The sequence below is a fragment of the Winogradskyella sp. PC-19 genome, assembly GCF_002163855.1.
Classification (GTDB): Bacteria; Bacteroidota; Bacteroidia; order Flavobacteriales; family Flavobacteriaceae; genus Winogradskyella.
In genome coordinates, this window is sequence record NZ_CP019332.1 from 2,741,648 (window position 1) to 2,856,990 (window position 115,343).

Genomic DNA, 115,343 nt, shown 5'->3' on the forward strand with positions numbered 1-115,343 from the left:
TTCAAGTCGATTTTAATTCTGCATCAGACCTAAAAATGGAAACTGAATATTCTTCGGATAATTATGAACTTAGTGATATTCTCGATTTTGAGGGAATTGATTATATGAAAGTAAATTTTACAGGAAAGCAGTTAAAAGGGAAAGCATATAAAATCACTGTTAAGGAAATATGGAATGGAAAAGTAAAGTCTGAATCTGTGGTTGTTGATAGTAAAAACTTAGGATTACCTCAATTTGCAACTCTTAAAACGGAGGAATTTAAAATGCGAGTACTATCAAAACATACTAAAGACAATAAGCTACAAATGAAATTTAAATTTCCACGCTTTAGTACTAATGTAGAATATAAGGCCATTAAGTCAAATGACTACAGTCTTAGAAACATAGCTGATGAAAGTGAGTTAGAATTAAAATATAATGAAGCTTTCTATCTACTAGCATACATTTTACCATACGAACGAGAAGACGGTTCAAAGTCTTGGTGCGAAGTCGGCACCTCAGGAAAGAATTTAGAAAATTGGGGTAAAAAATTTGGTATTAAACACTACCTACTTTTTGAAATGAAGTTTGAGTAATTATACTTAAATGTTTTATTAATAAAAGAAGCATTGAATTAATACCAACGCTTCTTTTTCTTTTTAGCGCCAGCGCCTTTTCGACCTTTTTTATACTTGCTGCCTTGTTTTTTGTGAACAATTGGTTTTGCTTTTGGGTCTAGAGGATATGGATGTTCTTCTTCGATAGGTATTTGAACATTTATTGATGACTGAATATTTTTAATATAGTTTTTTTCATCTGCAGAGCATAGTGAATATGCTGTTCCGATATTACCAGCACGACCCGTACGACCGATGCGATGTACATAGGTTTCTGGTACATTAGGTAAATCAAAATTTACAACAGCATCAAGTTCGTTAATATCAATGCCACGAGCGGCAACATCAGTAGCTATAAGGATATTTACATAACCGTTTTTAAATTTGTTAAGTGCATTTTGTCGGTCAGTTTGTGATTTGTCGCCATGAATACTATCTACTTTATAACCGTTTTTGAGTAATGTTTTTTCAAGCTTATCAACACCAAATTTAGTACGCCTAAAAATTAGAATACTTCCTTTGATAGTATTTCTCAATAAGTGCAAACACAACTCAATCTTGTTACGCTTAGGTACGTAGTATAAAATCTGACTAATATCACTTGCAATAGATTTATTTGGTGTGACGTCAATACGCTGAGGTTCATTTAAGATTGAGCTTGCTAACTGTTCAACTTTATAGGGTATTGTAGCAGAAAAAAGTAATACTTGTTTGGTCTCAGGACACAAACGTTCAATTTTTTTGACATCATCAATAAATCCCATGTCTAGCATTAAGTCGGCTTCGTCTAATACAAAAGTTTCTATATAGTCAAGATTAACGTAATCCTGTTTGTGTAAATCTAACAAACGTCCAGGTGTAGCTATCAAAATATCAATGCCCTTCTTTAAGATGTCAATTTGTGGTTCAATTGATGTACCTCCAAATAATACTGCTGTGCGTAAGTTGGTGTATTTGGCGTAAGTTTTAAAATTTTCGTTAATCTGTACAGCCAATTCTCTTGTTGGACTTACGATTAAAGCACGTATTTTTTTACCACGTTTTGGAGCATCTTGTTTATCAAATAGTAATTGTAAAATGGGTAAAGCAAAACCAGCTGTTTTTCCTGTACCAGTTTGCGCGGATGCTATGACATCTTTTCTTTCTAATATAGCAGGAATACAACGTTGCTGAATTAGCGTTGGCTCATCATAACCAGAATCTGCAACGGCTCTTAAAAGCGGCTTAATAATTTGTAAGTCTTTGAATGACATTTATAAATATTTGCCACAAAGGTAGTTTAAAAATATTGAGATGTTTTTTGTTTATTTTGAAGAAATGTCATCTTTAGTTTCGAATTTTCCATCCTTACCAGCAGAAAATAATTCAAAGCTAGTGTTAGTAGAGTCAATGGAATAAAAATAAGGTCTTTTCCATTCATCTGTTAACCATTTTTTGTGAAGAGGTTTTGACTTAATCATTATTTCTATTGTTCTAGGAAGTGAATTGTATTCAGATTTCCATTGTATTATGTATTCTGAAATTTCGATTATTTCTTTTTTTGTCTTTTTAGGTTTTGAGTAATTGTCTGAATACCAGAGATATCCAAAAAAGAGAATTATAAGAGTTATAAATACTTTGAAAATAGTTTTTATAGATGGGCTTAAAAAATATTTTCGGAAGGTGCGTGATTTTCCATCTGCTTTTTCTAGTTTTTCTATTTTTCTTTGATGTTTAAAGTCAGAAAAATCAAGACCAAACCAAACTAAAATTTCAAGAAAAAATTCAAGTATTTTCATTAATCCAAATAAACATTACTAATCAAACGTTCAACTGTCGGGTGGTCATTTCCTCCAGCAGGCTCGATAGTAATATTTAGAGATTCAGCATTATTAATATAGGTCATTGCAATAAGTTCCTTATTTTTTGGAATAACGCCCATATCAATCATTTCGCCATCGACATCTGCCCACATTTGGTAGTCATGGTCAGCATCTAGTTGAGGTAATTTTTTTGTGTTAATTACTACTGATTTATTTTCGTGATTAACAAAACTTACAATTTTTGCTTCAGGAGATAATTTATTTCCCGTTAAAATATATTGCTCTGCATCTGGATTGGATAAAGCTGCATACCATTTACTAGCTTCATCATAATTTTTAGAGATTCCATTTAAATCTTCCTTCAATGCTTTATTCTGCTCACTAACTATTTGTAAATCATCTTTAACACTATTTAGTTCAGAATATAACCAAATTGAACCCAGTAAAAAGAAAGCGGCAAAACTGGCAGCAATACCTAGCCAAAATTTATTACTATTCGTAGATTCAGAAATAGTTTTATTATTTGAAGTCTTGATTTTAGATAATAACTGAGTTTTTAAATGACTTGGCAGATTTATAGCATTTTCAATACCCAAATTTTCAAAATCAGATTCTATTTCATCTAATCTTACTTTGATTTCAGTATCTGATACCAGTAACTTCTCGATGGATCCAACCTGTGTTGCATCGAGTTCGCCGAGCACATATTGCTCTAATAATCCATTTTCTAATAGTTCTTTCTTTGTCATCATCACATTACATCTATCATTAGTAACAAAAACACTACAATTCTAACATATGTTTTTCGAAGCTGTTTTAGAGCTTGCTGAACATAAGATTTAAATGTACCTAATGGAACATCCATTTCGATATGAGCTTCTCGATGAGTTAACCCATTAAAATAAACTAGTTCTATTGCCTTTTGGTGATGAGCTTCTAGTTTAGTTATAGCACCATTCAATTCTAAAAAATTGCGATTTACTGTTTCTGATTCTTCTTTATTATCATATACACTTAAATCATCGGTTTGGATGAGTATATTGTTCTTTCTCAGATAATTTAACACTTTGTTTTTCGCAATTCTGTATGCCCAAGTGTAAAAACGCCCTTTTTTGTTGTTATACTGATGCGATTTATCCCAAATAGTTATAAAGGTTTCTTGTAATAAATCTTGTGATAGTGCTTCATCACGAGTCATTTTAATAATTACACTATATAATGCACCCGAGTATTTATCATATAGTAATGATAATGCACGTTCTTCCTTAGCTTGAAGTTGTTTAATAAGTAGTGCGTCGTCTTGCATTAGTGTTAAAGATTTGCCAAAAGTATAGACTTGCTCATCCAGAGCAAACAAGGCTGTGTAAATATAAATGAAAGCACATCAAAACAAAAACATGTGCTCTAACATTTAACCAAAAAAATTTAAAACAAAAAAATTATGAAAAAGTTAGTATTCATTTTTAGTATGGTAGCAGCATTAACATTTAACACTGCCGCAACAGCACAAAAAACAATTGTAGATGTAGCTGTCGGTAACAAAGATTTCTCAACATTAGTAACTGCTTTGAAAGCAGCAGATTTGGTATCTGCCTTACAAGGAGATGGACCATTTACAGTATTTGCTCCAACAAATGCGGCATTCGGTAAAATTGATAAAGCAACATTAGGTAGTTTATTAGAACCAAAAAACAAGAAGGCATTAGCAAACATCTTAACTTATCATGTAGTTCCAGCTAAATTAATGGCTAGTGATGTAGTAGCGGCATTAAAAAAAGGTAATGGCAAAGTTGAAGTAAAAGGACTTAATGGACAAGTATTAACTGTTATGTCAAAAGATGGAAAGATTTGGATTAAAGACCAAAAAGGTAATTACAGTGAGATTGTAGCGACAGATGTAAAGGCAGATAATGGAGTAATCCACGTAATTAACACAGTAGTTATGCCTAACTAATATTTAGGAAAAACTGCTATGAAAAAGGAGAAGCACTTGCTGAAAAGCAGGTGCTTTTTTTTATGCTAGATATTTTGGAGAAAAAATATCTGTGACATTTTGACATTTTCTGAATATTGGCAGTACTTTTGCCATCTGTAAATCGAAGATTTAAAATTTAGTCTAAAAGCAATGGGCAAAAAAGATAAAAACCAAGAGGTCGAAGAACCTCAAATTGAAGCAACTGAAACAGAAACTGCTGAAGAAGAAGTACTAACTGTTGAAGAGCAATTACAAGAAGATTTAGCAAAAGAAAAAGATAAGTTTATGCGTCTTTTTGCTGAGTTCGAAAACTATAAAAAACGAACTACAAAAGAGCGTATTGAATTGTTTAAAACAGCCAGTCAGGACGTTATGGTGTCTATGCTACCGGTATTGGATGATTTTGAGCGTGCATTAATGCATATCGAAGAAGATAAAGAAGCTGAAGAATTACGTAAAGGTGTATTGTTAATTTACAATAAGTTGATTTCAACGTTAGAGCAAAAAGGTCTATCAAAAATTGAAATTAATCAAGGCGATGTGTTTAATGCTGATAATCACGAGGCAGTAACGCAAATACCAGCGCCAACTGAAGACTTAAAAGGAAAGATTATTGATGTAGTAGAGCGTGGATACAAACTGGGCGATAAAGTTATTCGCTTCCCGAAGGTAGTTATTGGTCAATAATTAAAACAATTTTGTTTTACTGAAAATACATTATGAAAGAAGATTATTACGACATATTAGGCGTTAACAAAAGTGCCTCAGCTGCAGAAATTAAAAAAGCATATCGAAAGATGGCTTTAAAATATCATCCAGATAAAAACCCTGATAATAAAGAAGCAGAAGAAAAGTTTAAAAAAGCTGCTGAAGCATATGAAGTTTTAAGTGATGCTGACAAAAAATCACGTTATGACCAATTTGGACACCAAGCTTTCGAAGGTGGTGCCGGTGGTTTCGGTGGTGGCGGTATGAATATGGATGATATATTCAGTCAGTTTGGCGATATTTTTGGAGGCGGCTTTGGTGGTGGTTTCGGCGGCTTTGGTGGCGGCGGACGTCGTGTTGTAAAAGGAAGTAATCTTCGTATACGTGTTACACTTACTTTAGAAGACATAGCTAACGGTGTCGAAAAAAAGATAAAAGTTAAGCGAAAAGTCCAAGCAGATGGTGTAACCTATAAAACATGTAGTACATGTAACGGACAAGGTCAAGTGACTAGAGTTACAAATACAATCCTGGGAAGAATGCAAACAGCCTCAGCTTGTCCAACATGTGGTGGAGCTGGTCAAAGTATAGACAAAAAACCTTCTGAAGCAGACGCTCAAGGATTAGTAGCTAAAGAGGAAACTGTAAGTGTCAAAATACCTGCTGGTGTTGTAGATGGAATGCAGCTTAAAGTTACAGGGAAAGGAAATGCAGCTCCAGGTGATGGAATGGCGGGTGATTTATTAGTCGCTATACAAGAAGAAAATCATGAGACTTTAAAGCGAGAAGGCGATAATTTACATTACGATTTGTATGTAAGCTTACCTGACGCAGTTTTAGGTTCTTCAATGGAAATAGATACAGTAACAGGTAAGGTACGTATCAAAATAGAACCAGGAGTTCAGTCTGGAAAGATTTTACGACTAAGAGGTAAAGGTATACCGAGTATTAATGGTTATGGTAAAGGAGATTTACTAGTTCATGTTAACGTTTGGACGCCAAAAACATTAAACAAAAAACAAAAAGATTTTTTTGAAGGTATGAGAGAAGATGAGCATTTTCAGCCAAAACCTGAAAGTTCAGATAAGTCCTTTTTCGAAAAAGTGAAGGATATGTTTTCTTAAAATTTAATCCTATATCATAAAAAATAGTATATTTGAATTATCGCTTGTGCTAACAGGCGATAATTTTTCTTTTTCATAGCAATTTTTTCCCATCCTTATTTAGTTATAAGGGTGGGTTTTGTTTTTTTATGCCTTTCTGTAATAGTTTATATTACTTTTAGTATTCCGTCTTACATTTAATATATTTACGTTTCTAAGAAAAATTCAAATTTATATATGAGTGATTTGTTGGTAGCTGATTCAGTTTCTAAAAATTTTGGAGATTTTAAAGCACTTAATAACGTATCCATTTCCGTTCCGAAAGGAAGTATTTTTGGGCTTCTTGGTCCTAATGGTGCAGGTAAAACCACCTTAATACGCATTATTAACCAAATAACTATGCCAGATGAAGGTAAAGTATTGTTAGATGGACAAGCTTTAAAACCGGAGCATATTAAGGATATTGGCTATTTGCCAGAAGAGCGAGGTTTGTACAAATCAATGAAAGTAGGTGAGCAAGCATTGTACCTAGCTCAGCTTAAAGGTATGTCTAAATCTGAAGCAAAAGCACAACTAAAATATTGGTTCGATAAGTTTGGGATTGGTGCTTGGTGGAACAAAAAAATTCAAGAATTAAGTAAAGGACAAGCACAAAAAATTCAATTTATAGTTACTGTTTTGCACCGTCCAAAATTGCTGATTTTTGATGAACCCTTTTCAGGATTTGACCCTATAAATGCAAATCTAATAAAAGATGAAATCCTAAAACTACGTGAAGATGGAGCTACTGTGATTTTTTCAACGCACCGTATGGAATCTGTAGAAGAGTTGTGTGACCACATTGCATTGATTCATAAATCTAATAAAGTATTAGATGGAAACCTTGTTGATATTAAACGACAATTTAAATCCAATACATTTGAGATTGGTTTACAATCAAATAATAAAGAAGCAGTTATCAAAGAAATCGAAAATATGTTTGAAGTTGCACCAGCGACCTTCAAGAATGTATATGATGATGTGAAGTTGAATGTAACAATTAAACCTGAAACTTCTCCTAACGAACTTTTGTCGTTCTTGACCTCAAAAGCAGAGGTCCATCATTTTGTAGAAGTCATTCCGTCTGCTAGTGATATTTTTATTCAAACTGTAAAAAACAATTAAGAGTATGAATCATCTTCCTCTTATCATAAAACGCGAGTATTTGACAAAGGTCAAGAATAAATCATTTATTATTATGACTTTTTTAAGTCCACTAATTATGATTGCTTTAATTAGCGTCGTGGCATATCTATCTCAATTAAATAAGGATAAAAAAAGAACGATTTCTATCCTTGATGAATCTGGACTTTTTTCCGAAATCTTTAAGGATACAGATAATACAACTTATAATTATATAATGGATTCTTCGGTTGAGGAAGCCAAAATAGTCGTTAAGGAAAAAGAACAATATGGTTTACTATATATATCTAATGGCGATTTAGAGACTGTTTCGAAGTCTGTCAAGTTTTATTCTGAAGACTCGCCTTCATTAACAATCATGTCTGGTTTGGAGAATAAGATAGAACGAAAACTACGAGAAGTAAAACTTATTTCTAATGGATTGGACATACAGCAAGTAGAAAACTCTAGAGCAAATATTAGTATTGCTCAAGAGAGTTTTGAAGGTTTGAAAAGTTCAAAAATTGATAATATTTTCAAATTAGCTTTTGGAGGAATTGCGGGTTATTTACTCTTTATGTTTATCATAATTTATGGTAATATGATAATGCGTAGTGTTATTGAGGAAAAAACAAGCCGAATAATTGAAGTTATCATATCTTCTGTAAAACCCATTCAATTAATGATGGGTAAAATTATTGGTACATCCTTAGCTGGTATTACTCAGTTTGCTATTTGGATAATTTTGTTGGGTGTTTTGACAACAATTTTGAGTGTTGTATTTAATATAGATTTAATGGCTGTGCAAACGCCACAGCAAGAAGTAATGCAACAAGCAATAGATAATCCTGCTTTGCAAAATGAAATAGCTTTAGCAGTACAATCTTTTCAGAATTTGCCTATTGCTAATTTAGTTATAGCATTTTTGTTATTTTTTATTGGTGGCTATTTGCTTTACAGTTCTTTGTATGCTGCGGTTGGAGCTGCTGTAGATAGTGAGACAGATACACAACAATTTATGCTTCCTATATTAATGCCACTAATTTTAGCGGTTTATGTTGGGGTCTTTACAGTCATTGATGATCCACACGGAACAGTATCAACGGTATTTTCTTTTGTACCTTTTACATCACCAGTAGTAATGCTTATGCGTATACCATTTGGGGTACCAATTTGGCAACAAATAGTTAGTTTATTAATCTTGATTGGTACATTTACATTCACCGTTTGGTTTGCAGCAAAAATATATCGTGTTGGTATATTGATGTACGGCAAGAAAGCGAGTTATAAAGAACTTTTTAAATGGTTAAGATATTAATGGTTGCTTTTAATCTTTTATTATCATTGACATCTATTTGGGATTCAATAAAATCTATATTAGATTTTGTTCTATATCATAATGATGAAAAAACAGTAACCATCACAGTCGGTTTTACTCTTTTTATTATCGGTCTGTTAGTATTGGCACGACTGGCTTTAATTTTCTTAAAACGTATAGTAACACGTAAGCTAAAAGCAGAGGATAAGCTTAAGTTTGTAAGTGTATTTTTATTTGCGCGATGGGTTATTTATGTTATAATTTTACTAATCGCATTTGATTCAATAGGCGTAAATGTTACTGCTATTTTTGCCGCTTCCGCAGCATTACTAGTAGGTGTTGGTTTGGCGCTTCAAACGTTTTTTCAAGATGTTATTTCTGGAATATTTATCCTCATAGATCAGTCTATTAATGTTGGTGATATTGTAGAGATAGATGGGAAAGTTGGTCGAGTTGAAGAAATTAAAATTCGTACGACAAGAGCAGTAACTATAGACAATAAAGTATTAGTTATTCCTAATCATAAATATTTGAGTTCTATTTTATATAATTGGACAGAAAATGGTTCTCTAACTAGAGAAAATATTGATATTGGTGTGGCGTATGGTAGTGATGTTAAATTAGTTAAGTCATTGCTTTTAGAAGTAGCGAAAAATCATGAGTCTATTTTAGATTATCCGGAACCTTTAGTGTTATTTACAGATTTTGGAGATAGTGCTTTGAAATTTAAATTAATTTTTACCCTAAATGATAGTTTTATAGCAGCAATACCTAAAAGTGATTTGCGATTCGAGATAGATAAAGTTTTTAGAGAAAACAATATTAGTATACCTTTTCCTCAACGAGACATTCATATTAAACAAAATAATAAATGAACTTAAAAAAGCTATCATTTAATTTTACAAAGTTCGTTTTAGTATGTTTCTTAGGATTTAGTTATTGTACTGTGAGTGCTCAACTTACAGATTTAGCAAGACTTGAGTATTCTTTTATACCAAGTAGTCAATCTGAAGATCAATATACTAGATTAAGAGCTTTATTAAATTATCCTATTAAAATTAAAGATGATAATTACCTTATAGTTGGTGCAGAGTACAATAGAATTTTACTAAACTTAGAGGAAGATTATCCATTTGATACATCGGCTTTAAATATTTTAAATATTATTGATTTTAACTTAGGTTATACGTTTAAGGTTAGTGAAAATTGGCGCTTTGGGCTAAAAATTAACCCTCGAATAGCTTCAACTTTAAATGGTAAAATTACAGGAGATGATTTATTTCTAAATGGTGGTGTTTTTGTTATAAATGATAGAACTGACGCCAAAGATATTAAGAGGCCATATAGACTTATTTTAGGGTTAACATATAACACCACAGTAGGTTTACCAATACCATTACCTTTTGTTAATTATTATAGACGTATTAATGATAATTGGTCTTTTGTAGCTGGTGTTCCAAAATCTAATCTAAAATACTATTTTACAGAAGACAGTATTTTACAAATATTTGCCTCATTAGATGGCTATTTTGCTAACTTACAGGAGCCTACAACCATTGCTGGCCAACAAGCAGACAATATATCACTATCGGTAGCTGTTGGAGGAATTGGTTACGAATATTGCTTTACAAAACATTTGGTAGGATATTTGTATTCTGGTTATACGTTTAGACTAGACAATAGATTTAGAAATGCAGATAGAGATGAAATTTTTCAATTGAATCAGCGTAATGCTTTTTATCTAAGAACAGGAATAAAATTTAAAATATAATATGCAACATATACTAATTATAGAAGATGAAGCGGCGATTCGCCGAGTTTTGGTAAAGATTCTCTCTGAAGAAAGTGATACCTATGCTGTCGAAGAAGCTGAAGACGGTTTGGTAGGTATAGAAAAAATAAAAAAGAAGGATTACGACCTAGTACTTTGTGATATCAAAATGCCAAAAATGGATGGTGTAGAGGTTTTAGAAGCTGCTAAAAAGATTAAACCTGAAACTCCGATGGTTATGATTTCAGGTCATGGTGATTTAGATACTGCTGTAAATACAATGCGTTTAGGTGCTTTTGATTATATATCAAAACCACCAGATTTAAATAGATTACTAAATACAGTACGTATTGCATTAGACAGAAAAGAATTGGTTGTAGAGAATAAACGCCTAAAAAAGAAAGTATATAAAAAATATGAAATGATAGGCGATAGCCCAGCTATTGAACGTATAAAAGATATGATTGATAAGGTTGCGCCAACCGATGCGCGTGTATTAATTACTGGTCCAAACGGAACAGGAAAAGAATTGGTTGCGCATTGGTTACATCAAAAAAGTGAGCGTAGTAAAGGTCCAATGATAGAGGTTAATTGTGCTGCAATACCTAGTGAGTTGATTGAGAGTGAATTATTTGGGCATGTAAAAGGTGCATTTACATCAGCAGCAAAAGACCGTGCTGGTAAATTTGAAGCTGCAAATGGTGGAACAATTTTCTTAGATGAAATCGGGGATATGAGTCTTTCGGCGCAAGCCAAAGTATTACGTGCTTTACAAGAAAGTCGTATACAACGTGTTGGTAGTGATAAGGATATAAAAGTAGACGTTCGCGTTGTAGCTGCAACGAATAAAGATTTAAAAAAGGAAATTGCTGACGGAAAATTCAGAGAAGATTTATACCATAGACTTGCTGTAATTCTTATTGAAGTGCCAGCGCTAAATGATAGACGAGAAGATATTCCATTATTGATTTCTCATTTTGCTAAAAAGATATCTGAAGAGCAAGGTAATGCTGGTAAAACATTCTCTGACAAAGCAGTAAAATTACTTCAGAATTACGATTGGACAGGGAATATTAGAGAGCTCCGTAATGTAGTTGAGCGACTTATAATTCTTGGAGAAAAAGAAGTTAGCGAATCAGATGTAAAATCGTTTGCTTCAAAATAAAAGTTTATTATCATGAGAGACATATCCATAGACGAATTTAAAGTTTCACCTCAGATTAAGATTAAAAATCTTCCAACTGCATATGATTTAGAGGCAGAAGAAAAAGAGATTGAGAAAAAGATGAATAAACTCAGCAAAAAGTTGGGTGACATTCAGAACACCATGTATGCTCATGGAAAATATTCAGTTTTGATGTGTATTCAAGGTATGGATACTGCAGGAAAAGACAGTCTTATACGAGAGGTTTTTAAAGAGTTTAATGTTAGGGGAATTGAGTCTCATAGCTTTAAAAAACCTACAGATATTGAACTTAAGCATGACTATTTATGGAGGCACTATATTGCTTTACCTGCTCGTGGTAAGTTTGGGATATTTAATAGAACGCATTATGAAAATGTACTGGTGACTCGAGTTCATCCTAATTACTTAATGTATGAGAATATGCCTGATATCCAGTCTGTAGATGATGTTACTGATGCCTTTTGGGAACGCCGTTTTCAAGAAATCAATAATTTCGAAAAACACATTGCAGATAATGGTACTATTATTTTCAAATTCTTTTTAAACTTGTCTAAAGATGAACAAAAAAACAGGTTGTTACGTCGTCTGAATAGGCCTGATAAAAACTGGAAATTTGAAGCAGGCGATTTAAAAGAGCGAAAGCTTTGGGATAAATATCAAGATTGTTATGAAGCTGTTTTAAACAACAGCTCAAAAGAACATGCGCCTTGGTTTAATATTCCTGCAGATGATAAACCAACAGCAAGATATATAGTAGCCAAAATATTATATGATACACTAAAGCAATACAATGATATTGTAGAGCCTGTAATGCCATCTGACGAAAAAGAAAATATAAATCTTTATAAATCTCAATTAGAAAATGAATAAAGTATTAGTGCTATTAATATCTGTGTTTTGTGTTTCAATTTACGCTCAAAACGACGAGGCCACAATCAAAAATATCTACAAGCAATCACTAACTAATGGACAAAGCTACACATGGCTCGATTATTTATCTAACAACATTGGAGGTCGTTTATCAGGTTCTCAAAATGCAGCGTTAGCGGTTGAGTATACTAAAAATGAACTTGAAAAATTAGGTTTAGATAAAGTCTGGTTACAACCTGTAATGGTGCCAAAATGGGTTAGAGGTAACAAAGAAATGGCATATTTCGAAACTGAATCAGGTATTAAGAAAGTAAATATTTGTGCTTTAGGAGGTTCTGTAGCTACACCAAATGGAGGTACAAAAGCAAAAGTAATTGAAGTAGCTACTTTTGAAGATTTAGCCGGTTTAGGAGAAGCACAGATAAAAGGTAAAATTGTATTTATAAATAGAGCACTTCAAGCAGATCTTATTAATACGTTTGAAGCTTACGGCGGTTGCTCTGCTGAGCGCTATCGTGGTGCTTCAGAAGCAGCAAAATATGGAGCTGTTGGTACTATTGTACGTTCACTAAGTTCAAAGCAAGATGATTACCCACATACAGGTAGTATGGGCTATGGAGATTTACCAGTTTCTCAACGTATTCCATCTGCTGCAATTAGTACTAATGATGCTGTAGCATTAAGCGAAGCCTTGAAAGAGAATCCTGATTTAGAGTTTTACTTTGAACAAAGTTGTCAGCAATTTGATGACGTTCTATCTCATAATGTTATAGGAGAAATTATTGGAAGTGAGTTCCCGGACGAGTATATGATTGTTGGCGGCCATCTAGATTCTTGGGATTTAGGTGATGGTTCTCACGATGATGGTGCTGGTGTAGTACAATCTATGGAAGTATTACGTTTGCTTAAAGAAAGCGGTATAAAACCAAAACGTAGTATAAGAGTTGTATTATTTATGAATGAAGAAAATGGCTTACGTGGTGGTAGAAAATATGCAGAGGTAGCTGCTGAGAAAGGTGAGAATCACATTTTTGCACTAGAAAGTGATTCCGGTGGATTTACACCAAGAGGTTTTAGTTTCGATTGTAGTGAAGGTAATTTAGCACAAATAGAGCAGTGGAGAAGTTTGTTTAAACCTTATTTAATTCACTTTTTTGAAAAAGGATATAGTGGTGCTGATATTAGACCTTTAAAAAATGATAATATTGTTTTGGCAGGTTTACGACCAGATTCTCAACGTTATTTTGACCACCATCATGCGGCAAATGATACTTTTGAACATGTCAATAAGCGAGAGCTCGAACTTGGTGCTGCAACCATGACATCACTTGTGTATTTTTTTGATAAGTACGGTGTTAATCAAATACAGAATGAGAAACAAATAAAAGATTAGTATGAAAAAATATTTCATTTTAATAGCTTTAGTATTCTGTTCTTTCGTCTATTCTCAAGAAGATCTAAAAGATAGTTTACCCTATTTTGAAGTTCCAGAATACGCTAAAGAATTTACAGCAGGTACAATGGCGGCACGTATGGTTGATGCTTTAGGTTTTCGTTTTTATTGGGCGTCTAAGGATTTGACCGAAAAGGATTTAGTCTATAAGCTTAATACTGATGGACGTTCCACCGAGGAAACTATCAATCATATTTACGATTTGTCTAAAATCATTGTTAATTCTACTTTAAAAAAAGCAAACTCAAGGGACGATGAATCTGAAATGACTTATAACGAAAAACGAGTTGCCACCTTAAAAAATCTAAAAAAAGCTGCAGATATTTTACGAATTAGTGACGATATTTCTGAATTCAAAATTATTTTTGGAGAACAAAAAATTCCGTTTTGGAATCAAGTAAATGGACCTATTGCTGATGCCATTTGGCATTGTGGGCAGATTGCAGTTTATAGAAGAGCAACAGAAAATCCAATTAACTCAAAAGTGAATCATTTTACAGGTAAGGTTGGAAATTAAAATTCAATTTCTACTTGATTATTTATAATGTCATTGAAAGTTTCACGCTTTCTAATCAAATTAGCTTTTCCTTTATGGATTAATACCTCAGCTGGTCTGTAGCGTGAATTATAATTACTGGCCATTGTAAAGCAATATGCACCTGCATTTTTAAAACATAGAATATCACCTTCATTTATTTCGGATATACGCCTGTTGTTTGCAAATGTATCCGTCTCGCAGATATAACCAACAATGGAGTAAAAGCGCTCACGGCCATCAGGGTTTGAAATATTAATTATTTCGTGTTGTGAGCCATATAACATAGGTCTAATCAGATGATTAAAACCAGAGTCGATTTGCGCAAATACAGTGGATGTTGTTTGTTTCACAACATTTACTTTTGCTAAAAAGACTCCAGCTTCACTCACTAAAAATTTCCCAGGCTCAAAAGCCAAGGTTAATTCTCTTCCATAGCTAGTGCAAAACTCATTAAAGCGTTTAGATAATTTTTCACCTAATTCTTCTATGTTTGTTTCTATATCTCCTTCTTTATAAGGTACTTTAAATCCAGATCCAAAATCTATAAATTCTAAGTTCCTAAAATTTTGTGAAGTTTCAAATAATATTTCACTTGCATAGAGAAATACGTCAATATCTAAAATATCACTACCGGTATGCATGTGAATACCATTAATATTCATTCCTGTATTTTCAACGATACGCAACAAAAGTGGTATTTGATGGATAGAAATACCAAATTTACTATCGATATGTCCTACAGATATATTTGTATTACCTCCAGCCATCACATGAGGATTGATTCGAATACAAACAGGAACATTTGGATGCTTTGTTCCAAACTGTTCTAGGATAGAGAGATTGTCAATATTGATTTGAACACCAAGTTCTGCAACGGTTTCTATTTCTTGTAAAGAAACTCCGTTTGGGGTAAATATTATAGATTCTGGCTTAAATCCAGCTTTTAATCCTAATTGTACCTCTTGTATCGAAACAGTATCTAAACCAGAGTTTAGAGAGTTAAACAATTTAAGTATCGAAATATTTGAAAGGGCTTTCGCTGCATAGTTTAATTTTAAATTATTTACGCTTGCAAATGCATTTTTAAGTCTATTGTATTGACTGATTATTTTTTCAGAATCATATACGTAGATTGGACTACCAAATTTCTCGACTATTTCTATTTGTTTTTTTTGCATTATAGATAAACTTCTTCTCCCAAAAATATTTTATCTTTTTAGTTTCTCTCATTTTTTTAATCAAAAAATCATATTTTAAACAATATGTAAATTATTTAACAAATGATTTTGGTGTGATTTTTGATGTGTATTATATGTATTTTCTTTCGAACAAACCATCATATGCAAAAAAAAATTGTTTTAACCGTACTGTATTTTTTAACCATATTCTTAAGCTTTTCGCAGCAAGAATTAAAAATTGAAATAGTAGATGCTGATACAAAAGAACCTATTTCCTTTGCGACTGCATTGTTTAAAGAGACCTCTAGAGGTGTTATTGCAGATTATGATGGCGGTATTAGAATTCCATTTATAAATATCGAAAACACACCTGATTTAATTATTACGGCATTAGGTTATACTGATTTAGAAGTGTCCTGTAAGACTCTAAATATTAATGAAATTAATAGAATAGAAATGATGCCTCAGGCTGAGTCGTTAGATGTTGTTATTTTGAATGTGACAAAAAAGGATAGGCAAAAAGCATTCAATGTCAATAGATTAATAAAGGATAATAAAAAAATATTGGGTAAAAAAATTGTTGAAAAAGCAATTAACAGAATAACCTATAACCTAGATGATAAACCTCATTCCATTATTGGTTATTACAGAGATTACCAAATAGTCAATGACGAATATTTTAACCTAATCGAGGGTATTGTCGAACAATATGATGCTGGTATAAAGACAAATAAAATTACTGATGTAAATAATAAAAATGCTATTTACTCGCTTAAAAAAAATCCTGAATTTAAATCAAGTAACAGGTATGCTAAGGCTTATGATGGCGAAAGTAAGTATGTGCAAAATGCAGATTTATTAGGTTTTGGTGGTAATGAATTAAGCATACTAAATGTACATAATCCGATACGTAATTTTAATCTGAATAGCTTTTCTTATGTATACAAATTCATAGAAAATTTTATTCCAAATCATGAGTTTGCAAAAGAAGGTTTTGTGTTTGACGAAGATAATCCGATTGTAAATATTTCTTTTACTACCCTAACTAATCAACGAAAAGGAGTCCAACAAAGAATACAAGGTACCACCAAAGCCGAAAAATTTAAAGTTTCTGGTATTATTTCAATTTCGCTTAGAGATTATGCTATTCATGGATTTAGTTACACCATGTTTGATTATAAGCAGAGAAATCCTTTGTTCACCGTTAAGATAGAATACAAGAAAATGCAGGATAAAATGTATTTAAATTACATATCGTTTAATAATAGATTTGTTGTCACAGATGAGTTTGTTTTTAAAGAAGAAAAAGTAACATATGATAAAGAAAATGAGTGCTTCGAAGTTTTATTTAATAATGACGTAAATAATCAAAAAATTAATAAACGAAATTTTAAAATAAGGTACAAAAACAAAAAAGTCATAATAAAATCGGTTGAACAAATGAGTTCCAAAAAAGTAAAGGTATTTATTAACGATTTTGATAAATCCCTATCAGAATTGTATGATGATGATATGAGTGAGATAACTTTTATAATAAAAAATATAGAAGATGTTGATGGGAGAGATATTTATAAATCAAGAGAGGTTGCTGCGTATCAGTTTCGAGAGTTTTTTTCACAAGAAATTTTTAAAGATAAAAAGATAGATGCTAATTTAAAATTCACTTCAAAAGTAGAGCCTTTGCTTTATGCACCCTCAAATACTTTAAAAAACACTAAACCCTACATTGTAAACACACCATTGAAAAACAAATAAAAATATGAGGTTATTTATTCTATTTTTTCTACTTATTTCTTCGGTAAATGCACAGTCCACTTTTCAGAATATAGAATATAATTTTGAAGATTTTGCTGAATTACCTAGGGAGCAGATTTATACGCATATTAATAAGTCAACTTTTATCACTGGCGAATATATTTGGTTTAAAACTTATGCAATATCAAGGGACACAAAGGAAACCTCAACACGCACATCTAATATTTATTGTGTCTTAACTGATAATGAAGATAAAGTGATTTCGCAAAAAATGATAATGGGTATAAATGGTGTATCTAATGGTCAAATAGCTACGGATAGTACTTTTAAATCTGGAGATTATACATTAAAAACATATACCAATTGGACTAATAATTTTAAAGATGAATATGTTCATTACCAAGCCAAAATAAAGATTATAAATCCGCTTGAAAAAAGCTTTGATAAATCCTTAAAATCTAATAAAACTATCGATCTGCAACTGTTACCTGAAAGTGGGCACTTTTTGGCAAATGTAAATAATAAGGTAGGCATAATAGCCAAAGATAGCTTGGGAAGAGCAGTATCAGATCTACGTGTTAGATTGTTCAAAAATGAAACGCAAATTTCAGAAATAACGCTAAACGACAAGGGAATTAATATATTTGAAGTTACACCTGATAAAAGCAGCAATTATAGTGCAAAATATAGCTATGGTGGTACTGATTTCATTGTTGGGTTTCCTGAAACTGATTTTCAAGGAGTTTTGCTACATTTTGATAATAAAGAAGAGTTGAAAGTAGAAATTAAAACAAATCCTAATACACTTTCAATTATAAAGAGACAACCTTTTAAACTTACTATTCATAATAGCGTAGATCTTATTAGCTATGAATTTAATTTTCAAGATAATTTGAATCAACAGTTTAAATTATCCAAAGCGGATTTATTTTCAGGAATTAATATCATTACACTTTTTGATTCACAAGGTAAGGCTATTGCTGAACGTATGATTTTTAATTATGATGGATTAGACATTTCAACGATTGAAAACAAAATTATTAACAAAAAGAATGATAGTATAGAAATAAAACTACCTTTTAAAAAATTGATAAATACAGACTTTAGTAGTCTAAGCGCTTCGGTTTTACCATCAGAAACTAAATCATATAATCATCATGAGAATTTATTATCCTCAATTCTATTAAGTCCTTATATAAGAGGCGCTATAGAAAATGCTAATTATTATTTCAATGATATAAGCAAAGAGAAAAAAATTGAGTTGGATAACTTATTATTAACTCAAGGTTGGAGTAGATATGACTGGCAAACTATTTTTAATAATCCACCCGAAATGACTGAAGAGTTCGAATACGGAATTAATTATAGATTATCATCGAATTCTGATAAGAATGAAACATTTTTAATCTATCCTAACTTCAATACAAAGTCAGAGATATTAGAGATTCCTCCAAATCAGTTTGTGGAAAAAGTTGGTTTCTTTCCAATAAATGACGAGAAACTAAGAATCGGTAAACGAGAAAAGAATAGTTTAATAGGTAAGTCTAATCTCGTTGTTGATTTTTATCCAAACAGAATTCCTGAATTAAACTCTACAGAAGAGTCAATATCTACCTTTAATTCAAATCAGCTCACAAATCAAATAGCTTACGAGCCTCTTACCAGCTTAGATAATCTACAGAAGTTAGATGAAGTCAAGATTGTAAAAACTAAAGAGTACACACGTATTGAGAAACTACAAAATAAGACGCTAGGAAAGATATTCGATTTTGACGAAGATATGAAACGCAGCTATAGAACTTTTGCTCAGTTTATAAGTTCACACGGTTATTATGTTGAGAATATTAAAGGCGTAAGAGGAGAAAATACACCGGGTATAACTACATTTATTATAGAAACAAGAAATCCAGTATCTATAAATGGCACCAAAGAGCCAAGGATTTTTTTAAATGGCGCTTACTTGGTTGACTATAACTTTTTAAATGAGTTTAGTATGCGAGATGTTGATTATGTAGAGGTCAATAAAGGAGGAATTGGTGAAGGTATAAGAGCAGGAGCAGGTGTTATTAGAATATATACAGATACAAACAAAAAGCCACCACTTACTCCAAAAATTTCTTTCTCTGAATATAATATTCCTTTAAGTTATAATCAGCCAAAACAATATTATGCTCCAAAATTTAAATCAAACCAAAGTCAGTTCTTTAAAGAATATGGAGTTATAGACTGGCAACCAAATCTAAAAGTCAAAAATGGCTTTATAACGTTCAAAATACCAACTCAAAATTATCCCATTAAGATTTTTATTGAAGGTGTAGTAAAGACAAAATCTTTAGTTTCTGAGATAATTGAGATTAATTAGTTATTTACTTTTTGATGATTAATAATCATAAATCTTAATTAAAAACAATTTGAGAAACGTATAACTATCCTTATTTTTGCGCAACGAATAAATTTCTGACAACAAATGAATTTACACGAATATCAAGGAAAAGAATTATTGAGTAGTTTCGGCGTACGTATCCAACGTGGTATAGTAGCACAAACTGCTGACGAAGCAGTTGATGCTGCAAAAAAATTAACTGAAGAAACTGGTACAGGATGGCACGTTATCAAGGCGCAAGTTCATGCTGGTGGACGTGGAAAAGGTGGTGGCGTAAAGCTGGCTAAAAATCTTGACGAAGTTAAAAGTATCGCTGGAGATATTATCGGTATGGATTTGGTAACACCTCAAACTTCGGCAGAAGGAAAGCGTGTACACCAAGTTCTCGTTGCAGAAGATGTGTATTACCCAGGTGATAACGAACCAGAAGAATATTACATGTCAGTACTTTTAAATAGAGGTACAGGTAAGAATATGATTATGTATTCTACTGAAGGTGGTATGGATATCGAAACTGTAGCAGAAGAAACACCTCATTTAATTTTTACAGAAGAAATAGACCCTGCATTAGGGTTATTAGGTTTTCAAGCTAGACGTGTAGCATTTAACTTAGGTTTATCAGGTACAGCTTTTAAGGAAATGACAAAGTTTGTTTCTGCACTGTATACAGCTTATGTAAAGTCAGATGCTGCTTTATTTGAAATTAATCCAGTTTTAAAAACTAGTGATGATAAAATAATGGCTGTAGATTCTAAAGTTACTTTAGATGGTAATGCTTTATTTAGACACAAGGATTTAGCTGCTTTAAGAGATAAACGAGAAGAAAACCCAGTAGAGGTTGAAGCTGGAGAACATGGTTTAAATTATGTTGATCTTGACGGAAACGTTGGTTGTATGGTTAACGGTGCTGGTTTAGCAATGGCAACCATGGATTTAATTAAGCAAGCAGGCGGAGAACCAGCTAACTTCTTAGATGTTGGTGGTACTGCAGATGCAGCTCGTGTAGAAATTGCTTTTGAACTTATTTTAAGAGATCCAGCTGTAAAAGCTATTTTAATCAATATTTTTGGTGGTATCGTACGTTGTGATCGTGTAGCACAAGGTGTAATTGATGCTTATAAAAATATGGGTAATATCAATGTGCCAATAATTGTACGCTTACAAGGTACAAATGCAGATATCGCTAAGAAACTAATTGATGACTCTGGCTTAGACGTTATGAGTGCAACTGAGTTCCAAGAAGCTGCAGATAAAGTACAGAAAGTTTTAGGTTAAGCTAAATATTATACATTTTAAAAAGAGCAACTTAATCGTTGCTCTTTTTATTTGGTTTATTTTGAGATTTCTTCTCTCCTTTCTTAGGCATTGGACCTCTTAGATGAATAATAAGTCCATTAAGAAAGTTTCTGAGAATTTGATCGCCGCATTCCATATACTTTGGATGGTCTTCATTTCTGAAAAAAGCGTTAAGCTCACTTTTAGAGATTCTAAAATCTACAAGAGCTAAAATTTTGACCATATCATCATCTCTTAATTTATGAGCAACTCTTATCTTTTTAAATATATCGTTATTAGTTAAAGCCATAGTTTAATTATTTATCCAAAGATAGGCATCTCCAAAATGAGAACCCCAAAATTCTTCATTATGTTTTCCACCTTCAATGATAATATTTTTAATCTGATTATCTTTGATTCCTTTGTTTTTAAGTAGCCTAACCATTCGTTTTTGATTAGGCACCATACTTTCTCCTTCTTCTGTACCTACAAGGAAATAAAACTTTTTAGTATCAGAAATCTCAGATGTTTCTACAAGACTATAAATCTCCTCGTTTATCCAAAAAGACGGAGAGAAAACACCTGCTTTACCAAAGGTATCTGGAAACTTAATGACACCATAAAAAGAGATTAATCCACCTAGTGAAGCTCCAAAAAGAGTGGTGTTTTCTGCGTTTTTGATAGTTCGGTAGGTAATATCGATATGAGGCTTTAAGGTATTTTTTATAAAAGTTAAATATTTATCACCTTGACCACCACCGTATTTTTCATGGGTGTAAGGTGTTAGTTCATCAATACGCTTTTCATTACCATGTTCGATACCAACTATAATACTTTGATTACTGATTAGTCCATCAAGAAACTCATCTACTTTCCATTCACCAACGTAAGAGGTTTCATTATCAAATAAATTTTGAGCATCATGCATATATATGACAGGATAGGATTTATTCGATTTTTGATAATCTTTAGGTAAATAAATCCATATTTTCCTTGACGTTTCAAGTTGAGGACATGCAATGGTGAAACTTTCAACTTGCTTTGAGGCAGTACTTTGAGCTTTAATATCTTTTGATAAAATAATCAGCAACACTACATAAATAAGCTTGTATTTCATACAATTTTAAAAGACCAAAGTTGATAAACGTGGAAAATTACCGATAAATTACGTATTTATTTTCGACAAGATACATCATATAGACGACAATAAAATAATGTGCCTTCTTAACTTTGTGATATTCAAAAAACCCTCGGAATATCCATTAATGATTAATCGCGTTGAAAAATTAAGCTTACTATCAGAAATGATAGCATTTGCGCAAAAAGACGAAAATATAAAGTCTATTGAGCACAAATTTTTATTAAGTATAGCTCGACAGTTAGAAATCTCTGACTCAGATTTTAATTATCTTTTTCAGCATCCAGTTACCTATGTGAATTTAAAGTCACACAGTGAGCGTATTGTTCAATTTCATAGATTAATTTTATTAATGAACCTTGACCACAAGATGTCTTCAAAGCAGCTTGTCAAAATTCATAATTTTGGATTAAGAATGGGTTTGAGTCAAGAGGCAATAAATCGAGTATTGGATTTAATGGATAGTTTTCCTAACAAGATAGTACCACCGGATTTTTTAATAGATATTTTTAAGGTACAGTATAACTAATTCTATTTTACTTTTAGTTTTTCAAGACGCTCTTGGTATGCAGTAATTTCATCTCTAAAACGCGCCGCTTCCATGAAGTCTAGAGCTTTTGCAGCTTGTTCCATTAATTTTCGAGTTTCTCTTACTTTCTTTTCTAATTCGCCTTTAGTCAAATATTTACTTTCTGGTTCAGCTGCTAGTTTAGCGTCTAATTCTGTTTTATATGTGCTCACTGAGTTTTTTGCAAGTGCACTATCCAAACTTTTATTTAAGGCTTTAGGAACTAAATTATGCTTTGTATTATAAGCAATTTGTTTTTCGCGACGATACTCGGTTTCATCAATAGTTTTTTGCATACTTTTTGTTATAACATCTGCATACATTATCGCTTTTCCATTGAGATTTCTTGCAGCTCTACCAACAGTTTGGGTTAATGAACGATTACTACGTAAAAAGCCTTCTTTATCAGCATCTAAAATTGCTACAAGAGATACTTCTGGTAAATCTAAACCTTCACGAAGTAGGTTAACACCAACTAAAACATCAAAAATACCTTTGCGTAAGTCTTGCATAATCTCAACACGCTCAAGCGTATCTACATCACTGTGGATGTAGCGACATCTAATAGCAATCCGGCTTAAATATTTCACTAATTCTTCAGCCATTCTTTTGGTTAGAGTAGTGACTAAAGTACGTTCATCTTTTTCTACCCGAGTTTGAATTTCTTCAATTAAGTCATCAATCTGATTTAAGCTTGGGCGAACCTCTATAATAGGATCTAATAGACCTGTTGGTCTTATAACTTGCTCGACATAAACGCCATCTGTTTTTTGCATTTCGTAATCTGCTGGTGTAGCAGAAACATAAATAACTTGGTTTTGAAGCGCTTCAAATTCCTCAAACTTTAACGGTCTATTATCCATAGCTGCAGGTAATCGAAAACCGTAATCCACCAAGTTTACTTTTCGACTTCTATCACCGCCATACATGGCATGTACTTGAGAAATGGTAACATGACTTTCATCAACAACCATCAAGTAGTCTTCTGGGAAATAATCTAACAAGCAGAAAGGTCTTGTACCTGGAGCACGCCCATCTAAGTATCGCGAATAGTTTTCTATCCCAGAACAATACCCTAATTCTCTAATCATCTCTAAATCAAACTCGGTACGCTCTTTAAGACGTTTTGCTTCAAGATGTTTACCTATATCCTTGAAATAGTCATGCTGCTTTACTAAGTCATCCTGAATGTTATGTATTGCATTTTGAAGCACGTCTGGCGATGTTACAAACATGTTTGCTGGATAGATATTTAGTCGATCGTACTTTTCAATGATGTCTTGTGAGTGTGGGTTAAAAGCTTCTATTTCTTCAATTTCATCTCCAAAAAAGTGAACGCGAAATGCATTATCAGAATAACCAGGAAAAATATCTACAGTATCACCTTTAATCCTGAAATTTCCGTTTTTAAAATCCGCTTCAGTTCTAGAATACAAACTTTGCACCAGTTGATGTAATAGTTTAGTTCTAGAAATAACTTGGTCACGCTCTAGCGTAATAACATTTTTCTGAAATTCTACAGGGTTTCCGATACCATATAAACACGATACAGAAGCAACTACTAAAACATCGCGTCGACCAGAAAGTAGAGAAGAGGTTGTGCTTAATCGCATCTTTTCAATCTCTTCATTTATAGATAAATCTTTTTCGATATAAACACCAGATACCGGAATGTAAGCCTCGGGCTGGTAATAATCGTAATAAGACACAAAATACTCTACGGCATTGTCAGGAAAAAACTGCTTGAATTCTGAATATAATTGAGCCGCTAGAGTTTTGTTATGCGCTAAAACCAAAGTTGGTCGTTGCACTTCTTCAATGACATTAGCCACTGTGAAAGTTTTACCAGAGCCAGTCACACCTAGTAGGGTCTGATAGCGTTCGTCATTTTCAATGCCTTGTGATAGTTGCTTTATAGCTTGTGGCTGGTCACCAGTAGGTTTAAATTCGGATTCAATCTTAAAACGCATAGAGCAAAGTTACGACAAAGAATAGCGTAATGAAAGTTAACAATTAGCGTTTAAGAGCAAAATGTCCTGTAAACGTTCTGCCATCTCCAAAATCTGCTGTGAACCAATAGTCAGTGCTAGGCATTTTATTGTTGTTGTAAGTGCCATCCCAACCCGAACTAGTAGCATTTTGTGTAGTCATTATTTTACCAAAACGATTATAGATTACAACTTGCAATGTTGGATAAAGTTGAAAATTAATGCCATCTAATTGCCAAAAATCATTTTGAGTATCTCCATTTGGTGTAAAGAATTTTGGAAACCCTAAAACCGAAAATAGTTCTGAAGTGATGCCACAACCATTTCTATCTCTTACGAAGACTGTGTGAAATCCTGGAAGGATATTATTAAAAATATTTTGGTCTTGATAAGGCCCATTTTCATCGTCTAGAGTAAACTCATAATCTCCAGTTCCAGAAACATCAATAGTAATGGAATTTAAAGTATCTGTTCCTACAACATCGATATCATTTATTTCTGCTATTTCTGATGGATTTACTGTGATATCTCTCGTGCCACTACAACCATTAGGGTCAGTAATGATTACGGTATAAACTCCAGTTTCATTAATATCTATTGAAATGGTGTTCTGAGCTAGTGTAACACCGTTAAGTTGCCATTCGTAAGAATAATTATTAGGTAAATCGTTAAGTACACCACCAGTTAGTCGTATAGTGTCAGGGAAAGTATTTGTACAATAGAATATAGTTTCATCTGCAGAAACTTCTGGTGTAAATTTGACCATAAGGTTAACTGGAGATGCGGCATAACAATTGTTATTGTTTTCAACTTTTACAAAAATAGTTTGTGCATCTGCAATTGTGTTATCATAGTTAATCGATAATGGATTATTTCCTGTAAATACATCCATCTCGTTTTCATAAAAAGTGACAACAGAACCCATTGGGATTTGATTGGCAATTGCCATATTAACTTCGTCTAAGTCAAAAGTTGTGAATCCATCAAGTTCATCTAGGTCACAAGCTTCTATTATAGGAATGTTTAAAATATTATTTGAAATCCGAAGTTCTAGTTCTGTAATATCAAAACAACCGAAGGGATTTAGTACGCGGGCATAAACGATTTGATTAGGTGTTGTATTCTGGAAACTTGTAGGATTATCTATAGCATTTATATTATCAATGGCATCCATTTCCGTTAAAAAGAAATTACTGACTGATAGGTTGGGGTCGTTATTGCGAATATCTGCGGCACGTTCTAATAAGTTATATGTTGTCAATCCATCTTGATTAATATCACATTCAGTTTGAATAATATCTACACCAACAGGATTTGTAGCGTATTCTATAATGATTTCGCCGTTGGCAATACATGTTCCATCGAGATTAACCTCTAATGTATATGTTCCGTCTTGTGTAACTTCATAAGTCCCACAATCATTACATCCAATAGGTTCTGACTGCACTAAAACACCATTTCTGAACCAGTCATAACCGTTATTGCCATCTATTGTGCCATCAAGTGTCAGAGTTTCTCCTTCACACAAAGGATTACCTGTGGCCAATAATCGGCTTTGTCCTAAGTCTCTTGAGGCTTGAAAACTCCCAGCTTCTAGAAATACCGCGGAATCGAATAGACCATTAAATTCATCTGCAATGACCAATTTTACATGATAAGTAGTATTTGGTTCAAGATTAATAGCTGTAGCAGTTAATGTGGCAGTTTGCCCCTCAAAATTTATAGGAGCAGTAATAGGATTAAAAGAGCCAAAATATGTTTCATTAATAGCGTCGCATCCTCCTGGAATATCTGGGTGTACTGTAGTTACTTTTATTGGAACAGGAGGTTCTGTCCCAGGAACGACAGCAATATTGGTATAAGCATAATTTGGACTAGTGCTTTCTTCTGCTATTAAGAAACCAAATAAATCTGAAAAACGACAACTACTATCTCCGGTTGGTTGATATTCTTCTGATGCAAAAATATAATTGAAGCTTATTTGACTTGTTATAGTTTCAAAGTTAAATTCTATTACAGTTGAATTGAATGTATCTTCTCCATTATCTAATAAGATAGTTTCCAAATCATTATCTCCAAACCATGGAGTAACAGTATCATTTGAATCATCGCTAAGTATTGAATTATTTGGACCAGGAACATTACTTAACCTTCCAGTACTTAAGACAATACCAGATTGAATAGGGAAGTTTGTTCCTGTAGCATCAAAAAAGCCATAACTTTGGTCACCATCCGCAAAATTACCACCACTTACATTAGTTACAACAACATTACTAATACAGTTACTGTCTATTAAAATATCTTCAATAAGTTGCTGTGCATTAAGAGATTGACTATCTACAGTTATATTTTGAGCAGTTGCACCTATGAAAAATAGTAGAAAAAAACCTAATAAAAAATACTTCATCATTGCATTTGAAAAGGTATGCAAATATAACAATAGCTAAAGCTAGGATTTTTTATAAGTTGTTAAAATTTATAATGCTAACGTCTTAATGAGAAATGACCAGTAGCTGTAAATTCCATGTCGCCTCTTTTGACATCTGCAGACCACCAATAATCACTTGATGGCATTAAGTTACCATTATAAGTACCATTCCAACCAGGTGAAGTATGACTAAGTTGTTTTAGCAATTTTCCATATCTATCAAAGATATTAACAACAGTTCCTGGTAATGTCTCTACACCAATTATATGCCAAGTATCAAAATCACCATCGTTATTAGGCGTCATAAATTTAGGTGCATCAATAACTAAAACTTCTTTAGTGACTGAAGAACACCCATTTTGGTCAATAATCGTTAATGTATGATAGCCAAGGTTAACATTTTCGAAAAGACCTGATGTTTGAGGTTCACCACCATCAAGTTGAAACAAATAATCTCCAATACCAGAAACAGTAATGGTTATATTATTTGGGTCTGAAAAATCAACAGTTTCTACAACTTCAATATTTGCAGGTTCAGATATAATAACATCAAATTCACTTGTAGCAGTACAACCACTTGGTGTCGTAACAGTTACGCTGTAGGTACCCGTGACAGTAATCTCAATCTCTGAGGTTGTTTCACCAGTTGACCATAAATACTCATCGTTTTCAAAACCTGTGTCAGCATCTGCTCGAAGCGGAAAGCTTTCAGGACAAATCGTTTGGTCTTCAAAATCAACGATAGGTAATGGATTGACAATAATATCGAATTGTGTAATACTGTAACATTCTGTATCTGTATTTGTAACTCGTGCGAAAATAGTTTCACCACTTGTGGCATTGTATAAATTTTGAATTGAATTAGTATTTTCAATAGCTTCACTCTCAGAGTTATGGTAAGTTATATCAATGAACGTATCATCTTGATTACCTAATATTGATGCAGTTTGACTTTCTAAATCAAAAAATAACATTTCGTCTGTGTCATCATCACAATCTTCTAGATTATCTGGCATATTTGCTATAGGACGGTCATTGACAATAAGCATGAAAGGATATATGTAAAAACAACCAGTAGAAATATTTTCTATCCGAGCATATATTATATCGCTATTGGTCTGATATGCGTAGTTTGTGTCTAAATCATTAATACCATCAATTGCATTCTGCTCATCGTCATAATAAGTGATTGATACATTACTTGGGTCATTAGAAACCAACTGGTCTATGTTACTTAAATCATAACTATTTTCATCGTTATCACAAATAACAGTAGAGCCAAAATCATTAAATGGAGGTGGAGGTGTAACTATTAATTCTATTGGTAAAATTAATGGGCAATCAAAAACCGTATTTACAATTTTTACATAAACTGTTTGCGGATTTGAAGTGTTTTCAAAATTTTCTGGATCCGGAATAGGATTAATCTCATCATCAGCATCATCTTCAGATAAATAATATGAGGTAACGATGTTATCTTGTCTGATATCTAAAATATTAATCTCAGCTTCAGTTAAATCCCATAATATACTTTCGTCATAGTCAACATCGCAGTCTTCGAATGGGTCTATTTCGTTGACAGATGGTACTGGAATTACATTTACTGTAAAAGATGTATTTGAAGCACAAATTGTACCGTTAGATATTACAACAAAAATTTCTTGTGGATTACTGATATTAGTATATGTGCTGCCAGAAATAGCATTAGTTTCTGCTTCATAATCTTCAAAAGATGGATAGTATGTAACATCTAAATTTTCTGAAATATTCTCGCTAATCTGAGCTGTTTTTTCGTCTAAATCTATAGTTACAAAAGTATCGTTAGAGCCATCATCACAAACAAACATATCGGATGGTTCATTGAAACTTGGATTTGTGCCAACATTTAATGTAAATGAATCTACACCATAACAGTTAACATCGGTAATATTCTGAACACGAACATGTATTACTTGCGGATTTATTGAATTTTGAAAGTCACTATTCTTATCAATTGGATTATTACCAGAATTGGCATCATCGGCATTTAAAAAATACAAAACTTCTTTACCAGTCTGTCCATTAAGAATTTCGTTGTCTTTAGTTCTTAAAAGAAATTCACCAATATCATCAGAGTTATTCTCACAAAAACTAAAATCGCTTATATCATCAAAAACAGGAAGCGTATTAACTATGATTGCAATGTTTTCTAAAGAAACGCAACCAGTCAGTGTATTTTCAACTCGTGCCGTAATTGTAGTTGTTTGAGTATTAAAATTTATTGGATCAGTAATTACATTGGTTTCATTGTTTGCATTTGCTACAGAATTGTAGAAATCAATATCTAAATTAGTGGTGTTCGATGTTATTTCAGGAATAGTGTCTTCTAAATTTACTATTGAAAAGCCATCTTGGTCATCATCACAAATAATAATCTGATTTGGACTTGTAGTTTCGGGTGCTGGATTTACTAATATCTCAAAGCTTGAAATATCTGCACAAGACGTAGATTGTGATGTAATTGTTGCGTAAACTGTAAACGGATTTTGTGTGTTTTGATATATTGTAGGAAGAGGATTTATGTTGTCTTCTGCATCTTCAAAAGACTCAAAATAAGTAACCTGAAAGCCTGATTGACTTTCATATATTTGGTCATCATACTGAGATAGATTTATATTAATAATGCCATCTTGATTATTGTCACATACTGTTTGCTGTGGTAAATCTGGAAATTCTATGATTGGTTCTAAATCTAAAATAACTTCCTCTTCTTCTGTACACGTCGGACTTGTAAGTGTCAAGTATAAGGTTTGAGGTACACTTGGTGGCGAATAGTCTACACTTGAATCAATTGGGTTTATAGCATTATTTCTGTCATCTTCAGTTTCATAAAACGTTATCGTAACATCAGGAAGACCTCCCAAAATAGTATTAGTAAGCGCGTCTAGGTCAAAAGGCTCAGTGCCATCGTTACCAGTATCACACAATACAGTATCAGAAAAATCTGGTTCGGAAAGTAAAAGATTTGGATGAATCTCTATAGGAGCAATCGAAGGACACCCTGTTGTGTTATCAATTACTCTTATGTATATAATTTGTTCTGTCTGTACAGTATTTATAAAGTTCGTAGGATCTGCAATAGGGTTGTCTCCACTAAGCGCATCTGCTTGTGAAACATGATATGTTACGGTCACGTTAGTTAGACCATTTAAAATTTCAGCTTCAACAGTAGTTAAATCAAAATTTGCAAAACCATCATAGTCTGGGTCACAAGCATCGATATAATAATTTTGTGCATTATTAATTTCTGGTGGTGCTAAAACAGAAATATCTAGTGTTGTTGTTGTATTACAACCCGATTGAGGGTCTGTAACACTAACAAAAACAGTATCCATCGGAGTATCATTAACATACGGCATTGGTATAGGGTTTGCGTTATTATCAGCTTCATTTTGAGTATAGTGATAGGTAACGACAAGATTTGATTGCCCATTGGTTATGATATCATTACTTTCATTGAGGTCTATAGTTGTAAAACCATCAATAACTTGATCGTCACAAACTTCGACTAATGGTGGTTGTATTACTTCGGGTCTTGGATTTACAATAAGCTGAAAATCGTTGATTGCTAAACAACCTGTATCTATATCCACTATGCGAACATATATTAATTGCGGACTTACGGCATTTTCATAATTACCTGTTATAGGATTTAGATTGTTTTGAGCATCTGGTAATGAAGTGTGATAAGTTACACTGTAATTACCAGGAACAACAGAGTTTATAGCTTGTCCGTTCTTAGAGTTCAGATTAAAAATTTCTACACCATCATTGGTTGGGTCATCGCAAACCTCAAAATCCGTCATTGGTGTAGTACTTTGCGTAGTGCTAAGGTCAACAGTAATTTCGTCTTCTATAGTACAAAAACCACTTCCTAAAGGTATATTTATAACGACAGTATAGCTACCGCTTTCTACAACTTCGTATTGTGGTTGATTTGCACCAGCAATCAGATTTCCGTCCAAATACCATTCGTATTGAGCTTCACTATTATTTAAATCGCCGTCTAGAGTAACACTTTCTGCACATGTCGAAAAATCATTACCTAAATCAATTGTTGGAGTGAAACTATTGGCTTCTATGAAGACAGCAGAGTCGTAATTTTCATCTGTTTGATCGGCAATAACTAGTTTGATGTTGTAGGGTACATTTGGTAAAATATTTGCAGTCGCCGTAAGAACTGTAGTGCGACCGTTGTAATTAGTATCACCTACATTATAACCTTCAAAATATTGACTGTTTTGTGCGCCACAAAAACCTTCTATATCTGGACGTATGGTAGTTGTGTTTACAGGAGTGTTTGTGCCTGGGATTATAGCGATGTTAGTGTAAGGGTTTGAAGTACCTGCTTCTCTTATTAAAAATGCAAATCCGTCAGAGTATTGACAAGGAAAATTAGCGAAATATTCTTCTGATGCTAATATATAGTTGAATTGTAGAAGATTTGAAGTAGATGTAAAGTCAAACTCTATGGTTGTTGCGTTTAAAGTTTCATTAATTCCAAGTGTACTTTCAAGGTCGTTATCTGTTCCCCATGCATTTTCACCTTCGTTAAGTACTTCTGTATTTTCCGTATTTCCAGCAGATAAGGCATTACCAGTGGTTAATATCATACCATTTGCAAAAGGAAAGTTTGATGTACCTCTTTGGAAGAATCCAAAACTTCCTAAACCAACAGAGCTACCGTTCACAGGCGAGCTTATATTTGTGATTTCGATACAGTCTTCAGCTAAAGCATTTTGTACAAGCTCTTCAGCAGATAACGAATTATCTACAGATATTTGCTGTGCAAAGCCGATGCTTACAGAGAACAATACGATTATAAGAAATATGTGCCTAATACTTTTAATCATCAAAAACTAATCGGGTTAGTACTTATATAACACGCTTGCAGCATATTACGGAGTCAAAAGTACTAAAAATTAGATGAAAAGCAAAAAAAATCGATGAAATACACAATTAATAATTAATATACACCCAACCCATCACTGGTTTATAGTTTATATCATTGAGATTTAAAACATAATAATAGGTACCAACAGGGACTAAATTTCCATTATTAATTCCTCTATTAGAATAGCCAGTCCAGGCTTTGTTATCATTACCTTCAAAGATTAAATTACCCAAGCGACTATATATTTTAAGTTCGTGATTGGTAAATATGTCATAAAGACCTTGAATATTAAACCAGTCATTTATGGTATCATTATTTGGTGAAAATCCTTGAGGAATTGTAGGAGGACAATTCTCTATATTAAGTTGAAATTGAAAAATTTCATAACAAATATCCTTTTCTAATCTAACATAAACAGTTTGAGGATTTGATGTATTCGTATAATTTTCTGCATCCAAAATTGGATTTGTATTAGTTTGTAAATCAGTTAAATTTTCAAAAAAATTAAAGTCTGCACTTGAGAATTCTTCCAAATCATCAATGGCTAATGATAAATCAAATTTCCCTTTTTCAAAGCCTAAATTACAAGATAATAGCGATGGTAAAGTCACAGTCTCCGGAATAATTAAAAGAGATATGTTTTCTGACGTAGCGTTATTATTTTCATTAGTTTCAGTAATTATACCGTTTGATGTGCCATCATCATCTACAATTATAGTAAGTATAAAGTCATCTGGTATTTCTTCAGGTATTGTTAAGCTAATAGAATCAGTTTCAGTTCCATTGATAGGAATATCAGTCGTAGTTTGCGATTGACCCACAAGTATATCATTTGCATAAAATGCTATAGGTGTGTTTTGTGGTAATACACCAGTACTATTAACGTTGCTGATTGTATAATCTATAGCAACCAATCGGCTATCACATTCTAAATTTATAGTATCAATTTCTATTGTGGCATCTGGTAATTGGCTATTTAACACAGTAATAATATTGTTAATCATTACAAAGTCTTGACCTGATGTTAGGCTAATAGTAGCTGAGGTATCTCCAATAGCAATATTGTCCTGAATATTATAGACATCAATATCCATATTAAATAGATTGGTAGCACCTGTAAAGCTATTAGTGCCATTAAAGGCATTATTTGTTGGGTTTAATGGTGGGTTACCAATGAGATTTCCATTAATAGTTAGCTGCTCATTAACTGCAAGAGCACGATCACCTTCCCAAGCGATAAAACCAATTTTGGCATTATCATTATCCAAAACATTAAGATTGTCCAAGGTTACTGTAAGAGATTCAGGAACACTTTGTAGTCCGTCATAAATATTAAGTTGATTTAGAGGTAGTGAAGCGTCTTCATAAATAACAGTTATGGCCCAACCCCCAAAATTTGTACCTGAAGGACAAAAAGGTCCTATAATTGAAGAAATATCAAATTCCGAAATGGTATATGTCGTACTTCCTTGTTCTGTAATAATATCGGTTACATCTGCAAATGCAGCAAAAAAGACTCTTGTTTCATCTAGAGAATCACTAAAGGTACGCTCTGCAGAAACTTCAATACCATTAAGTAAAATATTAGTATCTCCTGTTCCTGAACCTGCCCAATATAAGTAAGCGACAATAACAGTTTGATTAGTATCTAGTTGTAAGTCAGCCGAAGAACTTGCAAGTATATCACATAAACCTAGGCTTCCGTTTTCAGAAATATTAAGTGTATTTCCAATAGCTGTATAATCGTAGCGTCCATTTAGCTGATTAAATAAGCTGATGTCTTGCGCATAACCTATTGATGCGAAAAAAAATAGACATATATAGCTTATTATCTTATATCTCAAATTGAAAAATTATTTATCGCTTCAATGCAAAATGGCTAGAGAATCGTCTACCATCTTGTAAGGTTACAGAAAACCAGTAATCACTACTTGGCAAAGGATTGCCATTATAATTACCGTCCCAACCTGAGCCTAATGGATTGACTTCGCTAACTAATTTTCCGTATTTATCAAAAATGTAAATGATTGTATCTGGTTGAAATTGAGATGAAATACCTTTAACCTGCCAAAAATCATTTTGATTATCTCCGTTAGGCGTAAAAAACCTTGGAAAACCTACAACAGATACCATTTCTTCTGATATACCACAACCATTTTTATCTCTTACAAATACAGTATAAATTCCTGGTCTTACGTTTTCAAAAACATTGCTATCTTGATAAACACCATTAGGGTCATCTAATGAAAATTCATAATCTCCTTCACCAGAAGTTAAGACAGTAACAGTATTGTTTTCTACAGCATCAGTAACTTCGATATTATCGATAGTTGCAATATTAGATGCTAAAACGGTTACCGTTCTTTCTTTTGAACATCCAAAAACACTTGATACAGTAACGGTATAAGTTCCGGGTTCATTAACTTCAATTTCGATAGTCGTTTCTCCTGTAGACCAATCGTAGTAATAGTTATTTGGCACATCATTAATTACGCCACCATCAAGCGTAATTTTGGCAGGAAATGTATTTAAACAATAGAGTGTTTCAAACTCAGTAACCACATTTGGTAAGGTTAGTACTTCTAGTTCAACTTCATTAATACCATAACAGTTATTGTCGTTTTCGACTCTAACAAAAATAGTCTGGTTATTGACTATTGTATTTGTAAAATCATTTGGCAGAGGATTCTGCTCTAATAATGCATCTTCTGAACTTATATAATAAGCCAAATCTAATCCTGCTGGTAAACCATCTAAGACTTGCGCATCCGCCATTGATAAATCAAAACTTACAAAACCATCCTCGATATCGTCAGTATCGCAAACACCTAAATAAGCATCATTTGCTGCGGTTGCGCTTACTTCTAAAGTGACTTCACTAAAACTGAAACAGTCACTAGTTGTATCTGTAACTCTAGCAGTAATAATTTGAGGGTTAGATGTATTACCAAAATTACTAGCATCTATTGGGTCAGTTTCCGACATGGCATTTGCCATACTTGTATAATACATTACGCTAAAATTTGGGTTACCACCAGTAATATCCTCTTCTTTTTCTAAGATATTAAAAACAGTTCTTCCATCTGGTGTACCATCTTCATCACACTGAAATAATCCGATATCATTAACTTCTGGCGTTAGACTTACAGTTATTGAAAAACTGCCTGTGCTAAAACAATCGGTATTATCATTGTTTTCTACACGGATAAATACTTGATCGTTAAAAGGTGTGTTCTGATACATTGATGGCAATACATCAGTATTCATCATAGCGCCATTTGCTGAACTATGATAGGATACTGTAAAATCCATTGGGTCTTGTGTACCCAAAACGGTATTATCTAAAGCATCTAGATCTATTGTTATAACTCCATCTGTAGTATCACCCTCTAAATCACATTCATCGACACCTCCAGTATTGCTAATTGTTGGTGTGTTATATACCTCTACTTCAAAGCTTAAAATAGCATTAGTATTTTGGTCAGTTACGGTAAAGCAATTTTCATTATTCACATTTTCAACTCTAATAAAAATTTCTTGGGGATTAGACGTGTTTTGGAAAGGGCCAACAATTTCATCCCTATCCATAAGTGCATCCATTTCTGTTTCATAGTAATGAACAGTATATGTATTTGGGTCTTGACCTCCCAAAACGACAGTGTCTTGCTGATTTAGGTTAAAGGTAGATACGTCATCATTTGGTAAGGCATCACAAACATCGATTTTTGGTGGTGTAAAACCTTCTGGAAACGGAGAATATTCAACTTCTGCAACTCCTAAAAAGGTTTCACAATCGCCATTGTTTAACTCAATAAAGACTTCGTATAATCCATTCTGAAACACTTCAAACTCATAAGGCACAGCTGGTGTTGGTTGAGCAACGCCATCAAAAGACCAAGTATAAGTAGCACCAGGAATATTATCTGCGGATAAAGTATATAACTCGCCTTGGCAAAGCGGTAAGAATGTGGTAGTAATATTTGGGTCGTTTATAATATCAATAGTGTCTACAAAGAATGATGCTATAAAAGGTGGTAAACCTTGTCTAGAGTTGTTTGATAACGCAATAGCATTGTGAACATAATCAGATGCTGCTCCAATTTCATTAGGGTTATTAATAACAGATAAAAAAGGTAGGCCGTTATTGTAAGAAGCACTTGTAGTCCTATAAATTCTACCATCAGGTCCAGTTTGTAATGCAGCACGATAGAAGTTTCTTTGGTCAATTAGTATTTGACTTGCCTGAACATTAGCAGATGTTAAATCAAATTGTACTAAGGATGCAAAATGATTGGCAGGATTATCATTTGCTCCTGGGTTATTTTGAGCAAAAAAATTGTTGTAAGACGATACGTATAGGAGTTCGCTATTTGGTGAAAACTCTAAACCATAAGAAAATACTGCACCGTTACTTACAGTAGTTATGTTAAGAGGAGTTGGTCCGCCTGTTACCATACCAGTAGTGACATCAAAATCATATAGAAACAAACCTTGTTCTATATTAGCAGTAGCTAGTTTTTCGCCGCTAGGAGAAAATTTCAAATAACCTCTTTGCTCGGATAAAGTTATACCAGCTGGTGAGGTTACTGCAGTTGTGTTTACGCCTGCGGTACTTACTTCGTATGCATGAAACGTATCAAAAGCATTTGGTGTACCGTTTGGCGCTGGTGTGCCTGTACTATTTGATAGTGTAATTACCCAGATATTTTGAGTATTACAATCTTTTAATACTGCACTAATTTTTTCGGAACTATCAGCTAGTAATTGTGTTTCAGATCCTACAACGACGTTACCTAGACCTCCATTTAGCGTCATGTCTACTTCATAAAAATGAAAACCTTCATCAGGATTACCTTGAAAAAAAGTATCAACTGTAAATATGTAATAGATATTCGGGTCTTGAGGTTTTGGAACAATCAATGCCGATTGTGTACTTGATGGATTTCCTTTTAGACCAAAACCATTAGGCATGACATCGCCATTTCTGTCAAAAACAGTTATACCGTCGGTATAAAAAAGTAAATCTCCATTAGTATCAGATATGCTAGTACAACCTTCGTCAGTATTTAAGTTACCTGTTGTTGGGGTTATAGTTCCGTCTTGGTTAAATTGTATACCAGCACCGTCACCAAAAAACCAGTTTGAGGCTTCTTGTTGTGCATTAAGGCTTATACTAGTAATCGCAAAAGCAAGTAAAAAAAGTATCTTTTTCATATTCAATAGGGCTAGCTATCAAATATATTACAAATCTCTCTTTTTTAATAATCTGTAAGACAAAAAGATAAAAAGTGCTGTCCAACCTAAAACTATAGCGATTTCACTGAAGTGTACAGCGTAATCGTAACCCAATTCTGCTTTGTCAGGGAATTTGGTCATTACTACACGCTGAAAAGGTTGGTCAATGAGTTTGTACATTGACTCTAGTGGCATAAAGTTTTTAACTTGAAAAGCCTTGTCAGCACTATCAAATATTTCATACGCACCCCAGAAAACAAGCCATTCTACAATATACAAGATGAATAAAAAGGCTAAAGCAAATGCCGAACGCTTAAGTAGCATACCGAAGAATAAACATAAACTAAAGAAGCCAACAAGCTTTACAAAGTAGGCGAGTAAAAATTCAACTTCTCTGAATATTATAGTTGCTTCAGTATAGCTAGAGTAGTACATGCCTATACAAAACGTAGCTATACCAATCAAAAGCGTCGCTGCTAACGAGAAAAATACGATAGTGTAGAATTTTGAAAGAATAAATTCCTTCTTACTCAAACCATCAATAAGGTTTTGTTTTAGTGTTTTGTTACTGTATTCATTACCAATCATACTTACTACAACAATGGCGAAGAAGAATTTAAAATAAGAAGCACAAAATGTTGTTATATGCCATATGATTGGAAAATTGAAAATCCCCAATTCACCTAATTCTAAGGTAAAGAATCCGAAAAAATTTATCTTAATAGAGGATAAAACTAGGACTGTAAAAGGTAAAATAAAGCTAACAAATATTAGGATTTTACTTGTTCGGTTAAGCCAAAGTTTTTGTAATTCTAGTTGTACGAGTCGTATCATTGTTTGGATTGGTTATGCTAATTCTTATTTAGAATTATATAGTGATTGATTGATGTTAGTTTAGGTTGTCTGTTAGTTGAAGGAACTGCTCTTCAAGACTTTCTTTTCGTTTTACTAAATGTGAAAGCACAATACCTCTATCAAACATGAGTTTGTTAAAGTCTGAAGCTTCCATAGGTTCTTTTAAAAATGCGGTGATTAAATCGTCCTCAGTTTTAATTTTTTCAAACAGTTTGTGGTCTTCTAAAATTGAAATCAATTCAGATTGTTTATCAGTTTTTAGTTCAAAAAATCCATGACTGTTAATCATCTCGTCAACACGACCAGAATATAGTTTTTCACCTTTTCGAAGTACGACAACATGAGAACATACTTTCTCGACTTCGTCCAATAAATGCGAAGCCAAAAGAATAGTCGTTCCGTTTGAAGCAATATCTTTTATGATTTGACGTATTTGGTGTATGCCTTGTGGGTCTAAACCGTTTGTAGGTTCGTCTAAGATTAGAATTTCTGGGTCGTTAAGTAATGCAGACGCAATTGCTAAACGTTGTTTCATACCTAAGGAGTAGGTGCGAAATTTGCTATTTTTTCTGTCTAAAAGACCTACAACTTCTAATTTTTCTTGAATTTTATCAGTTGGTACACCTTTAATTTTGCAAACCAGTTTTAAATTCTGTTCTGCTGTCATGTAAGGATAAAAGTTTGGACGTTCGATAATAGCACCAACCTTTTTTAAGGCATCGTGTGTATCTACATCGCCATCAAACCACTGGAAATCTCCATGAGTTCTATTAACTACGTTTAATACAATTCCTAGTGTTGTTGATTTTCCGCTTCCGTTTGGTCCTAAGATTCCGTAAACATTACCCTTTTGAATGGTAAAGCTTAAGTCTTTAACTGCCGTGAGATAACCAAATTTTTTTGTCAGGTTATTAATAGTAAGGATATTCTCCAAAGTGATTGGTTTTTGATTGGTTTATGAGAGTAAGACGAGCCAATCATTTTTTTGTTACAGCATAGAAACAAAAAAAGCATTTCTGTATGAAATACTTTTTGTTAGTAGGTATATTTTTTACTGGGTTAATTCCAGTTTTCGTCAAAATCTAAATCACTGTAATCATCGACGTCTAAATCGTCATCAAATTCATCAAAAGCATCGTCATTACTTTCCGCTTCAAAAGTTTTTATTGGTGCTTCATCTGGTACTTGGCCTTGAACAAACATTAAATTTGGATAGTCTGTGGTTTCTGCTTCTTCAACAATTTCGGCAAGTTCTACGAAAAACGTCCACATATTCAAAAAATCATAGACATAAATCAATCGAGTAGAGGCTTCATGAACCAAATCGTTAATTTTGGTAGTACCCATCACCTTTACTTTGTTATTGCCTTCGCTGACATCAAACATAGCGATCTCTTCACCTTGATTCCACTCGTCATCGCTAACGTAAAATGACGCCATTTCCATACCGTCAAAACCGAAAGACTGTGTAATTATATTATGTAAATCCTCCATAGAGTCACCTTCGCGGATTTCTAAATCACGGAAAATATCTTCTTCGGTATCATTGTCGAGTATAACTCTAAATCTGTAAATCATGTTATTAATTTAGTTCGGCAAAGATACGATTTATGCTGAAGTTTCAACACCTTTTAGACGATGTGTATTATGACTTTCTAAAATGATATAAAACTGAATTCCAATCAATATCGCAGCTATAACAATATGAAGCGGTTGAGTTGAAAACGGAAAATTAAAGTAATACATCGCAATGCCAGTCAAAATTTCAAGTCCTATACAAATCATTACTAATTTGAATTTATTGAAGCCTAACTGCAGCTTACGGTTTCTGATAAATAACCAGCCATTTAATAGTAGCACTAAAATCGAAAGGGTACGATGTACATAGAAATTTAGTGGTGCTAATTCCTGAATATCCCAATTATGGTAGCCATTTAATTTATTCTGAACATCGACAAACTGACGTACTTGTGTGCCTAATACGATTTGAACAAGTGTTAAGATAGTTGCAATAATCAAAATATTTCTGAATTTTGAATCTAATTTTTGAGCCTTGTAGGTGGTCTTTGAAGCATATATCAGATACAAAATGACGGCAACAATAACTAGTGCCATGACCATGTGTATGGTAATTTTATATGGTGCTAAGTTAGAATCTACAACTGTTTTACCTAGCCATGCCTGAAACGCCATTCCGAAAACCGTTAAAACCGAAAGTATAAAAAAACGTTTCTTGTCTTTCCAGAGCCAAATGGACATAATTGTGAAAATTAAAATCGGTAATCCTGAAAGTGCGCCTATAAGTCGATTTATATATTCTACCCAAGTATGCAACGGATTAAATACCGCATAATCATGTGCTGTGTATGGTTCCCAATTATTGAGATTTAAATTATTTGAAGATTTAAAATCTTTGGTAGCAACCTGTAAAGCTTCGTCTACAATAATGACAATCCCTTTTTTGTAATCGTGATTAGGTTTAAATTCTAGTTCAGAAATTTCTGTTGGAGGAATATAGTAGCCAAAGCATTTTGGCCAATCAGGACATCCCATTCCTGAACCTGTCATGCGAACAACTGCACCAGCAATAATCACTAGATAAATTAGAACTAGAGCAACTTTTGCTGTTTTTCTAAATCTTTTTTTCATATCTAAATCAATTCTTTTTTAAAACAAACGCTATTTTCCATGTCCTTGTATTGTCCATATTTTGGAATAGACTTATAATCACATTTTTTATAAAATTTTACAGCTTCAATTTGCCTCATTCCAGTTTCTAAAACACATGATGTATAGCCTACTTCTTTTGCCCAATCCTCCAAGTCATTGAGGATTAGCTTTCCTAGACCTTTTTCTCTAGCATTTGGGTTAACATACATTCGCTTTATTTCTACAGCTTCTGTGTTATATTCTTTAAATGCACCGCAGCCAACTGCTTTATTATTAGCATATACGACAACGACATTATTTAAGCTTTCAATAGCGTTAAATTGATTATAAAACTCATGCTCATCACCATCAGTAACCTTCAAATAGGCATCTAAATCTTTCACTAAATTAATGAAGTCTTTATTATCTGAAGTTGTTCTGATGAGGTTTGGCATGCTAACTCATTTTTAATCCAAGGGCTTTCCCTTTTTCTAACATTAGTTCAAAAGCAGCGTCATGTTCATTCGGTATTTCACCTTCTAAAATGGCTTCTTTAATCGCTTCTTTAATAATTCCTATTTCTTTAGAAGGTTTTAAGTTAAAGGTTTTCATAATCTCTTCACCAGTTACTGGCGGTTGAAAATTACGTACATGGTCGCGTTCCTCAACTTCAACTATTTTATCTCTTACAATTTTAAAATTGTTGTGATACTTCTTAAATTTCTTTGGGTTTTTAGTCGTTATATCTGCTTCGCATAGTGTCATTAAATCATCAACATTATCTCCTGCATCAAAGACTAATCGACGTACTGCCGAGTCTGTAACTTCTGAGGCTAAAACTATTGGACGAGAGCTCATAAAGACCATTTTTTGAACAAACTTCATCTTTTCATTCAACGGCATTTTTAGTCTTTTAAATAATTTGTAAACCATTTTTGAGCCTACAAATTCGTGACCATGAAAGGTCCATCCAATTTTTTTATGAAAACGTTTTGTTGGTGCCTTACCAATATCATGAAGTAATGCTGCCCAACGCAACCAAAGATTATCAGTCGTTTTACAGATATTATCAACGACTTCTAAAGTGTGGTAAAAATTATCTTTATGGCGTTGACCTTCTTTTTCGTCAATGCCTTTTAGTGCAGTAATTTCTGGTATTATATAATCCAATAATCCAGCTCTTTCAAGAAGTATAAATCCTATTGAAGGTTTATCACTTTCTAGAATCTTATTTAACTCAGTGACAATACGTTCTTTTGTAATAATATTTATACGCTCTTTATTTTTTGAAATTGCATGTAAAGACGCTTCCTCAATTTTAAAATTAAGTTGTGTTGCAAAACGTATAGCTCGCATCATACGTAATGGGTCATCGGAGTAGGTGATGTCAGGATTTAAAGGTGTTCTAATGATACCTTTGTCTAAATCTGAAACACCATTAAATGGGTCTAAAAGCTGAGCAAAATTATTTTTATTGATTGCTAATGCTAGGGCATTTATTGTAAAATCACGACGATTTTGGTCGTCTTCAAGTGAGCCGTTTTCTACTATAGGATTTCGACTATCTTCAGTATAGCTTTCTTTACGCGCACCAACAAATTCAATCTCGATATCATTATGCTTAAGCATTGCTGTCCCATAAGTTTTAAAAACTTGCACTTTTGGATTGCTAGGTAAGTTATTAGCAACGTGTTGTGCCAACTCGATACCACTGCCGATAGCTACAATATCTATGTCTTTTGCATTACCACGCTCTAAGAAATAATCGCGTACAAAACCACCAATAACATAAGCATCAATACCTAATGCATCTGCAGATTGAGAAATAGTTTTAAAAACAGGATGTTGTAATGCGTTTTTGTAAGTCATTTATGCTGTAAAATATGCACTAATTTTAAGATGCAAATTTACAACATAGCCAACTTCTTTAATAATTATTTGGAGAACAAAATATCGTCAGCTTTGTTTTTTGACATCAATTCATCTAAGTATACCAATAATTCATTTGAATTAGTTCCATAATCTATTACTTTTTTAGAGCGTACAAAACTCGCTTTAGTAAAGTGTGGGGCTATTAAGGCTAAGAAATCTTTATTAGAGACATCAGATACATTTTTTAAATGATGAGGTACGTATTCTACATACAAAAACCTTAAATCTTTAACTGTGTTTTGCATGCCTTTAAGCGCAAAATATTCCGCACCCTCAATATCCATTAACATGGCAGTTGGTTTTGTAAGATTTTCTTCAGTTATATGGTCGTCTAAAGAAATCATTTGCACATCTACTTTGTTGGGATTATCATGATTATACATAATATTATCTGTCTTTGGTGCAATTTTACTGCCACCAGAGTTCACGGTGTTTTGATAAAAAGTAACTACCTTTTTTTCATCACCGACAGCTAAGTTAAAAAGGCTTACATTTTTTAGACGATTCAAACAAAGGTTCATTTCTATATACCAAAATGTACCTTCGTTAGCCTCGTATCCAATAACAGACTTTACTTGTTTTGCGATTGGTACTAAAAGTGTTCCAACATGTGTTCCTACAACATACACAACATCTTCTTTAGTTAGTAGGTCTGATAAGATATTTATCTCCTCTAAATCCCAATTACCTTCGAAACCTAAAGACCTTCCGACACAAATATCTTCGATAGGTACTGCGATAATTCCATTTTCAGAATTATAGATAACACCTTTAGTAAAAGGTCCTAATACTTTTTTACGCTTCTTTGATTTTAACTCTTTTTTGAAGTATTTAAATCTCTTTTTCATGTTATAAACTGTCTCTGTGTAATAAAAGGACTTGGTATTTATTAATAATAATTTCCCATCCTTTTGTAAGCATGTAAGCAATAACAGTTTTTCCTTTTCCACCACCAGGTAATCCACAATCGTCAATTAAAACTATGGTGTTTTTATGCAGTCTATCTTCGATTATTTTGAATTCCTTTAAGTGATGCTCTTGACTATCTTTCTGAATTTGCAAATCCGTTTTTGAATAGTCGTAGCTATCTAGATACAAGAAGTCTATTTCACCTTTAAAGTTTTTAAGATAGTTTAACGAATCATCTAAATGTACAGTAACAACTTTATTCAAACCTTGATTTTGCACTTCGCTTCGTGAGCCTTCAACAGAATCTTCACTAATATCTACAGAGTGCATTACAGCACCGTTTTCTTTAGCCCATTTACCAAATACTATAGTAGCAGCACCGTCGCTTTTAGCACCTTCTAATCCTTTACGAGAAGTACCAGTTTCAACTATGACTTTAGCATTTCTTTCCTTAAGTAATTTCAAAACTTTAGCGAATGTCACACGACGTCTTCTAAAGTTATATTCAAAAGGCATAAATGGATATAACGAACGATGTTTTATGAATTTTAAAACAAAGTGCGTCATTGCTAAGACAACAACTAAAGAAATTATTAAAGCTGTATTCATTTTATATGGATTGGTTAGATTTTGACAAAGTTAGATTTTAATTTGAATTATTGCTTACAGAAATCACATTAGCGACTTATAAACATCAGAATAAGCTTTTGCAGCATCATCCCAGTTAAATGATATAGCTCTTTTTGTAAGTGTATCTTTTAGTACTGTTTTGTTTTGGTTGAAATTATCTAATCCAGAAGATAAAATATTAGCCATATACTCAGCATCGTAATTATCCCAGTAATAGGCGTTTTTACCACCTATTTCTGGTAAAGACGTATTGTTTGATAAGAAGACAGGTTTACCAAAACGCATGGCTTCTATAGGCGGAATACCAAAACCTTCTCTTAATGACGGAAAAACAAAAGCCTCACAATTCTTAAGGTAAAATTGTTTATCTACATCACTTATTTTTCCGGTTATAACAACTCGGTCTTGCAGATTTAGTTTTTTGATAGTCGGTAATAAAACATCTTGAGTATATGACGTGTTATTATTTCCTGCTAATACCAAATCAAAATCTTTGATATGAACTAACATCTCTATTAGAGTATGAAAATTTTTACGCTCAGTAAACTCTCCAATACTGAATAAATAAGGTCTTTTTGATGTTGATTTTGGTAAGTAATTATCTGGGATTATAATTTTGGTTATCGGATTACCATTGTATATGACGTGTTCAGAAACTTTAGGAACATTAAAATAATCGTGAGTAGATTTTTTTGCAAATTCAGAGATGTAAGTAATTGCCGATGCACGATTTAGCTTTTCTTTGAATCTGATGTTTCGCTCATGACTCATATCGGAAGAAACTTCATCAATAAAATTCACATCATGTATGGTCAGAACATAAGGTATATTATGATATGGCTCAATCTTAACATTCTGATTCATGGAGTGCCAGACATCATATTTTTTTCTAATCCGAAAAAGTGGATATCGCCTAAATGATTTATATATTTTATAATCAAAATAATCACCAAACTCTTTTTTTAGAGAATCTGTATGCTTTGCATGTAGTGTCATTTTGTAATCTTCGATTTGGGCATTGTATAAGCCTTTAATCAAATGGTAATTAAACTGACCAAAACCAAAATGTAAGTTTTTAATATTGTGAGATTCTAAGAAAACAGACTTCATAATGCGATAGAATAATTAATCAATATTTCGATACATGGTCCAAAGTTGTATGTAGCGTTTGTAAACTGCAAAAGCACTTAAATAGGCTAATATAAAACCTTCTTTGCCGTCTAAGAACCCTAATTTGATAATATACTGATGAAAAAAACGATACCAAGGTCTCACCAAAAAATGATATAAATTTGGTCTAACATTCTTTTTGTAAAGCATTTCTGCTTGTAGCTTACTGTATCTTGTTAGTTTATCATTATAGTTGTCGTAACCTTTATAAGAATAGTGTTCACTACGATTTTTTAAAGTCTCGATTTTTCCATTGATTTCTAAAGTTTCGTGAACTAATTTATTATTGTATTTACAATGTTTTTTTTTAAAAACACGTGTCGCTAAATCATTCTGAAAACCACTGTATTTAATATGCTTGCCCATAAAATGAAAGTTTCGTTTCACATTATAAGCAACAGTGTTTGAGTTCGAAGCTATCTTTTTTTGTATTTCTTCAGCTAATTCATGAGAAATCGTTTCATCTAAATCAAAAAAAACAATCCAGTCGTAATTGGCTTGAGCAATTGCAAAGTTTTTCTGGTTCGAAAAATTATCGAATTCACGCTGTATAAAAGTGACATTATTTTGCTTTGCAATTTTAGCAGTCTCGTCTGTACTGTTGGAATCTACAATGATAATTTCGTCAGCAAAAGATAAACTCTTAATGTAGCTTTCTATATTGGATTCTTCATTGTAGGTTATAGCAAGAGCGCTTATCATATTAAGTAAAAGTCAGATTTTTGCCAAATATAACCATTGCGGTTTATATATTTGTTGAAGTTGATTAAACAGAATAGAAAATATATGACTTATAAATATTCTATTTGCCATCCCGATAAAGAAGATATTGAATATATAGATAATCCAATATCAGGAAGTGAAATTTTAGAAATAGCCAAAAACTATCCTTGGGTCGAAAAGTTGAAATTTTCAGATTCACTGCATCAAGGTGATGTATATTATAGTCCTTCTATAGATTTTACTTGTATTGAGGACGAAATAAGTTTTTGCATGACAGCTGATTATGATAGTAATGAAAAACTTGAGTTTTCTTTATGGTTTAATAGACCAAAAAAAGTTAAGGTTTTGTTCGGATTATTAGGAGAAAAAGAAAAAATAGTCGTTGATGATGTATGGCATATTAGCTTTGAAAAATCCTTGAAATATCTTCAGCATTTTGTGAATAGAAATTATTCCTTGATTGAAGAATTGTATAAAAAATAGTACTGTGCCAAAACTTCCTGTTTTAATGTATCACTCGGTAACAACCTCGTCAAATGAGAGCGTAGGTTTAACCATCGATGTCAAAAAGTTTGAGGACCATTTACAATATCTAAAATCTAAAAATTATAGAGCATTACACTTTAAGGATTTAGAACAAATTAAATCAGCCAAAGAGTTTCCTGAAAAATCAGTAATTATAACCTTTGATGATGTTTATGTCAATCAGTTAGAATTGGCAGTACCTTTACTCGAAAAGTATGGTTTTAAAGCGTCTTTTTATATTCCGTTTAAGTATGTTGGAAAGACAAATACGTGGGACGAAGGCAAAAAACCTATTATGTCTGTAGCTCAATTAAAATCTTTAAATCCTGAAGTTATTGAGCTTGGTTTGCATAGCTTTTCTCATGGTAATTATAAAGATATGCCCTTGGATAAAATCCGAACAGATTTTGAGCAGTCAAAAACTTTTATAAAAAACAATGACTTAAATGTGTCATCGGTTTTGGCTTATCCTTATGGGAAATATCCAAAAAAAGGAGATGCAAAAAACAGTTTTTTAGAGTGTCTTGATGAAAATAATATCACTTATGGATTAAGAATTGGCAATAGAGTCAATAAATTTCCTTTTAAAAATAACTATGAAGTTCAACGTATTGATATTAAGGGCGAAGATTCGCTATCTAAATTCAAACTAAAATTACGTTACGGAAAGCTAAAGTTATTTTAAGCCACGCTGTAATAGCATCAGTTTCACATATCTTGAAAACACACCATATGCATTAATAGTGGCTACTGTCAATCCAGGAATACCATCCAAAAATCCACGGCGAAGAATGTAACTGCTAAAAAATCGATAAAACGGTTTGAAGGCCAAATGAAAGTAGGTGGCTTTTTTTCCTTTCTTCAACATTTGCTCAGCTTGAAACCAAGCATAACTATCTTTTTTACTAATATAATGTGGTAAGCCTTTATAGGTGAAATGTAATACTGGATTTTTAAGTTGCCCAACAGTACCGTCAATAATCAGCTTTTCATGAACTAAACCTTCAAAGCGGCAATTTTCGCGTTTTACCAGTCGTAATACATTGTCCGAATGGTTATATAAAAAACGATTCATATAAAAATGCGGAAAATTAAGTTTGTATCCAGCATGTTTATTAGAGTTCATTGCGGCTTTAATTTCACTCTTTAGAGCATAAGGAATGCGCTCATCAGCATCTACAAATAAAACCCATTCGCCAGAAGCAAATTGTAATGCATGGTTTTTTTGGTTAGAGAAATTATCAAATTTTCGTTGCGTGATTTTACAGTTATATTTCTCGGCAATCTCGACAGTTTTGTCTGTACTAAAAGAATCGACTACAATAATTTCATCTGCAAAACGTACCGAACGTATTGCTTTTTCTACGTAGTTTTCTTCGTTATAAGTTGGTATAATTACCGATAATTTCATTTGCACTTGGCCTAAAGCACAAATTTAGTTGATTAATTGAGATAACACAATGCACTTTAGTAATCGCTTAAAATATGTTTATCTTTGCCAAGATTTTAAATTGAAAAACATGAGTGGTTTACCGATTACTGTTATCATAAGTACATATAATGCTGAAGCTTGGTTAGAAAAAGTTTTAGAAAGCTATAAATATCAGGATTATGATAATTATGAAGTTATTGTTGCAGATGACGGTTCTCGCGAAACGACTAAAGCACTCATTGATAAGTTCAAAGCAGATTATCCAGTTAATTTAAGACATATATGGCACGAAGATAAAGGCTATAGACGTCAAGAATTACTTAATAAATGTATTATGCAGACAGAGCACGATTACATTTTAATGACAGATGGCGATTGTATTGCACGTAAAGATTTTTTATCTACACATGCAAAATTTGCTGAAAAAGGCTATTTCTTATCTGGCGGTTATTTAAAACTAAATATGCCAACAAGTGAGGCTATCACTCTAGAAGATATTGAAAATGAAAATTGCTTTGATACAAAATGGTTAAAGGCAAACGGAAGTGTGAGTAGCAAACAAGCTTTAAAATTAAATTCTGGTGAAACATTATCTACGCTTTTAGATTTTATAACACCAACAGGAGCAACGTTTAATAATTGTAACTCTTCTGCTTGGAAAGACGATTTAATTGCTATTAATGGTTATGATGAGCGTATGCAATACGGTGGACCAGACCGTGAATTAGGAGAGCGTTTATTTAATTACGGTATTAAGTCTAAGCAAATTCGTCATAAAGCAATTGTATTACATTTAGACCATCCACGTGGTTATAAAACTAAAGAATCTTTGGATAGAAACCTTGCTATCCGTAAGAAAGTAAAAGACGATAATTTAAAGTGGACAGACCACGGTATCGTGAAGAAATAGTCTATGCCACAAGTGTCAATAATTATAAGTACTTACAATCAGCCACTATGGTTAGAAAAGGTACTTGTAGGATATGAACAGCAATCATTCAAAGATTTTGAAATTATCATTGCTGATGATGGTTCGACTGAAGAAACCAATCTTTTGATTAAAAGAGTTTGTCAAAATTCGGAATTAAATATCAAGCATATTTGGCAAGAAGATGAAGGTTTTCGAAAAACTCGAATTCTTAATAAGTCTATTTCCTTATCTCAAGCCGATTATCTTTTATTTACCGATGGTGATTGTATTCCTCGAAAGGATTTTATTCAAAAACATATAGACTTGAGACGCCCTAATTGCTTTCTTTCTGGCGGTTATTTTAAATTGCCAAAATCAATCTCTGATGTTATTACCCAAGTAGATATTGTCACTCAGAATTGTTTTGATAAAGTTTGGTTGTTGGGTAATGGTTTAAAATCTACTTTTAAAACAAATAAGCTAACTGCTAATGGTTTTAAAGAACGTTTTTTAAACAAGTTTACACCAACTAAAGCCACTTGGGATGGCATGAATGCTTCTGGATGGAAAAGAGATATTGTTGCAGTAAATGGTTTTGACGAACGTATGGCTTATGGTGGTGAAGATCGTGAGTTGGGTGAGCGACTTATGAATTATGGTGTAAAACCTTTACAAATAAGATATAGTGCTATCTGTGTACACTTGTATCACACAAGAGCTTATAAAAACGAAGTTGCTGAACAAAAGAATCTACAAATCAGAAAAGAGACAAAATCTCAAAACAAGACTTGGACTGATTTTGGATTGATTAGAGCTTAAGCCCTTTTATATGCGCCAACTTTCCAATACGTAGTTTCTCTATCGGTATTTACAGTTTCAAAATTTAATTGACTTAGCTTCTCTGAAGCATCTATAATGTCCCAACAGTTTTGTCCTTCTTTATAAATCGAAGTAATTAAAATACCTTTTGGTGTTAGTTTATCCGCGAAACGATTCAACACTTCGACTTTTAAGTGGTCGTGTACGTAATAAAAGGCCTCATTAAATACGATAACATCAAACTTTTCTTCAGGGTCATAAGTATGAATATCAGCCACAAGATTTTTTGAGTTTGCTAAAGACTTTGTTTCGGCTTTATCAATCGAAGCAGAGGAGTAGTCTACATTATAAAATGCAGAATAATCTTCAGGATTTAATTTTTTATTTAAAACAGCTTCACCTGCACCCAAATCTAAAATTATAGGCTTTGCTTTTGCGTAGCTCTTTATATATTCAGCAATTTTATCGTAACGGACAGCTTCACGCTCGTTGGCTAAGTAATCCCATTTACCTTTTTTGTACTGCTTGTTCCAGCGCATTTTTCTTCGCCAGTGATGAAATTTATCAATTAAACTCAATTTTGCCATAAAGTAATTTTAGAAATGTTGTTTTAGAAAAGCATCAAGTTGAGGAATAATTATTTCCGGTGTCAGTTGCTTGTATAAAAAGCTAGGGTCTTCTTCTATTTTTCTTCTTTGTTCTCTATCAGTCGAAAATAAATCTGGTTTTTCATCTAATAAATGAATAGAGGTATGCATCTTACCATCTTCAAAACTTGCCCAATGGTCTTTAAGAACATATGGAGAAAATATGGTAAATGTTGGTCTATTCAAGGCTTTAGATATATGTACTGTTCCGCCTTCATTTGCAATGAGAAGTTTACACTTGTTCATCAATAATACAAACCCACGGATACTCTCTTCGTATATATCAAAAATGATTTTATCCTTGTGTTTGCAAGCATCATAGATTTGTTGTGCGTCTTCCTTTTGATGTGGCGAATAATTAAATAATGCATACACATCGTAATTATCTGTTACAAAATCTATGAGACTAACAATATAATCATACGGCATAGATTTTTGAGGCGTACTTCCAAGTATACCAAACATTATGACCGGCTTATCGTATTTGTCAAGCTTATCGTATTCTTGTTCTTTATCTGTTAAGTAAATTTTTGGCTCATAAACTGGTGTTTTTATATCAAAAACCGAAGTCACTAAATGTACTCTATCTTCTAACGATTTGCCACAAGGATTTGATTTCTCCTTTAAAAAACTAACGTTGTGTGTATAGAATGGTAGTGGAGGATTCTTTTCTCGTTTTTTATAACCAACTCTAATTTTTGCACCAGATAATAATGAAATCACTCGGCTCTGAAATTTAGCGTACGGATCCATTATAATATCGTACTTCTTTTTACGTACTTGCCAAGCTGTTTTAATTAGATTAGGAATCTTTTTAAGCTCTTTTTCTTTAATTTCAATAATGTTATCTACAGATGGATTTTGTTCTATAACACCAGTAGTGTAATCGTAAACCATAAAGTCAATAACCGCATCTGGGAAAATAGTTTTAAGGTTATCGGAAATTAAAGTGGCTAAAAGCACATCTCCAATACGTTTATTTTGAATTACAAGGATTTTTTTCATCAAGAAAAGTCAGCTTCAGTTGCGTAAGTGCAAAATATAATTTTATCGGCTTTTATTAAAATTTACTTTGGTATATCTTTGAGCACTTAATTTACAGATATTATTATACACTGTCATCAAAAATACGCGCACTTAAAAGCAAAGTTAGAAACTGTTATAAATAGTTTTGAAACTTCAGGAAAGGCAGTGACTATTGGTGCAAGAAACAGCATAAAGTCGTTTGAGTTAGATGGTTTAAAACTGAATGTAAAATCATTTAAAACTCCAAATGCGTTTAATGCTTTTGTTTATAAATATATAAGACCAAGTAAAGCAAAGCGTTCATTCGAATATGCAAGTCGATTAATTGACTGTGGTGTTTCGACACCATTTCCTATAGCATATGTCGAAGAGTCTTCAACTTTTGGATTAGGACGGAGCTTTTATATTTGTGAGCATATCGATACAGATTTTGAGTTTAGAGAGCTTATCCATAAGCCTTGGTTTGAAAACAGGAACGAAATCCTTGAAAAGTTTACAGAGTTTACGTTCAAACTGCATGAAAATAATATTAATTTCTTAGACCATTCTCCAGGGAATACTCTAATAGTCAAGACTGAAAATGACTATCAGTTTTATCTTATTGACTTAAATCGTATGCGTTTTGAAACTATGAATTTTGATAAGCGTATGCATAACTTTAGGCGATTATGGCTTTCTAAAGTTATGATAAAAGTAATGTCTAATAAGTATGCAGAGTTATATAATAAATCATACGCTGAAACTCATGAGTTAATGCTTAAGCATAGTCGCGCTTTTCAGTTGAAAATTGATAAAAAGAAGCTAAGACGTTCTGGACGTAAAATGCGTTTCAAAACCGAATAAAAAAAGTTCCAATTTCTATTTATAAAATTGGAACTTTTTTATTTAAACTATAAGTAGGTTTAACTACACCGCAACATCATATTCACGAAGTGCATCGTTAAGTGATGTTTTCTTGTCTGTACTTTCTTTACGTTTTCCAATAATTAATGCGCAAGGCACTTGGAATTCTCCAGCAGCAAATTTCTTTGTATAACTTCCTGGAATAACAACAGAACGTGCCGGTACACGACCTTTCATTTCTACATGTTCGTCACCAGTAACATCTATAATTTTTGTGCTCATAGTTAGTACAACATTTGCACCCAAAACAGCTTCTTTTTCAACTCGGACACCTTCAACAACAATACATCTACTACCTATAAAAGCACCGTCTTCGATGATTACTGGAGCTGCTTGTAATGGTTCTAAAACACCACCAATTCCAACACCACCAGAAAGGTGAACATTTTTACCAATTTGTGCACAACTACCAACTGTTGCCCATGTATCTACCATAGTGCCTTCATCTACGTAAGCACCAATGTTTACATAACTAGGCATCATAATTACACCTTTAGAAATGTATGCACCATGACGAGCTACTGCATTAGGTACAACTCTGATTCCTTTTGCAGCATAATCTCTTTTTAGAGGCATCTTGTCATGGTATTCAAATATACCAGCTTCAAGAGTCTCCATTTTTTGAATAGGGAAGTAGAGCACTACCGCTTTTTTTACCCATTCGTTTACTTGCCAACCATCAGTTGTTGGTTCGGCTACTCGCAATGTACCTTCATCTATCAAAGTAATAACGCTTCTAATAGCGTCTTGAGTGACTTCATTTTTGAGCAAAGAACGGTCGTCCCATGCATTTTCTATAACAGATTGTAGTTGTTTCATGTCGTTTTTAATTATGGTTCAAAGATAAGTGGCTTTAAAAGCATTTTAAAACTATTTATAAAAATTTGTGAGTATTTATCAAACTGTGAAATATTCAACATTATAAATCTTTATATTCTAACTATCTTTGCGGCAAATATGGGAAGACTTTTAGCTATAGATTACGGTACAAAACGCACAGGAATTGCGGTTACAGATGAGTTGCAGATTATCGCATCTGGTTTGACAACTGTTAGTACACCAGAGTTAATTACATTTTTGAAAGATTACGTATCAAAAGAAGCTGTAGATAAAATTGTGGTTGGCCTGCCAAAACAGATGGACAATACAGATTCTGAAAGTGAAGTTTTTATCCAGAAGTTTTTAGTAAAACTCGAAAAACAAATCCCTAACATTCCTATTGTAAGAGTAGATGAGCGTTTTACTTCAAAAATGGCGTTTCAGACGATGATAGATAGCGGTTTGAGTAAAAAACAGCGTCGAAACAAAGCTTTAGTCGATGAGATAAGTGCGACACTTATTCTTCAGAGTTATATGTCTTCTATATAGTTACGTTACAATTATTATAAAACCACTTTAAAAATACATTAAGAATTGTATTTTTGCCTCCGTAAAAATTAAAATCATGATTTTACCAATAATAGCATATGGCGACCCAGTTTTGAAGAAAAAAGCTGTGGAAATCGATAAAGATTATCCTAAGTTAGATGAGCTTATTGCTAACATGTACGAAACTATGTATGGCGCATCTGGCGTAGGTCTAGCAGCACCACAGGTTGGATTAGCAATACGTATGTTTTTGGTAGATGCTTCACCTTTTGCTGAGGATGACGATTTTTCTGAAGAAGAAAAAGCACAATTAAAAGATTTTAAAAAGACCTTTATTAACCCAATAATTTTAGAAGAAGAAGGTGACGAATGGGCATTTAATGAAGGCTGTTTAAGTATCCCAGATGTAAGGGAAGATGTTTTTAGACAACCAAAGATTAAAATACAATACCAAGACGAAGATTTTAATACATATGTAGAAGAATATGACGGTTTAATTGCTAGAGTTATTCAGCACGAGTATGACCATATTGAAGGTGTTTTATTCACTGACAAACTATCTTCGTTTAAAAAACGTTTACTGAAAGGAAAGTTGCAAAACATTTCTAAAGGTAAAATTAGAGTTGATTACAGAATGCGTTTTCCTGCAATGAGCAAAAAACGCTAAAAATATACACATGAGTTTAGATAAAATATTATCAATTTCTGGTAAACCAGGATTATTTCAAATCGTAACGCAAACACGTACAGGTGCCGTTGTCGAATCTTTAATCGATAAAAAAAGAATCACTGTTGGTGCACATAGTAACATTAGTATTCTTAGTGAAATCGCTATCTATACATTAACAGAAGAAGTGCCACTACGCAAAGTTTTAAGCACAATTAAAACAAAGCATAACGGTGAGCCAACAACAATTAGTCATAAAGCTAGTAAGGATGAATTGGAAGAGTTTTTCTTTGATATTTTATCTGATTATGACGAAGACCGTGTTTATGCTTCAGACATCAAAAAAGTAGTGCAATGGTATAATATTCTTCAAAAGAATGATTTATTAAGCACTATTGAAGAAGAAGAAACTGCCGATATTTCTGAGGAAGAATAAATCTAATTCTACAGCATTTATTTATTGAAAATTGTGTTAATTTAGGCCGTAAATTATAAGAGATTTATGTCTGATAGAGCGACCCAATTAAAAGCCTTTGACCGTTTGTTAACCATTATGGACGAGTTGCGTGAGCAATGTCCTTGGGATAAAAAGCAAACAATGGAATCCTTACGTCATTTGACCATCGAAGAAGTTTATGAACTTGGAGATGCTATTTTGGACAATGATTTAGATGAGGTCAAAAAGGAATTGGGTGACGTACTTCTACACATCGTATTCTATTCTAAAATTGGTAGCGAAACCAAAGACTTTGATATAGCAGATGTATGCAATAGCATTTGTGATAAGCTGGTCGATAGACATCCACATATTTACGGAGATGTTGAGGTGAAGGACGAAGAAGATGTCAAACGCAATTGGGAACAACTAAAACTCAAAGAAGGTAAAAAAAGTGTGCTTGAAGGTGTGCCAAAAAGTTTGCCGTCAATGGTAAAAGCCAATCGCATACAAGACAAAGTCTCAGGCGTTGGTTTTGATTGGGAAAAGCCAGAACAAGTTTTTGAAAAAGTAGAAGAGGAGTTAGCCGAGCTTAAAGAAGAAATTGCAGCAGGAAACACCGACCGCATAGAAAGCGAGTTTGGAGACGTATTATTCTCTATGGTAAATTACGCACGCTTTCTGAAAGTAAACCCAGAAAACGCTCTAGAACGAACAAATAAGAAGTTTATTAAGCGTTTTCAATACCTAGAAGATAAATCTGCGGCATTACAAAAGCCTTTGAAAGACATGACCTTAGCCGAGATGGATGTCTTTTGGGAACAAGCTAAAAAGCTGTAATGTTGTTTCGAAAGAATAAAAACTGTTAAAGTCTAATTCCTAAAAATCCAAAAATATATCTAACACGTAACTATTATGAAACCTATACAAAGTAGGTTTCATTCTTTGTAGAATCTTAATTGCTATTTAGCGGTTGTAATTAAGGTTAATTTAGTTTAGTTAGGGCAAAACCCACTTGTGAGAGCAAGTGGGTTTTGAGGTTTTAAACGTCATTGTTTATTTCTATCCAATACCCATCAAAATCTTGAAAGTAAATTTGCCTAATACCATCTTTTCTGATGTAATCTTTTTTTGGTGTATCTCGCCAATCCGAATATTGTATCCCTAGTTTATCTAACCGGCTTATGACACCTTCGATGTCTTTAGTGGATAAAGCAAAATGACCAGCTTTGCTTGTCTTTATCACATCATTTGGTCTAGGAATTAAATGCAATTGAATGCCATCATCAAAGGAAAGCCATCTGGTTTTAGAGTCGGATGCCGTATTCTCAATTTCCTTAAAGTCGAAAACTGAGATGTAAAAGTCAATCGCTTTATTTACATCTTTAACTGAAAGAGCAATATGATTTAATGAAAAACTAAGCATTGGAATGAGTTATATACGTATGTTAGGATAGTTTTATTTACTTCGATAAATAGCTTTAATCTTACCTTTTTCTAAACACTTAATTAGATTCGTTACACTAATTTTTGTGGTATCTGAAGAATAATTGTTTTCAGAAGTTATTCTGCCTATTTGACTATATTTTTCAATTTCAAATTGATTTTCGTACAGCCACACTGAGTCAACAGACATTTTAATGGTTTTCATGGTGGTGTATTTTCCATTTTCTGTCTCGTATTCAATTATTTTGTTTTGATTTCCATTTTTTAATCTTTCTAAAAGTTCATTTTCATTATTTATTTGATTAAAGGTAAATAATCCTATTCCAATTAAGATAAAAATTGGACCAGAGAGCAACCAAAATGGAATTCCTTTTTTTGATTTATGTTCTGAGTAGTAACTTTTATTTTCTGGATTTAAATCTCTTAATTCAAACTCATTGTTACAGGATTTTCATAAGAAAGTGTTTTTAATCCTGAATGGAATAAATGGTATATAAAATACGTGAAAAATTCTTGATGATTTTTCCACAACCATTTGATTTTTAGAATTGCAATTACAACATTTAATTCCATTAGGTCTAAAAGAGTCTATTGTTGTTCTATAGAATCCATAAATGAATGCTAACATATTTTTGATGAAGTTGATTAATCTAAGTAGTTAATTACGTCTAACGTTTTTGTGTATGATTTAGTTGTGTGTTTAAGAAACTAATTTAGTAAATACAAAAGGTATAGAAAATCAGCGAGGATTTTCTTAAGTAGGTATAACTAGCAATCAATTATACACGGTATTGTGCATGATTTTATTTGTTGAATTCGTTAATAGATTCTGCAATTTTTTCTAATTCCCCAAATTCATGATGCCAGAAAAATATTTCATTTGACAGGATTCCGTCTCCATCGTGAGTCAGAACTAAATGATTACCTCCACCATCAGAACCGATTGCTATTCCATTTTTAGGGAAATTATTCCATCGATGAGCGTTTTTCGTTTCAAGTCCGATGTGGTTACAAGTTCGACTTATTCTTTTTTTGTTAGACTTATCAAAAAAAGGATAAAGTTGAAAATCAAATTCGTCGGCAACTAATTCTCCACCATTTACTTTAACCATACGGTTTTTAAATTCAGTTGGGAATTTTACTTTTAATTCAGATTCTGTTTCTTTTACATATTTTTCATCAACTGGGAATGGCATTATTTTTTAATTGTTTAGAAAGTCCTTTATATTATGATACCTAAATATTTTCATCAATAATCCTACAATTGATAAAAAAACTAATATGTTTATTCCACCACCAATAAATCCAAATGTTAATGGGTCAATTTCGGTATTAATAGCGATAATAGGCATAACTAAATTTAATCCAACTCTTAAAACTAAACCTATTATTACTAGATATACTAGATGTTTTGCTTTCATAAATTCGTTTTATAAATTAAGCACAACTTTTATGTATGTTTTATTTTAAATCTGAAATCAAGTAAAATTTTATATCTAAGAATACATCTCACGAACACGCTTCAATTTACTCTTCCAAGTGTCTAAGGAAGCCTTATGTTTTTCGATATTTTTGTGTACATCTTTGACTAATGGATTGTCTGATTTGACGTTAGAGAAAAACTGTAAATTATTTTCTAATTGGTTAATCTCTGATTTTACCTCGTCAATCTTTTTACGGATAAAGTTTTGCTCGTTGTCTAAATCGCGTGTATCTCCACCGCCAGAAAGATTTTCTAATCTGCCTTCAAAACGCATCATTTCTAATTTAGACTTGTCTATGTCTAACTTATCGAAAGTGGCATCTACAGCTTTGTAAAATTTACCATCAATAAAACGTTTGTTCTGTGGCACAAAGCCGACAGATTTAAACGTCTTAATGGTTTCCTGAAGTTTAGAAACATCAGCCTTGGCATCACCAGAAAACTCAAATGATTTTAAACCATCAAGTAATTCTTTCTTTTTGTCAAAGGCATCGTAAAGCTCTTGGTTTTCGGCTTTACGTTCGGCATGCATGCGGTCAAAATAGTGGTTACATGCATTTTTGAATTGTTTCCATATTTTATCAGAATCCTTTCGTGGTACGTGACCAATAGATTTCCATTGACTCTGTATGTTTTTCATTAAAGGCGTCACGGTTTTAAAATCGTCACTGTCTTTATTATCCTCGGCAGTTTTAATTAATTCTAATTTTTGCTGAAGATTGGCGTATTGGTCTTTCTTTAAATTCTTGTAGAATTTATTTTTACTACGGTTAAATTCTCTAACTGCATCTTTAAACTTTTTCCAAGTTGCTTCATTCTGCTTTAGTGGTACTTTACCTGCATTAAAGAAATCTTCACGCAAAGCTTCAATAGCTTTTATGCGCTTTTGTATAACGCCATGTGATGTAGATTCTTCAGCATTAAGTACTTTAATTTTTTCTATAATCTCTTCTTTACGTACTAAGTTTTTCTCGTAGGCTTTGTCTAAATCTGCATAATAGTCTTGGCGCTTATCATGTATGATTTTTGTAGCCTTACTAAAACGCTCCCAAATTTCTTCGCGATGTTCTTTGCCAACTGGACCTAACTCTTCTTTCCAGAGTTTGTGTAATACCTGTAGTTCTCTAAACGAATGCATGACGTTATCACTAGCTGCTAACTCTTCAGCATGCTGAATGATTTTTAGTTTTTGATCTAGGTTATGCTTAAAATCCATATCGCGTAAGTCGCGATTAAGATGTAAAAAGTCATAAAAATGCTCTACATGATGGTGGTAGGTATTCCAAGCATTGTTGTATTTGTCTCTTGGAATTGGACCTGCATTACGCCATTGGTCTTGCAATTCCTTAAACTGCTTGTATGTTTCACCCATATTTTCTTCGACACCAACGAGGCTTTTTATCTCTTCGATAATTGCCAATCTATTTTCTAGATTTTGCTTTAGTGATTGCTCACGGTCTTTGTAATACGCATTGACAGTTTGCTTGTATTCTTTTGCGGCAGCGTTAAAACGTTTTTTAGTATCGTTAGAATAGTAGAAATCTATAACATTTCCGCCATCGGCTATAAACTCTTCTTTCTTCTCTTCTAAAAGTGCAGAATATTTAGAGTTAAATTCGGATTTAATCTCTTTGACATGAGAAGAAATCGTCTGTATTTTATGGTTTTTTAGTAAAGTCTCGAACTCAGATACCAAAGCATTCATATCCATGGCATGGTAATCTTTTTCTTCTAATTTGTGACGCTCTGCGTTAGATTCGTCTTCAGCATCTTCGGCATTAGAATTATGGATTTCTTCAACATGAGCTTCTTCTTCAGAATTTGTTTCAGTTTTAGTTTCTTCAACAGTTTCTTCAACAGTTTCTTCAACAGTTTCCTCAACTGATTCTGTTACTTTTTCGGTTTCTGCTTTTACTTCAGCTTCAGTATCAGTTGTTTCTTCAGCAACTTCGATTTCAGTTTCTGTTTCAGTTTCTGTTTTCTCTGGAGCTGAATTTACGGCTGTAGTTTCAACTTCTTTTTTTCCATCTGCATCTTGCAGGTTATCTTTCTCTGACATTTGTCGTTATTTTAAATGTGGACGTTAAAGATAACAAATGACTAATGAATTCAAAGCTTTTTGAAAAACATTAGCATGAAAAATAGAGGCTATTTATTCCAGATTTCCCAAGATTTTTCCGCTTGAAGTTCTAGCATTTTAGAACCATTAATTGTAATGGCATTTTGTGATTCTCCCAATCTTAAGAACTTGGTTTGTGGTGGATTATAGATTAAATCGTAAAGAATGTGATGTTCCGAAATACCATCATATGGAATATCGGGACACGTATTGATGTCAGGAAAAGTCCCAACAGGAGAGCAATTAATTAAAATTTGATGTGCGTTAATAATTGCATCTGTTAAGTCTGCGTAGGTAAAAGTAACACCTTCTTTTTTTGTGCGAGATACAAAATGGAACTCTATTTTTAGCTGCTCTAAAGCATAAGCAATGGCTTTTGATGCACCGCCAGTTCCTAAAATGAGTGCTTTTTTATGATGCTTTTGTAAATGTGGTTTCAATGAATTTTTGAAGCCATAGAAATCGGTATTATGACCAATTAGTTTCCCTTTTTTTGAAATCTTAATTGTATTTACTGCGCCTATTTCTTTGGCACGTTTATTAAGCTTATCCAAAAAAGGGATAACAGTTTCTTTGTAAGGAATAGTAACATTTAGGCCTTTAATATTTTCTGAATTCTTAAAGATATCCTCGAATTCAGAAATATTTTGCAAATCAAAGTTTACATACTCGTGTGGTAGATTTTCTGCTTTAAATTTTTCGGCAAAATACCCTCGAGAGAATGAATAGTCAATATCCTTTCCTATAAGCCCGAATTTATATTTAGATTCTTTTTGTCCGTTGTCCATACCATTCTAGTGCTAAAACTATAAATATACCAAGTAATATATAAGCTATCGCGATGTAAGTCTCTGAATTTATTTCTGGTAAAAATCGTTTGTAATTTTCGATGATTGGTACGCCTTTGGAGTCTAGTATTTGACTGCCATTTTCTGAAGTTTGATAGATAGTTTTTTTCCAAGGCCAAACAACACCTAGCGAACCAATAATAAAGCCAATTATGGTTGCCATAGTTATGTTTTTGTAATGTTTTAGTATATAATTTAAAACATGAGAAAAGGTGACTAAACCTGTGACTGAACCTAATGTAAAGACAGATAAAACTTTTAGCATTCGGATACGTGCTTGGTCTTTTATAAAATCAAAATTACCTGAAAAAATATCGGCAATCGTATCGTATAGAGCATTAACTGAATCTACTAAAAGCAAAACGTAGTTTCCTAAAAGAATCAATATAAATGAACCAGAAAATCCAGGTAAGGTCATACCTGATACACTTATAATTCCGCATAAAAAGACAAAAAATAAATTGTCGTTTTCTTTTGCTGGGTCAAGAAAACTAATACTTAAACCAACGATAATTCCTATAATAATTGCGGCGATAGTTTTAGGATTCCAATCTTTAAAGTCTTTACTGATGTAATAAATAGAACCAATAATCATCCCAAAAAAGGTGCTCCATACATACAGTTCGTAATGTACAATTAGGTAATCCAGTAATTTAGAAACACTGAAATAACTGATAATCATTCCTAAGAATAAGAGGAATAAGAATTTGCCATTAATGTATCTGTAAAAACTTTTGAAGCGACCGCCCAAAAGAAGTCTTAAAGCTGTTTTGTTTACACGTTGTAACGAGTAGATAAACTCTTCATAAAAACCAGCAACAAATGCGACTACGCCACCAGAAACACCTGGCACTTTGTTCGCTGCACCCATGGCTAGGCCTTTGATAACTAAAAATACACGGTCTTTTAATGAGCGAGTACTTTCCATTTAATCAGTTATGTTTTCTTTGCCTTTTCCAAGACGTTCAAGTAACAGAATAGTAAAAAATCCAATCACTATAAATAGTGTAGCCATTAGTAACTGACTATCACCTTCAAAATTAGTCGGAAGAATACTTTTTTCTAATAGCGGAACTTCAATTCCTTCAGAATTAACACGTGTCGATAGTATTTCTTTCCAAGGCCAAATTTTATTTAAAGAACCAATCATAAAGCCAGTAAGTATCGCTAGTGTGAGATTCTTTTTGTGTTTGAACATCCAATTTAGAATTTTGCTAAAGACCTTAATTCCAACAATTGCTCCCAAGGCTAATAATAAGAAGTTGATAAATGCTTCTTTAAACAATTCCATATTGCCTGTAAATAGGCCATCTCTTAGATTGTTTATGGTGTCTATTGCAGTTTGGTAAGCACCTAGTATTAATAGAATAAAGGCTCCAGAAACACCAGGTAAAATCATCGCAATTATAGCTAAGAACCCACAGAATAATAAATAATACGGACTATCAGGCGACGCAAAAGGTTCTGCCAAAGTGATATAATAGGATAGGATAGAGGTTAATATTATGGCAATAAAAATTAATGACGACCAACCTTTTATTTGTTTAGCGATATATATAATACTCGCTAATACTAATCCAAAAAAGAAAGACCAAAGTAAAACTGGCTCGTTATGAAGTAACCATTTTATGAGTTTTGCTAGAGATAAAATACTAATAGCAATTCCAGAAAATAAGGCTAAAAGAAAAGTACCATTGATTGAGTGCCAAGCTGTTTTAAAACCATCACTTTTCCAGACTTTAAAAAAACCAAGATTTACTTTATCAATACTTTCAATAAGTTCTTCGTAAATACCAGAAATAAAGGCAATTGTTCCACCAGAAACTCCAGGTACAACATCAGCAGCGCCCATGGCGATACCTTTTAAAATAACAGTGAGATAGCTAAAAAAGCTGCGTTGCATAATTTATTTTAATGTGAAACGCTAAGGTATGGATTTTTAGTCCAAAGATTTTTTTGAAGACAAAATAATCTCTTTAATTATTGGTCTATTTTGAAGATTAGGAAATAACTCTTCAATAATAAAATCATAATCTTTATTAAGGCGAAGTGCATTTTTTAGATGATAACGACCTTTGTCTTGTTCCAAAAGTTTAAAATACAAACCACCTAAGCGATATTCGATTTCTTCAGATTCTGGATAAAACTCAATAGCTTGAAGTAGATTATAAACCGAAGCTTCGTATTCTCCAAGTTTAATCAATATATCTGTACGATTAATCCAAGTGTCTAATTCGTAATTACCTAATTCTAAAGTACGTTTAAAGCCTTGTTCTGCTTCCTCCAAATAGTTCAATCTTAGATTGATTTTGGCATAAAGCTTCCAGTATAGGACATTATCACTGTCAATATTCACAGCTTTTTTAATATAGTGTAACGCCTTTTGATAGTTTTTATGTTTGTTATAAAACTTGGTAATAGCTATCCAACCTTTATCTAAAAGTGGGTCTTCTTCAACTGTGCGATTAAAAAACTGTACAGCCAAATCATTTTCTCCTAACTTTTCGTAGCAATATCCTATTCTTAACAGTGCAAATGATGTTGGGTCTTCTAAAGCAAGTGTAATTTTATAATTCTCAATCGCTTCATTATATTTTTCTTGCTTTTCTAATACTTTTCCTTTTTCGAGATAAGCACCAACAAAAGTATCGTCAGAAATTATTGCAAAATCAAACGCAGTATTAGCACGCTTGTAGTCTTTTACAGAAAAATACTGTCTTCCTAATTGATGCCAAGCCACTTCGCAATATGGATTTGTATCTAAATATGTATTTAAAAATTCTATTGCTTCTTGATTTTTATCTAAAAAGTCAAAACAATACACCACATTATGTAATGCTGAATAGTCCGTTTTATCAATTTCTAAGCATTTTTGAAAATAGAGTAGGGCGTTTTCAAATTGATCTAAAAACAAATATTCCATGCCAATCAAGCCAAATAAATCACTTTCTCCTTCACTCGAGCTCGATAAATCTAATGCTATTAACAGTGCGCTTATAGCTTCTTCATGTAAATCTTGCTTAGATAAAACATTTGCTTTTTGGATGTAGATTTCTTCATTATTAGGTTCTAAATAATGAAGTTCTTCAAGTATATCATTAGCTACATCAAATTTATTTTCGATGACTAATATTTCAATTTTAAATAAACGAAGGTTGATTGAAGTTGGATGCTGTTGTAATCCAAGTTTTATAGCTTTTTTTGCTAAAGAGATTTTGCCATTTTCGAGATAATGATGAATAATATTTTCAAATTCATTGGAGTCAAAAAACAAAACATCATTTGTTTTTAGCATCGACTCAAACTTTGTGAGGGACATATTATTAGAATCTTCATTTTGACTATACTCCATAGGCAGATATATTGTTCAATAAAATAAATTTAGTGTTATAGATTGAAGTTTTAATTTTTACTTGTTAATGTTTTTAACAAAATAGTTAACATCTAAAATCTTTCAACGATAAAGTAATAGTCGTTTCGTAGTGTCTTTGCTTTCAATAGTTAAAGACTTAAAGCGTGTTGAGAATATCTTTAATAATCTTACAGCCTTTAATGATTTCTTCATCAGAAATAGTTAAAGGTGGCGTAATACGGATTGCTTTTGGTTCAAATAATAACCAGAATAATATTAAACCTTGGTCTTTTGCCTTAAGAATAACTTCGTTGGTTGTCTCTGCCGAAGTTGTAATTGCGGCTAACATTAAGCCACGACCTCTTATTTCCTTTACTTTTGGATGTTGAAGGTGTTGTCTAATTAGTTTTTCCTTATCTAATGATTTTTTTATTAAATCGGATGATGTAATTTCTATTAAAGTTGCTAAAGCCGAAGCTGCAATTACGGGATGTCCGCCAAACGTAGTTATATGACCTAATTTAGGATTGTCAGATAATGTTTCCATCATCTTACCAGAAGCTGTAAATGCACCTATCGGTAATCCACCGCCAAGACCTTTGCCAGTCACAAGAATATCTGGAACACAATCGTAATTTTCAAACCCAAAGAGTTTGCCTGTTCGACCAAAACCAGGTTGTATTTCGTCTAAGATTAATAACGCACCGACTTCTTCACAACGTGCTTTTACTTTTTTTAGATAGTCATTTATTGGCTCTATAAAGCCTGCGCCACCTTGTATGGTTTCTAAAATAACAGCTGCTGTCTTTTTAGTAATATCATTTAAGCAAAATTCGCAATTAAATGTAATATGCTTAATGTCTGGTATCAGTGGTAAGAATGGTCGTTTACGTTCTTGATAATCCATAAGACTTAGCGCACCCATTGTATTTCCGTGATAAGCATTTTTTGCTGCTATAATTTCAGTTCGACCTGTAAATCTTCTAGCTAGTTTAATGCTACCTTCAATAGCTTCTGTACCAGAATTGACTAGATAAGTTGTATTTAAAGATTTTGGTAAGTTATCTGCTAAAAGTTTAGATAACTCTACAGCAGGCTGCTGAACATATTCGCCATAAACCATGACATGTAAATATTTGTCAAGCTGTTTCTTTATAGCAGAAATAACTTTTGGGTGTCGATGACCTAAAGGCGTAGCAGAAACACCAGCTACAAAATCGAGATGTGCTTTTCCCGAAGTGTCATAAATATAACTTCCTTCGGCATGACTTATCTCTAACGCTAATGGATGCGGTGTTGTTTGTGCTTGGTATTTAAAGAAATCGTCTTGCATATTAGTTGCCAGATTTTTTCTCTTTTTCAGACTTAGTCTTTTTTGATTCTTTTACTGCTTTTGGAAGATTTCTAGCTGCTTTATTTGTTATTGTTTTATCTGTGGGTTTTGCAGCTTCGATACGTTGTCGTACATCTTCATCAAAAAAATCTTCTGGCGGAATATAATCATCAAGTCCTTTAATTACTGGTAAATTTAATGACGGGTCATCTTTAAATAAATCTTCGACACTAGTTGGTCGTTCTTTACCTCGCCAATCAAAACCACGTAACTTGTTAGCATTATTTGGGAATAAAGATTCGGGACTTAAATCTCCATCAACTTTATTAATTAATCGTATTTCTTCAATATCATTATCTGATATTTTGATATTAATACTTCCAGACTTAGATTTATTAATACCGATGAGTTCTCCTAGACCATTACGAGAATAATAGATGACTTCGGCATTCTTTATAATATCAACATTATAAAGCTCATTATCTTTAAATAACCCAATTAGCTGTTTGCCTTTGGTCTGATTATAGCCATCATCGCTAATAGTGTCTTTACTAACTAAAAAGGCATTATTAAAGACTTTTAGCGAGTCTAGTTGTTCTGTTTTTACATTTGAGATTAAGTGAATTGTATCACCGGACATTTGATTTCCTAAATTCCAGAGCACGGGTTTTCGCTTTGATGCAAAAGGGTCTTTAGAACTAAAGCGCGCTAAATTTATAAGTTCAGTTAAACCTGTTTTGTGGTCTGCATGAATAGAATCTGCTTTACCAGCTAAATCACTTTTATAAATCTTTGCATTGTAGTATGCTCTTGTAATTCTATGGTTTTCTGGCCCAGTGAGCATTAAGGTGTCACTGTGCATAAATATTGAGTCTTTTTCTTGAACTGTTATTGCTAAAGCGCGTCCAGTTATAAAAACAGAATCTTTTGCTTTCCAAACTTCGGCATAATCACCTTTTACAATACTGTTGTTTATGGTGTCGGTAACTTTTATATTGTTTGTAGCTGAAGCAAAGTTTAGAGTTCTGTCAAAATAGATACTATCGCCAATGACTTCCCTATCATCATAATTGATTTTTGCATTTCGTTGAAAGTGCCCAAAATTCTCTTGAGTGTCGTAAAAACCACGTTCACAATAGATATCGTTACCTTCTCCAGTAATAGTTGATGGTCCAAAAATATAGGCGTGACCAGAATCATTAAAAAAATCGAGACGTTTGGTTTTTAAAGTATATTCAGGATTAACTAATACCACACTATCGACAAACTGATACTTTTTTGTAGGCATGTAATATCGTCCAATTCGGCTAGTTATTGTTCCTGAAGAATCTCTCTCAACTTTTCCTGAGACATCGTAATAGGCCTGTTGTTTTATTCGGTCAAAATGAAGTTTCTCGGTAGTTAAGGTTGAAGATGGTTCAGTTAAAACCACATTGCCTCGTGCAAATGCTAACTCTGTTTTACCACTATACTCAAGGTATTTGGCCGTCATAGTGATTGTATCACCTTGCACCATACGGACATTGCTAAAAGCTTCAACAAAATTTTCTTTTTTATAAAGCACAGCTTTGTCACAGTACAGATTTACGCCGTTATGTACAAAGTGAACTTGTTGTTGGTTATCTCTAAGAAAAGTAGTCGTACCAGACTCACTTCCTTTTTCAGTAAAGCCTTTACCTGCAAAAACAACTTGAAGTTTATCTTTTTTTTGAGAAAAACTTAATGTAGCAAATGCACAACAAAAAAGTAATAGTATGTATTTAAGTGTTTTCAAAAACTTTGGTTTTATAGACTACTAACCAGTTTACTTTTGCTTTAGTATCAGTTAACAGTTTTTTTAACAACAATAAAGCCAAAGTAAAAGTTTTACTTTCTCTGAATCGTTTGCTTTCTATCTGGACCAACCGAAACAACTGTAATTGGTATGTTTAATTCTTTTTCTAAAAACTCTACATAGCCGTTTAGCGCATCTGGTAATTGTGAAGCTTCCGTCATACCTGTTAAATCTGCATCCCAACCTTTTACTTCGGTATAGATAGGAGTGACGTTTTCTTCTTCTATATTATATGGTAAATGTGTAATTTCTTCACCTTTGTATTTGTAAGCTCTACAAACTTTTAAGGTTTTAAAACCAGAAAGCACATCACCTTTCATCATAATCAGTTCTGTAACACCATTTACTTGGCAAGCATAGCGTAAAGCAACCAAATCTAACCAGCCGCAACGTCGTGGACGACCTGTAGTTGCGCCAAATTCGTGGCCTACACGTGCCATAGTTTCACCATCTTTATCAAACAATTCTGTTGGGAAAGGTCCAGAGCCAACACGTGTTGTGTAGGCCTTAAATATACCGTAAACCTTACCAATTTGATTAGGTGCAACACCCAAGCCTGTACATGCACCAGCTGCAGTTGTATTAGAAGATGTTACAAAAGGATATGTTCCAAAATCAATATCTAAAAGTGAGCCTTGAGCGCCTTCTGCCAAAATAGATTTTCCTGAGATTTGCGCTTGGTGTACGTATTCTTCAGAATCTATAAATTTTAAAGATTTTAAAGTTTCAATAGCACTGAAAAATTCAGCTTCAAGCTCATCTAAATCGTATTGAATATCTACGTTATAGAAATCAATCATCGCTTCGTGCTTGGTTGCTAAAGCACGATATCTATCTTTCCAATTGGCTAATTCTATATCTCCAACACGGATACCATTTCTTCCAGTTTTATCCATATATGTTGGTCCAATGCCCTTTAAGGTCGAACCGATTTTTGCTTTTCCTTTAGCAGTTTCACTTGCCGCATCTAATAAACGATGTGTTGGTAAAATAATATGTGCTTTACGAGAAATGATAAGTGACTTTTTATAATCTACATCTTGCTCGTCTAATTTGTCTAATTCTTTTTTAAAGATAACAGGGTCGATTACAACACCGTTTCCGACTAGATTTACTGTGTCATTATGGAAAATTCCAGAAGGAATGGTATGTAACACGTGCTTTCGTCCATTAAAAACTAAAGTATGTCCTGCATTTGGACCACCTTGAAATCGTGCAATAATATCATATTTAGAGGTTAAAACATCGACAATTTTTCCTTTGCCTTCGTCGCCCCATTGTAAACCTAGTAGTAAATCTACTGCCATTGTATGTTAGTTTGTGTTGTTATTTTTTCGGTTGCCATAAAAGTAAAGCGAGTGGTTATTGATTTCGATATCAAAAACTTCTTCTATGGTTTTTTTTATAGATTGAATGCGTGGATCGCAGAACTCAATGACTTCGCCAGTATCTGTTAAAATAACGTGGTCATGTTGTTTATCAAAATAAGACTTCTCATAATGTGCTTGATTTTGCCCGAATTGATGTTTGCGAACAAGTGCACAATCTAAGAGTAATTCAATAGTGTTGTAAAGTGTAGCTCGGCTAACACGATAGTTTTTATTTTTCATTTTGATGTATAAAGATTCAATATCAAAATGTTCTTCACTATCGTATATTTCCTGAAGTATGGCGTAACGCTCAGGCGTTTTTCTGTGGCCATTTTCTTCTAAGAAACTAGTAAAAACACGTTTTACAATTTCCTGATTACTTTCTTCTTTTTTTGCATTCATATTAAGGTGTAAATTTAAACAAATTTGTCCTATTAGAATACTAAAGTTAGACTAAAACAAAAAAGAAATGAACAAGTTTTCAAGGTCGCTAAAAATGTTGTTTTATATTGGTATTATACTCGAGTAACTTTATCTATTCCGTTTATTTTTTTGAGATTTTCCATGAGTTTCTTCAACATGGTTTTATTCTTTACAACTACTGTGATTTTACCTTTAAAAATCCCATCATCACTAGAAAAATTAAGACTTTTCATATTAACATGCATGTTTGAAGAAATAACTTTGGTTACATCATTAACTAATCCTAAATCGTCTAAACCTGAAAGTATAATCTGTGAGGTATACTCTTGTTGAGAAGAATCTATCCATCTAGCCTGCATAATACGATAGGCGTAGTTAGACTGAAGACTTACAGCATTCGGACAATTTTTCTTGTGAACTTTAATACCGTCATTTATAGTTAAAAATCCAAATACTTTATCTCCAGGGATTGGATTACAGCATTTGGCATGAGCATAGTCTAATTTCTCTTCTTCTTTACCAAAGACTAGCATATCGAATTTAGACGTTACTTCTTCTTTGTCAATATATTTAGGAGGCTCAGGTTTTCTTGTTATTTTATTTTTAAAATAACTGACTAGAGCATTACTTCTTGACGATGCATAGTTCTTGAGCATTGAATTGTCAATAGTGCCAAGCCCAACACGATAAAATAAATCTAGAGAAGTTTTTAGTTTAAAATGGTTAACCATTTCATTAACCGACTTCTCGTTCAATGTTATTTTTAGCTGCTTTAATTTTCGTCTTAAAATCTCTTTTCCCTCTTCTCCAATTTCTTTTTTATCAGCGTTTAAGGCAGATTTTATTTTGCTTCGAGCTCTAGCTGTTGTAGAGTAATCTAACCAGTTACTGTTTGGTTTTGCATTTTCAGAAGTTAGAATTTCGACACGATCACCACTAGTTAGTTCATAACTAAGAGGTACTAATTTTCCGTTGACTTTGGCGCCACGAGTTTTCATACCAACTTCGGTATGAATACTAAACGCAAAATCTAATGGTGTTGCGCCTTTTGGTAATGACTTTAAATCACCTTTTGGCGAAAAGACAAATATTTCTTTGGAATATAAATTAAGTTTAAATTGTTCAACAAAATCTACAGCATCTGCTTCATTGTTTTCTAATGTTTCCTGAAGACGATTTATCCATAAATCAAGGCTGTCTTCTTTCTCATTTTCATTTTTATATTTGTAATGTGCTGCGTATCCTTTTTCAGCAATTTCATTCATACGTTCACTACGAATTTGCACCTCGACCCAACGGCTTTTTGGTCCTACTACTGTAATATGTAGTGCTTCATAACCTGTTGATTTAGGAGACGAAATCCAATCACGAAGACGTATTGGGTTTGGCGTAAAGTGGTCTGTTACTATAGAGTATATTTTCCAAGCCAGAAATTTTTCATTTTTTAAATCTGAATTGTAAATAATTCTTACCGCGAACTTGTCATAAACTTCATCAAAAGAAACACCTTGTTTTACCATTTTTCGACGAATACTAAAGATTGATTTTGGTCGCCCTTTAATTTCGTATTTAAGACCTTCTTTGTCCAATGAATCTTTGATGACTTTTGAGAAGTCTTTAATGTAAGTGTCTTGCTCTTCCTTACTGTCTTCAATCTTACTTAAGATGTCATTGTAGACTTGAGGCTGTGTGTATTTTAAGCCCAGATCTTCGAGTTCTGTTTTTATATTATATAGCCCGATTCGATGGGCTAGAGGCGCATAAATGTATAAAGTTTCAGAAGCGATTTTTACCTGCTTATCACTACGCATAGAATCCATAGTTTGCATGTTGTGCAAGCGGTCAGCAATTTTGATAATAATCACTCGGACATCTTCATTAAGTGTCAGCAGCATTTTTCTAAAATTTTCTGCTTGAAGTGAGACATCCATATCTTTCTTTAAAGACGAAATTTTAGTTAAACCATCAACTATACGAGCTACGGTTTCGCCAAAAAGACGCTCCATGTCTGCGATGGTGTAATTTGGGTTGTCTTCTACAACATCATGTAGTAAAGCTGCGGCAATACTAGTAGCATCTAATCCAATCTCTTGAGCGACAATTTTTGCGACTGCTATCGGATGAAAAATATAGGCTTCACCAGACTTTCGTCTTTGGTCTTTATGCGCATCAACAGCAACCTCAAAAGCTTGGCGTATTAGTTTTTTGTCCTCGCTAGTTAAGGTCTGATAGCTTACTTTTAGTAATTCTTTGTAAGCTTTTGCAATAGCAGCATTTTCTTTTTCGATAGCTTCCTCAGTCATAGAACTAATGTAAGAAGACCAAACGGAATAAGCAATTGTTTTGTAAGTAGAATTTTAGGATATAATTACGCTAATTATAGCAAAAGTATTTACTGCAGAATAATCTTATCAATTAGTAGTCTAAACGATTGTTCTTTCTTGTTCCCTATTAAGAAGGTAATTTCTTCCATTTGCTCACCATCAAAGTTAGCTTGGTTTAGTTTATAACCTCGAAATGATGGTTCCATTCTATTGAAAGGTATTGAGATTGTTTCCCATTTTCCTGTGGTTTCAAATGTGTAGATGTACGAATACCGATGTCTATAGCTACTTTTAACTCTAAACTGAAATGGTTTGCCGTCTCCTTTAATACGAAGTTGAAATGATTCGAAATTTGAAGAATTTACTGTGTCGAAATTGTAACGAACAGATGAAAAACCACCATTGTTCTTAAGAGAAACATCACCCGAAAATTCCCCATGACCATCTTCGTTGAGCTTAAAATTTCCATCTGAGCGTCCACCCATAACAACATCATCTAAGATTCTCCAATTACTTAAGTTGCTCTCAGAGTTAAAGTTAAATAATGTCATTTGCGGCATAGTTATTAGTATTATAACTTGAAATATGAGATATTTCATAGGTTTGCTTTTTTGCAAAGATAAATAGGATAGAAAATGAAAATTGTCTGTTTTAGAAAGTTTTATGATTGTATTTAATATAAAGTTATTATTTATAAATTGTCATTATGAAATTTAGTAAAGCTTCCTACTTTTTAATTGTATTTTTTTAATTGGTTGTCAAGACAAAGTTGAAAAACCAAAAGAAGTAACAGAAACTGAAATCGATACTCAAAAACGAGGAATTCATATTGTCTTCAAAAAAGATGGTTTAGAAACAAATCAACTTTATAAAGACAGTTCTTATGATGGTATTGTCAATTATGTAAATGATTTTGACACAATTACAAAAACAATTTATGATGAAGTGAGTTATCCTCAGAGAAGAATCTTTTTTTATAAAGTCAATGAATTACTACCAGTTGATTTATTTGAACAACCCATAGAACAAATATTTGAAGACCATGAAATAGATACTTTGTATGCGGCTAGATATAATAAAATCCCTTTTAGTATTGTTCCAAAAAAGAGTGGTAAATTTTATATTAATGGCTCAGTTGAGGATATTGTATTCATGAAAACAAAAGACACTTCAAAGGTTAGGATGCTGTCGAGTATGATAAGTATTAGCGCTGAAATTGATGTTAAGGATGTTAATTTAAATAAATAACATTATAAAGATTATATTTCTATCTCAAAACCAATTTCGTAATCACATCCTTACCGATAGCCTCATTAAGCATCGCAATAATTTTTTCTTTACCGTAACTTAATTCTTCTCTTAATACACTAGAGCTTAGTTGTACGTAAAGTGTGTCGTGTTTTAGCTCAATGGCAGTTGTATAATTATTAACGCCATTGCCCATAAGGCTAGACCAAGCATCTCGCACATCGACTTTATCTAAACCATTTTGCAGGTTGTTGCTAGAGACAAATTCTTTTAGAACGTCTTGTATAGATTGATTATCGTTGTTGCGTTTTGCCATATTATTCTAAATCTAGTTCAATAGGTTTATAACGTTTGTAAATGTATATGGTTTCTCTGTCATTGATAACTTTTAAGCTGTTTTCGTCAGCTTTTAAAACGGTTTCTTTCCAATTAGCGTATGGTGTTTTGTAGTATAAATTTAAACTATCGTTTTCAATCTTTACAGTAATGCCTTCTGCATCCTTTGAGGTGATATATTGAGAATTAAAACCAGGTTTTAGCTTTTTTCTAAAACCAATCAGGCTGTCGTTAATACTAATGTAATCTATAGTGTCATTGTACTTGTAGTCTTTTTTATCTCCATCAGTAAAGATAACCTCTTTGATTTCCCAATACCCATTAATGTATTCCAAGTGGCTTTCAGGATCTTGAGAACATGAAAATAAAACTGTAATGAATAAGACTAATGCAATACGCTTCATAACTTTATTATTTTATAAGATTGATGGATCTGTTTTACAACATTTTCGGTACGCTCGGGATGCGTATCACTAATAAAAATTTGTCCAAAGTGTTCATCATCTACCATATTGATAATTTGTGCCACGCGATTTTCGTCTAATTTATCAAAAATATCATCTAATAGTAGAATAGGAGGTACGCCGCTTTGCTGTTTTATAAAATCGAATTGAGCCAATTTCAAAGCAATTAAAAACGATTTTTGCTGACCTTGACTACCAAACTTTTTAATCGGATAACCTTCAATCTGGAATATCAAATCGTCTTTGTGTATACCAACACTAGTATACTGTATAGCTCGGTCTTTGCCCAAACTACTTTTTAGTAATTCAGCTAAATCAGTTGCAAACAAATCACTTTTATAAACCAAATTTACAGCTTCGCTACTGTTACTGATTGTCGCGTAACGTTCTTTAAAAATAGGAATAAATGTTTTTAAAAATGCATCTCTTTTCTCAAAAACAGGTTGACCAAAAGTTTTTAGTTGCTCATTGTAAACTTCTAATGTATCTGAATTATAAGTATTATTCAGAGCAAAATATTTTAGCAATGCATTACGCTGTGATAATACTTTGTTATAGCTTATTAAATCTTTTAAGTACGCTTTGTCGCTCTGAGAAATTACACTATCAATAAATTTTCGTCTAATATCACTGCCTTCGCTAATTAAATCTCGGTCAGCTGGTGAAATAATAACAAGCGGAATAAAGCCAATGTGCTCACTAAATTTTTCATAAGCTTTACCATTACGTTTTATAACTTTTTTCTGTCCCTTTTTTAAAGAAACAATCAATTTTTCGTCACGCTCGTTTTTATGAAATTGTCCGTCTACAACAAAAAACTCTTCGCCGTGCTTAATATTTTGGGTAGCAACAGGATTAAAATAACTTTTACCAAATGCTAGGTGATATATGGCATCTAAGGCATTGGTTTTTCCTATACCATTAGCGCCAACAAAACAGTTAATTTTAGTGTCAAATTCGAAAGTAGAACTTTCAAAATTCTTATAATTCACTAAAGAGAGTCGGTTAAGAAACATAAAATGAGTTGTAATCGTAGTGTTTAAAAGGTATGTCTTTAGATTTATAAAGGCTGCAAATTATTGAAAAATAACAAATAAATAGGCTTTTAATTCCCAATAAAAATTTTATTTTTGCCCTCGCACAAATTAGAAATTATGGCAACATATAAGAAAAGAGGATATAAGCCTAAAACTCAAAAAGAAAAGGTTGAGGCAATAGAAGAAGATTCAACAACAGCTGAGGTATTTAATACCTTAGACGAGTCTGCTTCCAAAACCGAAGAATGGGTTATAAAAAATCAAAAATATATCTATGGTATTGTAGGTGTTGTGGCTTTGGTGCTTTTGGCATATATGGGTTATAATAAATTTATTGCAGAACCAAATGCTGAAGAAGCTATGAATGAGATGGCAGTAGCACAAGGTTATTTTGATGAAGCACTTAATGCTACAGAAAAAGACTCTTTATTCACATTAGCATTAGAAGGTGCTGACGGAAAATATGGAATGTTAGATATTGCTAGCGAATATGGTGGAACACCAGCAGGAAATTTAGCAAACTATTATGCGGGTACTGCATACCTAAATATGAACAAATACGACGAAGCTATTAAATATCTTAACGAGTTTAAAAGTGATGACTTAATGTTATCTGCAATATCTAAAGGTGGAATAGGTGATTCTTTTGTTCAATTAAACCAGCTTGAAGATGGTTTAGACTACTACGAAAAAGCAATCAAAGTTAGCGCTAACGATTTTACAACACCATTGTATTTAAAGAAAGCAGCGATTGTAGCTATGAAGTTAGGTCAGAACCAAAAGGCTTTAGATTACCTAAATCGAATTAAAACGGAATTCCCAACGTCTGATGATGCAAAAAATATAGATGTACTTATCGGAAAAGCAGAAGCAAGCTTATAGATATGGCTACCGAAAATAAAAATTTATCAAACTACGATAAAGCTACAATCCCAAACGCGAAAAATTTTCGGTTTGGGATTGTTGTTTCAGAATGGAATGATACCATTACAGAAGGGCTCTACAATGGCGCTGTTGAAGCACTAAAAGACTGTGGTGCTCTAGACGATAGGATTACACGTTGGAATGTTCCAGGAAGCTATGAGTTAATTTATGGCTGTAAAAAAATGCAAAGTAATAATGTAGATGTTGTTATAGCTATTGGCTCAGTGATTCAAGGTGAGACTAAGCATTTTGATTTTGTTTGTGATGGCGTTACTCAAGGTATTAAAGACCTTAATGTCTTAAGTGATATTCCTGTTATTTTTTGTGTATTGACGGATAATAATATGCAACAATCTATTGACCGTTCTGGCGGAAAACATGGAAACAAAGGTACTGAAGCCGCTATTGCTGCGATAAAAATGGCACAACTTCGAAAAGATTCTAGAGGTCACGGTATTAGTATAGGCTATTAATTCCTTAACTTTTGAATAACCATTTCTGTCATTAAACCTTTTTTTGGCAGGCTTTTTGTTAACAATTATTAAGAGTTGCTTTGCCAAAATTCCTTGTATTTTAAGTATTTTTGAAAGGAATCATAGTAATTTCATTAAAAGTGTTTAATCAGCGAAAAAACAAAAAATTCAATTACAAGCCACGCTTCCAAGATTCGGGAGAACAAACTATAAAAGAAGATTTTGAATCTAAATGGAATGCAGCTAAACCAAATTCTAAAAGACGAAAAGGTTTTAGTTCTCTTCCGACAATGATTGTTTTTTTAATTGCTGTTATTGTATTAATGTATATTCTTAATGGATATATGAAATAAAATAATAAAGAATATGGGACTACTTAAAACAAAGAAGAACAAAAGATATAATTATACACCTAGATACTACAAAGGCGAAGGCAGTCCTTATGAATTAAAGCATAAGTTTGACGACTATAGAAAAACTATTAATCCAGCAAAAGGTATAAAAGGTAAATTTAATGCTGCTTTTGAGGATTATAAAGACAGAGACGAAAAGGTCAATAAGCGTGTTTTTATAATTGTGGGTATTCTTGTTTTAATATTCTTGTTTATAATTGACTTTGATTTATCTATTTTCTCTAAAGGCTAATGTCAGATATTATTCAACTATTGCCAGACCATGTGGCGAATCAGATTGCAGCTGGTGAAGTCGTACAACGACCGGCTTCAGTTGTAAAAGAATTATTAGAAAATGCAATTGATGCAAATGCATCAGAAATAAAATTGATTCTCAAAGAAGCTGGTAAAACTCTTGTTCAAGTTATAGATAACGGAAAAGGCATGAGTACTACCGACGCGCGTTTATCTTTTGAGCGTCATGCGACTTCTAAAATTAAATCTGCTGAAGATTTATTTCAGTTAAATACTAAAGGATTTAGAGGCGAAGCTTTAGCAAGTATTGCTGCTATTGCCCATGTAGAACTAAAAACTAAGCAAGAGAATGATGAGTTAGGTACTGCAATCCTAATTGAAGGTAGTGCTGTAAAATCCCAAGACGTAACGGTTACTCCAAAAGGAACATCTGTTTCTGTAAAAAATTTATTCTTCAATATTCCTGCAAGACGAAACTTTTTAAAATCAAACACTGTTGAGTTGCGACATGTGACTGATGAGTTTCATCGTGTAGCATTAGCACATCCAAATATTGGATTTTCGATGTATCATAATGGTAGTGAGATGTTCAGTTTACAAGCCAGTAATTATCGTCAGCGTGTTGTTAATATTTTTGGGACTAAAACAAACGAAAAATTAGTTCCTGTAGAAGAAGCAACAGAAGTGTTGACCGTCTCTGGATTTGTAGGTAAACCTGAGTTTTCTAAAAAGACCAAGTCAGAACAGTTCTTCTTTGTGAATAATAGATTTGTAAAAAGCCCATATCTCAATCATGCCATTAATGCTGCATTTGAAGGTTTATTGAAAGACGGTTATCATCCAAGTTATTTCTTGAATTTAACTGTAGATCCTAAAACCATAGATATAAATATTCATCCTACAAAAACTGAAATTAAATTTGATGACGAGCATACGCTTTACGCTATTTTGCGTTCGTCGGTTAAGCATAGTTTGGGACAATTTAATATTGCTCCGGTTTTAGATTTTAATAGCGATGCTAATTTAGATACACCATATAACTATAAAGATAAAGCTGGTCGTACACCAACTATTGAAGTAGATAGTACATTTAATCCCTTTGCAGGTGAGCAAAGCGCTTCATTAAATACTGATGGACAAAATAGACAGACGTATTCAAAAACGCCAGCAGCAAATTGGGAAGGTTTATATGTAGGTTTAGAATCAAAGTCAAATACATCTCAAAATGATTTTTCTGAAGTTACCTTTGAAACTGAAGCAAAGACGTCATCAATTTTTAAATCAGATGAGGTTGCTCAGACCAAAACAACATATCAGTTAAGACAAAAATACGTAGTAAGTACTATAAAATCTGGCATGCTTATTATAGATCAAAATCGTGCGCATCAACGTATTTTGTATGAAAATTTACTGAAACAATTAACTTCCAAAGAGGCAACTACGCAACAATTATTATTTCCTTTGCAGTTAAATTTTTCAACTTCGGATTTCGAAATTATAAAAGAATTAAGAACGGATTTAGAATTCGCTGGTTTTGTTTTTTCAGAAGAAGAAAAAGAGCGACTTGCAATCACCGGAGTTCCTGTTGGAGTTCCAGAAAGTGAAGTATCTATTGTATTGGAGCAACTTATCAGTGATGTCGAAAATGATGTGCCAGACCAAAATTTTAGTGCATCAGATTTATTAGCAAAATCAATGGCAAAAAGCCTAGCCCTAAAAACGGGTCAGGCTTTAAATGAAGAAGAACAAGAGCATTTGGTAAATAGCTTATTTGCTTGTAAAGAACCATCAGTATCACCAACAAATAAAACAACATTTATAACATTAGGTGTTGATGATATTGAAAAGAAATTTATGTAATCAATTATGAGATTTCAAATTACAGACGCTGTAAAGCATTTGATTATTATAAACGTTATTATGTTTATAGGTACTGTTTCTATCGGAAACGGCCAATCCTTTTATGAATGGTTTGCTTTATATTTTCCTGAAAACAGTGCTTTTAAGCCTTGGCAAATTGTTACACACATGTTTATGCATGGAGGTGGTAGTATGGCTAATTTCAGTATAGCTCATATTGGATTTAATATGTTTGCTTTATGGATGTTTGGTACTTCTGTAGAGCGTCAAATAGGCGCAAAAAAGTTTTTGTTTGTTTATTTTTCAGCTGGAATTGGGGCAGTTTTATTTCAGTTAGGGTATTATTATTTTAGTTACCTGCCTAATTATAATGATTTAATGAATTTAGGTATTTCCCCGGAATATTTACAAAGCATGTTTGATACAAATAAAATTCCAAATTCATTATCGGAAGAGCAAGCAATAAAAGTTATAACATTGGGTGAAAGCTATTTTGCTTCTATGGTTGGTGCATCAGGTTGTATTATGGGTGTTTTAGCAGCTTTTGGGATGATGAATCCAAACGCAGAATTGATGCTTATATTCTTACCGATTCCTGTAAAAGCCAAATATTTTATACCAGGTATTATTTTATTAGATGTTATTTCTGCGATTACTGGACAATCTTTTTTCAGTCCAAGTAATACAGCTTACATGGCACATGTCGGTGGTGCGATTGTTGGTTTTTTAATCATGTGGTACTGGAAAAAGAATAGTATGAATAAATACCGTTGGGATAAGTAATGAACATTATTGAAAATTTAAAATATAAGTTTAATAACCTAGACGTCTTCGGTAAAATTATTGCCGTAAACGTGATTGTCCATATTATTACTTTTTTATTGGACGTATTCAAATTAAGCGGAATTTTAAGTTTTTTTAGATTACCTTCTGGGTTTAGTGACTTTTTGTGGCAGCCTTGGTCATTAATAACCTATGGTTTTTTGCATGCTGATATTTGGCATTTATTTTTTAATATGCTTATGTTATTTTATTTAACAAGAGTTACCGGAAATTTATTCCGTCATAAAATGGTCCTTAATATTTTTTTCTTAGGAATTATATGTGGTGGATTATTGTATTTAGGAATTGCTAATCTATGGCCCACTAATTTTTTTGGTGCTAGTAGAGGTATTTTAGTTGGTGCATCTGCAGGTATTTCAGCATTATTACTTTTTGTTGGTGTGTACATGCCGGATTCTACAATTAGACTATTCAATACCTTTACAGTAAAGTGGAAACATATTGCCTTGTTTTTTATAGTTATTGATGTAGGTCGTGTGCTAATGGGTATTAATCAAGGTGGATACTTAGCACATTTAGGAGGCTACTTACTAGGCTTTTATTACGCTAAGAAGTTGCAAGATGGTACTGATATCGGAAAAGGATTTGAACGCCTAGCAGATAGTTTTATGAGTTTGTTTAAACCAAAGTCTACATTAGAAACAGTGCATCGTAAAAAAAGTACTTCAAAAACTAAATCGGCTCCACGAAACAAAAGCAACACTTCAGCGTTAGATAAACAGAAGCAAGTCGATGCTATTTTAGATAAAATAAGCAAAAGTGGTTACGACAGTCTTACAAAAAAAGAGAAAGAATTTTTGTTCAAAGCTGGGAAATAATAACAAATGAAAGGACTTAAATTTTTTAGCAAAATTATTTTCTTCGTCAATTCCTTGGCTGCCTTCCTTTTATTATTAGCATATATTTTACCTTATATTCCTCCAAAAAGCTTTTCGCAACTTTCTGTATTAAGTCTTGCTGTTCCGGTTTTAATTATAATGAATATTTTGTTCTTTCTATATTGGCTGCTCAATGTAAAAAAGCAATTGTTACTATCGTTGGTAGTTTTATTAATTGGGTTTAATTATATCATTTCAATCTATAAATTTACAGGTTCTAAGACAGTAGAAGACGAGGCTAATTTTTCAGTTATAAATTATAATGTTCGCTTATTTAATTTATTTGAGTGGTTACCCAATAAGAATGTTGAAGCAGATATTTTAGAATTTTTAAAAGCAGAGAACCCAACGATTATTAGCTTTCAAGAATATAGAAAAAGCGAGACTTTTCAGCTTAAAGATTATGAGAAATTTGAATACGTTTCAAATGGAAAAGTAAAAAGTGGACAGGCTATTTTTTCAAAATTTCCTATTGTCAATTCGGGTTCAATAGAGTTTCCTAACACATCTAATAATGCAATTTTCGTTGATGTCGCTAGAAAAAAAGATACTCTGAGGGTTTATAATGTTCATCTACAATCTTCAAAAGTAAGTACTAAGGTTAGTGATTTACAAAAAGAAGGTTCTGAAGAATTAACTAAGCGCATTGGAGAAGTTTTTCAGATACAACAATCTCAAGCAGAACTTTTAATTACTCATAAAAGTAAATGTCCCTACAAGTTAATAATTATGGGTGACTTTAATAATACGGCTTATTCATACGTCTATGATAAAATCAAGGGCAGCCATCAAGATGCTTTTCTTGTTGCTGGTAATGGGTTTGGTAAGACCTTTAACTTTAATTTTATTCCGCTTAGGATAGACTTCATTTTAGTAGATAAGGATTTTACAGTGAATGGTTTTAAAAACTATGATATTAAATTGTCGGATCATTATCCTATAAAAGCAGTATTAAAGTAGTATAAAACTACAATCTACAGTATCTGCTATTATATGTATTAGTAATCCTATTCCGATTAATCGTGTAGATTTTAATAGTGCTAATAAAATGTATACGCCAATAGCGTAGTAGCTATGAAGTATATGAAAATTTATGCTACAACGGTTTGGATCAAACATTGGGTTAGCTATTAGGTGGTCTATGTCAATTACAATACCTAACAACATTATAATAGAAGCTTTTTTCCAGTTTTTTCTAAAGAATATATAAGCAACTATTATTGGAACAATAAAATGAATGCTGTAATGAACTATTGATTGTAGCATTACAATTTTGGTATTTGGGATTCTAAATAGTTAAGTGTGTTTGGGCCTTCATTAAATAATAAATCCAAAATACTTAGATTGGGTAAATATCCGTGTTTTTCTGTAAAGACCTGGGTGTATTTATCAAACTGGAAATCTGTATTCTTTTTCGCATTCACTAAGTAGCGAAAATCTTTTTTATCATTTGCAGGTATTTCAAAGCTTTCAGTTAATGAAAATGAATTGTCTAACTGTATAGCCTCAGAAAGAAGCTCAAAACATTTTAAATTTAAATCTAAAAGAAATTTAAAATCTGTTTTAAACAATGGCATTAAATCATCAATATAAAACTCATAAAATGGTGACATTCTGTAGGCAGAGTCTAGAGATTTAAGGTGTTGTAACTGCCATTTGTCAGTCGTAGATATTTGAACATCTTTTGTTTGTTGGCGCTTTTTTTGTGTGTAAGATACAGGTGCAGAAAGTACCAGTTTTCCGTTAGCACCGTAAATTTCACTACGATTTCTGAAGGTTTGCTTTTGGTAATTATCACAAACTTCAAAAACAATAGTTTTACTTTTTACTACTGCTACAAAATGTGCAATGTTCGGAAAGTATGTGGGATGAAAAAGCATAGTCAACCATTTTATTTGGTATTAGCTTTTGCTTTTTTGTTCTTTCTCCAACGGTTAAAGAATGTCAAGCCAAACACGACCACCAAAAATGGAATTAAATAAGAGACACGCTCGCCTTTTCCATTTACAGTGGTAAAAACACGGTCCCAACGAATGCTCCAATTTTTGATACCATCGTTAATACCATCGATACTCATCCATATAAACACGGGTTTGCCTATGACATGATCAAAAGGGACAAATCCCCAAGCACGAGCATCGACAGAGTTATGTCTGTTGTCACCCATCATCCAATAATAATCTTTTTCAAATGTATATGAGTCTACAACTTTCCCGTCTAAAACAACTTCGTTACCTCGAGCAAAGACTTTATGACCTTCATACTCTTGAATCAGTCTATCGTATAATGGTAAATTTTGAACATTGAGTTCTGTAGTAGTACCAGCTTTCGGAATATATAATGGTCCAAAAAAGTCGACATTCCAAGAGTAGTTTGGGTCTCTTGGAAAAGTACCGCCATATAAACCTTCTTTTTGAATATTTCTTTCAACTGATAAGACTTCAGGATGGTTTTTTAAATAAGCGATGGCTTTATCAGAAGCCGCACTTAGTATATAAGTTCCGTCTTGCATTTGACCAATTCCGTCATCAACATCAGCACGATTAAGAACAGACAAAATTCTATTAATATCAGCTTGACTTCTAAGTTCATTTTTAAACTTTATACGGTAAGAAAATTGAAGCTCACCTCTACTTGGCAATTCGTTTTTCTTACCATTGATGTGGACATAACCATTTTTAATTTCAAGTGTGTCACCAGGTATGGCTACACATCGTTTAACAAGATTTGTTTTTTTGTCAATGGGCTTGTAATAATTACGGTCAGGTGTAAAAATATCCATATTCCGTAACGTATCAGCAGGCTGTCCAAATACGACGTAATCATTGTTCTTTATCTTTTGAAAGCCAGGAAACCTAAAATATGGTAATTGCAACATATTTTTCCATGAGGTATTGCGTTTTTCAAAATTATCATCAAACAAATAAGATTTAGCGCCTAGTTTTGGTATTGTATCGTGTACCATAGGAGCTGCAACTGTAGTCATGGGTGCTCTTGCACCATAATGAATTTTGCTAACTATTAAAAAATCACCGACTAAAAGCGATTTCTCTAAAGATGAAGATGGAATCACAAATGGTTGAAAGAAATAGGTGTGTACAATTGTTGCTGCGACTATTGCAAATAGGATAGAGGTAATCCATTCGCCTGCTGACGTTTTTGGTTTTAATTGTCTATTTTCTATAAAAGAAACGTCTTCTATATAGTTTAAATAATAGAGATAAAACCCTAAAGTTAATATACAAATTAATGCGTCTAGTTTGGTGTCTTTACCAAATGCACGTGCAGTTTCTACCCAAACTGCGGGAATCATAATAAGATTTACTATCGGTAAAAAAATCAGAATTACCCAATACCATGGTCTAGAAATAATTTTCATTAAAATCACCGCATTGTATATTGGAACAAATGCTTCCCATGCTTGTCTTCCTGCTTTAATGTAGAGTTTCCATGTGCCTAGTCCATGAATAATTTGTATTACTATTAAAAAGATAAACCACTGTGTCCAGTTCATATATTTTGTTTTTATCTACTGTTGGTAGAAAAGTATTATAATTTGTTTCAAATTTTGTGCAAATTAACCAATATTTAAGACGTCTTTCATTGTAAAGACTCCTTTTTTATCAGCAATCCACTCAGCAGCAATTACTGCTCCTAATGCAAAACCTTCACGGTTATGTGCAGTGTGTTTTATTTCTATAGAATCAACTTCAGAATCGTAATTAATAATATGGGTGCCTGGTACATCTATAATACGTTTTGCTTCAATTTTTATAGCATCAGAATTTGTACCGTCCATTGACCAGTTCTTGTATTCAGAATTGGAAATAATATCATTAGCTAAAGAGATAGCTGTTCCGCTTGGTGCATCTAACTTTTGTGTATGATGAATCTCTTCAATATTTAATTTGTAATCAGGATACTTTGTAATCAGTTTTGCTAGAACTCTATTAACTTCGAAAAAAATATTGACACCTAAGCTAAAGTTTGAAGCATATAAAAATGCCGATTTATTTAAGTTACAATAATCAACAATGTCATTGTAATATTCCAGCCAACCTGTAGTGCCAGAAATAACAGGCACTTTAGCATCAATGGCATTTTTTATGTTTGAAACAGCTGTTGAAGGTAAGCTAAAATCAATAGCCACGTCAGAATCTGTAAAATCTAATTCTTTTGTTTTGCTATCTGCTTTTAGGGTTATAGAGTGTCCACGTTCTTTAGCAACACGTTCAATGATTTTTCCCATTTTCCCATAACCGAGTAGAGCTATTTTCATCTGCTATAAATCTAAAATTTAAAATTTACCGTTACTCCTAAATCTGAAGAGTCTTCCATTGGGTTATATTGAAAATGCGGCCGTAAGGCTAAATTTTCGTCAACATTAAACTGTAACAGATGTGCATCTACATTTGCATCAATAATGTTTAGCACATAGATACCTACGGTTACTAAAGTTGCTATATCTCTATTGCGACGAAACTGGCGCTGAGCTCTTATTAATGCATCATCAGAAATGGTTGGTGTAGAACCAGTGCCATAAAATTCATCATCAGTAAAACCAGCTAAGCGCCTTTTAAAAGCATCTCTGTAGCGGTTATATTGTTTGTTATTAAAATCATAAACAACAATACCTGTAGTTATTGCTCCAACTACAATCGGAATTTTCCAATACTTTTTATTATAGGCTTGACCTAACCCAGGTAAAATAGCTGAATAAAATGCAGCTTTAGAAGGTCTAAGAGGATCAATCTCTCTTTTAGTGATAAGCGCATTGTCTAATTTAAGTTCGTCAATAGTCGTCTCAATGGTGCTATCTTTTTGTACTTGAGAGAATCCAAATACAGAAAATAAAAAACAAATTAATAAAAGGGTAAGTTGCTTATTTAGCACTTTTTACGAGTTTTATGATGCGATTAAAATCTTCTTCAGAGTGAAATGGAATAGAAATCTTTCCGCTACCGTTCTTTGCTACTTTAACGTCAATTTTGTGCCCAAAGTATTCCGAAAATTCCTTGATACCTTTTTTAATTGGTTTAGGAAGCTCAGTAGTTTCTGAATTGCTTTTCGTTTCTGTAGGATTATTTAAGTTTTTGACTAAAGCTTCTGTAGCTCTCACAGAAAGTTTATTACTAATAATCTTCTCATAAACTTCTAATTGATCAACCTGACTTTTTATATTAACTATTGCACGTCCATGTCCCATAGAAATAAAGCCGTCACGCATACCAGTCTGTATGATTGGGTCTAGCTTTAATAGACGCAGATAATTTGCAATGGTCGAACGTTTTTTACCAACGCGTTCACTCATTTGTTCTTGAGTTAATTGAATTTCGTCAATTAATCGCTGGTATGATAACGCAATTTCGATTGGGTCTAAATCTTGACGTTGAATATTTTCGACCAAAGCCATCTCTAATGACTCTTGATCATTAGCTATTCTTATGTAAGCAGGTATTGTTGGGTTACCTATCAATTTAGACGCTCTAAATCGACGCTCTCCAGATACCAATTGGTATTTGTTGAATGCTAATTTGCGTACAGTTATTGGTTGTATAACTCCTAATTCTCTTATAGAAGACGCTAGTTCTCTCAGTGTTTCCTCATTAAAATTTGTTCTAGGTTGAAACGGATTCATTTCAATATCCTCAATATCTAGTTCGACAATATTACCAACGACTTTGTCAGCATTTTTGTCTGATGCAGAATTTATATCATTATCTGGGTCTTTTAACAATGCTGAAAGTCCACGACCTAGTGCTTGTTTTTTTGTTGCCTTCGCCATTATAAATTCTTTTTAATTATTTCTTTTGCTAAGCTTAAGTAATTTGTAGCACCTCGACTACTTACATCGTAGTTGATAATGCTCTCGCCATAACTTGGTGCCTCACTTAGGCGTACGTTTCGTTGTATAATAGTATCAAATACCATGTTGCTAAAGTGTTTCTGAACTTCTTCAACCACCTGGTTAGATAATCGTAATCTAGAATCGAACATCGTTAGTAATAAACCTTCGATATCTAATGCTTCGTTGTGTATCTTCTGAACACTCTTTATTGTGTTTAATAATTTACCTAAACCCTCAAGTGCAAAATATTCGCATTGAATAGGGATAATTACAGAATCTGCAGCTGTTAATGCGTTTAATGTGAGTAAACCCAAAGAAGGTGCACAATCCATAATAACGTAATCATACTCATCTTTAACCTCTACTAATGCTTTTTGAAGCATGTATTCACGTTCATCTTTGTCAACGAGTTCAATCTCGATAGCGACCAAATCGATATGTGCAGGAATGATATCTACATTTGGTGCATTTGATTTTACTATAGCTTCTTTAGCTGATTTAGTGTGTTCTAAAACTTGATAAGAACCTATTTCGACAGCGTCGACGTCAATGCCTAATCCAGAACTAGCATTGGCTTGAGGATCAACATCAATAAGTAATATCTTTTTTTCTAAAACACCCAGCGATGCGGCTAAATTTACTGAAGTCGTCGTTTTACCAACGCCTCCTTTTTGGTTTGCTATGGCTATGATTTTGCCCATTAAATGATTTGGTTTATTAAGGGTTTAAAAATACAATTATTTGTGGGTTTTAGAAATGGAAGTTGTCAACATTACCCTAAAATTTGATTATGGCTTCATTATTGATTAATTTTCATAAAAATTCTTGGTATTAAGGTTTAAAATGGGAGAAATTAAGTCTTCAGTTATAGCTATTATCTTTATGTTTCTCTCAATTAACTTGTATTCACAAGAAATTGTAGCTGAGAAAGGAAGTTTTGGTATAGATGAAATAAACGGAATCATCGTTTGGTTTAATAATAACTTGAATAGCCAAAATGTTAGTTCTATAACTTTTGATACTGTCTATGTCTTAGAAAATTCAACAAAATTATCATACAACAAATCCTTTTCTCTAAAATCAGATAAATCTTATAAATTATATGTAACTAAGTTGCCAATTATTCATATAACAATGGATAATGGTAAAATGAATAGCAGAAAAAAAATTGCTGGTAAATTTAGTTATTATGATTCTGAGCAATTTTTTGGATCTGCTATGTCTATACGTCACAGAGGAAACTTGTCATTATCCTTTAATAAAAAGTCATTTGATATAGAACTTGGTAAAGATGTAAAGTTTATGCACATGCGTTCTGATGACGATTGGATTTTAGATGCTATGTATAATGAGCCTTTGAGATTACGTTCTTTAGTAGCTGCGAACATTTGGAACACCATTCATAAGCCTTATTATTTAAATCGGGAACGAAATGCAAAAAGTGGTTTTGAAGTGTCTTATGTCGAAGTTTTTAAAAACAATACTTACTACGGTTTGTACCAGTTGTCAGAGTCGGTTGATAGAAAGCAATTACAGGTAAAGAAAAATAACGGTAACATTATTAAAGGTCGTATTTATAAAGCGGAATCTTACGAAGGTGGACCAGATTTTACTAAAGCTCCAGATAAATACGAGAATGCGCTTCCGCTTTGGATAGGCTGGCAAAGTGAATATCCTTTCTTGGATTATAATTCAGATTTTGAAGATTTATTTCAGTTCCAGCAATTGGTAGTAAATGGTTCTGATGAAGATTTTAAAACTAAAATCTCAGAAGCCTTTGTGCTAGGTAATGCCATAGATTATTTTTTGTTTGTAAATGCTATACGAGCAACTGATAACCTTGGGAAAAACTACTATTTGGCTAAATATGATAAAGGTGAACCCTATTTTATTGTGCCGTGGGATTTGGACGGAACGTTTGGTGTTATACAAGACGGAAAACAAATTAGAACGACAAACGATATTTTAAGTAATGGACTGTTTAAAAGACTTATTGAGTTAAATCCAGACGATTACAAAAAGAATTTAAAATCACGATGGGATTTTTTACGCAAAAACATTATGAGTGATAAAAATTTGTTCTCTAAAATCAATTTTGCATATGTCTCTCTAACAGAACAAAAAATCTATGAACGTGAGCAATTAGTTTGGCAGAATAAATTAACCAAAGTATCTAATGAAACACACTATACATATCTAGAGACTTGGTTAAAAAATAGATTATCCTATTTAGATTCTTATTTTAAAAACTTGTAGTCAGTCTTACAAGCGTTTCTTCTCATTTGCGTCATTAAGTACATACTCTATCCCATTTTCTATAAGTATACCATACGTTTTTCCAGAAAACTTTATAGTGCCATGATGAACATCTGTATTAATTACCTTACCGTCATAGATGGTCTTTATAATATCAGTAGGTGTGTGTCCAATTACAATCTTTTTGGCGTCAAATTGTTCTAAAATTAAGTTTAAGTCTTTACCACTTACTTTTTCTCTCGCCAAACCTCTATGCCAAAATGGACCTTTTGTACTATATAGAAACTTTGATGTTTTCCCCTCTATTTTATTTAGGTTGTAGTACTGCTGGCGAACAATTTTATTGATTTCTTCTAAGCTTAAATTATACTTTAAAATACTTGGATTAAGACCACCATGAACAAAAATATAATCACCAATTTTCTCAATAACGTTTTTGGTAGAAAGCCATTTTCCAATCTCAGAATGCTTTGAATACAGAAATTTAACAGCTTCCTTTTTGTTATCTGTTTGGCTAATAGCCTGTGCAGCCTTGATGTATTTGCCTAGATTATATCTGTAATCACCATAAAAATTAAGGATTTCGTGATTACCCAAAATAAAATGCACATTCCCACCTTGAGACTTTGCATCATGCTCTAGCTTATATATTAGCCATAAAACTTGTGTTACGTTTTTACCTCTATCAACAAAATCGCCATTTAATACCAAGTGTCCATTGCCAAATATCCAATTGTGATTTTCATCAATAATTTTATTAGCATACAAAAAGCTTACAAAAGCTTCGTAATTGCCTTCAATATCCGAAATAACTACTATTTTTTCAGTAGTATTATAATGTGTCTGAGGCGCATTATAATCTGAGTTTATAGATACGTAGAATGAGTTGGCGTCGTCGTTATCGACATTTACTTTGATAGAATCTTTATTAAACTTTGAGACTAATTTTAGTTTGTTTTCTTTCGTAATTCTATAGAGTAAAGAGTCGTCAATAATAAAAGGCCCATCTTGCCCATTAAAATCTATTGATTTTTTAGTTTTATTAGATTTAATTTGAGTTTTAGGAACTAGAACTTTGTCTGATTTTACAGGCTTAGGGAATTTTGGTTCTTGGGCATATAAATTAGTATTTAATACTAAAAGAAGAATTAAAATAAAGCCTATTAGTGGTTTGCTTCTATATTTTGAAAACAAAAATTGCATAAATTATAAGATACAAAAAAAAGAACGAAATAGCTTAAAGAATAGTATAATTTATAATAAGAATTCTGATAGCGTTTAATTGTAAAGTTAGGTTTGTTATTATTGATTTTATGAGCTTAGATTAGCTCGGTAAGTCAACTGAAATTATCGTTCTCTAAAAGCAGTATTAGTAGGTTAAAATTTATAACCCAATTTAAAATTCAAATTTTTAAATCTAGAATTGACAGTGTTAATGTCATCTATAAAAATACCGAACTTATAATCTGGATAATAGCTTAGTGTCACTTCAAAATCAGTTAAGATTTGTGCGCCTATCTCAAAACCGTAAATCACTTTGGTGTCAGAGCTGTCTACATTTTGAAAAACAACACTGCTAGTATCAGTGTAATCATACTTTAATAGAACTGCGCCTATCGAAGCACCTATAAATGGATAGATAGTCGCATTGCTTTTCGAAAAGTAGTATTTAGGAGCAATAGTTAGTTGTACTGATGATATTTTATTATCGAAAGTCGAAAATTCATATGCAGTTTTAAAATTATACTGTAAAGTAAAATCGTAAAATAATCTTCCTGTTAGACTACCTAAATGTTTTGGAGAGATATTTATACTAACAAAAGCGCTAAGTCCACCTTCTGAATTTGTTAACGAAGGATTATCATTGACCATGAACTCAAGTTCTTGGGAGTAATAGCCAAACCCGAAATCGTAATTGATAATGCTTTCTTGATTTGCGTAGCTTTGGTCTTTTTTCTGGCGCTTAGATAATTCAAAATCTTCAGAGTAACTTTCACAATTAGTATATTCTTCTATTAGTTGAGCAATTAAGCCTTCAGAAATATCACTTTTTGAAGTTTTTGTCCTTACCGAAACACAATCACTAAAAATAACCAAAAGTTTCCCTCGGTTTTTTCCGTTGGTAGAAGGGTAAGAAAGGTTTTCTAAATATACCAATCCAGAGCTATTCTTCTTGTTCTCGATGAAATATCTATTGGTTTCAGTGGTCTTATAGAAACCTACCTCCGGTGTATCTTTTAAAGTTTTAACTTCAGTATTAACACCTTCGATTTTAATTTTATTTGATTGTGAATACAAAGAATTTGAAAGTAGGAATATTGATATTATGGAAAACGAAAGTGCATTTTTAAGATTCATAACTTTTCTTTTTTAAGTAAAGTTACATATAAATGACTAAACGTAGTAATTGAAAAAATCAGTCAATCAAAATTTCTAAAATCTGAATCGCAGCTTCACTAATCTTAGTGCCTGGTCCAAATACAGCGACTGCTCCAGCATCAAATAAGTACTGATAATCTTGTTTTGGGATTACACCACCGACAATTACCATAATATCATCTCGGCCGTAAGCCTTTAGTTCTTCAATAACTTGTGGTACTAATGTTTTATGACCTGCAGCAAGAGAAGATACTCCTAAAATATGCACATCATTTTCAACGGCTTGTTTGGCAGCTTCTTTTGGTGTTTGAAAAAGAGGTCCAATATCTACATCAAAACCAACATCGGCATATCCAGTAGCAACTACTTTGGCACCACGGTCATGACCATCTTGCCCCATTTTTGCAACCATAATACGTGGGCGACGTCCATCTTGTTCGGCAAATGTATCTGCCAATTCTCGAGCTTTTTTAAAGCTACTATCGTCTTTTATTTCTTTACTATACACACCAGAGAATGATTTTATTTGTGCTTTATAACGTCCAAATTCTGCCTCAAGCGCGTCACTAATTTCGCCTAATGTCGCACGTTTTCGAGCTGCATCTACTGCTAAAGCTAATAAATTTTCTTGACCTGACTTTGCGGCTTGTGTTAGTTTAGAAAGCGCATCATTTACATCTGTCGTATTTCTTTCAGCTTTAATTTGCTCTAAGCGTTCAATTTGTTGAAGTCTTACCGTTTGGTTATCAACTTCAAGTATATGTAATGGGTCTTCTTCCTCAAGTCTGTATTTGTTGACACCTACAATGATGTCTTGACCAGAATCTATCCTGGCTTGCTTTCTAGCTGCAGCTTCTTCAATGCGCAACTTTGGTATACCGGCTTCGATGGCTTTAGTCATTCCGCCTAACTCTTCAACTTCTTCAATGAGTTGCCATGCTTTTTGTGCGATGTTATGTGTCAGTTTTTCGACATAATAACTGCCAGCCCATGGGTCAACCGTTTTTGTGATGTGTGTTTCTTCTTGAAGATAGATTTGCGTATTTCGAGCTATTCGTGCAGAAAAATCTGTTGGTAATGCAATAGCTTCATCCAATGCATTAGTATGTAAACTTTGTGTGCCGCCAAAAGCAGCAGCAGAAGCTTCTATACAGGTACGAGCAACATTGTTAAACGGGTCTTGTTCTGTTAAACTCCATCCGGATGTTTGGCAATGTGTTCGTAATGCAAGAGACTTAGGATTTTTTGGGTTGAATTGCTTTACTAATTTTGCCCAAAGCATTCTTGCAGCTCGCATTTTGGCAATTTCCATAAAATGATTCATGCCAATGGCCCAAAAGAACGATAGGCGAGGCGCAAAAGTGTCGATATCCATGCCAGCTTCTAATCCTTTTCTAATGTATTCTAATCCGTCTGCTAATGTATATGCTAATTCGATATCGCAGGTTGCGCCAGCTTCTTGCATGTGGTAACCTGATATACTAATACTATTGAATTTTGGCATATGCTTGCTGGTATATTCAAAAATATCAGAGATTATTTTCATTGAAGGCGTTGGCGGATAGATGTAGGTGTTTCTAACCATAAACTCTTTTAAAATATCATTTTGGATAGTTCCTGCTAAAGCTTCTGGTTTAACACCTTGTTCTTCGGCAGCGACAATGTAAAAGGCCATGATTGGTAGTACGGCACCATTCATGGTCATTGAAACTGACATTTTATCTAAAGGAATCTGGTCAAATAATACCTTCATGTCCTCAACAGAATCAATCGCAACTCCAGCTTTACCAACATCTCCAACTACACGTTCGTGGTCACTGTCATAGCCACGATGTGTTGCTAAATCAAAAGCTACGGAAAGTCCTTTTTGTCCAGCAGCGAGATTTCTTCTGTAAAATGCATTACTTTCTTCGGCTGTAGAAAACCCTGCATATTGTCTTATGGTCCAAGGTCTTCGTACATACATTGTTGAATATGGTCCACGAAGATTTGGTGCAATACCTGCAACGAAATTAAGGTGTTCTAAATTTTGAATATCTTCTTTAGAGTAGGTTTGTTTGACATCGATATCCTCGGCAGTTTTAAAAACAGTTGTTTTTGAACTAGATGTTTTTGCTTCTGGCGATTTTATTGATATGTGTTGAATATCTTTTCGTTGCATTAGAATTTTATTTTTGCTAGATAATTGTCAAAGTCAAAATCTAAAGTTGTATTAATATCAATGATTAAGTTTTTGTCTTTTGAAAATGCCAAATAATACTTGTGTTGGTATCTAGTAGAATTTTTCTTTCTTTTATCATATACTTTATGAACACTCTTGAATATTTGAACACTAGGCGTTTCGCTATATTTTCCTGTTATTTTACTAAAATCTTGTTTTGTCATTTTGCAAAACTCTGATAAATCTCTGGTGATATCAGCTAAAATTGAACTCGCATTCTGTTTCAGAATTGGTGCGAAAGGAATTGTGTTTACAAGAATTGTTGATTTAGATGCTTTATCAAAATAGATGTAATGATTGCCATCAATATTTCTTAAATGTCGAAGACGTTTTTCTTCTAAGTCTAATATTTTTCCTTTGGCTAAGGTTTTTAATACGACTTCATATTCTGCCGATGAATATCGCTTAAAGTTCTCAGGTAATAAAAGTTGAATACCGTCATCTTCTAAAAATTGAGTGTTATTAGAAATGGCTAATTCATTTGATTTATTAACACTATCAACTTCATTTTTAGTTTTATCGTTGCATGACACAAACAATAAAACTAATGTCAACAAAACAGTTACTATAGGTTTTCTCAATACCATGTTTTATTCTTCTTTTAATCTTTTGATTTCCATATCTTCAGATAATCTTTTTTGAATAATTGGTTCAATAAGTGTTTTTCTCTTTTCAATCTTTAAAAAAGGCTCTTTTTCAAGAGTATTTTTCATTTTGTCTGCGAGATTTGGATGTTTGTTTGTTCCTAAAAGTGTAATCTTTCCTTCATTAAAATCGCTCTGTTCTTTAGCTGCACTTTCTTTAATTTTTCTTTGAATCGTACCTTCTTTTAATTGTTGTAAAAACCCACCATTTGCTTCAATGTTTTTGAAAAGGTCTAAAGCTTTTTCACTTAATTGAGTAGTTAAGCTCTCGATATAAAAAGAGCCATCTGAAGGATTATTTACCGCATCGAAATAACTTTCTTTTTTAAGGATTAATAATTGATTTCTAGAAATACGTTCTCCAAATTCCGTAGACTCCTGAAATAAATTATTGTAGGGTTGATTGCAAATCATACTTGCACCACCTAAAATCGCACTCATACATTCGGTTGTTGTGCGTAACATATTTACGTTGTAATCGTAAATAGTTTTATTACGTTTACTAGGAGTTGCTGTTATTACACAATTAGGATTTGCTTTGTAGGTTTCTGACAGTGTCGACCAAAGTAATCTAAGTGCTCTTATTTTTGTAATTTCGAAAAAATAGTTACTACCTATCGCTACATTAAAAATTACTTCTAATTTATTTACTGAAATACTTTTGTTTTCAAAATGATTAAGATATTCATTGATATGAGCTAAAGCGTAAGCTAACTGTTGGACGTTATTGGCGCCTCCGTTTTGATAATGGCTTAAGTTTATGTATAGTTGATTGTGCTGCTTTACACTTTCTTCAAGGATAATATGGTCTTCTTTTAAATTGTAAAACCAATTCCCGGTTTTGCCTAAATTACCAATGACGTCATTATTAAAAGAAACTTTAGTAGAATTCTTAACGCTTGATATTTTTTCTAACAGCGATAAGGATAGTTTTTCGGAATTAATATGAATAGGTATGTCAATACCCGAAATTAATTCTTGGAGATTAATGTCTTCGTTTTTTATGTTAAAAATAAGATGTTCAGCTCCTTTTTTTATAGCATCTTTAGCTAAAGTATTGGCTTCTGAAACTTCAACGACATCAATATTTTGACTTATTTTCCAATTTGAAGCTTTAGAATTTGAAATATTAGGATGTGTTTCGAACTCATCGGCATGGTAAAATGGTTTGACATCTATACCGTCATCTGTTTTCCAAATTAAACTATCATTGTAATCTGCACCTTTTAGGTCGACTTGAATTTTTTGTTTCCATTCTTTTGAAGAAACACTTTTAAATTCTTGAAATAGTGATTTACTCATCTTTTTTAGATTTAGGAATGCTGTCTTCGTATTCTATAATGTAAATTTCTTCATTAGGCTTTTTCATGTAGTAGGTTTCTCTAGCTACTTTTTCAACACCTTTATCAGTGCTTAATTCTTTAGTAGCTTTCTCGTCCTTCTTCATCTCATTTATGTAATATTGTTTTTCTTTATTTAGTGCTTCTTTGTCCTCATTTAAATCATTGTGAAGTAACCAAGAATGCGTATCAAAAAATAACATCCATACAGCAAAGGCGATTAAACCAATGATGTAAAAGTTTTTGAAAGACTTTAGATATTTCTTTTTGAATTTAGCCATTTTATAAGCGTTCGTTAATGATTGTCTTTACAATATCAACCGCAACAGTATTATATTTATTGTTAGGTATAATAATATCTGCATACTCTTTCATCGGCTCAATAAATTGTTGATGCATTGGTTTTAGAGTATTCTGGTATCTCGTTAGCACTTCTTCTATGTCTCTACCACGTTCATTAATGTCTCTTTTAAGTCTTCTTATCAAACGCTCGTCACTATCGGCATGTACAAATATCTTAATATCAAATAAGTCTCTAATTTCAGGATTTGTAAGTATTAAAATACCTTCTACGATTATTACTTTTCTTGGTTTTGTCAGTACGCTATCTCCTGTTCTATTATGTTGAACGAAAGAGTAGACAGGTTGCTGAATGGGATTCCCTTTTTTTAATTCATTAAGGTGATTTACTAATAAATCAAAATCTATAGATCGTGGATGATCAAAATTGATTTTTACACGTTCGTCGTAGCTTAAATGTGTTGTGTCTTTGTAGTATGAGTCCTGAGATATTACAACAACTTCGTCTTGTGGTAATTCTTTAAGAATTGTATTAACAACTGTTGTTTTTCCGCAACCAGTACCTCCAGCTATTCCAATTATAAGCATGTATCAAAATTTTAACCCTACAAAGTTAACAAATAGAGATAGATTACTTTTCGATTTTGGCAACTTCTTCTTCAGTAATTAATTTGCCGTATTTATTACCCCAACTATTATTAATATAGTTCATGACATCTGCAACTTCATCATCTGCTAAACCAAGTGCAGCCATAGCGCCATTATAGGTTTTTCCGTTAACAACAATCTTACCGTTTTGACCATATTTGATACCCTTAAGACTTTCTAATTGATTATTTTTTAGATAGTCCGAATTAGCCAAAGGCGGAAATACATTTGCTACGCCTTCGCCTGATGCCATATGACAAGTAATACAAAAATCGTTATAAACTAATCGACCACGTGCTACACTTTCTTTTAATGGGTTACTTACAGCTGTGGTTTCTGTTTGGGTACGTTTAATTGTTTTTTCCTTTTCAGGCTTTTCATTACAACTTACAAAAAGTAATAAAGTCAAACTAAATGTATAAATACTGTGAGATAATTTCATATTCTAAAATCTATGAATTTGGAACTATTTTAACGATACCTTTGTTTTCTAAAGCAACATATATGTAACCGTCAGGACCTTGTTTTACATCTCTTACTCGACCCATACCTTCAAGGAGTTTTTCGCGCTTAGTCACTTTATTATTATTTAGAACCAAACGCTCTAGGTATTCAAATTTTAAAGAACCGACAAGAAGATTTCCTTTCCAATCTGTGTATTTATCTGAAGTTACAAAATCCATTCCGCTAGGTGCAATTGATGGGACCCAATAAAATAGTGGTTGCTCCATGCCATCTTTTGAAGTTATGTCAGTGAATTTTGTACCACTATAATTAACACCATAACTGATAATTGGCCATCCAAAATTTTTGCCCTTTTGAACAACATTAATTTCATCACCACCTTTTGGACCATGTTCATGAACCCATATTTTACCTGAATATGGATTTTTTACCATGCCTTGGGGATTTCTGTGTCCGTAACTAAATATTGCCGTTTTTGCATTTTCTGTTCCAACAAAAGGATTGTCTTTAGGCACCGAACCATCAGCATTAAGTCTGTATATTTTACCACAGTCTCTTGTAATGTCTTGAGGATTTTCATCTCTATTTCCTCTGTCACCAACTGAAAAATATAGATACCCATCATTATCAAACTCAATTCGAGAGCCAAAATGTTGACCACGGCGTGAGTTTGGGCCAGCTTTATAAAGTCTTGTAACATCAATCAATTTATTGCCATCTAATTTTGCTCTTAATAATGCGGTATTACCACCATCACCATCGCCATCTTCAGAGGCATGTGTAATATATAACCAACCATTATTAGCATAATCAGGATGTAATTCTATGTCTAACAATCCGCCTTGCCCACGAACATATATATCAGGTAAACCTTCAATAGTTGTTTTTTTGCCATCTTTAAAATGAATAAGTTCTCCAGCTTTTTCAGTAATTAACATAGCGCCATCAGGCAAGAAAACCATACCCCAAGGAATATTTAGGTCTGGGACGACAGTTTCAGTCGAATAGTCAATATTTGTTGCAGCTTCGGCTTCTACAGAAGAGGTTGTGCCTACTTCGACCTGTGACTGTGCTTCTGCAATTTCAGGAGTTTCACTTTTTTTATTTTCCTTTTGACCACAAGAAGCACAAATAATGCTTAATGCTACGACGATAAGTTTTAACTGTTTCATGGCGATTAATTTTACTTTATAAAGTTAGTTATATTTTGTTTAAAACTGATAATTAATATTTAGGCCAGCATAATAGTTTATAGGATTTCCAGGGTAAAAATAGCGTGGTTGACTACCGCCAAAACCTCTAGCATTAATTAATATCTGAGAGGCATAGGCTTCGTCAAAGATATTATCTAGTCCATAGAATACATCAAATGTTAGCTTTCCTGAAAAACTTTTTCTGAAACCAACTTTTAGATTAGTCAAATTGTAACTATCGCTGTACAGACTATTACTATCTGTTATTGGCTGTCTGCCAATATGTTGGAAATTTATATTTGCATAAAAGCCGATTTCTGTGGCGAAGTCTAGTCCAGTGTTTACTATTTCAGATGGTACGCCAGTTAAATCATTTCCTGAAAAATCATTGTCGCCATCAACAAAATTTTCAAACTTATAATTGTTAAGACTATAGTTGAAGAATCCATTTAAAGTAAAACTTTCTTTATTAATTAAATTAGAGTTTAAAGAAATTTCTAAACCATCATGAAGTGTTTGTCCAGCATTTACACCAATAAACTGATCTTGTGTCGTTCGTCTTGCTACCAATAAGTTTTTGACATCCAATCTGTAAACGGATAAGTTGAATTGTAATTTGTTATTAAAAATTCCTCCACGAGTCCCAATCTCATAATTCCAACCTGTCTCTGGTTTTAATTCATTATTTATTTGTCCATTTGGCAGCAAAGTTTCTTCCAGTGAAATAGGAGAGAAGCCTTGACTAAAGCTTGTATATATGCTAACATTGTCTGAAACTAAATAGGATAAACCAATTTTAGGCGATAAAATGCCGTTAAAGTCAAATTGTCCTGATTGGTCTACATTGTTTGTAGAAGTAGGAAAATTATCTTCTAAATCGTAAGATGTTTGGTTGTAATTAAGACCAGCAACAAATGTTGTTTTTTCGGATAATTCATAATTAACTTCAAAAAATAAATTGAAGTATTTGCGATACTCTACAAAATTCGAAAGTTCATCGCCTTGAACACTTCCAGTACCAGCAGGAAAGTTTTGGTACAAGTTCTCAAATGTTTTGGATGAATAGCGGTCTTTAAAAAACTCACCACCAATTGTATATTTTAATGGCTTTTCAAGAAGTTGAAAATCTCCTATAAGTCGGCTTCTAACACCATATGCAAAGGTGTTTTCGTCTAAAACATTGAATGGTCTTGGTTCATACCCATTTCGAAATGAGGTAAAAACACTTGTAACTTGTCTAATATTTGGGTTATAAGTATGATTCCAACTTAATCCAAAAATACCACGTTGCGAATCTTCAAAACCCTGCGCCTGTGCCCAAGTAAATGCAGCAGCAGTTGGATTATTTTCAAAAGTATCTTGATTTATCGAGCTTGGTATAAATGCCTTTAAGTCGACGTAGCTCCCTAGAAAAGTTAATTCGTTTTTATCATCAATAAAGTGATTGGAAGTTAATGTAAATGTTTGTCTGTTATAATCATTATTATCTCTATAGCCATCAGAATTTGTAATACTGTAGACACCACGAAAACTATTTTTTGATATTCCGTGGTTAAAGTTTAAAGTCGATTTAAATAATCCAAAAGACCCAAAGGTTAATTCTGAATTTGTACTGGTTTCATTCAAATAAGCGTTTAGTGGATTTAGCTGGATTGTGCCACCTAAACCAGCTCCAAAAGCACTAGAAGTAGCACCTTTTGTGATATTCATTTGAGAAATTGTATTGAGTTCAAAATCTTCAATATTAGTTTCTCCGCTTCCATTAGTTAAAGGGATATCTTTAAAGTATGCTCTGATTTTAGAAGTGCCAAACAAGTTTCTAGAGCCAATTCCTCTGATAGTTAATCGATTTGTGTTTAATGCGCCACTCTGCATAAATACACCTGGAGTTCTATTCAATGCCTGAGAGATATTAATGTCGTTACCTAACTCAATTTCTTTTTGTGTAATAATATTAGTTGTGGTGACTGATTTTTTTAAAGTAGTAGGGATGTGATTGGCGTTTATAACAACTTCGTTTAATTCAGAAGGTTTAGATATTAGTTGAACTATTAAAAAATCTTCAGAGTCTATATTTATTGTAATGGTATTGTAGCCAATACTTTCAAAGAGATAATTACCCTTAGAATTGACTTCGAAATAACCAAACTCATCTGAAAACACTCGCTTTCCTTTACTATTATGTATTATTGATACGTTTGAGATTGCTATACTAGTTTGACTATCTATTACTTTTCCTTTGATTTGTGAAAACCCAGAAAAGCTAGAGTAAAATCCTATTAAAACTATTAGAGTTTTTAAAGAAAAAAAGAGTTGGTGTCTGATAATAATTTGATTTTAACAACACAAATTAACAGATATAAATCACTATCTCTTCTAAATTATTTGTTAAGGTTAAAAAGTTTTGAAATCTTAGTTGGTAAACTTTGTATTTTATCTATATTTGCACTCCTAAAATGATAACTATTCGGGGTGTAGCGTAGCCCGGTTATCGCGCCACGTTTGGGACGTGGAGGCCGCAGGTTCGAATCCTGCCACCCCGACAAAAAAAGCTGAACATCAATGTTCAGCTTTTTTTATTTGATTCTATTTATAACTTCAATTAATACGCTTATAATTTTCAGAGTACATCATGTTGCCATCTTCATCGATTTGTATTTGACTAAACTTATTTTCATCAACAACGAGTTTGTAATTAAATTCTTTTTTTTCGGCGATGACTTTGTTCATTACGCTTGATCCATATTGCATGATTTCTGTTAATGTAGAATCTGTTGCTGTATAACTGCCATAACCAAACCATTCGATAGAGTCAGTAGGCACTAATTTGCTCCACATTACCTTGTCTTTATTAAACATTTTTACTTGTCGATAACCTTCGTTGGTGTTAAAAGAGTCTGTAACCTTATTGTCTTTATAGTTATAGAAACCTATCATTTCCCAGTTGCCTTCTAATGGAGTTTGTTTTATTTCAGTCTTTATAATACTTGAGTTATCTGATTTTGGAATTGTAGATTTATCATTAGCACAAGATGAAATAAAAATTAGGAGTAATAGATAGTTGATGATTGTTTTCATTACATGTTGATTTGAAGAAGTTAATATTCAATAAGTTACAAAAAAATAAATAATGTGATTGGAAGTGATAAAATTTATGAATAAAACCATTGTTTCTGTTGATAACTTCTATGTAAGGTTTTAGGTAAAAAAACTACTTTTGTTTTGATAAAATGAATAAAATATGTCAGATACTATAGAAAGAGTAAAGTGCCTAATAATTGGCTCTGGTCCTGCAGGTTATACTGCAGCGATATATGCAGCAAGAGCAAATATGGCACCAGTTTTATATCAAGGAGAACAACCTGGTGGTCAATTGACGACAACTAATGATGTTGAGAATTTTCCAGGATACCCTGATGGGATTACTGGGCCAGAAATGATGATTCAGTTACAAAAGCAAGCCGAGCGTTTTGGAACTGACATACGTCACGGTTGGGTTGATAAAGTTGATTTTTCTGGAGATTTGCATAAAGTTTGGATTAATGGTGAAAAAGAAATCCATGCAGATACTATTATAATATCTACAGGAGCTTCTGCTAAATATCTAGGACTACCATCTGAACAAAAATATTTAAAATTAGGAGGTGGAGTTTCTGCATGTGCTGTATGTGATGGTTTCTTTTATAGAAATCAAGAAACGGTAATTGTAGGTGCTGGAGATTCTGCTTGTGAAGAAGCACATTACCTTTCAAAACTATGTAAAAAAGTGACTATGCTAGTGCGTAGAGATGAGTTTAGAGCATCCAAGATTATGGCTGCTCGAGTTCAAAATACTGAAAACATCGAAATCCTCTATAATACTGAAACAGAAGAAGTTTTAGGTGATGGACAAGTTGTAACTGGTGTTAGAGTTAAGAATAATGTCACTGGAGATGTTCATGAAATTCCAGCAACTGGCTTTTTTGTAGCTATTGGACATAAACCTAATACTGATATTTTTGAAGATTATTTAAATCTTGATGAAACTGGTTACATCATAAATGAAGTGCCAGGAACAAGCAAAACTAATGTCGAAGGTGTTTTTGTGAGTGGAGATGCTGCCGATCATGTATACAGACAGGCAATTACTGCTGCTGGAACAGGTTGTATGGCTGCTTTAGACGCAGAGCGTTATTTAGCATCAAAAGATGCTGATTTTGAAGTTGTGACTCCAACTTACAATTAGTTATATATAAAAAAAGCCGAAGAGTAATCTTCGGCTTTTTTTATGCTTTTAAAAATGAATTAGAATTAATTAAACAATCCTTTATTATTCATTTCCTTTTTTTGAAGTTTTGCAGTGTCAGAAAAGGTTTCTAAAATAATTTTTGGTTCGCCATAGACAAATGTTTCAGTGTTTCCGGAGGCATTAAGTTTAAGCTCAGTAGTTATGTTAAGCGTAGCATCACTATTACTTTCTATCAAAACATTTGCGTTTTGTATGGTGAATGCTTTACCAATAAATTTTGCTGAATTATCTAAACGTAAGGTTGAGTTTTCTGTATCACCTTCGATTGTTGCGTCTGCATTTTGATATAAATCAAAACTTGTAGTTTTACTATTTAATAATGCATCTAGTTTACTATTGTCACTCATTATAAAAGAGGAACTATCTGCTGTTATATTAAGCCTGCTTTTAGTCCTATTTGATGCAGTAAAACTAAAGTTTGTAGCTTTTAAGTTGAGGTAGGCTCTTGAATTATTGTCTATTTTAAGTTTAAAATCATTTAGTTCCATAGATGTTAAAGAGCGTAATTCTGCACTGTCGTAAAGCTCTACATCTTCAAGATTGTCGCTATAATTTACAGTTATAATAAGCTTCTTTTTTGATGTAATACGTTTAGAAGTACTAATCGATAAAGTACCATCACTAACATTTATATCTATAATTTCATGAAGATTATCATCAGCTTCAACTTCGACAGAAGATTTGCTATTGTAAGCAATTTTGACTTCAAAATCATTTTTGATAATTAAAGTATTAAAACCATCAATGTAAGTTTGTTTTACTGTAACATCTCTATTTCCTTTTATTTTTTCAGCTTTTTGTGCATAGCTAATGGATGTTAAACCAATAAGGAATACGAAAGCATAAATAACTTTATTTGCTGTCATTATATTTAGATTTAAAACTTTGATCTTTGTAATTATACGTATTTTTTGAATTCAAAGACGTTTATAAAATAAATATATACAAAAACCATCCCAAACAGTATTGTGTTTGAGATGGCTTTTATAAACTGAATTGGTATTCAGGATTGATTGGTCGATTGGTTGATTGAAGTCTAGTCTTTTCTGATACTACCTGAAACTCCAGCATTTTTATTTACTTTCTCTGGATTACCAGAATACTTAATGCTCGCTCCGCTTGTTGCGCTAGCTGTTAATTCTTTTGAGGTATTTACCGTAATGTTAGCACCACTTGTTGCAGAAACTCTAGTAGTTTGTGCTTCAAGGTTATTTGCTTTAATGTAGCTTCCGCTTGTAGATTCTGCTCTAAGGTTGTTAGTCTCACCACTGACTTTAATGCCTGCGCCACTTGTAGTTTGACAAATTAGTTTTTCGGTAGAAACGTCAGCGTTGATGTGGCTTCCGCTTGTGCTTTCTAAATCTAATTCTTCAGTTGTTAAGGTGTTTTCAACCATAACGTAAGCACCACTTGAAGTTTCGATACTATTTAAGTTTTTAACCGTTAGAATTACTTTTTTAGAACTTGATGATTTGATATTTTCATTTGACGAAATTCTTAAAATACCATTATCTTCATCTACTTCAGTAGTAATAACGTCATGTAAATTTTCATCTGCTTCTACCTTTAAAGCTACAGAGTTTCCTTGAGTTAATTCTACTTCAATACCTCTGCTTACTTTGATTCTGTCAAAATCTTCTAATATACTTCTAGTTTCAGTAATGACATTTCCGTTGCCTGAAACTCCAGGTCCAAAATTAATGTCAAAGTTGCAGGACGTCATAAAAAGTGCTACGATACCAGCTGCGATAATTCTTGCTAATGTGCTCATGATTGTTTGTTTAATTGATGATTTATTGTTTGGTAGCTTTTTCTACCATTTTTCCATTTTGGTTGACTATTATTTCTCTAGTTTCACCATTTTTATCTAATATAAATTCAAATACTAAAGGTGCTTTAGGGTGTGCAAATTTATTTTTTGCTATTGCTGTTAATGTGGTCTCTAGACCTTCTGCTTTAATAAATAGTTTGTTATTTTCTAATTTAATGATAACATCTCCACTATATTGGGCTTTATAATTACCACTATATTTCACCAACAGTTCTTTGGATACAGTAACTTCTTCTATGCTTTGTACAACTTCTTTTGAAACGTGATTGTAACTAATCACACGTTTTATTTTCCACACGTTATTTTCTAAAATCCATAAGTGCGAAAACAATGCGTAATTATTACTTTTCTCATAAGTCATAGTTTTATCTGGCGAAAAGAAATGTTTTCCATTTTGCAAAGCACCATAAAGCGTATCGTTGTTATATAGCGGAAATACTTCTAAACTTCCTTCTACAAGGAAACGATAAGGTTTTTCTGTATTGTTTGGCTTGCAAAGTCCATTTTTCATTACAGAAATAAATTCTGCTTTAGAATTTGTTATTCCACTTTTATCATGGTAAAACTCTAAATCGTCAAACATTAATTTTGCACTTTTCTCGATTTTACATTTATTGAATCCTACTTTAAAGAGTATGCTATCATTTGATTTTAAAGTTTTAAAAAGCTCTGAATTTTTGTTTACTTGCGCAAATGCAATATCGGAGTTGATTAGTAATCCGATAATGCATACTGCAAGTAATTTGATTGATTGATTCATTTTTGATTGATTCGTTTTTTAAAACAGTTCAAATATCTAAAAGATGATAGGTTGATTGAATTTTAAATACCTGAACTGTTGATTGATTGGTCTGAATTGTTAATTATCGTTTTTTGATTTGATTTCTACACCGTTTTTGTCATCTATTTTTACTTGAATATCCGAACCGTTTGCCTTGATGCCATCCGAATCTATTTTTAGTTTTACGCTATCTCCAGTTTTTATGACGATGCCTTCTTCAGAATTAATTTTCAATGATGTCTTGTCATTATTACTAAAGTTTGTGGACTTACTTTCATTGACTTCATTGTACTCGCAGTCCAAGCATTCAACTTCGTTTTGTTTTACTTTTAGATACTTACCGTAGTTAGTATTGTATATGATACTATTATAACTTCGATATGTTCTTCTGATGTATCTACTTAAATCTTTGTCGACTATTAGCGTGCTGCCTTCTGGCAAATAGACAATAATACGGACTTGTTGTTCACTATATTTATTGTCTACATCTGTGGTATGGTAGGCTTCAAGTTTCAATTCTTTATTAGCAAATCCATAACTATAATTTATGTTGTCTGCACGTTCTTTAGCTACTCTGTAACTACTACCGCTAGCTTCTTTGACAATTGTAATTTTTGCAACAGAATCTGTTGTTGAATAGACTATCAGTTTAATATCGTTTGATACAATTTTCCGACCTTCATCGTCTTCAATCAGTTTAAAATTATTGTGATTTCTATAATAGTAATTATCATAGCGGTCGTATCCAGCTACACTAATTTTTAAAGTATCATTAGCTGTAATACTAAGTTCTTTTTTTGAAACAGTTTCTGCATCAAAAGCATGCTCTGAGGCTTGTTTAATTCCTGTAACTATTAACCCTAAAATTGAAATAATCCATAATCCTAGTAATGTGAATTTTGCTGGATTCCCAATAGATTTCAAATTATTCACTAATATTTTTAATCCTAAATAAAATAGAAAGAAAAACGGAATACCAATAGCTAAAAACAAAAGCAGTGACATTAACCAAATTGGAATATTAGCAGCATTACCAATCTCTAAAAAATCTATTCCAGGGAAATGAATAACATCTGTAACTCCAACTGTAAAAAATCCTACTAATAAAGCAATTAATGTACTAACACCAACTATAATCATTATAATCCCAAAGAATTTTGCGAAAATCTTAAGAAAGAACATAATTATGTCTCCGATAGTCTCAAAGAAGTTGCGAGATTTATTTTTTAAGCGATTACTTTGCTTATCAAAATCGACACTTTTTACTGTTTCAGAAATATTATCTGCAACGTTTTCAAACCCTTCTTTTAGGTTATCACTGTGTTTTTTGAAATCTACATTTTTTAGCTTATCAGAAACGCTATCAAAACCGTCTTTAATTTTTTTTTCGATGTTACTGATGTTTACAGCTTCTCCGGTCATTGTTAACTTTTCGGCAGTCGTTTTTGCCTCAGGTATTAATGCCCAACAAATAAGATATATGATAATGAATGTTCCTCCAGAAAGGAATGTAAATAACACCCATAGTAAACGTACCCAAATCATATCTATGCCTAAATAATGGCTAAAACCTGATGCTACACCACCAACGTAAGAGTTGTCTGTGTCTCTGTATAAGGTTTTATTCGGACCTGATTTGGTTTGTCTTTTTTGTTGTGGCTCGTCTTCAAATATCTCGTCATCAACCAAGTAGTCTTCTGGTTGCCCCATTATGGTAATCACCACGTCTACGAGTTTAACACCCACAACTTGTTTATCATTTTGTATACGTTCGCTAAATAATTCTGCGATACGTGCTTCGATATCAGAAATAATTTCTGAACGACCTTGAGAGTCTGTAAATGAACGTTTTATAGCCTCAAGATAGCGCTGTAACTTAAGATATGCATCTTCATCAATATGGAAGAATATCCCTGCTAAATTTATATTGACTGTTTTATTCATTTTTTTGGTGTTTTTGTACTTGTGACTAGGTTAACTGCGTTTTGTAATTCACTCCAAGTAGTGTTTAACTCTTTAAGAAATAATTTTCCTGTTTCTGTAAGACCATAATATTTTCTTGGTGGTCCTGAGGTTGATTCTTCCCAGCGATAATTGAGAAGACCTGCATTTTTTAATCTTGTTAATAGCGGATATATCGTCCCTTCTACAACAAGCATTTTTGCGTCTTTTAGCGTGCCTAGAATCTCTGCAACGTAAGCGTCTTCATCCTTTAGAATGGATAAAATGCAGTATTCTAAAACGCCTTTTCGCATTTGTGCTTTTGTGTTTTCTATCTTCATATTCTTATGAGATTAAATTTTAATAAACTGTTCATTTTTTGATTGATTTGATTTTTATACTGAAAATAAATTCAGCATAGATTGATGAAATTATTTTAAAAACTTGATTGTTAATGGGTACTGAAACTCTTTTCCGTCTCTTGCGGAAAGGCTGGCTTTTACAATTAAGGCCAACTCGATTAAGAAGCCCAAAAAAGCTAAAACACCTAATCCACCTGTTATATAGAGTAGAGGTGATGGTTTACCAATATTAATATGAAAATCATAAAAACCACTGAAATTGATAAAATCAATACCATTAAAAACCTTAAAGATGAAAAACGGAATACTTATCGTACCAATAATTAGGGCATATAGTAAAACACTTATCTGAAAGTTTATTGCTTGCTTACCGTGCTTATCTACAAAATCTGATTTTTCTTTATTAACCTGCCATAAAACGATTGGTCCAATAAAGTTTCCAAAGGGTATTAAAAATCTTGAAAAGGTCGATAAATGTATAAACGTGGCAATATTTTTATGGTGGTCTGTCGTCATGATTTAAAAGTATATAATAGTTTCTTATGCAAATATATGTCTTTAAAAAGGTATTATGTTACGCATGGTACTAAAAATTAACACTTTATTAACATTTTAGATTAGGCTAAAATGATGGTTGTCTTAGTAATAACAATGGCTTCAGAGTAAGTCTCTTAAATGTAATAACTGTAGTTGATAATAAATTACCTTTTAAGATATAGATGTTCTCTTATTAAAAAGAGAGCTATTGTAGCAAAAATTAAGAGTAGTAATAATAACATAATAAAGTGAACTATATTAATATAACAGTCAAAATCTCAAAACACCTACCAATGATAAGTTCACTTGTATTAAATGTTTATATTGCTATAACTATTATTAAAATTTAAAATATTTTATAGATGAATATTACGCCTTCAAAACTCAATAAGTTTATAATGTTTAAGCTACCTGCAGCATATTTTACAGGAGTAAGAACAACATATCTAGATGATGTTAAGTGTATAGTTAGTGTAAAGCATCGTTGGATCAATCAAAACCCCTTTAATTCTATGTTTTGGGCAGTACAAGGCATGGCAGCAGAGCTTACAACGGGTGCATTAGTCATGAAAAAAATAAAAGAAAGTGGTAAAAAAGTATCAATGTTAGTTGCTAATAATAATGCATCATTTACAAAAAAGGCAACAGGTAGGATTACATTCGAATGCTCTGAAGGTTACAAAATCGACGAGACTATTAAAAAAGCCATAGAGACAAAAGAAGGACAAACAGTTTGGCTTAATGCTAAAGGTGTAAATAATGAAGGAGTTGAAGTGTCTAATTTTAATTTTGAATGGACATTAAAAGTTAAGAGTTAATAATTTTTGTAACAAAACCTCAGTGAATTCAACATATAGTTAATCAACAAAAAACAATCAATAAAATGACAGCACACGAAATTGACTATCGTATTTACGGAGAAGAAATGCAATATGTAGAAATAGAACTAGACCCGCAAGAAGGTGTTATTGCAGAATCTGGTAGCTTTATGATGATGGACGATGGTATTAAAATGGATACCATTTTTGGAGATGGCTCACAGAAAGATAAAGGCTTTTTAGGAAAAATATTAGGCGCAGGAAAACGAATACTTACTGGTGAGAGCCTTTTTATGACAGCGTTTTATAACGACTTAGTTGGTAAACGTAATGTGTCATTTGCATCTCCATATCCGGGAAAAATCATTCCTATTGACCTAACAGAGTTTGGTGGTAAGTTTATTTGTCAAAAAGATGCATTTTTATGCGCAGCAAAAGGCGTAAGTGTTGGTATTGAATTCTCAAAAAAATTAGGAAGAGGCTTGTTTGGAGGCGAAGGTTTTATTATGCAAAAGTTAGAAGGCGATGGTATGGCATTTGTTCACGCTGGCGGAACAATGGCCGAGCGAACATTAGAAGCAGGAGAAACAATGCGAGTAGATACTGGTTGTATTGTTGGTTTTACCCAAGATGTCAATTATGATATTGAATTTATTGGTGGGATTAAAAATTCCATTTTTGGAGGCGAAGGTTTGTTTTTTGCAAAGCTAGAAGGTCCAGGAAAAGTATATATTCAATCATTGCCTTTTAGCCGATTAGCTGATCGTGTGATTGCGTCTGCTCCAAAATCTGGAGGAAAAGGTAGGGGAGAAGGTAGTATTCTTGGTGGGCTTGGTGATTTATTGGATGGAGATAATCGATTTTGATTATTTAAAATTATATAAGTTTTAAAAAAAGGTTGCGTAAAAAACGCAACCTTTTTTAGTTCTGATCATCTAGCTTATATGAACCAAAAAAAAATGCAATGAGAAATTTTACTAAACTATTTAGATTTTTAGGAACCTATTATTTGTTCTATTATTTGATTATTAATGTACCAGATTTCAGCTTAAAACATGCTAATAATTAGTTGTTAAATAATCTCAAGGTTTTTTCTTAATTGAGATTAAACACTTATAGTAAAATATAAATTCAAAAAAATAACATTATGAAAAGAATAAATAAAATAATATTTATCGGGCTATTAGTATTATTAACGGGTTGTAACGACGCTATTGATATAGACCAGCCAGGTAGACTGAGTGCGGCGAACGCATTCAGAACTGTTACTGATTTAGAAAACGGTATTTTGGCTTTATACGGTCAATTAGATACCACTCCAGAGATTGCATTATCGTCTAATTTTACAGATGAGCTAGCAATAGGATTTGATTCTGGTGGGCAAGGATTTGCCTTGTACGACTTTGTATTAAATGCAGGTAGTGTAGCCGCTTCTAACTTCTGGGTACGTAACTATGCAATAAACAACAGATGTTCAGTGCTTATTGAAGCTGCAACTAACATTACGCCAGATGCTGCTGATTTAGCTGATTATAACAATGCTTTAGCTCAAGCTCATTTTATCAGAGCATATGCAAATTTTGAGTTGTTATTATATTTCAGTCCAGACCCAACAAACGATGCAACTTTAGCTGCTCCAGTTGTGGATTTTGTACCTGGTTTAAGTTTCCAACCACTACGTGATACTACAGGTGCTTTATGGGATTATATCAATGCTGATTTAGCCATTGCTGAATCAGGATTAGTCGATCAGTCTAACCCTACGTTTGCTTCTAAAGATGCAGTTAGAGCTTTTAGAGCTAGAATTGCATTAACTAGAGGAGATTATCCAACAGCTCAAACATTAGCTAATTCATTATTATCTAGTTATGGTTTAGCAGATACAACTCAGTATACAAACATGTGGTTTGATAATGATAATACTGAAATCATTTGGAAAATGGAGCGTGTATTAAACGATGGTTTTGATGGACAAGGAGCCACAGGTTCAGTAAACGCAGGCGGATGGGCAGGAGCTCGTTTTGCATTTGTTAACGCAACATTAGAAGGTGGACCTTATTTTGAAATGGACAGAAGTGTATTTGATGAATTATCTCCCAGCACTCCAGGTGTAGCAAATGGAGGTGATGTAAGATATGATGTAATGGTATCACCAACATCTATAATTAGTCCAGATTATCAAAATGATCCAGACCCAGTAAACAATGATGTTTTAGTTATCCAAAAATATCCTGGATCACAAGGTCGTCCATTAATGAATGATTTAAAAGTATTTAGATCATCGGAGATGTTATTGATTGCTGCAGAGGCAAGAGCATACCAAAGTGATTTTACAGGTGTACAGACTTTATTACAGCAATTAAGAACTGCTAGATTTGGTTCAGCACAAACAGTAGCACTTCCTTCTTCAGTTTCGGAAGCTGTAGGTGCAGTATTGGATGAAAGAAAGATAGAGTTGGCTTATGAAGGTCATAGATATAAAGATTTAAAGCGTTCGGGTGTAGCTGGCGGTAGAGGTATTAACAGAGATCCTATAGCATGTGGTATCCAGAGTGGAGCATGTACATTAGCTGCTAGTGATTTTAGATTTACATTACCAATTCCTATTGTAGAGATTAATGCTAATCCAGCTATAGGAGCAGAGCAAAACCCTGGCTACTAGTTGTAATTACTTTCTGTAGAATTACAAAATATAAGCGGAATTTCTTCAGTAAGATTTTTCGCTTATTTTTTGTAAAAAGTTATTAAAAAATTAAGAATATTCTTTGATGTGATAAGGGTTAACAGTTACTAAGCATGATTGCAAATTTTGATAATTTTTGGATAACTAGAATCGTTTTTAACTTTTGTCTATCGAGATTTTTAACATAAGAAGCTGTTAATTTTTGTATTGCAAATATAAAAGTGAAGTATTTTTTTTCTAAATTTAGGTTTAATTAAAATTAAGCCTATTGAATAAAGCTACCTTTCGTTTAACCTTAAAACCCCTATTATAATTATGGCGAGAGCAATGTTCGAGTACACCAAGACTGTACTCAATAAGGTGAGTTTTGATACTACTCTTTTTTGTAAAGAAGTAGAAAAAGCCGTAAAACGCTTATTACCATATGAATTAGAAGAATTACGGATATTTATTCAAAACTTAATACATCAAAATCCAGATTTAAATCAATGTATGATTTATCTAAAAGCATAAAAAATGCGACTTTATAGTCGCTTTTTTCTATCTTATTTTGATAACGGGCTTATAATTTCTACATTCTGAAAAGCGATAGCTCCTCTAATGATTCCTGAAATTACGTTATGCATAGCATCTATAATTTGCATCTTTAGTTCACTTTTGTGATAAATGATACTGACTTCTCTAGCTGGCGATGGTTCAGTAAAGTGCCTAAGGTTGTGGCTTAGTTTCTCTCTAAAATCCATAGTGTGTAAATAAGGTAAAAGTGTCATCCCTAGACCTTCGTTCGATAGTTTAATTAGGGTCTCTATACTTCCACTTTCTAGCTGAAAGCCATCTTCTGTTTGGTCTTTGAAAGTTTTACAAAGGTTAAGCACACCATCTCTAAAGCAGTGACCATCCTCGAGCAACAGCATATCTTCAATATCTAAATCTGAAACCTCTATCTTTTTTTTGTCTCTAAGACGATGATTTTCTGGAATATATGCTACAAATGGTTCGTAATAGAGAACACGTTCCTTTATTGTTTCGTTTTCTAAAGGTGTGGCAGCAATAGCAGCATCTAAATGACCATCATTTATACGCGCCAAAACTTCATCAGTAGTTAATTCTTCTATTTTTAATTTTACCTTCGGATATTTTTTTATAAAATTTTTCAAAAACATTGGAAGTAAAGTAGGCATTACTGTTGGTATAATACCTAGCCTAAATTCGCCTCCAATAAAACCTTTTTGTTGGTCTACAATATCCTGAATACGTTCTGCTTCATTAACAATATTCCGAGCTTGAAACACTATTTTACGACCTACATCAGTAAGTTCGATAGGCTTTTTTCCTCTATCAAATATTATGACGTCTAATTCGTCTTCTAACTTTTGTATTTGTGTACTTAAAGTTGGTTGTGTTACAAAACAGCTCTCAGCAGCTTTGGTGAAGTTCTTATGCTCTGCAATAGCAAGTGTATATTTTAGTTGGGTGATTGTCATATGAATCGATTTAGACTATAAAAGTATTAAAACTATTCATAAAATCTATCAAGTGCTAATGTAATTATTTATTAATTTTATGACATTAAAACAAACAAATATGACACTAAATAGTATAGGATTAGATACAGGAAAAACAAAAGCTTTAGCAAAAGATTTAAACCAGCTACTAGCTAATTTTCAATTATATTATCAAAACTTAAGAGGTATTCATTGGAATATTAAAGGTCGAGCTTTTTTTGATTTACATGTAAAGTTTGAAGAATTATACACAGATGCAAACCTAAAAGTTGATGAAATCGCAGAACGTATTTTGACGCTCGGAGCAACGCCACTGCATACTTTTGATGATTATACTAAAGCTGCAAAAGTACCAGTTGGAAAAAACATAAGTAAAGATATCGATGCGGTTCAGTTAATTGTAAATTCGTTGACGGAGTTATTAAAAATTGAACGTCAGATTTTGAATAAGTCAGATGTAGCCAACGATGAAGGTACAAACTCTATGATGAGTGATTTCATAACCGAACAAGAAAAGACGGTTTGGATGATGAAAGCTTGGTTAGGAGAAACCGTATAACTTTATATTTATAACTAAAAAGGGACTATTTAATAGTCCCTTTTTTGATTGATGATTTATATTCTTAGAAACGGATATTAATTTCTAAATCTTTATCGGCTACATTAAATTTAGCATCTGCGAAACTAGGTGGGCCAAAATTCATAACATTGTTTGATGCACCATAAGCTTCTAATGGCATTCCGTTTTCTCTAAAATCCATTTTACCGTTGTTGTTAGCATCATGGTTTCCAAGTACTGCATACTCTCCTGGTTTTACGTTTTCAAAAGTGATAGTTATTTTATTATCCTCAATTTTTGAACTTTTTGCTTGTATTGGAGCTGCTTTCATAAAAGTGTTCTCTGAGTGTAAAGCCATTGCTACAACACCGTTGTTGTTAGCTACGTTATCTACAGTTACAGTAATTGTAATACCATCTTGTGCAAAAGTTAATAAAGAAGAAAATGCTAAGGCGATTGTTAAGATTAAATTTTTCATGATTGAGTTTTTAATGGTTTGTTTGTTATTGATGATTCAAATATCCAACTAAACAACTACCAACCAGAATTCTTTTTACCGAACTGTATTTTTTTTATGACGAACTGTGATTTTATATAAAAAGTAAAATTTATAACAAGCCTCTAGCTTTAACCTCAAGATATTTATTAATGGTATTGATGGTTAATTTTTCGGGTGGAGTTAAAATACTTTGAATACCATGTTTTTGAAGTTCTTTAACCATCAAGCGTTTTTCGAATGCAAATTTTTCAGCAATGGTTTTGTGGTAGATAGATTGTAAATCTTCGGCATTAGCATTTATAATTTCATCTAATTCAGTGTTTTCAAACAAAATAACAACCAACATGTGCTTTTTTGAAATACCTTGTAGATATGGCATTTGACGTTTTAAAGCACTTAAATGTTCAAAATTAGTATATAATAATACCAAGCTGCGATGTGTTACTTTACGTTTTAATTGCGCGAATAACAATCCATAATCGCTATCTGTAAATTGTGTATTGATGTTGTATAGTGTTTCTAAAATACGATTGAGATATGTTAGTTTATTTACAGCAGGTATAAAGGATTCAATCTTTTTTGAAAAAGTTATCATACCAACTTTATCATGCTTTTTGAGTGCAACATTACTAAAAGCTAGAGTAGAATTTATAGCATAGTCCAATAACTTCAAACCATTAAAAGGCATCTTCATCACACGACCAGAATCTATGATAGAGTAGATGGGTTGTGATTTTTCGTCTTGGTATTGATTAACCATTAATTGAGCATGCTTGGCAGTAGCTTTCCAATTTACGGTTCTAAAATCATCACCTCTGACATACTCCTTTATTTGTTCAAACTCTGAGGTATGACCTATACGTCTTATTTTTTTGAGACCAATTTCACTTAGTTTATTGCTAATGGCTAAGAAATCGTACTTCTGCATTTGAATGATTGACGGATAAACCATAACCATTTGCCTGTTTTGAAACTGATATTTTCGTTTTATGATTTTCAGAATTGAAGATACATAGATATTAAGGTGACCAAAATAGTATTCGCCTCTATCAACAGGTCTTACTAGATATTCAAAATCATGAGTCTGTTTTGGGTTTAGTTCTGTTTTGTATGAAAAGTCACGTTTTTGAAATTGAATTGGTAACTCGTCAATGACATCTATAACTGCTTTGAAACCATATTGGTTTTTAACGGTAATTGGCACAGGATTATTATCGCTATTACTAAACTTATCTGGCAATATTCTACGAGCTGAAACACCTTCTTTGCTGCTGTATAGCATCATAAGGTCAATTAATAATAGAACTGCAATTATTATTGTAATTATCCAAGCCAATGAAAAGAATCCCGAAAACCAATAGCTTAAAATAAAGCATACTGAAGCCAACGCTATGTATATGTAGAATTGCTTGTGGATATATAGGGATTTAATAAATTTCATTGCTTCTTCTAATTCTTTGACCTATCGTGGTACTTCAACAGATTGAACAATCATTTCTACAACATTCTCGGTTATCATGCCTTCCATTTCACGCTCAGGAGTTAGAATAATTCTATGATTTAATACAGGGTTTAAGGCTTTTTTTACATCTTCCGGTATTACAAAATCACGGCCATTAATTGCCGCAAATGCTTTTGCAGTATTCAAAATAGCGATGGATGCTCTAGGCGAACCACCTAAATATAAGTGCGGATGGTTTCTTGTTTTTGATACAATTTCAGCGATATATTGTATGATTTTTGGCTCTACTATTACCGATTGTGTTTTGGATTTGTAATCAGCAAGAGATGCTACATCTAAAACTGCACTAATAGACGTTTGTGGTGATTCCCCTTTGCGTTCGTGATGAGATGTAATAATTTTCACTTCCTCTTCAAGCGATGGGTAATCAACTTTTATTTTAAATATAAAACGGTCTAATTGTGCTTCAGGCAACGCATACGTACCTTCTTGTTCAATAGGGTTTTGAGTTGCTAAAACCATAAAAGGGTCACTGAATTTATATGTGGTACCGTCGATAGTTGCCTGACGCTCTTCCA

113 protein-coding genes and 1 tRNA gene (2 of these 114 running past the window's edge) are annotated in these 115,343 nt (G+C 32.8%); 42 read left to right on the top strand and 72 right to left on the bottom strand.

Annotated features, from left to right (window positions below):
* Nucleotides 1-575: the 3' portion of a hypothetical protein gene (locus BTO05_RS12730; RefSeq protein ID WP_087493033.1), read on the top strand. The gene continues 73 nt to the left of window position 1, outside the view; 575 of the gene's 648 nt are visible here — the last part of the coding sequence; the start codon falls outside the window, past its left edge; its stop codon occupies nt 573-575.
* Between the two features lie 38 nt (nt 576-613).
* Here the strand turns inward: BTO05_RS12730 and BTO05_RS12735 are convergent, their stop codons facing one another.
* The 4 genes from BTO05_RS12735 to BTO05_RS12750 are packed head-to-tail and all read right to left on the bottom strand — an operon-like array spanning nt 614 to nt 3,704.
* Nucleotides 614-1,849 carry a DEAD/DEAH box helicase gene (locus BTO05_RS12735; RefSeq protein WP_087493034.1) on the bottom strand — a complete coding sequence of 412 codons (1,236 nt, stop codon included), beginning with the start codon at nt 1,847-1,849 and terminating at the stop codon, nt 614-616.
* 51 nt (nt 1,850-1,900) lie between these two features.
* Nucleotides 1,901-2,374 (bottom strand): type II secretion system protein GspG, encoded by a 474-nt coding sequence (locus BTO05_RS12740; protein WP_087493035.1) that lies wholly within the window; start codon nt 2,372-2,374, stop codon nt 1,901-1,903.
* Entirely contained in the window at nt 2,374-3,150 is a 777-nt protein-coding gene (locus BTO05_RS12745; RefSeq protein ID WP_087493036.1) for an anti-sigma factor domain-containing protein, read from the bottom strand. Before BTO05_RS12745 ends, BTO05_RS12740 begins: the two co-directional genes overlap by 1 nt.
* On the bottom strand, nt 3,150-3,704 hold the full coding sequence (locus BTO05_RS12750; RefSeq protein ID WP_087493363.1) for an RNA polymerase sigma factor: 555 nt from the start codon (nt 3,702-3,704) through the stop codon (nt 3,150-3,152). Before BTO05_RS12750 ends, BTO05_RS12745 begins: the two co-directional genes overlap by 1 nt.
* A 135-nt stretch (nt 3,705-3,839) precedes the next feature.
* Here BTO05_RS12750 and BTO05_RS12755 point away from each other — a divergent pair, with 135 nt between their 5' ends.
* The 11 genes from BTO05_RS12755 (at nt 3,840) to BTO05_RS12805 (ending at nt 14,460) form a co-directional block, all read left to right on the top strand.
* Entirely contained in the window at nt 3,840-4,352 is a 513-nt protein-coding gene (locus BTO05_RS12755) for a fasciclin domain-containing protein (protein ID WP_087493037.1), read from the top strand.
* Nucleotides 4,353-4,523: 171 nt separating this feature from the next.
* Entirely contained in the window at nt 4,524-5,060 is a 537-nt protein-coding gene (locus BTO05_RS12760; RefSeq protein WP_087493038.1) for a nucleotide exchange factor GrpE, read from the top strand.
* Nucleotides 5,061-5,092: 32 nt separating this feature from the next.
* Nucleotides 5,093-6,205 (top strand): molecular chaperone DnaJ, encoded by a 1,113-nt coding sequence (gene dnaJ / locus BTO05_RS12765; protein WP_087493039.1) that lies wholly within the window; start codon nt 5,093-5,095, stop codon nt 6,203-6,205.
* A 216-nt stretch (nt 6,206-6,421) separates the two neighbouring features.
* Nucleotides 6,422-7,348, top strand: a complete 927-nt coding sequence (locus tag BTO05_RS12770; RefSeq protein WP_087493040.1) for an ABC transporter ATP-binding protein — start codon at nt 6,422-6,424, stop codon at nt 7,346-7,348.
* A gap of 4 nt (nt 7,349-7,352) precedes the next feature.
* The gene (locus BTO05_RS12775; RefSeq protein WP_087493041.1) at nt 7,353-8,663 is read left to right on the top strand and encodes an ABC transporter permease; all 1,311 of its coding nucleotides are present in this window, start codon (nt 7,353-7,355) and stop codon (nt 8,661-8,663) included.
* Complete coding sequence (locus tag BTO05_RS12780) at nt 8,648-9,538, top strand: mechanosensitive ion channel family protein (RefSeq protein ID WP_232459741.1); 891 nt, start codon at nt 8,648-8,650, stop codon at nt 9,536-9,538. Before BTO05_RS12775 ends, BTO05_RS12780 begins: the two co-directional genes overlap by 16 nt.
* Entirely contained in the window at nt 9,535-10,434 is a 900-nt protein-coding gene (locus BTO05_RS12785) for a DUF6268 family outer membrane beta-barrel protein (protein WP_232459742.1), read from the top strand. Before BTO05_RS12780 ends, BTO05_RS12785 begins: the two co-directional genes overlap by 4 nt.
* Before the next feature lies 1 nt (nt 10,435).
* A complete protein-coding gene (locus BTO05_RS12790) occupies nt 10,436-11,599 on the top strand; it encodes a sigma-54-dependent transcriptional regulator (RefSeq protein WP_087493042.1) in 1,164 nt (387 codons plus the stop codon).
* A gap of 12 nt (nt 11,600-11,611) precedes the next feature.
* A complete protein-coding gene (locus tag BTO05_RS12795; protein WP_087493043.1) occupies nt 11,612-12,490 on the top strand; it encodes a PPK2 family polyphosphate kinase in 879 nt (292 codons plus the stop codon).
* Entirely contained in the window at nt 12,483-13,883 is a 1,401-nt protein-coding gene (locus BTO05_RS12800; protein ID WP_087493044.1) for a M20/M25/M40 family metallo-hydrolase, read from the top strand. Before BTO05_RS12795 ends, BTO05_RS12800 begins: the two co-directional genes overlap by 8 nt.
* A 1-nt stretch (nt 13,884) precedes the next feature.
* On the top strand, nt 13,885-14,460 hold the full coding sequence (locus tag BTO05_RS12805) for a hypothetical protein (protein ID WP_087493045.1): 576 nt from the start codon (nt 13,885-13,887) through the stop codon (nt 14,458-14,460).
* On the opposite strand, the gene lysA is transcribed toward BTO05_RS12805, so the two are convergent.
* A complete protein-coding gene (gene lysA, locus BTO05_RS12810; RefSeq protein ID WP_087493046.1) occupies nt 14,457-15,659 on the bottom strand; it encodes a diaminopimelate decarboxylase in 1,203 nt (400 codons plus the stop codon). The genes BTO05_RS12805 and lysA overlap by 4 nt on opposite strands.
* 162 nt (nt 15,660-15,821) lie before the next feature.
* Here lysA and BTO05_RS12815 point away from each other — a divergent pair, with 162 nt between their 5' ends.
* The 3 genes from BTO05_RS12815 (at nt 15,822) to sucC (ending at nt 21,072) form a co-directional block, all read left to right on the top strand.
* Nucleotides 15,822-17,414: a hypothetical protein gene (locus BTO05_RS12815; protein WP_087493047.1), complete on the top strand. Its 1,593-nt coding sequence runs from the start codon at nt 15,822-15,824 to the stop codon at nt 17,412-17,414.
* A 4-nt stretch (nt 17,415-17,418) separates the two neighbouring features.
* The gene (locus tag BTO05_RS12820; RefSeq protein WP_087493048.1) at nt 17,419-19,776 is read left to right on the top strand and encodes a hypothetical protein; all 2,358 of its coding nucleotides are present in this window, start codon (nt 17,419-17,421) and stop codon (nt 19,774-19,776) included.
* A gap of 105 nt (nt 19,777-19,881) precedes the next feature.
* On the top strand, nt 19,882-21,072 hold the full coding sequence (gene sucC, locus BTO05_RS12825) for an ADP-forming succinate--CoA ligase subunit beta (RefSeq protein ID WP_087493049.1): 1,191 nt from the start codon (nt 19,882-19,884) through the stop codon (nt 21,070-21,072).
* Between the two features lie 31 nt (nt 21,073-21,103).
* On the opposite strand, the gene BTO05_RS12830 is transcribed toward sucC, so the two are convergent.
* Both BTO05_RS12830 and BTO05_RS12835 read right to left on the bottom strand, forming a co-directional pair.
* Nucleotides 21,104-21,382, bottom strand: coding sequence for a DUF1456 family protein (locus tag BTO05_RS12830; protein WP_087493050.1), 279 nt, complete (start codon nt 21,380-21,382; stop codon nt 21,104-21,106).
* A 3-nt stretch (nt 21,383-21,385) separates the two neighbouring features.
* The gene (locus tag BTO05_RS12835) at nt 21,386-22,189 is read right to left on the bottom strand and encodes an alpha/beta hydrolase (RefSeq protein ID WP_087493051.1); all 804 of its coding nucleotides are present in this window, start codon (nt 22,187-22,189) and stop codon (nt 21,386-21,388) included.
* Nucleotides 22,190-22,337: 148 nt separating this feature from the next.
* On the opposite strand from BTO05_RS12835, the gene BTO05_RS12840 reads away from it, so the two are divergent.
* A complete protein-coding gene (locus BTO05_RS12840) occupies nt 22,338-22,739 on the top strand; it encodes a hypothetical protein (RefSeq protein WP_087493052.1) in 402 nt (133 codons plus the stop codon).
* Nucleotides 22,740-22,741: 2 nt separating this feature from the next.
* Here the strand turns inward: BTO05_RS12840 and uvrB are convergent, their stop codons facing one another.
* The 15 genes from uvrB to BTO05_RS12915 form a co-directional block, all read right to left on the bottom strand.
* On the bottom strand, nt 22,742-24,748 hold the full coding sequence (gene uvrB / locus BTO05_RS12845) for an excinuclease ABC subunit UvrB (RefSeq protein WP_087493053.1): 2,007 nt from the start codon (nt 24,746-24,748) through the stop codon (nt 22,742-22,744).
* Between the two features lie 43 nt (nt 24,749-24,791).
* Nucleotides 24,792-27,176: a T9SS type B sorting domain-containing protein gene (locus tag BTO05_RS12850; protein ID WP_232459743.1), complete on the bottom strand. Its 2,385-nt coding sequence runs from the start codon at nt 27,174-27,176 to the stop codon at nt 24,792-24,794.
* A 74-nt stretch (nt 27,177-27,250) separates the two neighbouring features.
* Complete coding sequence (locus tag BTO05_RS12855; protein WP_087493055.1) at nt 27,251-32,086, bottom strand: T9SS type B sorting domain-containing protein; 4,836 nt, start codon at nt 32,084-32,086, stop codon at nt 27,251-27,253.
* A 106-nt stretch (nt 32,087-32,192) separates the two neighbouring features.
* Nucleotides 32,193-33,971 (bottom strand): gliding motility-associated C-terminal domain-containing protein, encoded by a 1,779-nt coding sequence (locus BTO05_RS12860; protein WP_232459744.1) that lies wholly within the window; start codon nt 33,969-33,971, stop codon nt 32,193-32,195.
* A 13-nt stretch (nt 33,972-33,984) separates the two neighbouring features.
* Nucleotides 33,985-37,341, bottom strand: a complete 3,357-nt coding sequence (locus BTO05_RS12865; protein ID WP_087493056.1) for a T9SS type B sorting domain-containing protein — start codon at nt 37,339-37,341, stop codon at nt 33,985-33,987.
* 27 nt (nt 37,342-37,368) lie between these two features.
* Complete coding sequence (locus BTO05_RS12870) at nt 37,369-38,196, bottom strand: ABC transporter permease (RefSeq protein WP_087493057.1); 828 nt, start codon at nt 38,194-38,196, stop codon at nt 37,369-37,371.
* A 55-nt stretch (nt 38,197-38,251) separates the two neighbouring features.
* Nucleotides 38,252-39,151 carry an ABC transporter ATP-binding protein gene (locus BTO05_RS12875; protein WP_087493058.1) on the bottom strand — a complete coding sequence of 300 codons (900 nt, stop codon included), beginning with the start codon at nt 39,149-39,151 and terminating at the stop codon, nt 38,252-38,254.
* 125 nt (nt 39,152-39,276) lie between these two features.
* A complete protein-coding gene (locus BTO05_RS12880) occupies nt 39,277-39,795 on the bottom strand; it encodes an IS1096 element passenger TnpR family protein (RefSeq protein WP_087493059.1) in 519 nt (172 codons plus the stop codon).
* A gap of 30 nt (nt 39,796-39,825) precedes the next feature.
* On the bottom strand, nt 39,826-40,866 hold the full coding sequence (locus BTO05_RS12885) for a COX15/CtaA family protein (RefSeq protein WP_087493060.1): 1,041 nt from the start codon (nt 40,864-40,866) through the stop codon (nt 39,826-39,828).
* A 2-nt stretch (nt 40,867-40,868) separates the two neighbouring features.
* Nucleotides 40,869-41,321 (bottom strand): GNAT family N-acetyltransferase, encoded by a 453-nt coding sequence (locus tag BTO05_RS12890; RefSeq protein ID WP_087493061.1) that lies wholly within the window; start codon nt 41,319-41,321, stop codon nt 40,869-40,871.
* 1 nt (nt 41,322) lies between these two features.
* On the bottom strand, nt 41,323-42,735 hold the full coding sequence (locus BTO05_RS12895; protein ID WP_087493062.1) for a CCA tRNA nucleotidyltransferase: 1,413 nt from the start codon (nt 42,733-42,735) through the stop codon (nt 41,323-41,325).
* A gap of 65 nt (nt 42,736-42,800) precedes the next feature.
* Nucleotides 42,801-43,646 (bottom strand): FkbM family methyltransferase, encoded by an 846-nt coding sequence (locus tag BTO05_RS12900; protein WP_087493063.1) that lies wholly within the window; start codon nt 43,644-43,646, stop codon nt 42,801-42,803.
* 1 nt (nt 43,647) lies between these two features.
* Nucleotides 43,648-44,316 carry a class I SAM-dependent methyltransferase gene (locus BTO05_RS12905; RefSeq protein ID WP_087493064.1) on the bottom strand — a complete coding sequence of 223 codons (669 nt, stop codon included), beginning with the start codon at nt 44,314-44,316 and terminating at the stop codon, nt 43,648-43,650.
* A 63-nt stretch (nt 44,317-44,379) separates the two neighbouring features.
* Nucleotides 44,380-45,447 (bottom strand): glycosyltransferase family 4 protein, encoded by a 1,068-nt coding sequence (locus BTO05_RS12910; protein ID WP_087493065.1) that lies wholly within the window; start codon nt 45,445-45,447, stop codon nt 44,380-44,382.
* A 15-nt stretch (nt 45,448-45,462) separates the two neighbouring features.
* Complete coding sequence (locus BTO05_RS12915) at nt 45,463-46,209, bottom strand: glycosyltransferase family 2 protein (RefSeq protein WP_087493066.1); 747 nt, start codon at nt 46,207-46,209, stop codon at nt 45,463-45,465.
* A gap of 54 nt (nt 46,210-46,263) precedes the next feature.
* Between BTO05_RS12915 and BTO05_RS12920 the strand changes: the two genes are divergently transcribed.
* Both BTO05_RS12920 and BTO05_RS12925 read left to right on the top strand, forming a co-directional pair.
* Nucleotides 46,264-46,713 (top strand): hypothetical protein, encoded by a 450-nt coding sequence (locus BTO05_RS12920; protein ID WP_232459745.1) that lies wholly within the window; start codon nt 46,264-46,266, stop codon nt 46,711-46,713.
* A complete protein-coding gene (locus BTO05_RS12925) occupies nt 46,691-47,440 on the top strand; it encodes a polysaccharide deacetylase family protein (protein WP_232459746.1) in 750 nt (249 codons plus the stop codon). The genes BTO05_RS12920 and BTO05_RS12925 overlap by 23 nt, the downstream gene beginning before the upstream one ends.
* Here BTO05_RS12925 and BTO05_RS12930 read toward each other — a convergent pair.
* Entirely contained in the window at nt 47,432-48,166 is a 735-nt protein-coding gene (locus BTO05_RS12930) for a glycosyltransferase family 2 protein (RefSeq protein WP_087493068.1), read from the bottom strand. The two genes, BTO05_RS12925 and BTO05_RS12930, sit on opposite strands and share 9 nt — an antisense overlap.
* Nucleotides 48,167-48,275: 109 nt before the next feature.
* On the opposite strand from BTO05_RS12930, the gene BTO05_RS12935 reads away from it, so the two are divergent.
* The gene (locus tag BTO05_RS12935; protein ID WP_087493069.1) at nt 48,276-49,097 is read left to right on the top strand and encodes a glycosyltransferase family 2 protein; all 822 of its coding nucleotides are present in this window, start codon (nt 48,276-48,278) and stop codon (nt 49,095-49,097) included.
* A 3-nt stretch (nt 49,098-49,100) separates the two neighbouring features.
* Entirely contained in the window at nt 49,101-49,916 is an 816-nt protein-coding gene (locus BTO05_RS12940; RefSeq protein WP_087493070.1) for a glycosyltransferase family 2 protein, read from the top strand.
* Here BTO05_RS12940 and BTO05_RS12945 read toward each other — a convergent pair.
* Both BTO05_RS12945 and BTO05_RS12950 read right to left on the bottom strand, forming a co-directional pair.
* On the bottom strand, nt 49,913-50,503 hold the full coding sequence (locus tag BTO05_RS12945; RefSeq protein WP_232459747.1) for a class I SAM-dependent methyltransferase: 591 nt from the start codon (nt 50,501-50,503) through the stop codon (nt 49,913-49,915). The two genes, BTO05_RS12940 and BTO05_RS12945, sit on opposite strands and share 4 nt — an antisense overlap.
* Before the next feature lie 9 nt (nt 50,504-50,512).
* Complete coding sequence (locus BTO05_RS12950) at nt 50,513-51,568, bottom strand: glycosyltransferase family 9 protein (protein ID WP_087493071.1); 1,056 nt, start codon at nt 51,566-51,568, stop codon at nt 50,513-50,515.
* A gap of 186 nt (nt 51,569-51,754) precedes the next feature.
* On the opposite strand from BTO05_RS12950, the gene BTO05_RS12955 reads away from it, so the two are divergent.
* Nucleotides 51,755-52,432: a lipopolysaccharide kinase InaA family protein gene (locus tag BTO05_RS12955; RefSeq protein WP_232459748.1), complete on the top strand. Its 678-nt coding sequence runs from the start codon at nt 51,755-51,757 to the stop codon at nt 52,430-52,432.
* A gap of 63 nt (nt 52,433-52,495) precedes the next feature.
* Here BTO05_RS12955 and BTO05_RS12960 read toward each other — a convergent pair whose 3' ends face one another.
* Nucleotides 52,496-53,311 carry a 2,3,4,5-tetrahydropyridine-2,6-dicarboxylate N-succinyltransferase gene (locus tag BTO05_RS12960; RefSeq protein WP_087493073.1) on the bottom strand — a complete coding sequence of 272 codons (816 nt, stop codon included), beginning with the start codon at nt 53,309-53,311 and terminating at the stop codon, nt 52,496-52,498.
* A 138-nt stretch (nt 53,312-53,449) separates the two neighbouring features.
* Here BTO05_RS12960 and ruvX point away from each other — a divergent pair, with 138 nt between their 5' ends.
* The 4 genes from ruvX to mazG all read left to right on the top strand — a co-directional run bounded on the left by ruvX (nt 53,450) and on the right by mazG (nt 55,803).
* Nucleotides 53,450-53,860 carry a Holliday junction resolvase RuvX gene (gene ruvX, locus BTO05_RS12965; protein WP_087493074.1) on the top strand — a complete coding sequence of 137 codons (411 nt, stop codon included), beginning with the start codon at nt 53,450-53,452 and terminating at the stop codon, nt 53,858-53,860.
* A gap of 76 nt (nt 53,861-53,936) precedes the next feature.
* Complete coding sequence (gene def / locus BTO05_RS12970; protein WP_087493075.1) at nt 53,937-54,527, top strand: peptide deformylase; 591 nt, start codon at nt 53,937-53,939, stop codon at nt 54,525-54,527.
* A 10-nt stretch (nt 54,528-54,537) separates the two neighbouring features.
* Nucleotides 54,538-54,963 (top strand): DUF5606 domain-containing protein, encoded by a 426-nt coding sequence (locus tag BTO05_RS12975; RefSeq protein ID WP_087493076.1) that lies wholly within the window; start codon nt 54,538-54,540, stop codon nt 54,961-54,963.
* Nucleotides 54,964-55,029: 66 nt separating this feature from the next.
* Nucleotides 55,030-55,803, top strand: a complete 774-nt coding sequence (gene mazG, locus BTO05_RS12980; protein WP_087493077.1) for a nucleoside triphosphate pyrophosphohydrolase — start codon at nt 55,030-55,032, stop codon at nt 55,801-55,803.
* Between the two features lie 202 nt (nt 55,804-56,005).
* Here the strand turns inward: mazG and BTO05_RS12985 are convergent, their stop codons facing one another.
* From BTO05_RS12985 to BTO05_RS13055, 15 genes are all read right to left on the bottom strand, one after another.
* A complete protein-coding gene (locus BTO05_RS12985) occupies nt 56,006-56,389 on the bottom strand; it encodes a VOC family protein (RefSeq protein WP_087493078.1) in 384 nt (127 codons plus the stop codon).
* Between the two features lie 33 nt (nt 56,390-56,422).
* On the bottom strand, nt 56,423-56,614 hold the full coding sequence (locus tag BTO05_RS14045; RefSeq protein WP_157662590.1) for a hypothetical protein: 192 nt from the start codon (nt 56,612-56,614) through the stop codon (nt 56,423-56,425).
* Nucleotides 56,615-57,212: 598 nt separating this feature from the next.
* A complete protein-coding gene (locus BTO05_RS12995; protein WP_087493080.1) occupies nt 57,213-57,605 on the bottom strand; it encodes an SMI1/KNR4 family protein in 393 nt (130 codons plus the stop codon).
* Nucleotides 57,606-57,611: 6 nt separating this feature from the next.
* A complete protein-coding gene (locus BTO05_RS13000) occupies nt 57,612-57,830 on the bottom strand; it encodes a hypothetical protein (RefSeq protein WP_087493081.1) in 219 nt (72 codons plus the stop codon).
* A gap of 75 nt (nt 57,831-57,905) precedes the next feature.
* Entirely contained in the window at nt 57,906-59,951 is a 2,046-nt protein-coding gene (locus BTO05_RS13005) for a DUF349 domain-containing protein (protein ID WP_087493082.1), read from the bottom strand.
* Nucleotides 59,952-60,040: 89 nt separating this feature from the next.
* Entirely contained in the window at nt 60,041-60,799 is a 759-nt protein-coding gene (locus BTO05_RS13010; protein WP_087493083.1) for a shikimate dehydrogenase family protein, read from the bottom strand.
* The gene (locus BTO05_RS13015) at nt 60,774-61,787 is read right to left on the bottom strand and encodes a DUF368 domain-containing protein (protein ID WP_087493084.1); all 1,014 of its coding nucleotides are present in this window, start codon (nt 61,785-61,787) and stop codon (nt 60,774-60,776) included. The genes BTO05_RS13010 and BTO05_RS13015 overlap by 26 nt, the downstream gene beginning before the upstream one ends.
* On the bottom strand, nt 61,788-62,762 hold the full coding sequence (locus BTO05_RS13020; protein WP_087493085.1) for a DUF368 domain-containing protein: 975 nt from the start codon (nt 62,760-62,762) through the stop codon (nt 61,788-61,790). It abuts the gene before it with no gap.
* A gap of 36 nt (nt 62,763-62,798) precedes the next feature.
* The gene (locus BTO05_RS13025) at nt 62,799-64,211 is read right to left on the bottom strand and encodes a tetratricopeptide repeat protein (protein ID WP_087493086.1); all 1,413 of its coding nucleotides are present in this window, start codon (nt 64,209-64,211) and stop codon (nt 62,799-62,801) included.
* 157 nt (nt 64,212-64,368) lie between these two features.
* A complete protein-coding gene (locus BTO05_RS13030; protein ID WP_087493087.1) occupies nt 64,369-65,544 on the bottom strand; it encodes an aspartate aminotransferase family protein in 1,176 nt (391 codons plus the stop codon).
* 1 nt (nt 65,545) lies between these two features.
* Nucleotides 65,546-67,318, bottom strand: coding sequence for an OstA-like protein (locus BTO05_RS13035; protein WP_087493088.1), 1,773 nt, complete (start codon nt 67,316-67,318; stop codon nt 65,546-65,548).
* A gap of 92 nt (nt 67,319-67,410) precedes the next feature.
* Nucleotides 67,411-68,685 carry an adenylosuccinate synthase gene (locus BTO05_RS13040; protein ID WP_087493089.1) on the bottom strand — a complete coding sequence of 425 codons (1,275 nt, stop codon included), beginning with the start codon at nt 68,683-68,685 and terminating at the stop codon, nt 67,411-67,413.
* 6 nt (nt 68,686-68,691) lie between these two features.
* Nucleotides 68,692-69,150 carry a Fur family transcriptional regulator gene (locus BTO05_RS13045; RefSeq protein ID WP_087493090.1) on the bottom strand — a complete coding sequence of 153 codons (459 nt, stop codon included), beginning with the start codon at nt 69,148-69,150 and terminating at the stop codon, nt 68,692-68,694.
* A 113-nt stretch (nt 69,151-69,263) separates the two neighbouring features.
* On the bottom strand, nt 69,264-71,474 hold the full coding sequence (locus BTO05_RS13050; protein WP_087493091.1) for a RelA/SpoT family protein: 2,211 nt from the start codon (nt 71,472-71,474) through the stop codon (nt 69,264-69,266).
* A gap of 89 nt (nt 71,475-71,563) precedes the next feature.
* A complete protein-coding gene (locus BTO05_RS13055) occupies nt 71,564-72,094 on the bottom strand; it encodes a CIA30 family protein (protein WP_232459749.1) in 531 nt (176 codons plus the stop codon).
* Between the two features lie 346 nt (nt 72,095-72,440).
* Between BTO05_RS13055 and BTO05_RS13060 the strand changes: the two genes are divergently transcribed.
* Nucleotides 72,441-72,743, top strand: a complete 303-nt coding sequence (locus BTO05_RS13060; protein WP_087493092.1) for a hypothetical protein — start codon at nt 72,441-72,443, stop codon at nt 72,741-72,743.
* A gap of 19 nt (nt 72,744-72,762) precedes the next feature.
* On the opposite strand, the gene BTO05_RS13065 is transcribed toward BTO05_RS13060, so the two are convergent.
* The 3 genes from BTO05_RS13065 to recF are packed head-to-tail and all read right to left on the bottom strand — an operon-like array spanning nt 72,763 to nt 74,559.
* A complete protein-coding gene (locus BTO05_RS13065) occupies nt 72,763-73,059 on the bottom strand; it encodes a DUF721 domain-containing protein (RefSeq protein WP_087493093.1) in 297 nt (98 codons plus the stop codon).
* Between the two features lies 1 nt (nt 73,060).
* The gene (locus BTO05_RS13070; protein WP_087493094.1) at nt 73,061-73,483 is read right to left on the bottom strand and encodes a hypothetical protein; all 423 of its coding nucleotides are present in this window, start codon (nt 73,481-73,483) and stop codon (nt 73,061-73,063) included.
* Nucleotides 73,480-74,559: a DNA replication/repair protein RecF gene (gene recF / locus BTO05_RS13075; RefSeq protein ID WP_087493095.1), complete on the bottom strand. Its 1,080-nt coding sequence runs from the start codon at nt 74,557-74,559 to the stop codon at nt 73,480-73,482. Before recF ends, BTO05_RS13070 begins: the two co-directional genes overlap by 4 nt.
* A 138-nt stretch (nt 74,560-74,697) precedes the next feature.
* Between recF and BTO05_RS13080 the strand changes: the two genes are divergently transcribed.
* From BTO05_RS13080 to BTO05_RS13115, 8 genes are all read left to right on the top strand, one after another.
* Nucleotides 74,698-75,462 carry a tetratricopeptide repeat protein gene (locus tag BTO05_RS13080; RefSeq protein WP_087493096.1) on the top strand — a complete coding sequence of 255 codons (765 nt, stop codon included), beginning with the start codon at nt 74,698-74,700 and terminating at the stop codon, nt 75,460-75,462.
* Nucleotides 75,463-75,464: 2 nt separating this feature from the next.
* The gene (gene ribH / locus BTO05_RS13085) at nt 75,465-75,977 is read left to right on the top strand and encodes a 6,7-dimethyl-8-ribityllumazine synthase (RefSeq protein ID WP_087493097.1); all 513 of its coding nucleotides are present in this window, start codon (nt 75,465-75,467) and stop codon (nt 75,975-75,977) included.
* A 110-nt stretch (nt 75,978-76,087) separates the two neighbouring features.
* Nucleotides 76,088-76,330, top strand: a complete 243-nt coding sequence (locus BTO05_RS13090; protein WP_087493098.1) for a hypothetical protein — start codon at nt 76,088-76,090, stop codon at nt 76,328-76,330.
* Between the two features lie 13 nt (nt 76,331-76,343).
* Complete coding sequence (locus tag BTO05_RS13095; protein WP_087493099.1) at nt 76,344-76,622, top strand: riboflavin synthase subunit beta; 279 nt, start codon at nt 76,344-76,346, stop codon at nt 76,620-76,622.
* Nucleotides 76,622-78,484 (top strand): DNA mismatch repair endonuclease MutL, encoded by a 1,863-nt coding sequence (gene mutL, locus BTO05_RS13100; RefSeq protein ID WP_087493100.1) that lies wholly within the window; start codon nt 76,622-76,624, stop codon nt 78,482-78,484. Before BTO05_RS13095 ends, mutL begins: the two co-directional genes overlap by 1 nt.
* 6 nt (nt 78,485-78,490) lie before the next feature.
* On the top strand, nt 78,491-79,267 hold the full coding sequence (locus tag BTO05_RS13105) for a rhomboid family intramembrane serine protease (RefSeq protein ID WP_087493101.1): 777 nt from the start codon (nt 78,491-78,493) through the stop codon (nt 79,265-79,267).
* A complete protein-coding gene (locus BTO05_RS13110) occupies nt 79,267-80,145 on the top strand; it encodes a rhomboid family protein (protein WP_087493102.1) in 879 nt (292 codons plus the stop codon). Before BTO05_RS13105 ends, BTO05_RS13110 begins: the two co-directional genes overlap by 1 nt.
* Nucleotides 80,146-80,151: 6 nt before the next feature.
* The gene (locus tag BTO05_RS13115; protein WP_087493103.1) at nt 80,152-81,165 is read left to right on the top strand and encodes an endonuclease/exonuclease/phosphatase family protein; all 1,014 of its coding nucleotides are present in this window, start codon (nt 80,152-80,154) and stop codon (nt 81,163-81,165) included.
* On the opposite strand, the gene BTO05_RS13120 is transcribed toward BTO05_RS13115, so the two are convergent.
* The 7 genes from BTO05_RS13120 to BTO05_RS13150 form a co-directional block, all read right to left on the bottom strand.
* On the bottom strand, nt 81,157-81,471 hold the full coding sequence (locus tag BTO05_RS13120; protein WP_087493104.1) for a DUF6122 family protein: 315 nt from the start codon (nt 81,469-81,471) through the stop codon (nt 81,157-81,159). The two genes, BTO05_RS13115 and BTO05_RS13120, sit on opposite strands and share 9 nt — an antisense overlap.
* Nucleotides 81,471-82,085 (bottom strand): WbqC family protein, encoded by a 615-nt coding sequence (locus tag BTO05_RS13125; protein ID WP_087493105.1) that lies wholly within the window; start codon nt 82,083-82,085, stop codon nt 81,471-81,473. Before BTO05_RS13125 ends, BTO05_RS13120 begins: the two co-directional genes overlap by 1 nt.
* A gap of 11 nt (nt 82,086-82,096) precedes the next feature.
* On the bottom strand, nt 82,097-83,719 hold the full coding sequence (gene lepB, locus BTO05_RS13130; protein WP_087493106.1) for a signal peptidase I: 1,623 nt from the start codon (nt 83,717-83,719) through the stop codon (nt 82,097-82,099).
* A 63-nt stretch (nt 83,720-83,782) separates the two neighbouring features.
* Complete coding sequence (dapB, locus tag BTO05_RS13135) at nt 83,783-84,484, bottom strand: 4-hydroxy-tetrahydrodipicolinate reductase (protein ID WP_087493107.1); 702 nt, start codon at nt 84,482-84,484, stop codon at nt 83,783-83,785.
* Nucleotides 84,485-84,495: 11 nt separating this feature from the next.
* Entirely contained in the window at nt 84,496-85,098 is a 603-nt protein-coding gene (locus BTO05_RS13140; RefSeq protein WP_087493108.1) for a DUF5683 domain-containing protein, read from the bottom strand.
* The gene (locus BTO05_RS13145; RefSeq protein ID WP_087493109.1) at nt 85,088-85,990 is read right to left on the bottom strand and encodes a ParB/RepB/Spo0J family partition protein; all 903 of its coding nucleotides are present in this window, start codon (nt 85,988-85,990) and stop codon (nt 85,088-85,090) included. Before BTO05_RS13145 ends, BTO05_RS13140 begins: the two co-directional genes overlap by 11 nt.
* Nucleotides 85,990-86,754, bottom strand: coding sequence for a ParA family protein (locus BTO05_RS13150; protein ID WP_087493110.1), 765 nt, complete (start codon nt 86,752-86,754; stop codon nt 85,990-85,992). The genes BTO05_RS13145 and BTO05_RS13150 overlap by 1 nt, the downstream gene beginning before the upstream one ends.
* Before the next feature lie 142 nt (nt 86,755-86,896).
* Between BTO05_RS13150 and BTO05_RS13155 the strand changes: the two genes are divergently transcribed.
* Nucleotides 86,897-88,309, top strand: coding sequence for a CotH kinase family protein (locus BTO05_RS13155; protein WP_087493111.1), 1,413 nt, complete (start codon nt 86,897-86,899; stop codon nt 88,307-88,309).
* A gap of 6 nt (nt 88,310-88,315) precedes the next feature.
* On the opposite strand, the gene BTO05_RS13160 is transcribed toward BTO05_RS13155, so the two are convergent.
* The 10 genes from BTO05_RS13160 to BTO05_RS13205 form a co-directional block, all read right to left on the bottom strand.
* Nucleotides 88,316-89,512, bottom strand: coding sequence for a metallophosphoesterase (locus BTO05_RS13160; RefSeq protein ID WP_087493112.1), 1,197 nt, complete (start codon nt 89,510-89,512; stop codon nt 88,316-88,318).
* Nucleotides 89,513-89,686: 174 nt separating this feature from the next.
* On the bottom strand, nt 89,687-90,667 hold the full coding sequence (locus BTO05_RS13165) for a hypothetical protein (RefSeq protein ID WP_157662591.1): 981 nt from the start codon (nt 90,665-90,667) through the stop codon (nt 89,687-89,689).
* A gap of 58 nt (nt 90,668-90,725) precedes the next feature.
* On the bottom strand, nt 90,726-92,849 hold the full coding sequence (gene scpA / locus BTO05_RS13170) for a methylmalonyl-CoA mutase (RefSeq protein ID WP_087493114.1): 2,124 nt from the start codon (nt 92,847-92,849) through the stop codon (nt 90,726-90,728).
* Nucleotides 92,849-93,490, bottom strand: coding sequence for a hypothetical protein (locus BTO05_RS13175; RefSeq protein WP_157662592.1), 642 nt, complete (start codon nt 93,488-93,490; stop codon nt 92,849-92,851). The genes scpA and BTO05_RS13175 overlap by 1 nt, the downstream gene beginning before the upstream one ends.
* Nucleotides 93,491-93,499: 9 nt before the next feature.
* Entirely contained in the window at nt 93,500-94,855 is a 1,356-nt protein-coding gene (locus tag BTO05_RS13180; RefSeq protein ID WP_087493116.1) for a methylmalonyl-CoA mutase subunit beta, read from the bottom strand.
* A complete protein-coding gene (locus BTO05_RS13185) occupies nt 94,848-95,174 on the bottom strand; it encodes an FtsB family cell division protein (RefSeq protein WP_087493117.1) in 327 nt (108 codons plus the stop codon). Before BTO05_RS13185 ends, BTO05_RS13180 begins: the two co-directional genes overlap by 8 nt.
* A gap of 1 nt (nt 95,175) precedes the next feature.
* Nucleotides 95,176-95,781, bottom strand: coding sequence for a uridine kinase (gene udk / locus BTO05_RS13190; protein ID WP_087493118.1), 606 nt, complete (start codon nt 95,779-95,781; stop codon nt 95,176-95,178).
* Nucleotides 95,782-95,824: 43 nt separating this feature from the next.
* Nucleotides 95,825-96,283, bottom strand: coding sequence for a c-type cytochrome (locus BTO05_RS13195; RefSeq protein WP_087493119.1), 459 nt, complete (start codon nt 96,281-96,283; stop codon nt 95,825-95,827).
* 10 nt (nt 96,284-96,293) lie between these two features.
* Nucleotides 96,294-97,478 (bottom strand): PQQ-dependent sugar dehydrogenase, encoded by a 1,185-nt coding sequence (locus BTO05_RS13200; protein ID WP_087493120.1) that lies wholly within the window; start codon nt 97,476-97,478, stop codon nt 96,294-96,296.
* A gap of 39 nt (nt 97,479-97,517) precedes the next feature.
* Complete coding sequence (locus BTO05_RS13205) at nt 97,518-99,662, bottom strand: TonB-dependent receptor family protein (protein WP_410529716.1); 2,145 nt, start codon at nt 99,660-99,662, stop codon at nt 97,518-97,520.
* 305 nt (nt 99,663-99,967) lie between these two features.
* Here BTO05_RS13205 and BTO05_RS13210 point away from each other — a divergent pair.
* Nucleotides 99,968-100,042 (top strand) — tRNA-Pro (locus BTO05_RS13210).
* A 55-nt stretch (nt 100,043-100,097) separates the two neighbouring features.
* Here BTO05_RS13210 and BTO05_RS13215 read toward each other — a convergent pair.
* Nucleotides 100,098-100,577 (bottom strand): hypothetical protein, encoded by a 480-nt coding sequence (locus tag BTO05_RS13215; protein ID WP_087493122.1) that lies wholly within the window; start codon nt 100,575-100,577, stop codon nt 100,098-100,100.
* A gap of 163 nt (nt 100,578-100,740) precedes the next feature.
* Here BTO05_RS13215 and trxB point away from each other — a divergent pair, with 163 nt between their 5' ends.
* Nucleotides 100,741-101,724 carry a thioredoxin-disulfide reductase gene (gene trxB, locus BTO05_RS13220; RefSeq protein WP_087493123.1) on the top strand — a complete coding sequence of 328 codons (984 nt, stop codon included), beginning with the start codon at nt 100,741-100,743 and terminating at the stop codon, nt 101,722-101,724.
* 65 nt (nt 101,725-101,789) lie between these two features.
* Here trxB and BTO05_RS13225 read toward each other — a convergent pair whose 3' ends face one another.
* From BTO05_RS13225 to BTO05_RS13250, 6 genes are all read right to left on the bottom strand, one after another.
* Nucleotides 101,790-102,653 carry a GIN domain-containing protein gene (locus BTO05_RS13225; protein ID WP_087493124.1) on the bottom strand — a complete coding sequence of 288 codons (864 nt, stop codon included), beginning with the start codon at nt 102,651-102,653 and terminating at the stop codon, nt 101,790-101,792.
* A gap of 170 nt (nt 102,654-102,823) precedes the next feature.
* A complete protein-coding gene (locus tag BTO05_RS13230; RefSeq protein ID WP_087493125.1) occupies nt 102,824-103,558 on the bottom strand; it encodes a head GIN domain-containing protein in 735 nt (244 codons plus the stop codon).
* 22 nt (nt 103,559-103,580) lie between these two features.
* Nucleotides 103,581-104,378 (bottom strand): DUF3471 domain-containing protein, encoded by a 798-nt coding sequence (locus tag BTO05_RS13235; protein WP_087493126.1) that lies wholly within the window; start codon nt 104,376-104,378, stop codon nt 103,581-103,583.
* 99 nt (nt 104,379-104,477) lie between these two features.
* Nucleotides 104,478-106,343: a PspC domain-containing protein gene (locus BTO05_RS13240; RefSeq protein ID WP_087493127.1), complete on the bottom strand. Its 1,866-nt coding sequence runs from the start codon at nt 106,341-106,343 to the stop codon at nt 104,478-104,480.
* Nucleotides 106,340-106,681 (bottom strand): PadR family transcriptional regulator, encoded by a 342-nt coding sequence (locus BTO05_RS13245; RefSeq protein ID WP_087493128.1) that lies wholly within the window; start codon nt 106,679-106,681, stop codon nt 106,340-106,342. The genes BTO05_RS13240 and BTO05_RS13245 overlap by 4 nt, the downstream gene beginning before the upstream one ends.
* A gap of 90 nt (nt 106,682-106,771) precedes the next feature.
* Nucleotides 106,772-107,218 (bottom strand): DUF4870 domain-containing protein, encoded by a 447-nt coding sequence (locus BTO05_RS13250; protein ID WP_087493129.1) that lies wholly within the window; start codon nt 107,216-107,218, stop codon nt 106,772-106,774.
* A 383-nt stretch (nt 107,219-107,601) separates the two neighbouring features.
* Between BTO05_RS13250 and BTO05_RS13255 the strand changes: the two genes are divergently transcribed.
* From BTO05_RS13255 to BTO05_RS13270, 4 genes are all read left to right on the top strand, one after another.
* On the top strand, nt 107,602-108,057 hold the full coding sequence (locus BTO05_RS13255) for a DUF4442 domain-containing protein (RefSeq protein ID WP_087493130.1): 456 nt from the start codon (nt 107,602-107,604) through the stop codon (nt 108,055-108,057).
* Nucleotides 108,058-108,122: 65 nt separating this feature from the next.
* A complete protein-coding gene (locus BTO05_RS13260; RefSeq protein ID WP_087493131.1) occupies nt 108,123-108,923 on the top strand; it encodes a TIGR00266 family protein in 801 nt (266 codons plus the stop codon).
* Between the two features lie 281 nt (nt 108,924-109,204).
* Nucleotides 109,205-110,719, top strand: a complete 1,515-nt coding sequence (locus BTO05_RS13265) for a RagB/SusD family nutrient uptake outer membrane protein (RefSeq protein WP_087493132.1) — start codon at nt 109,205-109,207, stop codon at nt 110,717-110,719.
* Between the two features lie 336 nt (nt 110,720-111,055).
* A complete protein-coding gene (locus tag BTO05_RS13270) occupies nt 111,056-111,253 on the top strand; it encodes a hypothetical protein (RefSeq protein ID WP_087493133.1) in 198 nt (65 codons plus the stop codon).
* A gap of 32 nt (nt 111,254-111,285) precedes the next feature.
* Here BTO05_RS13270 and BTO05_RS13275 read toward each other — a convergent pair whose 3' ends face one another.
* Nucleotides 111,286-112,224: a LysR substrate-binding domain-containing protein gene (locus BTO05_RS13275; protein WP_087493134.1), complete on the bottom strand. Its 939-nt coding sequence runs from the start codon at nt 112,222-112,224 to the stop codon at nt 111,286-111,288.
* Nucleotides 112,225-112,324: 100 nt separating this feature from the next.
* Between BTO05_RS13275 and BTO05_RS13280 the strand changes: the two genes are divergently transcribed.
* Nucleotides 112,325-112,804, top strand: coding sequence for a Dps family protein (locus BTO05_RS13280; protein WP_087493370.1), 480 nt, complete (start codon nt 112,325-112,327; stop codon nt 112,802-112,804).
* Between the two features lie 64 nt (nt 112,805-112,868).
* Here the strand turns inward: BTO05_RS13280 and BTO05_RS13285 are convergent, their stop codons facing one another.
* The 3 genes from BTO05_RS13285 to BTO05_RS13295 all read right to left on the bottom strand — a co-directional run.
* Nucleotides 112,869-113,282 carry a DUF2141 domain-containing protein gene (locus BTO05_RS13285; RefSeq protein ID WP_087493135.1) on the bottom strand — a complete coding sequence of 138 codons (414 nt, stop codon included), beginning with the start codon at nt 113,280-113,282 and terminating at the stop codon, nt 112,869-112,871.
* Between the two features lie 130 nt (nt 113,283-113,412).
* Entirely contained in the window at nt 113,413-114,744 is a 1,332-nt protein-coding gene (locus BTO05_RS13290) for a DUF58 domain-containing protein (RefSeq protein WP_087493136.1), read from the bottom strand.
* A 21-nt stretch (nt 114,745-114,765) separates the two neighbouring features.
* Nucleotides 114,766-115,343 carry the 3' portion of an AAA family ATPase gene (locus BTO05_RS13295; RefSeq protein ID WP_087493137.1) on the bottom strand. 430 nt of this gene lie beyond the right edge of the window, so 578 of the gene's 1,008 nt are visible here — the last part of the coding sequence; the start codon falls outside the window, past its right edge; it ends in the stop codon at nt 114,766-114,768.

Coding starts and splice junctions, on each gene's coding strand:
- BTO05_RS12915 (WP_087493066.1), bottom strand. CDS start 46,209: ATGATAAGCGCTCTTGCTATAACCTACAATGAAGAATCCAATATAGAA.
- BTO05_RS12905 (WP_087493064.1), bottom strand. CDS start 44,316: ATGAATACAGCTTTAATAATTTCTTTAGTTGTTGTCTTAGCAATGACG.
- BTO05_RS13245 (WP_087493128.1), bottom strand. CDS start 106,681: ATGAAGATAGAAAACACAAAAGCACAAATGCGAAAAGGCGTTTTAGAA.
- BTO05_RS13065 (WP_087493093.1), bottom strand. CDS start 73,059: ATGGCAAAACGCAACAACGATAATCAATCTATACAAGACGTTCTAAAA.
- BTO05_RS12995 (WP_087493080.1), bottom strand. CDS start 57,605: ATGCCATTCCCAGTTGATGAAAAATATGTAAAAGAAACAGAATCTGAA.
- BTO05_RS13200 (WP_087493120.1), bottom strand. CDS start 97,478: ATGAAACAGTTAAAACTTATCGTCGTAGCATTAAGCATTATTTGTGCT.
- BTO05_RS12770 (WP_087493040.1), top strand. CDS start 6,422: ATGAGTGATTTGTTGGTAGCTGATTCAGTTTCTAAAAATTTTGGAGAT.
- BTO05_RS12930 (WP_087493068.1), bottom strand. CDS start 48,166: ATGAAATTATCGGTAATTATACCAACTTATAACGAAGAAAACTACGTA.
- BTO05_RS12985 (WP_087493078.1), bottom strand. CDS start 56,389: ATGCTTAGTTTTTCATTAAATCATATTGCTCTTTCAGTTAAAGATGTA.
- BTO05_RS13025 (WP_087493086.1), bottom strand. CDS start 64,211: ATGGAGTATAGTCAAAATGAAGATTCTAATAATATGTCCCTCACAAAG.
- BTO05_RS13240 (WP_087493127.1), bottom strand. CDS start 106,343: ATGAATAAAACAGTCAATATAAATTTAGCAGGGATATTCTTCCATATT.
- BTO05_RS13235 (WP_087493126.1), bottom strand. CDS start 104,378: ATGAATCAATCAATCAAATTACTTGCAGTATGCATTATCGGATTACTA.
- def (WP_087493075.1), top strand. CDS start 53,937: ATGATTTTACCAATAATAGCATATGGCGACCCAGTTTTGAAGAAAAAA.
- BTO05_RS12820 (WP_087493048.1), top strand. CDS start 17,419: ATGAGGTTATTTATTCTATTTTTTCTACTTATTTCTTCGGTAAATGCA.
- BTO05_RS12800 (WP_087493044.1), top strand. CDS start 12,483: ATGAATAAAGTATTAGTGCTATTAATATCTGTGTTTTGTGTTTCAATT.
- BTO05_RS13290 (WP_087493136.1), bottom strand. CDS start 114,744: ATGAAATTTATTAAATCCCTATATATCCACAAGCAATTCTACATATAC.
- BTO05_RS12865 (WP_087493056.1), bottom strand. CDS start 37,341: ATGAAAAAGATACTTTTTTTACTTGCTTTTGCGATTACTAGTATAAGC.
- BTO05_RS13225 (WP_087493124.1), bottom strand. CDS start 102,653: ATGACAGCAAATAAAGTTATTTATGCTTTCGTATTCCTTATTGGTTTA.
- BTO05_RS13155 (WP_087493111.1), top strand. CDS start 86,897: ATGGGAGAAATTAAGTCTTCAGTTATAGCTATTATCTTTATGTTTCTC.
- BTO05_RS12760 (WP_087493038.1), top strand. CDS start 4,524: ATGGGCAAAAAAGATAAAAACCAAGAGGTCGAAGAACCTCAAATTGAA.
- BTO05_RS12735 (WP_087493034.1), bottom strand. CDS start 1,849: ATGTCATTCAAAGACTTACAAATTATTAAGCCGCTTTTAAGAGCCGTT.
- BTO05_RS13145 (WP_087493109.1), bottom strand. CDS start 85,990: ATGGCGAAGGCAACAAAAAAACAAGCACTAGGTCGTGGACTTTCAGCA.
- dapB (WP_087493107.1), bottom strand. CDS start 84,484: ATGAAAATAGCTCTACTCGGTTATGGGAAAATGGGAAAAATCATTGAA.
- BTO05_RS12945 (WP_232459747.1), bottom strand. CDS start 50,503: ATGGCAAAATTGAGTTTAATTGATAAATTTCATCACTGGCGAAGAAAA.
- BTO05_RS12830 (WP_087493050.1), bottom strand. CDS start 21,382: ATGGCTTTAACTAATAACGATATATTTAAAAAGATAAGAGTTGCTCAT.
- BTO05_RS13160 (WP_087493112.1), bottom strand. CDS start 89,512: ATGCAATTTTTGTTTTCAAAATATAGAAGCAAACCACTAATAGGCTTT.
- BTO05_RS12775 (WP_087493041.1), top strand. CDS start 7,353: ATGAATCATCTTCCTCTTATCATAAAACGCGAGTATTTGACAAAGGTC.
- BTO05_RS12895 (WP_087493062.1), bottom strand. CDS start 42,735: ATGACTTACAAAAACGCATTACAACATCCTGTTTTTAAAACTATTTCT.
- BTO05_RS12750 (WP_087493363.1), bottom strand. CDS start 3,704: ATGCAAGACGACGCACTACTTATTAAACAACTTCAAGCTAAGGAAGAA.
- BTO05_RS12780 (WP_232459741.1), top strand. CDS start 8,648: ATGGTTAAGATATTAATGGTTGCTTTTAATCTTTTATTATCATTGACA.
- BTO05_RS13270 (WP_087493133.1), top strand. CDS start 111,056: ATGGCGAGAGCAATGTTCGAGTACACCAAGACTGTACTCAATAAGGTG.
- BTO05_RS13185 (WP_087493117.1), bottom strand. CDS start 95,174: ATGGCTAAATTCAAAAAGAAATATCTAAAGTCTTTCAAAAACTTTTAC.
- BTO05_RS12950 (WP_087493071.1), bottom strand. CDS start 51,568: ATGAAAAAAATCCTTGTAATTCAAAATAAACGTATTGGAGATGTGCTT.
- BTO05_RS12880 (WP_087493059.1), bottom strand. CDS start 39,795: ATGATTTACAGATTTAGAGTTATACTCGACAATGATACCGAAGAAGAT.
- sucC (WP_087493049.1), top strand. CDS start 19,882: ATGAATTTACACGAATATCAAGGAAAAGAATTATTGAGTAGTTTCGGC.
- BTO05_RS12940 (WP_087493070.1), top strand. CDS start 49,101: ATGCCACAAGTGTCAATAATTATAAGTACTTACAATCAGCCACTATGG.
- udk (WP_087493118.1), bottom strand. CDS start 95,781: ATGCTTATAATTGGAATAGCTGGAGGTACTGGTTGCGGAAAAACAACA.
- BTO05_RS13255 (WP_087493130.1), top strand. CDS start 107,602: ATGAATATTACGCCTTCAAAACTCAATAAGTTTATAATGTTTAAGCTA.
- BTO05_RS13000 (WP_087493081.1), bottom strand. CDS start 57,830: ATGAAAGCAAAACATCTAGTATATCTAGTAATAATAGGTTTAGTTTTA.
- ruvX (WP_087493074.1), top strand. CDS start 53,450: ATGGGAAGACTTTTAGCTATAGATTACGGTACAAAACGCACAGGAATT.
- mazG (WP_087493077.1), top strand. CDS start 55,030: ATGTCTGATAGAGCGACCCAATTAAAAGCCTTTGACCGTTTGTTAACC.
- BTO05_RS12935 (WP_087493069.1), top strand. CDS start 48,276: ATGAGTGGTTTACCGATTACTGTTATCATAAGTACATATAATGCTGAA.
- mutL (WP_087493100.1), top strand. CDS start 76,622: ATGTCAGATATTATTCAACTATTGCCAGACCATGTGGCGAATCAGATT.
- BTO05_RS13070 (WP_087493094.1), bottom strand. CDS start 73,483: ATGAAGCGTATTGCATTAGTCTTATTCATTACAGTTTTATTTTCATGT.
- lysA (WP_087493046.1), bottom strand. CDS start 15,659: ATGCAAAAAAAACAAATAGAAATAGTCGAGAAATTTGGTAGTCCAATC.
- dnaJ (WP_087493039.1), top strand. CDS start 5,093: ATGAAAGAAGATTATTACGACATATTAGGCGTTAACAAAAGTGCCTCA.
- BTO05_RS14045 (WP_157662590.1), bottom strand. CDS start 56,614: ATGAAAACCATTAAAATGTCTGTTGACTCAGTGTGGCTGTACGAAAAT.
- BTO05_RS12790 (WP_087493042.1), top strand. CDS start 10,436: ATGCAACATATACTAATTATAGAAGATGAAGCGGCGATTCGCCGAGTT.
- BTO05_RS13165 (WP_157662591.1), bottom strand. CDS start 90,667: ATGAATCTTAAAAATGCACTTTCGTTTTCCATAATATCAATATTCCTA.
- BTO05_RS13095 (WP_087493099.1), top strand. CDS start 76,344: ATGGGACTACTTAAAACAAAGAAGAACAAAAGATATAATTATACACCT.
- recF (WP_087493095.1), bottom strand. CDS start 74,559: ATGTTTCTTAACCGACTCTCTTTAGTGAATTATAAGAATTTTGAAAGT.
- BTO05_RS12835 (WP_087493051.1), bottom strand. CDS start 22,189: ATGAAATACAAGCTTATTTATGTAGTGTTGCTGATTATTTTATCAAAA.
- BTO05_RS13045 (WP_087493090.1), bottom strand. CDS start 69,150: ATGAATGCAAAAAAAGAAGAAAGTAATCAGGAAATTGTAAAACGTGTT.
- BTO05_RS13215 (WP_087493122.1), bottom strand. CDS start 100,577: ATGAAAACAATCATCAACTATCTATTACTCCTAATTTTTATTTCATCT.
- scpA (WP_087493114.1), bottom strand. CDS start 92,849: ATGCAACGAAAAGATATTCAACACATATCAATAAAATCGCCAGAAGCA.
- BTO05_RS13265 (WP_087493132.1), top strand. CDS start 109,205: ATGAAAAGAATAAATAAAATAATATTTATCGGGCTATTAGTATTATTA.
- BTO05_RS13285 (WP_087493135.1), bottom strand. CDS start 113,282: ATGAAAAATTTAATCTTAACAATCGCCTTAGCATTTTCTTCTTTATTA.
- trxB (WP_087493123.1), top strand. CDS start 100,741: ATGTCAGATACTATAGAAAGAGTAAAGTGCCTAATAATTGGCTCTGGT.
- BTO05_RS12960 (WP_087493073.1), bottom strand. CDS start 53,311: ATGAAACAACTACAATCTGTTATAGAAAATGCATGGGACGACCGTTCT.
- BTO05_RS13260 (WP_087493131.1), top strand. CDS start 108,123: ATGACAGCACACGAAATTGACTATCGTATTTACGGAGAAGAAATGCAA.
- BTO05_RS12740 (WP_087493035.1), bottom strand. CDS start 2,374: ATGAAAATACTTGAATTTTTTCTTGAAATTTTAGTTTGGTTTGGTCTT.
- BTO05_RS12900 (WP_087493063.1), bottom strand. CDS start 43,646: ATGAAAAAGAGATTTAAATACTTCAAAAAAGAGTTAAAATCAAAGAAG.
- BTO05_RS13055 (WP_232459749.1), bottom strand. CDS start 72,094: ATGAAATATCTCATATTTCAAGTTATAATACTAATAACTATGCCGCAA.
- BTO05_RS12805 (WP_087493045.1), top strand. CDS start 13,885: ATGAAAAAATATTTCATTTTAATAGCTTTAGTATTCTGTTCTTTCGTC.
- BTO05_RS12975 (WP_087493076.1), top strand. CDS start 54,538: ATGAGTTTAGATAAAATATTATCAATTTCTGGTAAACCAGGATTATTT.
- BTO05_RS12870 (WP_087493057.1), bottom strand. CDS start 38,196: ATGATACGACTCGTACAACTAGAATTACAAAAACTTTGGCTTAACCGA.
- BTO05_RS12890 (WP_087493061.1), bottom strand. CDS start 41,321: ATGCCAAACCTCATCAGAACAACTTCAGATAATAAAGACTTCATTAAT.
- uvrB (WP_087493053.1), bottom strand. CDS start 24,748: ATGCGTTTTAAGATTGAATCCGAATTTAAACCTACTGGTGACCAGCCA.
- BTO05_RS13115 (WP_087493103.1), top strand. CDS start 80,152: ATGAAAGGACTTAAATTTTTTAGCAAAATTATTTTCTTCGTCAATTCC.
- BTO05_RS12745 (WP_087493036.1), bottom strand. CDS start 3,150: ATGATGACAAAGAAAGAACTATTAGAAAATGGATTATTAGAGCAATAT.
- BTO05_RS13230 (WP_087493125.1), bottom strand. CDS start 103,558: ATGAGCACATTAGCAAGAATTATCGCAGCTGGTATCGTAGCACTTTTT.
- BTO05_RS12850 (WP_232459743.1), bottom strand. CDS start 27,176: ATGATGAAGTATTTTTTATTAGGTTTTTTTCTACTATTTTTCATAGGT.
- BTO05_RS13125 (WP_087493105.1), bottom strand. CDS start 82,085: ATGCTTTTTCATCCCACATACTTTCCGAACATTGCACATTTTGTAGCA.
- BTO05_RS13275 (WP_087493134.1), bottom strand. CDS start 112,224: ATGACAATCACCCAACTAAAATATACACTTGCTATTGCAGAGCATAAG.
- BTO05_RS13020 (WP_087493085.1), bottom strand. CDS start 62,762: ATGCAACGCAGCTTTTTTAGCTATCTCACTGTTATTTTAAAAGGTATC.
- BTO05_RS13150 (WP_087493110.1), bottom strand. CDS start 86,754: ATGGGCAAAATCATAGCCATAGCAAACCAAAAAGGAGGCGTTGGTAAA.
- BTO05_RS13080 (WP_087493096.1), top strand. CDS start 74,698: ATGGCAACATATAAGAAAAGAGGATATAAGCCTAAAACTCAAAAAGAA.
- BTO05_RS13040 (WP_087493089.1), bottom strand. CDS start 68,685: ATGGCAGTAGATTTACTACTAGGTTTACAATGGGGCGACGAAGGCAAA.
- BTO05_RS13250 (WP_087493129.1), bottom strand. CDS start 107,218: ATGACGACAGACCACCATAAAAATATTGCCACGTTTATACATTTATCG.
- BTO05_RS13010 (WP_087493083.1), bottom strand. CDS start 60,799: ATGGACAACGGACAAAAAGAATCTAAATATAAATTCGGGCTTATAGGA.
- BTO05_RS13015 (WP_087493084.1), bottom strand. CDS start 61,787: ATGGAAAGTACTCGCTCATTAAAAGACCGTGTATTTTTAGTTATCAAA.
- BTO05_RS13120 (WP_087493104.1), bottom strand. CDS start 81,471: ATGCTACAATCAATAGTTCATTACAGCATTCATTTTATTGTTCCAATA.
- BTO05_RS12795 (WP_087493043.1), top strand. CDS start 11,612: ATGAGAGACATATCCATAGACGAATTTAAAGTTTCACCTCAGATTAAG.
- BTO05_RS13005 (WP_087493082.1), bottom strand. CDS start 59,951: ATGTCAGAGAAAGATAACCTGCAAGATGCAGATGGAAAAAAAGAAGTT.
- BTO05_RS12785 (WP_232459742.1), top strand. CDS start 9,535: ATGAACTTAAAAAAGCTATCATTTAATTTTACAAAGTTCGTTTTAGTA.
- BTO05_RS13195 (WP_087493119.1), bottom strand. CDS start 96,283: ATGAAATTATCTCACAGTATTTATACATTTAGTTTGACTTTATTACTT.
- BTO05_RS12855 (WP_087493055.1), bottom strand. CDS start 32,086: ATGATTAAAAGTATTAGGCACATATTTCTTATAATCGTATTGTTCTCT.
- BTO05_RS12910 (WP_087493065.1), bottom strand. CDS start 45,447: ATGAAGTCTGTTTTCTTAGAATCTCACAATATTAAAAACTTACATTTT.
- BTO05_RS13180 (WP_087493116.1), bottom strand. CDS start 94,855: ATGAGTAAATCACTATTTCAAGAATTTAAAAGTGTTTCTTCAAAAGAA.
- BTO05_RS13280 (WP_087493370.1), top strand. CDS start 112,325: ATGACACTAAATAGTATAGGATTAGATACAGGAAAAACAAAAGCTTTA.
- BTO05_RS12815 (WP_087493047.1), top strand. CDS start 15,822: ATGCAAAAAAAAATTGTTTTAACCGTACTGTATTTTTTAACCATATTC.
- lepB (WP_087493106.1), bottom strand. CDS start 83,719: ATGAACTGGACACAGTGGTTTATCTTTTTAATAGTAATACAAATTATT.
- BTO05_RS12840 (WP_087493052.1), top strand. CDS start 22,338: ATGATTAATCGCGTTGAAAAATTAAGCTTACTATCAGAAATGATAGCA.
- BTO05_RS13030 (WP_087493087.1), bottom strand. CDS start 65,544: ATGCAAGACGATTTCTTTAAATACCAAGCACAAACAACACCGCATCCA.
- BTO05_RS12755 (WP_087493037.1), top strand. CDS start 3,840: ATGAAAAAGTTAGTATTCATTTTTAGTATGGTAGCAGCATTAACATTT.
- BTO05_RS13110 (WP_087493102.1), top strand. CDS start 79,267: ATGAACATTATTGAAAATTTAAAATATAAGTTTAATAACCTAGACGTC.
- BTO05_RS13105 (WP_087493101.1), top strand. CDS start 78,491: ATGAGATTTCAAATTACAGACGCTGTAAAGCATTTGATTATTATAAAC.
- BTO05_RS12885 (WP_087493060.1), bottom strand. CDS start 40,866: ATGAAAAAAAGATTTAGAAAAACAGCAAAAGTTGCTCTAGTTCTAATT.
- BTO05_RS13050 (WP_087493091.1), bottom strand. CDS start 71,474: ATGACTGAGGAAGCTATCGAAAAAGAAAATGCTGCTATTGCAAAAGCT.
- ribH (WP_087493097.1), top strand. CDS start 75,465: ATGGCTACCGAAAATAAAAATTTATCAAACTACGATAAAGCTACAATC.